At 60.8% G+C, this 113,402-nt stretch carries 108 protein-coding genes and 1 tRNA gene (2 of these 109 cut by a window edge); 53 read left to right on the top strand and 56 right to left on the bottom strand.

Going from position 1 to position 113,402, the window contains the following annotated elements; translation table 11 throughout:
* Window positions 1–522 carry the 3' portion of a tyrosine phosphatase family protein gene (locus RRH01S_RS05055; protein WP_007693064.1) on the top strand. The gene continues 12 nt to the left of window position 1, outside the view, so 522 of the gene's 534 nt are visible here — the last part of the coding sequence; its start codon lies beyond the left edge, outside the window; its stop codon occupies window positions 520–522.
* Between the two features lie 61 nt (window positions 523–583).
* Here RRH01S_RS05055 and RRH01S_RS05050 read toward each other — a convergent pair whose 3' ends face one another.
* The 3 genes from RRH01S_RS05050 to RRH01S_RS05040 form a co-directional block, all read right to left on the bottom strand.
* Complete coding sequence (locus RRH01S_RS05050) at window positions 584–1,213, bottom strand: EF-hand domain-containing protein (RefSeq protein WP_234711647.1); 630 nt, start codon at window positions 1,211–1,213, stop codon at window positions 584–586.
* A gap of 263 nt (window positions 1,214–1,476) precedes the next feature.
* Window positions 1,477–1,983, bottom strand: a complete 507-nt coding sequence (locus tag RRH01S_RS05045) for a superoxide dismutase family protein (protein ID WP_007693068.1) — start codon at window positions 1,981–1,983, stop codon at window positions 1,477–1,479.
* A gap of 145 nt (window positions 1,984–2,128) precedes the next feature.
* Window positions 2,129–2,467, bottom strand: a complete 339-nt coding sequence (locus RRH01S_RS05040) for a hypothetical protein (RefSeq protein WP_007693070.1) — start codon at window positions 2,465–2,467, stop codon at window positions 2,129–2,131.
* Between the two features lie 306 nt (window positions 2,468–2,773).
* On the opposite strand from RRH01S_RS05040, the gene RRH01S_RS05035 reads away from it, so the two are divergent.
* From RRH01S_RS05035 to RRH01S_RS05025, 3 genes are read left to right on the top strand one after another with little or no spacing between them, the layout of a single operon-like run.
* The gene (locus RRH01S_RS05035; protein ID WP_042470231.1) at window positions 2,774–5,545 is read left to right on the top strand and encodes a DUF2339 domain-containing protein; all 2,772 of its coding nucleotides are present in this window, start codon (window positions 2,774–2,776) and stop codon (window positions 5,543–5,545) included.
* Between the two features lie 60 nt (window positions 5,546–5,605).
* Window positions 5,606–6,259, top strand: a complete 654-nt coding sequence (locus tag RRH01S_RS05030; RefSeq protein WP_234711646.1) for an HD domain-containing protein — start codon at window positions 5,606–5,608, stop codon at window positions 6,257–6,259.
* Between the two features lie 9 nt (window positions 6,260–6,268).
* Window positions 6,269–7,117: an MOSC domain-containing protein gene (locus tag RRH01S_RS05025; RefSeq protein WP_007693075.1), complete on the top strand. Its 849-nt coding sequence runs from the start codon at window positions 6,269–6,271 to the stop codon at window positions 7,115–7,117.
* Between the two features lie 23 nt (window positions 7,118–7,140).
* On the opposite strand, the gene recO is transcribed toward RRH01S_RS05025, so the two are convergent.
* From recO to rpoZ, 10 genes are all read right to left on the bottom strand, one after another.
* Entirely contained in the window at window positions 7,141–7,920 is a 780-nt protein-coding gene (gene recO, locus RRH01S_RS05020) for a DNA repair protein RecO (RefSeq protein WP_007693076.1), read from the bottom strand.
* 58 nt (window positions 7,921–7,978) lie between these two features.
* The gene (locus RRH01S_RS05015; protein WP_374188744.1) at window positions 7,979–8,317 is read right to left on the bottom strand and encodes a response regulator; all 339 of its coding nucleotides are present in this window, start codon (window positions 8,315–8,317) and stop codon (window positions 7,979–7,981) included.
* 706 nt (window positions 8,318–9,023) lie between these two features.
* Complete coding sequence (era, locus tag RRH01S_RS05010; RefSeq protein ID WP_034519501.1) at window positions 9,024–9,971, bottom strand: GTPase Era; 948 nt, start codon at window positions 9,969–9,971, stop codon at window positions 9,024–9,026.
* 8 nt (window positions 9,972–9,979) lie between these two features.
* A complete protein-coding gene (gene rnc / locus RRH01S_RS05005; RefSeq protein ID WP_042470223.1) occupies window positions 9,980–10,699 on the bottom strand; it encodes a ribonuclease III in 720 nt (239 codons plus the stop codon).
* Entirely contained in the window at window positions 10,696–11,442 is a 747-nt protein-coding gene (gene lepB, locus RRH01S_RS05000) for a signal peptidase I (protein WP_007693088.1), read from the bottom strand. Before lepB ends, rnc begins: the two co-directional genes overlap by 4 nt.
* Before the next feature lie 114 nt (window positions 11,443–11,556).
* On the bottom strand, window positions 11,557–11,961 hold the full coding sequence (gene acpS / locus RRH01S_RS04995) for a holo-ACP synthase (RefSeq protein WP_007693090.1): 405 nt from the start codon (window positions 11,959–11,961) through the stop codon (window positions 11,557–11,559).
* Window positions 11,962–12,001: 40 nt separating this feature from the next.
* On the bottom strand, window positions 12,002–12,589 hold the full coding sequence (locus tag RRH01S_RS04990; protein ID WP_042470221.1) for a DUF2062 domain-containing protein: 588 nt from the start codon (window positions 12,587–12,589) through the stop codon (window positions 12,002–12,004).
* 220 nt (window positions 12,590–12,809) lie between these two features.
* A complete protein-coding gene (locus RRH01S_RS33380) occupies window positions 12,810–12,959 on the bottom strand; it encodes a DUF3563 family protein (RefSeq protein ID WP_007693095.1) in 150 nt (49 codons plus the stop codon).
* Window positions 12,960–13,150: 191 nt separating this feature from the next.
* Entirely contained in the window at window positions 13,151–15,379 is a 2,229-nt protein-coding gene (locus tag RRH01S_RS04985; RefSeq protein WP_042470218.1) for a RelA/SpoT family protein, read from the bottom strand.
* Window positions 15,380–15,479: 100 nt separating this feature from the next.
* Entirely contained in the window at window positions 15,480–15,884 is a 405-nt protein-coding gene (rpoZ, locus tag RRH01S_RS04980; RefSeq protein WP_007693102.1) for a DNA-directed RNA polymerase subunit omega, read from the bottom strand.
* A 309-nt stretch (window positions 15,885–16,193) separates the two neighbouring features.
* Here rpoZ and RRH01S_RS04975 point away from each other — a divergent pair, with 309 nt between their 5' ends.
* Window positions 16,194–16,778: a LabA-like NYN domain-containing protein gene (locus RRH01S_RS04975; protein ID WP_007693103.1), complete on the top strand. Its 585-nt coding sequence runs from the start codon at window positions 16,194–16,196 to the stop codon at window positions 16,776–16,778.
* 91 nt (window positions 16,779–16,869) lie between these two features.
* Here RRH01S_RS04975 and smpB read toward each other — a convergent pair whose 3' ends face one another.
* Together smpB and dapA are read right to left on the bottom strand one after the other, a co-directional pair.
* Window positions 16,870–17,349 (bottom strand): SsrA-binding protein SmpB, encoded by a 480-nt coding sequence (gene smpB / locus RRH01S_RS04970; protein WP_007693105.1) that lies wholly within the window; start codon window positions 17,347–17,349, stop codon window positions 16,870–16,872.
* 114 nt (window positions 17,350–17,463) lie between these two features.
* Window positions 17,464–18,348, bottom strand: a complete 885-nt coding sequence (gene dapA / locus RRH01S_RS04965) for a 4-hydroxy-tetrahydrodipicolinate synthase (protein ID WP_034518881.1) — start codon at window positions 18,346–18,348, stop codon at window positions 17,464–17,466.
* Window positions 18,349–18,565: 217 nt separating this feature from the next.
* Here dapA and RRH01S_RS04960 point away from each other — a divergent pair, with 217 nt between their 5' ends.
* Window positions 18,566–20,620 (top strand): lytic transglycosylase domain-containing protein, encoded by a 2,055-nt coding sequence (locus RRH01S_RS04960; RefSeq protein ID WP_034518882.1) that lies wholly within the window; start codon window positions 18,566–18,568, stop codon window positions 20,618–20,620.
* 83 nt (window positions 20,621–20,703) lie between these two features.
* Complete coding sequence (locus RRH01S_RS04955; protein ID WP_007693111.1) at window positions 20,704–21,597, top strand: alpha/beta fold hydrolase; 894 nt, start codon at window positions 20,704–20,706, stop codon at window positions 21,595–21,597.
* Between the two features lie 125 nt (window positions 21,598–21,722).
* Here the strand turns inward: RRH01S_RS04955 and RRH01S_RS04950 are convergent, their stop codons facing one another.
* From RRH01S_RS04950 to RRH01S_RS04940, 3 genes are all read right to left on the bottom strand, one after another.
* Window positions 21,723–22,790, bottom strand: a complete 1,068-nt coding sequence (locus tag RRH01S_RS04950) for a porin (RefSeq protein ID WP_007693113.1) — start codon at window positions 22,788–22,790, stop codon at window positions 21,723–21,725.
* 476 nt (window positions 22,791–23,266) lie between these two features.
* Complete coding sequence (locus RRH01S_RS04945; protein WP_007693115.1) at window positions 23,267–24,328, bottom strand: porin; 1,062 nt, start codon at window positions 24,326–24,328, stop codon at window positions 23,267–23,269.
* Between the two features lie 605 nt (window positions 24,329–24,933).
* Entirely contained in the window at window positions 24,934–25,458 is a 525-nt protein-coding gene (locus RRH01S_RS04940; protein WP_007693120.1) for a DUF6428 family protein, read from the bottom strand.
* Between the two features lie 46 nt (window positions 25,459–25,504).
* On the opposite strand from RRH01S_RS04940, the gene RRH01S_RS04935 reads away from it, so the two are divergent.
* The 4 genes from RRH01S_RS04935 (at window position 25,505) to arsK (ending at window position 28,731) form a co-directional block, all read left to right on the top strand.
* A complete protein-coding gene (locus RRH01S_RS04935; protein ID WP_007693121.1) occupies window positions 25,505–25,867 on the top strand; it encodes an ArsR/SmtB family transcription factor in 363 nt (120 codons plus the stop codon).
* Between the two features lie 99 nt (window positions 25,868–25,966).
* Window positions 25,967–26,392, top strand: a complete 426-nt coding sequence (gene arsC / locus RRH01S_RS04930) for an arsenate reductase (glutaredoxin) (protein WP_042470213.1) — start codon at window positions 25,967–25,969, stop codon at window positions 26,390–26,392.
* A 9-nt stretch (window positions 26,393–26,401) separates the two neighbouring features.
* Window positions 26,402–27,457 carry an ACR3 family arsenite efflux transporter gene (gene arsB, locus RRH01S_RS04925; protein WP_007693124.1) on the top strand — a complete coding sequence of 352 codons (1,056 nt, stop codon included), beginning with the start codon at window positions 26,402–26,404 and terminating at the stop codon, window positions 27,455–27,457.
* On the top strand, window positions 27,457–28,731 hold the full coding sequence (gene arsK / locus RRH01S_RS04920; RefSeq protein WP_007693126.1) for an arsenite efflux MFS transporter ArsK: 1,275 nt from the start codon (window positions 27,457–27,459) through the stop codon (window positions 28,729–28,731). Before arsB ends, arsK begins: the two co-directional genes overlap by 1 nt.
* A 38-nt stretch (window positions 28,732–28,769) precedes the next feature.
* Here the strand turns inward: arsK and RRH01S_RS04915 are convergent, their stop codons facing one another.
* Window positions 28,770–29,402 carry an FMN-binding negative transcriptional regulator gene (locus RRH01S_RS04915; RefSeq protein ID WP_007693127.1) on the bottom strand — a complete coding sequence of 211 codons (633 nt, stop codon included), beginning with the start codon at window positions 29,400–29,402 and terminating at the stop codon, window positions 28,770–28,772.
* A 72-nt stretch (window positions 29,403–29,474) separates the two neighbouring features.
* Here RRH01S_RS04915 and pdxR point away from each other — a divergent pair, with 72 nt between their 5' ends.
* Window positions 29,475–30,938 (top strand): MocR-like pyridoxine biosynthesis transcription factor PdxR, encoded by a 1,464-nt coding sequence (gene pdxR, locus RRH01S_RS04910; RefSeq protein WP_042470210.1) that lies wholly within the window; start codon window positions 29,475–29,477, stop codon window positions 30,936–30,938.
* Between the two features lie 91 nt (window positions 30,939–31,029).
* On the opposite strand, the gene RRH01S_RS04905 is transcribed toward pdxR, so the two are convergent.
* The 3 genes from RRH01S_RS04905 to RRH01S_RS04895 all read right to left on the bottom strand — a co-directional run bounded on the left by RRH01S_RS04905 (window position 31,030) and on the right by RRH01S_RS04895 (window position 33,729).
* Window positions 31,030–31,119, bottom strand: a tRNA-Ser gene (locus RRH01S_RS04905).
* Between the two features lie 128 nt (window positions 31,120–31,247).
* Entirely contained in the window at window positions 31,248–32,465 is a 1,218-nt protein-coding gene (locus RRH01S_RS04900; protein WP_007693130.1) for an NAD(P)/FAD-dependent oxidoreductase, read from the bottom strand.
* A gap of 145 nt (window positions 32,466–32,610) precedes the next feature.
* A complete protein-coding gene (locus tag RRH01S_RS04895) occupies window positions 32,611–33,729 on the bottom strand; it encodes a Gfo/Idh/MocA family protein (RefSeq protein WP_007693133.1) in 1,119 nt (372 codons plus the stop codon).
* Between the two features lie 232 nt (window positions 33,730–33,961).
* On the opposite strand from RRH01S_RS04895, the gene RRH01S_RS04890 reads away from it, so the two are divergent.
* The 5 genes from RRH01S_RS04890 to iolB all read left to right on the top strand — a co-directional run bounded on the left by RRH01S_RS04890 (window position 33,962) and on the right by iolB (window position 40,628).
* Window positions 33,962–34,837: a MurR/RpiR family transcriptional regulator gene (locus RRH01S_RS04890; protein WP_007693135.1), complete on the top strand. Its 876-nt coding sequence runs from the start codon at window positions 33,962–33,964 to the stop codon at window positions 34,835–34,837.
* 183 nt (window positions 34,838–35,020) lie between these two features.
* Window positions 35,021–36,955, top strand: coding sequence for a bifunctional 5-dehydro-2-deoxygluconokinase/5-dehydro-2-deoxyphosphogluconate aldolase (locus RRH01S_RS04885; RefSeq protein ID WP_007693137.1), 1,935 nt, complete (start codon window positions 35,021–35,023; stop codon window positions 36,953–36,955).
* 25 nt (window positions 36,956–36,980) lie between these two features.
* The gene (iolD, locus tag RRH01S_RS04880; RefSeq protein WP_007693139.1) at window positions 36,981–38,831 is read left to right on the top strand and encodes a 3D-(3,5/4)-trihydroxycyclohexane-1,2-dione acylhydrolase (decyclizing); all 1,851 of its coding nucleotides are present in this window, start codon (window positions 36,981–36,983) and stop codon (window positions 38,829–38,831) included.
* A 68-nt stretch (window positions 38,832–38,899) separates the two neighbouring features.
* Entirely contained in the window at window positions 38,900–39,817 is a 918-nt protein-coding gene (iolE, locus tag RRH01S_RS04875) for a myo-inosose-2 dehydratase (RefSeq protein WP_007693143.1), read from the top strand.
* Window positions 39,818–39,830: 13 nt separating this feature from the next.
* Window positions 39,831–40,628, top strand: a complete 798-nt coding sequence (iolB, locus tag RRH01S_RS04870; RefSeq protein ID WP_007693145.1) for a 5-deoxy-glucuronate isomerase — start codon at window positions 39,831–39,833, stop codon at window positions 40,626–40,628.
* Between the two features lie 49 nt (window positions 40,629–40,677).
* Here iolB and RRH01S_RS04865 read toward each other — a convergent pair whose 3' ends face one another.
* The 3 genes from RRH01S_RS04865 to RRH01S_RS04855 form a co-directional block, all read right to left on the bottom strand.
* A complete protein-coding gene (locus tag RRH01S_RS04865; RefSeq protein ID WP_007693146.1) occupies window positions 40,678–42,045 on the bottom strand; it encodes an MATE family efflux transporter in 1,368 nt (455 codons plus the stop codon).
* 66 nt (window positions 42,046–42,111) lie between these two features.
* Window positions 42,112–42,549, bottom strand: a complete 438-nt coding sequence (locus RRH01S_RS04860; RefSeq protein ID WP_007693147.1) for a glyoxalase superfamily protein — start codon at window positions 42,547–42,549, stop codon at window positions 42,112–42,114.
* A 248-nt stretch (window positions 42,550–42,797) separates the two neighbouring features.
* Window positions 42,798–43,244: a baeRF12 domain-containing protein gene (locus RRH01S_RS04855; protein WP_039973826.1), complete on the bottom strand. Its 447-nt coding sequence runs from the start codon at window positions 43,242–43,244 to the stop codon at window positions 42,798–42,800.
* 226 nt (window positions 43,245–43,470) lie between these two features.
* Between RRH01S_RS04855 and RRH01S_RS04850 the strand changes: the two genes are divergently transcribed.
* Both RRH01S_RS04850 and RRH01S_RS04845 read left to right on the top strand, forming a co-directional pair.
* Complete coding sequence (locus tag RRH01S_RS04850; RefSeq protein ID WP_034519021.1) at window positions 43,471–43,872, top strand: PilZ domain-containing protein; 402 nt, start codon at window positions 43,471–43,473, stop codon at window positions 43,870–43,872.
* Between the two features lie 188 nt (window positions 43,873–44,060).
* Window positions 44,061–45,173, top strand: a complete 1,113-nt coding sequence (locus RRH01S_RS04845; protein ID WP_007693151.1) for a pyridoxal phosphate-dependent aminotransferase — start codon at window positions 44,061–44,063, stop codon at window positions 45,171–45,173.
* A gap of 137 nt (window positions 45,174–45,310) precedes the next feature.
* Here the strand turns inward: RRH01S_RS04845 and RRH01S_RS04840 are convergent, their stop codons facing one another.
* Complete coding sequence (locus tag RRH01S_RS04840; RefSeq protein WP_007693152.1) at window positions 45,311–45,574, bottom strand: sel1 repeat family protein; 264 nt, start codon at window positions 45,572–45,574, stop codon at window positions 45,311–45,313.
* Window positions 45,575–46,033: 459 nt separating this feature from the next.
* Between RRH01S_RS04840 and RRH01S_RS04835 the strand changes: the two genes are divergently transcribed.
* The 4 genes from RRH01S_RS04835 to RRH01S_RS04825 all read left to right on the top strand — a co-directional run bounded on the left by RRH01S_RS04835 (window position 46,034) and on the right by RRH01S_RS04825 (window position 48,788).
* Window positions 46,034–46,372, top strand: coding sequence for a DUF2147 domain-containing protein (locus RRH01S_RS04835; RefSeq protein WP_007693153.1), 339 nt, complete (start codon window positions 46,034–46,036; stop codon window positions 46,370–46,372).
* Window positions 46,373–46,461: 89 nt separating this feature from the next.
* Entirely contained in the window at window positions 46,462–46,845 is a 384-nt protein-coding gene (locus RRH01S_RS04830) for a VOC family protein (RefSeq protein WP_007693154.1), read from the top strand.
* Between the two features lie 140 nt (window positions 46,846–46,985).
* Window positions 46,986–47,162, top strand: coding sequence for a hypothetical protein (locus RRH01S_RS34325; RefSeq protein WP_007693156.1), 177 nt, complete (start codon window positions 46,986–46,988; stop codon window positions 47,160–47,162).
* A gap of 123 nt (window positions 47,163–47,285) precedes the next feature.
* Window positions 47,286–48,788: an AMP nucleosidase gene (locus RRH01S_RS04825; RefSeq protein ID WP_007693157.1), complete on the top strand. Its 1,503-nt coding sequence runs from the start codon at window positions 47,286–47,288 to the stop codon at window positions 48,786–48,788.
* A gap of 18 nt (window positions 48,789–48,806) precedes the next feature.
* Here the strand turns inward: RRH01S_RS04825 and RRH01S_RS04820 are convergent, their stop codons facing one another.
* Window positions 48,807–49,037 (bottom strand): hypothetical protein, encoded by a 231-nt coding sequence (locus RRH01S_RS04820; RefSeq protein WP_007693159.1) that lies wholly within the window; start codon window positions 49,035–49,037, stop codon window positions 48,807–48,809.
* A gap of 155 nt (window positions 49,038–49,192) precedes the next feature.
* Here RRH01S_RS04820 and RRH01S_RS04815 point away from each other — a divergent pair, with 155 nt between their 5' ends.
* From RRH01S_RS04815 to RRH01S_RS04800, 4 genes are read left to right on the top strand one after another with little or no spacing between them, the layout of a single operon-like run.
* Window positions 49,193–49,552, top strand: a complete 360-nt coding sequence (locus RRH01S_RS04815) for a YciI family protein (protein ID WP_007693160.1) — start codon at window positions 49,193–49,195, stop codon at window positions 49,550–49,552.
* Between the two features lie 10 nt (window positions 49,553–49,562).
* Window positions 49,563–49,925 (top strand): YciI family protein, encoded by a 363-nt coding sequence (locus RRH01S_RS04810; protein WP_007693162.1) that lies wholly within the window; start codon window positions 49,563–49,565, stop codon window positions 49,923–49,925.
* A gap of 18 nt (window positions 49,926–49,943) precedes the next feature.
* Window positions 49,944–50,321, top strand: a complete 378-nt coding sequence (locus RRH01S_RS04805; protein ID WP_007693164.1) for a YciI family protein — start codon at window positions 49,944–49,946, stop codon at window positions 50,319–50,321.
* 10 nt (window positions 50,322–50,331) lie between these two features.
* Window positions 50,332–51,573: an RNA polymerase sigma factor gene (locus tag RRH01S_RS04800; RefSeq protein ID WP_012651165.1), complete on the top strand. Its 1,242-nt coding sequence runs from the start codon at window positions 50,332–50,334 to the stop codon at window positions 51,571–51,573.
* Between the two features lie 6 nt (window positions 51,574–51,579).
* Here the strand turns inward: RRH01S_RS04800 and RRH01S_RS04795 are convergent, their stop codons facing one another.
* On the bottom strand, window positions 51,580–52,539 hold the full coding sequence (locus RRH01S_RS04795) for a lysylphosphatidylglycerol synthase transmembrane domain-containing protein (protein WP_012651164.1): 960 nt from the start codon (window positions 52,537–52,539) through the stop codon (window positions 51,580–51,582).
* Window positions 52,540–52,632: 93 nt separating this feature from the next.
* On the opposite strand from RRH01S_RS04795, the gene RRH01S_RS04790 reads away from it, so the two are divergent.
* Genes RRH01S_RS04790 through RRH01S_RS04780 form a run of 3 tightly spaced genes read left to right on the top strand, consistent with a single transcriptional unit; the run spans window position 52,633 to window position 55,818 of the window.
* Entirely contained in the window at window positions 52,633–53,652 is a 1,020-nt protein-coding gene (locus RRH01S_RS04790; protein ID WP_007693168.1) for a glycosyltransferase family 2 protein, read from the top strand.
* On the top strand, window positions 53,645–55,141 hold the full coding sequence (locus RRH01S_RS04785) for a glycosyltransferase family 39 protein (RefSeq protein WP_007693172.1): 1,497 nt from the start codon (window positions 53,645–53,647) through the stop codon (window positions 55,139–55,141). The genes RRH01S_RS04790 and RRH01S_RS04785 overlap by 8 nt, the downstream gene beginning before the upstream one ends.
* Window positions 55,142–55,197: 56 nt before the next feature.
* Window positions 55,198–55,818: an NUDIX hydrolase gene (locus RRH01S_RS04780; protein ID WP_007693173.1), complete on the top strand. Its 621-nt coding sequence runs from the start codon at window positions 55,198–55,200 to the stop codon at window positions 55,816–55,818.
* Here RRH01S_RS04780 and RRH01S_RS04775 read toward each other — a convergent pair whose 3' ends face one another.
* Entirely contained in the window at window positions 55,819–57,186 is a 1,368-nt protein-coding gene (locus RRH01S_RS04775; RefSeq protein WP_042470467.1) for an aspartate aminotransferase family protein, read from the bottom strand. It abuts the gene before it with no gap.
* A gap of 82 nt (window positions 57,187–57,268) precedes the next feature.
* Here RRH01S_RS04775 and RRH01S_RS04770 point away from each other — a divergent pair, with 82 nt between their 5' ends.
* The gene (locus RRH01S_RS04770; RefSeq protein WP_042470202.1) at window positions 57,269–58,609 is read left to right on the top strand and encodes a glutamine synthetase family protein; all 1,341 of its coding nucleotides are present in this window, start codon (window positions 57,269–57,271) and stop codon (window positions 58,607–58,609) included.
* 6 nt (window positions 58,610–58,615) lie between these two features.
* Here RRH01S_RS04770 and RRH01S_RS04765 read toward each other — a convergent pair whose 3' ends face one another.
* Entirely contained in the window at window positions 58,616–59,563 is a 948-nt protein-coding gene (locus RRH01S_RS04765) for a diacylglycerol/lipid kinase family protein (protein ID WP_042470199.1), read from the bottom strand.
* 347 nt (window positions 59,564–59,910) lie between these two features.
* Between RRH01S_RS04765 and RRH01S_RS04760 the strand changes: the two genes are divergently transcribed.
* Window positions 59,911–61,128: an MFS transporter gene (locus RRH01S_RS04760; protein ID WP_007693183.1), complete on the top strand. Its 1,218-nt coding sequence runs from the start codon at window positions 59,911–59,913 to the stop codon at window positions 61,126–61,128.
* Here RRH01S_RS04760 and RRH01S_RS04755 read toward each other — a convergent pair.
* Window positions 61,093–61,497: a winged helix-turn-helix transcriptional regulator gene (locus RRH01S_RS04755; RefSeq protein WP_007693184.1), complete on the bottom strand. Its 405-nt coding sequence runs from the start codon at window positions 61,495–61,497 to the stop codon at window positions 61,093–61,095. The genes RRH01S_RS04760 and RRH01S_RS04755 overlap by 36 nt on opposite strands.
* A gap of 102 nt (window positions 61,498–61,599) precedes the next feature.
* On the opposite strand from RRH01S_RS04755, the gene RRH01S_RS04750 reads away from it, so the two are divergent.
* Both RRH01S_RS04750 and mgtE read left to right on the top strand, forming a co-directional pair.
* Entirely contained in the window at window positions 61,600–62,613 is a 1,014-nt protein-coding gene (locus RRH01S_RS04750; protein ID WP_007693186.1) for a zinc-binding alcohol dehydrogenase family protein, read from the top strand.
* Between the two features lie 353 nt (window positions 62,614–62,966).
* Entirely contained in the window at window positions 62,967–64,340 is a 1,374-nt protein-coding gene (mgtE, locus tag RRH01S_RS04745; RefSeq protein ID WP_007693187.1) for a magnesium transporter, read from the top strand.
* A 52-nt stretch (window positions 64,341–64,392) separates the two neighbouring features.
* Here the strand turns inward: mgtE and RRH01S_RS04740 are convergent, their stop codons facing one another.
* A complete protein-coding gene (locus RRH01S_RS04740) occupies window positions 64,393–64,866 on the bottom strand; it encodes an Lrp/AsnC family transcriptional regulator (RefSeq protein WP_007693188.1) in 474 nt (157 codons plus the stop codon).
* A 145-nt stretch (window positions 64,867–65,011) separates the two neighbouring features.
* Here RRH01S_RS04740 and RRH01S_RS04735 point away from each other — a divergent pair, with 145 nt between their 5' ends.
* Window positions 65,012–65,914 carry a DMT family transporter gene (locus tag RRH01S_RS04735; protein ID WP_007693190.1) on the top strand — a complete coding sequence of 301 codons (903 nt, stop codon included), beginning with the start codon at window positions 65,012–65,014 and terminating at the stop codon, window positions 65,912–65,914.
* Window positions 65,915–66,003: 89 nt separating this feature from the next.
* On the opposite strand, the gene RRH01S_RS04730 is transcribed toward RRH01S_RS04735, so the two are convergent.
* Both RRH01S_RS04730 and RRH01S_RS04725 read right to left on the bottom strand, forming a co-directional pair.
* Window positions 66,004–66,531: a GNAT family N-acetyltransferase gene (locus tag RRH01S_RS04730; RefSeq protein WP_012651160.1), complete on the bottom strand. Its 528-nt coding sequence runs from the start codon at window positions 66,529–66,531 to the stop codon at window positions 66,004–66,006.
* 5 nt (window positions 66,532–66,536) lie between these two features.
* Window positions 66,537–68,201: an electron transfer flavoprotein-ubiquinone oxidoreductase gene (locus RRH01S_RS04725; RefSeq protein ID WP_007693192.1), complete on the bottom strand. Its 1,665-nt coding sequence runs from the start codon at window positions 68,199–68,201 to the stop codon at window positions 66,537–66,539.
* A 297-nt stretch (window positions 68,202–68,498) separates the two neighbouring features.
* On the opposite strand from RRH01S_RS04725, the gene RRH01S_RS04720 reads away from it, so the two are divergent.
* Window positions 68,499–69,287 carry an SDR family oxidoreductase gene (locus RRH01S_RS04720; RefSeq protein ID WP_007693193.1) on the top strand — a complete coding sequence of 263 codons (789 nt, stop codon included), beginning with the start codon at window positions 68,499–68,501 and terminating at the stop codon, window positions 69,285–69,287.
* A gap of 143 nt (window positions 69,288–69,430) precedes the next feature.
* On the opposite strand, the gene RRH01S_RS35090 is transcribed toward RRH01S_RS04720, so the two are convergent.
* Complete coding sequence (locus tag RRH01S_RS35090; protein ID WP_256367187.1) at window positions 69,431–69,565, bottom strand: hypothetical protein; 135 nt, start codon at window positions 69,563–69,565, stop codon at window positions 69,431–69,433.
* A gap of 148 nt (window positions 69,566–69,713) precedes the next feature.
* Between RRH01S_RS35090 and RRH01S_RS04715 the strand changes: the two genes are divergently transcribed.
* The 6 genes from RRH01S_RS04715 to RRH01S_RS34320 all read left to right on the top strand — a co-directional run bounded on the left by RRH01S_RS04715 (window position 69,714) and on the right by RRH01S_RS34320 (window position 77,066).
* Window positions 69,714–70,958 carry an efflux RND transporter periplasmic adaptor subunit gene (locus tag RRH01S_RS04715; RefSeq protein ID WP_042470464.1) on the top strand — a complete coding sequence of 415 codons (1,245 nt, stop codon included), beginning with the start codon at window positions 69,714–69,716 and terminating at the stop codon, window positions 70,956–70,958.
* The gene (locus tag RRH01S_RS04710) at window positions 70,955–74,074 is read left to right on the top strand and encodes an efflux RND transporter permease subunit (protein WP_007693195.1); all 3,120 of its coding nucleotides are present in this window, start codon (window positions 70,955–70,957) and stop codon (window positions 74,072–74,074) included. Before RRH01S_RS04715 ends, RRH01S_RS04710 begins: the two co-directional genes overlap by 4 nt.
* Before the next feature lie 243 nt (window positions 74,075–74,317).
* Window positions 74,318–75,607, top strand: a complete 1,290-nt coding sequence (locus tag RRH01S_RS04705) for an Hsp70 family protein (RefSeq protein WP_042470193.1) — start codon at window positions 74,318–74,320, stop codon at window positions 75,605–75,607.
* A 55-nt stretch (window positions 75,608–75,662) separates the two neighbouring features.
* Window positions 75,663–76,553, top strand: coding sequence for a uracil-DNA glycosylase (locus tag RRH01S_RS04700; RefSeq protein WP_037223579.1), 891 nt, complete (start codon window positions 75,663–75,665; stop codon window positions 76,551–76,553).
* Between the two features lie 100 nt (window positions 76,554–76,653).
* Window positions 76,654–76,887: a hypothetical protein gene (locus tag RRH01S_RS34760; RefSeq protein ID WP_080515856.1), complete on the top strand. Its 234-nt coding sequence runs from the start codon at window positions 76,654–76,656 to the stop codon at window positions 76,885–76,887.
* A gap of 14 nt (window positions 76,888–76,901) precedes the next feature.
* A complete protein-coding gene (locus RRH01S_RS34320) occupies window positions 76,902–77,066 on the top strand; it encodes a hypothetical protein (RefSeq protein ID WP_165586801.1) in 165 nt (54 codons plus the stop codon).
* A 106-nt stretch (window positions 77,067–77,172) separates the two neighbouring features.
* Here RRH01S_RS34320 and RRH01S_RS04695 read toward each other — a convergent pair whose 3' ends face one another.
* Window positions 77,173–78,048, bottom strand: a complete 876-nt coding sequence (locus tag RRH01S_RS04695) for a hypothetical protein (RefSeq protein ID WP_042470189.1) — start codon at window positions 78,046–78,048, stop codon at window positions 77,173–77,175.
* A 306-nt stretch (window positions 78,049–78,354) separates the two neighbouring features.
* Here RRH01S_RS04695 and RRH01S_RS04690 point away from each other — a divergent pair, with 306 nt between their 5' ends.
* From RRH01S_RS04690 to RRH01S_RS04675, 4 genes are all read left to right on the top strand, one after another.
* Complete coding sequence (locus tag RRH01S_RS04690) at window positions 78,355–79,593, top strand: MFS transporter (RefSeq protein ID WP_012651156.1); 1,239 nt, start codon at window positions 78,355–78,357, stop codon at window positions 79,591–79,593.
* A gap of 185 nt (window positions 79,594–79,778) precedes the next feature.
* On the top strand, window positions 79,779–80,888 hold the full coding sequence (locus tag RRH01S_RS04685; RefSeq protein ID WP_007693286.1) for a methyl-accepting chemotaxis protein: 1,110 nt from the start codon (window positions 79,779–79,781) through the stop codon (window positions 80,886–80,888).
* Between the two features lie 169 nt (window positions 80,889–81,057).
* Complete coding sequence (pepN, locus tag RRH01S_RS04680) at window positions 81,058–83,706, top strand: aminopeptidase N (protein WP_042470187.1); 2,649 nt, start codon at window positions 81,058–81,060, stop codon at window positions 83,704–83,706.
* A gap of 229 nt (window positions 83,707–83,935) precedes the next feature.
* Window positions 83,936–86,251, top strand: coding sequence for a PAS domain-containing sensor histidine kinase (locus RRH01S_RS04675; protein WP_042470184.1), 2,316 nt, complete (start codon window positions 83,936–83,938; stop codon window positions 86,249–86,251).
* A 1-nt stretch (window position 86,252) separates the two neighbouring features.
* Here RRH01S_RS04675 and RRH01S_RS04670 read toward each other — a convergent pair whose 3' ends face one another.
* The 14 genes from RRH01S_RS04670 to RRH01S_RS04605 all read right to left on the bottom strand — a co-directional run bounded on the left by RRH01S_RS04670 (window position 86,253) and on the right by RRH01S_RS04605 (window position 101,920).
* Window positions 86,253–89,213, bottom strand: coding sequence for a bifunctional [glutamine synthetase] adenylyltransferase/[glutamine synthetase]-adenylyl-L-tyrosine phosphorylase (locus RRH01S_RS04670; protein ID WP_042470181.1), 2,961 nt, complete (start codon window positions 89,211–89,213; stop codon window positions 86,253–86,255).
* A gap of 138 nt (window positions 89,214–89,351) precedes the next feature.
* Window positions 89,352–90,767 (bottom strand): sensor histidine kinase, encoded by a 1,416-nt coding sequence (locus tag RRH01S_RS04665; RefSeq protein ID WP_007693279.1) that lies wholly within the window; start codon window positions 90,765–90,767, stop codon window positions 89,352–89,354.
* Window positions 90,764–91,522 (bottom strand): response regulator transcription factor, encoded by a 759-nt coding sequence (locus RRH01S_RS04660; RefSeq protein ID WP_007693277.1) that lies wholly within the window; start codon window positions 91,520–91,522, stop codon window positions 90,764–90,766. Before RRH01S_RS04660 ends, RRH01S_RS04665 begins: the two co-directional genes overlap by 4 nt.
* A 104-nt stretch (window positions 91,523–91,626) precedes the next feature.
* Window positions 91,627–93,183: a Do family serine endopeptidase gene (locus tag RRH01S_RS04655; protein WP_042470177.1), complete on the bottom strand. Its 1,557-nt coding sequence runs from the start codon at window positions 93,181–93,183 to the stop codon at window positions 91,627–91,629.
* Between the two features lie 174 nt (window positions 93,184–93,357).
* On the bottom strand, window positions 93,358–93,813 hold the full coding sequence (locus RRH01S_RS04650; protein ID WP_007693274.1) for a cytochrome c-type biogenesis protein: 456 nt from the start codon (window positions 93,811–93,813) through the stop codon (window positions 93,358–93,360).
* A complete protein-coding gene (locus RRH01S_RS04645; protein WP_007693266.1) occupies window positions 93,810–95,801 on the bottom strand; it encodes a heme lyase CcmF/NrfE family subunit in 1,992 nt (663 codons plus the stop codon). Before RRH01S_RS04645 ends, RRH01S_RS04650 begins: the two co-directional genes overlap by 4 nt.
* Window positions 95,798–96,247, bottom strand: a complete 450-nt coding sequence (gene ccmE / locus RRH01S_RS04640) for a cytochrome c maturation protein CcmE (RefSeq protein WP_007693264.1) — start codon at window positions 96,245–96,247, stop codon at window positions 95,798–95,800. Before ccmE ends, RRH01S_RS04645 begins: the two co-directional genes overlap by 4 nt.
* Entirely contained in the window at window positions 96,244–97,392 is a 1,149-nt protein-coding gene (ccmI, locus tag RRH01S_RS04635) for a c-type cytochrome biogenesis protein CcmI (RefSeq protein WP_007693262.1), read from the bottom strand. Before ccmI ends, ccmE begins: the two co-directional genes overlap by 4 nt.
* Window positions 97,393–97,490: 98 nt before the next feature.
* A complete protein-coding gene (locus RRH01S_RS04630; RefSeq protein ID WP_007693260.1) occupies window positions 97,491–97,922 on the bottom strand; it encodes an RT0821/Lpp0805 family surface protein in 432 nt (143 codons plus the stop codon).
* Window positions 97,923–98,012: 90 nt separating this feature from the next.
* Entirely contained in the window at window positions 98,013–99,407 is a 1,395-nt protein-coding gene (locus RRH01S_RS04625; protein ID WP_042470171.1) for an ATP-binding protein, read from the bottom strand.
* Window positions 99,397–100,068, bottom strand: a complete 672-nt coding sequence (locus tag RRH01S_RS04620) for a response regulator transcription factor (RefSeq protein WP_007693256.1) — start codon at window positions 100,066–100,068, stop codon at window positions 99,397–99,399. The genes RRH01S_RS04625 and RRH01S_RS04620 overlap by 11 nt, the downstream gene beginning before the upstream one ends.
* A 136-nt stretch (window positions 100,069–100,204) precedes the next feature.
* On the bottom strand, window positions 100,205–100,453 hold the full coding sequence (locus RRH01S_RS04615) for a hypothetical protein (RefSeq protein ID WP_007693254.1): 249 nt from the start codon (window positions 100,451–100,453) through the stop codon (window positions 100,205–100,207).
* A gap of 567 nt (window positions 100,454–101,020) precedes the next feature.
* Complete coding sequence (locus RRH01S_RS04610) at window positions 101,021–101,329, bottom strand: Dabb family protein (protein WP_012651154.1); 309 nt, start codon at window positions 101,327–101,329, stop codon at window positions 101,021–101,023.
* 105 nt (window positions 101,330–101,434) lie between these two features.
* Window positions 101,435–101,920, bottom strand: coding sequence for a YcgN family cysteine cluster protein (locus RRH01S_RS04605; protein ID WP_034519563.1), 486 nt, complete (start codon window positions 101,918–101,920; stop codon window positions 101,435–101,437).
* Window positions 101,921–102,085: 165 nt separating this feature from the next.
* Here RRH01S_RS04605 and RRH01S_RS04600 point away from each other — a divergent pair, with 165 nt between their 5' ends.
* From RRH01S_RS04600 to RRH01S_RS04590, 3 genes are all read left to right on the top strand, one after another.
* Window positions 102,086–104,281: a transglycosylase domain-containing protein gene (locus RRH01S_RS04600; protein WP_012651152.1), complete on the top strand. Its 2,196-nt coding sequence runs from the start codon at window positions 102,086–102,088 to the stop codon at window positions 104,279–104,281.
* A gap of 141 nt (window positions 104,282–104,422) precedes the next feature.
* The gene (locus RRH01S_RS04595) at window positions 104,423–105,010 is read left to right on the top strand and encodes a DUF1214 domain-containing protein (protein ID WP_007693248.1); all 588 of its coding nucleotides are present in this window, start codon (window positions 104,423–104,425) and stop codon (window positions 105,008–105,010) included.
* Window positions 105,003–105,575: a DUF1254 domain-containing protein gene (locus RRH01S_RS04590; RefSeq protein WP_007693247.1), complete on the top strand. Its 573-nt coding sequence runs from the start codon at window positions 105,003–105,005 to the stop codon at window positions 105,573–105,575. The genes RRH01S_RS04595 and RRH01S_RS04590 overlap by 8 nt, the downstream gene beginning before the upstream one ends.
* Before the next feature lie 86 nt (window positions 105,576–105,661).
* Here the strand turns inward: RRH01S_RS04590 and RRH01S_RS34315 are convergent, their stop codons facing one another.
* The gene (locus RRH01S_RS34315; protein ID WP_007693246.1) at window positions 105,662–105,829 is read right to left on the bottom strand and encodes a hypothetical protein; all 168 of its coding nucleotides are present in this window, start codon (window positions 105,827–105,829) and stop codon (window positions 105,662–105,664) included.
* Between the two features lie 523 nt (window positions 105,830–106,352).
* Between RRH01S_RS34315 and RRH01S_RS04585 the strand changes: the two genes are divergently transcribed.
* The gene (locus RRH01S_RS04585) at window positions 106,353–106,559 is read left to right on the top strand and encodes a hypothetical protein (RefSeq protein ID WP_007693245.1); all 207 of its coding nucleotides are present in this window, start codon (window positions 106,353–106,355) and stop codon (window positions 106,557–106,559) included.
* 426 nt (window positions 106,560–106,985) lie between these two features.
* The gene (locus RRH01S_RS04580) at window positions 106,986–108,014 is read left to right on the top strand and encodes a DUF2336 domain-containing protein (protein WP_039973838.1); all 1,029 of its coding nucleotides are present in this window, start codon (window positions 106,986–106,988) and stop codon (window positions 108,012–108,014) included.
* A 111-nt stretch (window positions 108,015–108,125) separates the two neighbouring features.
* On the opposite strand, the gene RRH01S_RS04575 is transcribed toward RRH01S_RS04580, so the two are convergent.
* From RRH01S_RS04575 to RRH01S_RS04565, 3 genes are read right to left on the bottom strand one after another with little or no spacing between them, the layout of a single operon-like run.
* Window positions 108,126–108,485: a DUF1491 family protein gene (locus tag RRH01S_RS04575; protein WP_007693240.1), complete on the bottom strand. Its 360-nt coding sequence runs from the start codon at window positions 108,483–108,485 to the stop codon at window positions 108,126–108,128.
* A gap of 48 nt (window positions 108,486–108,533) precedes the next feature.
* Window positions 108,534–109,376 carry a peptidoglycan-binding domain-containing protein gene (locus tag RRH01S_RS04570; RefSeq protein WP_007693238.1) on the bottom strand — a complete coding sequence of 281 codons (843 nt, stop codon included), beginning with the start codon at window positions 109,374–109,376 and terminating at the stop codon, window positions 108,534–108,536.
* On the bottom strand, window positions 109,348–110,880 hold the full coding sequence (locus RRH01S_RS04565; RefSeq protein WP_374188746.1) for a sensor histidine kinase: 1,533 nt from the start codon (window positions 110,878–110,880) through the stop codon (window positions 109,348–109,350). Before RRH01S_RS04565 ends, RRH01S_RS04570 begins: the two co-directional genes overlap by 29 nt.
* A gap of 470 nt (window positions 110,881–111,350) precedes the next feature.
* Here RRH01S_RS04565 and RRH01S_RS04560 point away from each other — a divergent pair, with 470 nt between their 5' ends.
* Together RRH01S_RS04560 and RRH01S_RS04555 are read left to right on the top strand one after the other, a co-directional pair.
* Window positions 111,351–111,812, top strand: coding sequence for a DUF5330 domain-containing protein (locus RRH01S_RS04560; protein WP_012651149.1), 462 nt, complete (start codon window positions 111,351–111,353; stop codon window positions 111,810–111,812).
* Window positions 111,813–111,934: 122 nt separating this feature from the next.
* Window positions 111,935–112,357 carry a SufE family protein gene (locus tag RRH01S_RS04555; protein WP_007701901.1) on the top strand — a complete coding sequence of 141 codons (423 nt, stop codon included), beginning with the start codon at window positions 111,935–111,937 and terminating at the stop codon, window positions 112,355–112,357.
* A 72-nt stretch (window positions 112,358–112,429) separates the two neighbouring features.
* Here RRH01S_RS04555 and RRH01S_RS04550 read toward each other — a convergent pair whose 3' ends face one another.
* Window positions 112,430–112,861 (bottom strand): Ros/MucR family transcriptional regulator, encoded by a 432-nt coding sequence (locus RRH01S_RS04550; protein WP_007701904.1) that lies wholly within the window; start codon window positions 112,859–112,861, stop codon window positions 112,430–112,432.
* Between the two features lie 535 nt (window positions 112,862–113,396).
* Window positions 113,397–113,402, bottom strand: partial view of a monovalent cation/H(+) antiporter subunit G gene (mnhG, locus tag RRH01S_RS04545; RefSeq protein WP_012651148.1) — the 3' portion only. The gene runs 357 nt beyond the window's last position; 6 of the gene's 363 nt are visible here — the last part of the coding sequence; its start codon lies off the right edge, out of view — the gene reads right to left on this strand; its stop codon occupies window positions 113,397–113,399.

The raw sequence follows: 113,402 nt of genomic DNA, 5'->3' as shown, positions 1-113,402 counted from the left end.
GTCGTATCGCCGCTGGCCCGCATCGCGGAAATGGCCGTACGCCACGGTGCATCCGAAATGATCAGCCTTATGGCGAAGGAACAGAGCTTTCATCGTCCCGCCGTTATCAAGGCGGATAGGCATCTGTTGCTCGGCATGAACGATATCAGCTTTGCCGGCACCGGCAATCTTGTCGCGCCGCAAGAGACGCATGTCCGCGACATCATCGATTTCGCGAGAAGCTGGAATCGCACCGCGCCGCTGCTGATCCATTGCTGGATGGGCGTGTCGCGCTCGCCTGCAGCGGCTTTGATCGCAGCCCTTGCCGTCCATCCCGAAGAGGACGATATGGTTCTCACCCGTCGCCTGCGCGCCGCCTCACCCTATGCCACACCGAACACGCGGCTGGTCATGATCGGTGACGATGTGCTTGGCCGTAAGGGCCGGTTGGTCGACGCCGTCAAGGCGATCGGCCGGGGTGCTGACGCGGACGGCAATGCGCCCTTCGTGCTGCCGCTATTGGCGAAGATCGACGTCCCATAAAAAAACGGAGACTGCATTTGCGCAATCTCCGTCCATTTCAAGTCTTAGCCGTAACCGCCGATCAGGCGGCAACGCTGTCCGTCTGATCCGTATCATACTGACCATAGGTATTTTGATAAACGTTCATCGAGGCCTGCATCTCGCTGATGAAAACTTCCAGAGCATTCTGGTCAGCAGTATCGCCGCTGCTATCGCCAGAGGATTGCTCCTGCGACAGGACATCGGCGGCGGACGGATCGGTCGGCTTCAGGACATCGAGGCCTTCGGCGAACTGATCCTTGTCCAGCGAGCCTGAGTTTTGGGTATCCAGGCTCTTGAACAGGTTCGCAGCATCGCTTTCGCTCATGTCCTTCGGGCGTCCGGCCACGAACTCGTCGGAGGAAACCTTGCCATCCTTGTTGGTGTCAAGGCTGGCGAAGAGCTGGTCCATCGGTGATTGGTCAGACGAGTCGTCGCTCGACGTGTCAGTGCCGGTCTGGCCGCTGGCGCTCGCCTGCTGCATTTGCAGCAGCATGGACGCCAGATTGCCAGAGAACGCACTCGTCGGGCTCTGATCGCTGCTGTCATCGCTATCTTCGTCGCCGAGAACGCTCGCCGACAGAAGCCCTGATTGTGCTGCTTCCTGCAGCTCCTGGGCGTCCACAACGCCGTCATGGTTTTTATCAAGGGGATTGTACGAGGCAGCGCTCATGCTGCTTCCAACTGAAGAAATACCACTCATCCAAATCTCCTGAAGTAAACGCCATCCGGCGCTTTCCGTGGGACGCAGTACGCTTGTTGAAATGCCTGATGGGATAGGCCGATTTGGAGAGGTGGTCAAAGATAGGTGTTAATTGATCATTAACCCCAATTGACAAGCATCGAATCACATCACCGGTGGGTCTCCGCATGCGGAAGACAACCGGCGCGTGGCAAAGATCGGAACAAATGCCGCGAATCACTAAGGCGGCAAAACTATTGGATGACCGCGCAGGCCAGCCGCTTGCCGGCACCGCCAACGGGCTGGCTGCGGTAATCATCGGAGTCCGCGTGGATCATCAGCGTCCGGCCACGGATGCCGTTCTTACCGTCGAGCGATACCATGCCGTTGAAAACCTGCGCCCGCAGCTTGCCGTCCTGATCGACATATTGATTGGGCATATCGCCGGCATGCGGACCATTGGCCGCAAGCAGACCATGCTCCGCCTTGGTGGGATTGAAATGGCCGCCGGCGGAATCGAATCCGTGCGTATGGTCGCAGCGATCGCTCTCGTGGATATGGAAGGCAACCCAGCGGTTGACCGGCAGGCCGGAGACATCGAGCTCGATCAGCACGCCCGTCTTCGCCTCTGTCAGGACCGCCCGTCCCGACTGCTTGCCGTCGGCACCGACAAAATTGGCGATCGCCGTCTGCTTGCCCTGCGCGAACGCCGGCAAAGCCGAAACCAGCGCCAGCGTTGCGGCAATAATGATCGTTCTCATGGATACATCCTCCCTTTTGGCATTACCAATGCAACGCATCACGGGGACGGGTGTTCCGGCGAGGAGGAAAATGAATGGTTTCAATCACAAAGAAGCGGTCCGCCGTTGTCCGGCGAACCGCTATAATCACACTGGCAAAAGAGGATCAGGCCGCTGCGCTGTCCACGTCGTACTGGCCGTAGGTGCTGTTATAGGCATCCATCGGCGTCAGCAGGTCGAGGTCGAAAGCGCTGTTCGTCTCCAGCGATTTGCCCGTCGCAGTCGTGCCGGCAATCGGCATTTGCATAAGCTTCGCCATCAGGCTGCTCAGCGCACTGCTTGTTCCATCGCTGCTTTCGGCATTCGAATCGGCCTCGAGGATACCCGGGCGTTCATCGGCTTCACGCTCCTCACGGCTCAGGACACCATCATCATTCGCGTCGAGCCGCGAAAGAGTGCCCCGATAAGGATAGGAACTGTTGGATATGGAAGATACATGGGACATACAAACCTCCTAGGGTTAGGAGCCGCCTCATGCGACATCGTTTGTACGCAATACATTTCAGTTGAACTATATATGTGCTGATAGGCCGGTTCTCAGCACCGGTAAAGGCCAAATTGTTAATGAGTATTAACAATAGTTTCCAAGTTATAAATTAACACACCCTAATAATTCTAAAGCCGCCAGCAAACCAGAACACGCCATCTCCGGCGCGTAATCCCCTGGAATCATAGGTAAATTGACTGATCTACCCTTACTCCCCGGCTCATTTCGTATAATGTGCGGCCAAGAGCCCATGGAGGGGACATCATGGATTTGCTGCTGATCGCGGTCGTGGTCGTCGGTATTTTTATACTGCGGAGCTACAATCTACGGCTAGGAAAGCTCGAAAGCCGCGTCCAGGAGCTGCAAAATGCACTCGCCGGCCGGGTGCTGGCCATGGGAAGCAGCGAATCAGCCAGTGCGGCCGAAACCATCGATGTGGCCGATTCATACACCGAGGCTGCCGCGCAGCCATTGGCAGAGACGGTCGCGGCGCCTGCGGTGGAAGCCGCCGCCATGACCGATGACGGTGAAACGGCACCAATCCACGAGACCACCGCTCCCGCCTTTGCCCGGGATACCGCGGTCTCCAGTAACGAAAGCCTGGAAAGCACGATCGGCGCCCGCTGGGCCGTATGGGTCGGCGGCATCGCGCTGGCATTCGGCGGCATTTTCATGGTCAAGTATTCGATCGAGAGCGGCCTGCTCAGCCCTGGCGTGCGGCTGGCGCTTGCCGCGCTCTTCGGCCTTGTCCTTGTCGCGGCCGGCGAAGTGATCCGTCGCCGTTCCGAACCCGTTCTTGCCAACACCTTCCAGAATGCGATGATTCCCGGCGTGCTGACGGCGGCGGGTGTCGTCGCGCTGTTCGGCTCGACCTATGCCGCGCATGGCATTTACGGCTTCATCGGACCGGCGACCGCGTTCTTTCTCCTGGCATTGATCTCCCTTGCCACCCTCGGCTTGTCGCTGTTGCACGGCCAGGCGCTTGCCGGCCTCGGTCTGCTGGCCTCGATGGTCACCCCGGCCCTGATCGCCTCGACGGCGCCAAGGCCGTGGGTGCTATTCGGCTATCTCGTCCTGACCTGGCTCGCCACCGCAACCGCATCGCGGCTGCGCCGCTGGCAGATCGCGCCCGCCTTGGCCAATGTGCTCCTCGGCCTTTGGGCACTGCTCTACATTACAAACAGCCCTGTCGTTGACCTTAGCCCCGTAACACTCGCCATGCTGGTGATGATCGCCGGTACGATCTTCATCTGGCCGGGGCGTTATGAAGCCGTAGCAGCACCTAGCGAAGACCCTCCAGCGCTAGCAGAGCTAAGCGACTCAGAAGAGTCGCCAGCCTCGCAACCCGCGAGCCATCCGGTCCTGTTCCTGGCCCGCGAGCCGCTCGGCATGACGCTGACGGCATCCATTGGCGCCAGTGCAGTCGCCCTGTCGCTGTTGGGCTACAGCCTGCTGAACGGATACCCACTGCCGAACGCTACCCTTCTGTTCGCGGCGATCGTTGCGGCGGTCGCGGCCTTCGGAGCCAGCCGTTTGCATGCGGCCTGGGCGGCAATCCTGTCGGTCGCCGCCGCCGGCCTTGGCATGTCCATGGTCCTGACATCCCCGATGAATGCCGCGGATTGGGGTCTCGCGGAGGTCTCGCCGGCGCTTTATAATGTCGTGGTCTATGAAGGTCTCGGCCTCGGTGCAGTCTTCGTGCTGATCGGCGTCTTTTTCCTCAAACGGTTCGGCGAGAGCGAGAAGCCCTTTGCGGCGGTCTGGAGCGTCATCATGGCGGCCACGCCGCTGGCGATCGCTGTCATCAGCTATATCACCTTCGGCAACTGGACCCGCGACTGGCTGCATGGGCTCTATGGCATCGGGCTCGCCGTCATCCTGATGGCGCTCGCCGAATGGCAGCATCGCCGCTCCGCCGAGAGCAGTCTGGCGCTGCCGACGAATATCCTCGCGGCCGGCTCCTTCGCCGCTGCCGTCCTTGCCCTGCATACGCTTGCCCACGACGCCGTGGCGACGATCCTGCTGCCGGTGCTGGGCATTGCCTATCTGCTGGCCGGGCGGGTCCGCTCGTGGCTGGTGCTGCCATGGACGATGGTCGCGGCGCTGATCATCACCATGGGGCGCATTGCCTGGCAGCCGACGATCGTCGACCCGGGTGAGCTCGGCACGACGCCGGTCTTCAACATGCTGCTTGCCGGCTACGGTATCCCCGCCGCACTCGCCGTCTGGTCCGCCTTTGAGGTCAGGCATTTGCCGAGCCTCAGACTGCGCAACGCATTGCAGGCGCTGGCGAGCCTTCTGGTGCTGCTGACCATCGCCATCCTCGTGCGTCATGCGATGAATGGCGGCGTGCTGAATTCAAACGTTCCGACGCTTGGCGAACAATCGATCTACACATTGCTGGCGATCGGAGCCTCGGCGACGCTGATGGCGCTCGATCTCAGCGCATCGAGCCCTGTCTTCCGCTATGGCGGCATGGCAGTCGGCGTCCTCTCCGTCATCTCGATCCTGACGCTGCATCTGCTCGGGCTCAATCCGTTCATCACCGGCGAGAGTACGGGCCGGATCCCCTTCTTCAACCTGCTGCTGCTCGGCTATCTGCTGCCGGCGCTCGCCTATGCCGGGTTGGCGCTCTATGCGCGAAACAGGCGGCCCCTGCCCTATGTGACCATGCTGGCAGTCGCCGGCGCCGTCATGACCTTTGCCTGGGCGACGCTATCGGTGCGCCGCTTCTGGCAGGGCGAGTATATTGCGCTCTGGAACGGCTTCATTCAGGGAGAACTCTACTCCTACTCCGTCGTCTGGTTGGCGATCGGCATCGCCCTTCTCTGGCTCGGGGCACGCTTCGATGCGCGCAGCCTGCGCATCGCCTCCGCCGCGCTGGTCTTCGTCGCCGTCGTCAAGGTCTTCCTGATCGACATGGCAAATCTGGAGGGTTTCCTGCGGGCACTGTCCTTCATCGGCCTCGGCGCGGTATTGATCGGCATCGGCTTGTTCTATCAGAAGCTCCTGACGGGCAAGAAGGCCTCGGAGTGATTGCAGAGAATCTCCGCGCTCGATAGGAACAGGAGAGATCATTCCGACACGGGGCTGACGATGGACACCAACAGGATGGCGCGGGCCTTTGCCCCGTTCGAAACGCTGGCTGCGGATCTTATCCCGCATGCGGCCGATGGCGATGACGGTTCGCATGACATCGCCCATATCCTGCGCGTATTCAGAAACGCCATGGCCATCCAGGCCGAGGAAGGCGGCAATGCCCGCATCCTCGCCGCCGCCGTATTGCTGCATGACTGTGTCTCGGTCGAGAAGAACTCGCCGCATCGCGCCCAGGCATCGAGGCTCGCCGCCGAGAAGGCATCCGGTGTTTTTAGGGAGCTTGGATGGGCCGATGAGGATATCGCCGCCGCTGCGCATGCCATTACCACGCACAGCTTCTCGGCCAATCTGCCGCCGGAAACGCTGGAGGCGAAGATATTGCAGGACGCCGACCGGCTGGATGCGATCGGCATGGTCGGCGCCGCCCGCTGTTTCTATATTGCCGGGCGTATGGGCTCCGGTCTCTACGATCCGTTCGATCCACTTGCCACGGAGCGGCCGCTTGACGACAAGCGCTTCGCCATCGATCATTTCGAGACGAAGCTGTTCAAACTGGCGGATGGGTTCCAGACCGAAGCCGGCCGCAGGTTCGCCGGCGACCGGCATGAGCGGCTGAAGACCGTGCTGGCAATGTTCATCGACGAAATCTGAGGGCTATTCATGCAGGTCAGCGACCTCTTCATCTATCCGCTCAAGAGCGCGCGCGGCATAGCCATTTCCTCCGCCACCATCGATGCCTTCGGTCTGGCCGGCGATCGCCGGGCCATGCTAGTCGACCCCTCAGGCCGTTTCATTACCCAGCGCGAATTGCAGGATATTGCCCGCATCGAAATCCAGCCGGCTCCCTCTTATTTGCGGCTGAAAATGGAGGGCAAGGCCGACATTATCGTGCCCCCGCCCCACCCGGATAATCGAATGGACGTCGTCGTCTGGAAGTCGGCCGTCAATGCCTCCGTCGCCGACGACGCGACGAACACGGCGCTGTCCGGCTGGCTCGGGCGCGATATCAGGATGGTGTTCTTCGACAGGCTCGCCACGCGCATTGCCAGCCCGGAATGGGCGGGCGACGGGACCCCGGTCACCTTTTCCGATGGCTATCAGATCCTGATCACCACCACCGGCTCGCTGAGGGCGCTGAATGCCGATCTTGCCGCCCATGGCGAGGGCTCGGTCGGCATGGAACGTTTCCGCCCGAACATCGTCATCGACTGCGACGAGGAATGGCCGGAGGACCGCTGGGCGGCGATCGAAATCGGCGGCATTCGCCTCGATCTCGTCAAGCCCTGCGCCCGCTGCATCATGACGACACAGGACCAGCAGACGGGCTCACGCGACGTTCCGAACCCTATGCCGGCCATGGGCCGCGTCCGCATGTCCGCCGATCGCCGTGTTCCAGGCCCGCTCTTCGGCTGGAATGTCGTCCCGCGCGGCGAAGGTACCGTGAAGATCGGCGATGTGGTGACAGTGATCGAGGAACGGGCGGAAGGCTGGGCATTCAAGCGGCGATAGTCGCTTCGCCAATTTAACAAGCCTCAACGTTTGGCGGCGATGACCGGCGGATTGTCCGGTCGATCCAGCGAAACGGCATTCACCGCTTTCAGCGCGGCTTGAATGAAACCCTCGCGCGCCGCGGCGATCTCGATGCCGCGCGGCTCGTAGACATGGCGATGCAGGAAGAAGCCGGTCAGGCGGAAGGCGGCGGCGAGGCTTTCGCCATTCGCGGCCTCGACGGTGCCCGCGGCAAGAAAAGGCGGCAGCGCCAGCATCTTGTCGGCCCAGGGCGCACCGGCCGTACGGCAGACCGCGCGTCCGGTCTTCGGCGAAACGAAAGCCAGGTCGTCACGCACCCCGGTCGCGGCGCATTCACCCAGATCCAGGCCATAGCCAAGCTCGTTGAGCACCGCCAACTCGAAGCGGACGAAAAGCTCGCCTGCGTCCATCGGGTTCTGCATGTTCTCGAGGATGACGTCGAGCGCGTCGTAGAGATAGGGATGCGGATCGCGCTCCGGCAGCAGGCGCAACAAAGCGCCCATGGCCTGCACGCCATAGACCGCGGTCGCCGTCTCCATCAGCCTCGCTGCCCGCAGCCGCACCGGCTCCATGCGGAACTCACCGAGATGTTCGTGCAGCCGCGCGCGCCACGTCACCTCGACCAGATTGCCCGGCTGCAGCACCGGCTGCATGGAACGCGACCGGCCGGAGCGCACCAGTCCCATATGCCGGCCGCGATCACGCGTCATCACCTCGGCGATGACGCTGGTCTCGCCGAGGCGTTTGACGCCCAGAATAATCGCATGGTCCTGCCACTGCATCGGCCGGTTTGTCCCGTAGACTGTCTTGATTCGAGTTTAGGACAAACGGCGGGCGCTGTCACATCTCGGAGGATCTGCTTGCCGATGACAGCTTGTCGACGAACACCCGCATGGCGGCCTCGTCGAAGGGCTTGTTGAGCAGCGGCACATGCCGCAGGTCCGCCGGGAAATCGAGCGTATCGGAATAGCCGCTGACGAAACCGAAGGCGATGCCGCGCTCGACCAGCAACCGGGCAAAGCCGAAGCTCATCGACTCCCCCAGATTCACATCCAGCATCGCAAAATCATAGTGATCGGTATGAATGGCGTTGACTGCCTGCTTCAGGTTCGAGGCGATTTCCACCTCCGCGACCCCGACAAGGCGAAGGATTTCCTCCGCCTCCATGGCAATGATCAAATTATCTTCCAAAATAAGAGCGCGCTGAACCGTCATATCAGCGCCACCCCTGCATGCGTGCGCCTGACGACGCCACGCCCCGTAGTACTTTCCACATCTATCCCTCCGGCGCCAATCATCGGCCCGTGTTGAATGGACGGCATTCCCCCATCCGTGTTGGCTCGGTCTCAAGTCACATGACCTTGCCCTAACCCGCTTCGCACTTTTCGCCCCGCGGTACTATGGGCTCGTGATCATGCTCCAATCGCTTTTGCCGCTGCGGTTAGTAAGAGGTGAAACCGGTCGAAAAGTGACGGTGATAATAGTCTATGTTGATACACTATTAGCCGCCATTAAAAAGACATGTGCCAGATCGTGTCAACGCCCCCGCCTGCCGAGCATTCACTTGTCCGAATAGAGCCGTCCCGATTCGCGCAAGCGTGGTGAACCCGTCGGCCTACCAACAAGCCACAGCTGCGCGCCGCGAGTGGATCAACCCGCGTTTCGATAGCTTTTTCAATGCTTTGTTTGTTAGAACGGCGGAGAGACGGATGAGGTCGCCGGGATCAAATGGGCGACGGCCTGCCAGTGCCCTTCTTCAAGGGGTCTGCTGGAAAGATCCAACCGAAGAGATGCGCGAGGGGGTAATCACCCAAAAAATCGCCGTGCCGGCTCCAGCATTTGTCCGGCGATTGTCGCGAGGTGAGACAATCGCCGGAGCTCAATTCTATCCGCGCGGGAACTCGAGCCCCATTTCGCGGAAGCGTTCTGGATCGTCGCCCCAGTTCTCGCGCACCTTCACGAAGAGGAAGAGATGCACGGGCTGTTCCAGGATCGCTGACAGCTCCTTGCGCGAGGCGGTGGAGATCGCCTTGATCGCCTCGCCCGATTTGCCGAGGGTGATCTTCTTCTGGCTTTCGCGCTCGACATAGATCACCTGCTCGATGCGAACCGAGCCGTCCTTGCGCTCTTCCCACTTTTCCGTCTCGACATGCGAGGAATAGGGAAGCTCCTGATGCAGGCGCAGGAACAGCTTTTCACGGGTAATTTCGGCCGCAAGCTGGCGCATCGGCAGATCGGAGATCTGATCTTCCGGATAATACCACGGTCCCTCAGGAAGGGTCTTTGCCAGATAGTTCATGACATCGTCGCAGCCCGAGCCGTTTTCGGCCGAGACCATGAAGGTCTCCTGGAAGGCGATCTTCTCGTTGGCGGCGGCGGCAAGCGCCAGTAGGTCTTCGCGGCGAACGCGGTCGATCTTGTTGAGAACAAGGATCTTCGGCTGAAAGACTTCCTTCAGCCCCTCGAGAATGGCTTCGGCATCGCCGCGTATTCCGCGTTCGCTGTCGATCAAGAGCATGATGAGATCGGCATCCTTGGCGCCGCCCCAGGCGGAGGTCACCATGGCGCGGTCGAGGCGGCGGCGCGGCTTGAAGATGCCGGGCGTATCCATGAAGACGATCTGCGCATTGTCGTGGATCGCGATGCCGCGCACGATGGCGCGCGTCGTCTGCACCTTATGGCTGACGATCGACACTTTGGCGCCGACGAGCCGGTTGACGAGCGTCGACTTGCCGGCATTGGTCGGGCCGATAAGGGCCACGAAACCCGAATGCGTCGGGCCGCTATTTTCAGCTGCACCTTCGCCGGCAGCCGTGTCTTCCTGATTGGTCATTTTTTCCGTCATTTCTGAGCCGACTGCGGCTGCCATATGCCTTCACGCTCCAGGATCCGCGTCGCAGCCACCTGCTCGGCGGCGCGCTTGGAGCGTTCTATACCGGTTTCGGGCGCGGCTCCCGCCACTTCCACCGTCACCGTGAAGCGGGGATCATGATCCGGTCCGCTGCGGTCATCAACCCTATAAACGGGGGTGACGCCGAATTTCGCATGCGCCCATTCCTGCAATTCCGTCTTGGCGTCGCGGCGGGCGCCATCGGGCCGGACAGCACGCCCTTCCCAATAGCGCAGAATGAACTTGCGCGCCACTTCGAGGCCGCCATCGAGATAGAGCGCCGCGATCAGGCTTTCGACGACATCGGCGCGCACGTTCAGCATGCGCTTGCCGGTCAGTTTCTTCACATCGGCACCGGTGCGGATGAAGAGATGCAGCTGCATCTCGTCGGCAACCGCCGCGCAGGTCTCGGCACTGACGAGTTGGTTGAGGCGCACCGAGAGCTCGCCCTCAGTCGCCGCACCAAACGTGCGGAACAGGAGCTCGGCGATGCACAGACCTAAAACCCGGTCGCCGAGAAATTCCAGCCGCTCGTAATTGCCCGCCTTGTGCGTGCGGGCGCTGGCATGCGTCAGAGCCCAGTCCAGGCGCTCCTTTTCCACGAAGGCATGGCCTATCGCGGCTTCAAGCGTAAGACGATCCGCCTGCGAGAGCGTCGGCGTCTTCGTCATTCGACAACCTTGAAGAGGCGGTCCCAACGCATATTGGTCGGCCATTTCCAGATTTCGCGGAACGACGTGTCATGTCCGAGCGAGAAGAAGATGACGCTGGCGCGACCGATCAGGTTCTCAGCCGGCACGTAACCGACATCGAAGCGGCTATCGTCGGAATTGTCGCGGTTATCACCCATCATGAAGTAGTGATCGGCCGGAACGACATATTCCTGGGTGTTGTCGCCGCGCGAGGTCGGAGAGAGGTCCAGCGTATCGTAGACCTTGCCGGAGTCCGCCAGCCGCTCGCTATAGACGGGGATCTTGTCGCCCGGCTCCTGGCTGTAATCCGAGGCGAAAGTGCCGTGCGGCTCACGCGGAACGGCCTCGCCGTTGATATAGAGAATATCGTTCTTCACCTGAATGCGGTCACCCGGCAGACCGATGACGCGCTTGATATAGTCGACATCCGGGTTCGGCGGGAAACGGAAGACGACGACGTCGCCGCGCTTCGGTTCGCTGCCGAAAATGCGGCCGCTGAACAGGTCAGGCGAGAAAGGCAAAGAATATTTCGAATAGCCGTAGGCGAACTTATTGACGAAGATATAGTCTCCGACAAGAAGCGTCGGCATCATCGAGCCGGACGGAATGGTGAAGGGCTGAAATAGCACCGTGCGGATGATCATGGCCAGGACGAGAGCCTGTACGATAACCTTGATGTTTTCCCAGAGGGCGTTCTGCTGTTTTTCGGCTTTCTCGGACACGCAGTCTTATTCCTTGTTCGCACCCCACCGGCGCACTTTCATTCAGGCACTCTCTACCCGCTTCATATCACGGCGGCAATGGCGCCGGTATCAAAAGCGACATAGGGCTGTCATTCAGCCGGCAATCGGCAGCGCCTCGATAATCACAAAAGCTTGAGCAAGAGGAAAATCATCGGTTATCGTCAAATGAATGGCGGCGCGGTGATTTTCCGGCAGCATGGCGGCCAGCCTCCTGGCTGCTCCGCCCGTCAATTGCATGGTCGGTTTGCCGCTCGGCAGGTTGACCACACCCATGTCACGCCAGAAGACCCCTTGCGCAAGGCCGGTGCCGAGCGCCTTGGAACAGGCTTCCTTGGCGGCGAAACGCTTGGCGTAGGAGGCGGCCTTGTTCTTGCGCCCTTCGGACTTGGCGCGCTCGATGTCGGTGAAACAGCGCTCGGTGAAGCGTGTGCCGAAACGCTCGATCGATTTCTCGACGCGGCGGATGTCGATGAGGTCGCTGCCGATCCCGATGATCATGAGAAGGCCCTCCAGCCGGCCGCGACGATATCAGCGTTCGTCAGACGCCCGATGCGTTTTCGGCAAGCGACAGGCGCTCGCGGGCGCGTTCCATCAGCCGTTCCTTGCGGCGGGTCTTGAAGCTCTTCACGCCGTAATAGGTCAGAGCATAGACGATGACACCCGAAACGATCGCCGGCGGAATGCCGCCGATCAGCATCGGCTTCAGAACCGGATCCCAGATTTGCGAGAGATCGCCCTTGTGCCACAGCGCCGGCAGATCGACACCACCGCCCTGCCCGCCGCTGTCGCGCGCCAGGATCAGATGGCCGATTTCCCAGGTGAAGGCCCAGATGAAGGGGTAGGTGATAGGATTGCCGGCCGCCAGACAGCCGAGCGCGGAGGCAACCACATTGCCGCCGATCAGATAGGCGATGATGATCGCCATCACAAAATGCACGCCGATAAAAGGAGTCCAGGACACGACGATGCCCGCCGCAAAACCAGCCGCCACCGAATGCGGCGAAGCGGCAAGGCGCACAAGGCGTTTTCCAAAATATTGGAACGAGCGGACAAAACCCTTACGGGGCCAAAGATGCTCCCGCAGTTTCTCGCTGAACGTCAGTGGTTTTCGGCGTCGAAATAACATGCGGCTTATCTAGTGTATTGAGGGCCGTCATGACAAGAGCGGCAAAGCGTTCATGCGCTGATTGTCCAGCAACCGTGCCCTGCTCTTTGGAGCGTTACGTGTTCAAGACACGAAAACCGCTCCAGCTTCTGGATCAGGAACATTCAATCCGCTCGTGGCGGGATGCTCCAAGGGCGCAGCAACTGTCACGCCCCTTCCCATTCGAAAGTATTGTCAGCGATTAACGCTGACGGAACATGCCGCGATCGACCTGACGCTGACGATATTCAAGGTCAAAACGGTCGTGCGAGCCGTTCAGGTAAGCCATTTCGCGCTCTTCAGCACTCGGAACACGCAGGGCACGGGCGAATTTCTTGATAGGACCAAACATTGTCTTCTCTCATCTCTGTTTCGTTTCTTCGATGACCAGAAGATAAGCGTTGCAAAGGTTAATTACCAACGCTGTAAAACCGATACAGCCATGCGTATATCGCATGGCTGCACATAATGGTGGTCGGATTTGACCATAAATTGGTCACAAAATATGCAGCCACGCCGGATCGGCGCCATCGCTACAGATAATTATTCGTAAAGCCGTTTTACAGTGGCGATGCAGTCGAGCTCCTTTAGCTGCACCAGGAGCTGGTTGAGCTGGCGCAGATCCCAGACTTCGACGTCGAGAGCCATCTCGGTAAAGTCGGCGGCAACGCGCACGGTGTTGAGAATGCGGATATTGACGTCGACGCCGGCAACCGTCTGCGCGACCTTGGCGAGCGTGCCGGGTTCGTTCAGCGCATTGATCAGGATCCTCGCGCCAAAGCGAGACTTGTTGGCCTCGTCCAGATCCCAGCGCACATCGATCCAGCGCTCCGGCTGATCGTCGAAGCGCTGCAGCACCGGCGACTGGATCGGATAGATGGTGATCCCCTTGCCTTTTTCCATGATGCCGACGATGCGATCGCCGGGCACGGCACCCGTCGGGGCGAAATGCACCTCGACATCCGCCGCCAGGCCACGGATCGGCAGGGCATCGATACCCTCGATGCTGGCCGCGAGATCAGCCTTTGTCTTGCCGGGGATCTTGAAGATCATACCGGAGGCGCTGCGGACGTTGAACCAGCCTTCGTCACCGGCGGGCTTGACGGTCACGCGCTCGTCCTGATGGTCGGGATAGACGGCGCGCAGCACATCGAGCGACGACATCTCCCCGCGCCCGACGGCGGCAATCGCGTCCTCGACATCCTTCTGGCCGAGGCGATGCAGCGCCGGCTTCAGCGCCTCGCGCGAAAAGACCTTGCCGGCGCGCTCGAAGGTGCGCTCCAGAATACGGTGACCGAGGCCGGCATATTGCTTGCGGATGGCAAGACGCGTGGCGCGGCGGATGGCGGCGCGCGCCTTGCCAGTCACGACGATCTCTTCCCAGGCAGCCGGCGGCACCTGCACGCCGGAGCGGATGATCTCGACTTCATCGCCATTGGTCAGGCGCGTCACCAGCGGCATGATGCGGCCATTGATCTTGGCGCCGACGGTGGTGTCGCCGATATTTGTGTGAACCGCATAGGCGAAATCGATCGGCGTGGCGCCGCGCAGCAGCGCGATCAGCTTGCCCTTCGGTGTGAAGCAGAAAACCTGATCCTGGAAGAGCTCAAGCTTGGTATGTTCAAGGAACTCTTCCGGGCTGTCGCCTTCGGCCAGCGCCTCGATGGTGTGGCGCAGCCAGGAATAGGCATTGCTTTCGCGCGACAGCAGCTCGCCGTCGCCATTGCTGTTGCCGTCCTTGTCCTTGTAGAGCGCATGGGCGGCAATGCCGAATTCGGCGATTTCATGCATGCGCTTGGTGCGGATCTGCAGCTCGATGCGCTGGCTGGACGGGCCGACGATGGTGGTGTGCAGCGAGCGATAGTCGTTCTGCTTCGGCGTCGAGATGTAATCCTTGAACCGGCCGGGCACGACACGCCAGCGCGTATGCACGATGCCGAGCGCGCGATAGCAGGAGGGAATATCGTCGACGAGCAGGCGGAAGCCATAGACGTCGGACAGCTGTTCGAAGGAAAGCGACTTCGACTGCATCTTGCGGAAGACCGAATAAGGCTTCTTCTGTCGCCCCTTGACCATGGCATTGGCAAGGCCGTTGGCGACCAGGAGGTCGCGCAGTTCCACCTCGATCTTCTTCACCAGACCTTCATTGCGCCGTGACAGCTCCTCGAGGCGCTTGGTCACCGTTTCATTCGCTTCGGGATTGATGTGGCGGAAGGAAAGCTCCTCCAGCTCTTCGCGCATGTCCTGCATACCCATGCGGCCGGCGAGCGGCGCATAGATTTCCATCGTCTCTTCGGAGATGCGAGCGCGCTTTTCCGGCGACATATGGTCGAGCGTACGCATATTGTGCAGGCGGTCGGCGAGCTTGACCAGCAGCACGCGGACATCGTCGGAAATGGCGAGCAGCAGCTTGCGCAGGTTTTCCGCCTGCTTCGCCTTCTTGGTGACGAGATCGAGCTTCTTGATCTTGGTCAGCCCCTCGACCAGACGGCCGATATCCTCGCCGAACAGCTCATCGATTTCGGCGCGCGTCGCGGTCGTGTCTTCGATCGTGTCGTGCAGGAGAGCGACGGCGATCGTCGATTCATCCAGACGCATGTCCGTCAGGATGGCGGCGACTTCGAGGGGATGGGAAATATAGGGGTCGCCGCTGGCGCGTTTCTGCTGCCCATGTTTCTGCATCGCATAGACATAGGCCTTGTTGAGAAGAGCTTCGTTGGCATCGGGCTTGTATTTCTGCACACGCTCGACAAGCTCGTATTGCCGCATCATTCCCAAGCTACTCCAGCAAAAACAAAAGCGCGCCAGTCATACGACCGGCGCACACATTACTTCATCATATCGCTCTTGGTTAGAGCATCAAGCTCGACGATCAGTAATCGTCGCTTTTTTCTGGCGGAACAAGGCCTTCGATGCCAGCCAGCAGTTCCTCTTCCGACATCTGGTCGAAAGTGACAGCTTCCGGAGCATCTTCTTCCTCGTCGCCCGAAGCCGAGGCGTTGCCGCCAGCGGCCAGCAGGCTTGCCGGATCGGGTTCCGGCTCGTCGATTTCGACGTGCTTCTGCAGCGAATGGATCAGGTCTTCCTTGAGATCGTCGGGAGACAGCGTCTCATCGGCGATTTCGCGCAAGGCCACGACCGGGTTCTTGTCGTTATCGCGGTCGATGGTAATCGAGGAACCCTGCGAAATCAGGCGCGCGCGATGGCTGGCGAGCAACACGAGCTCGAACCGGTTCTCAACTTTATCAATGCAATCTTCTACTGTGACACGGGCCATTGCCTGTCCTTTGCGGTCGTGATGTCGTCATCATGTCTCGGAGTAGCACGCCGATACAAGCAAACGAAGGCAAATTCAAGTTTTTCCTGCTGCAGGGGTCCCAATCCCCCCACAATGCGCTAAAATTCAATAGACAAATCATGGATTCTACTTAAGATTGCTTGGAATATCACATTACGTGCCCTAAATCTCGGCTATATGAATGATTCATAAAGTAATACGAATTGTTCGCCGGCGTCATGCAAGACATTGTTTTGACTACATTTTGCGTACGGTAATTGCATTTTGATAACAGTGGATATGTAAGCGATGTTCGACCCACGCGAAAAAATTGCACTTTTTATAGACGGCGCCAATCTCTACGCCGCATCCAAGAGCCTCGGTTTCGATATTGACTACCGTAAGCTGTTGAAAGCGTTCCAAAAGCGCGGATATCTGCTGCGTGCCTATTATTATACCGCCTTAATCGAGGATCAGGAATACTCCTCGATCCGCCCGCTGATCGACTGGCTCGACTATAATGGCTACAAGGTCGTCACCAAGCCGGCGAAGGAATTCACCGACTCCATGGGCCGCCGCAAGATCAAGGGCAACATGGATATCGAGCTGGCGATCGATGCCATGGAGCAGTCCGAAACCGTCGATCATCTGGTGATCTTCTCCGGCGACGGCGACTTCACCACCCTGGTCGAGGCGTTGCAGCGTCGCGGCCGCAAGGTGTCGGTCATCTCCACCATGGCCACCCAGCCGCCAATGATCGCCGACGACCTGCGCCGCCAGGCCGATCACTTCATCGACCTCGTCTCGCTGAAGGCCGAAATCGGCCGCGATCCCTCCGATCGTCCACAGCGTCCGGCCGAACCGGCGGCTACTGCGGCTGATGCCGAGGAATAGGTGACCCCGCAGCGGATGCATATCGTATTCGCTGCGCCACCGGCCCTTTACTAGGGCATCTTGAGTTCAGCCTAACGGCCGCCCGTCACCGTCACCTATTGTCCTTGAGGATGCGGCCCTTCTGCCGGTTCCAATCGCGTTCCTTCTCGGATTGACGCTTGTCGTGAAGCTTCTTGCCCTTGGCAAGCGCCAGTTCGAGCTTGGCGCGACCGTTGTCGTTGAAATAGATCTTCAACGGGATCAGCGTCATGCCTTCGCGATTGATGCCGGAGCGCAGCCGGCCGATTTCACGGCCCGAGAGCAACAGCTTGCGGCGGCGGCGCGGCTCGTGATTGAAGCGGTTCGCCTGCAGATATTCCGGCAGATAGGAATTGATCAGCCAGATCTCGCCGTCTTCGTCCGAGGCATAGGATTCGGCGATATTGGCCTTACCCTCGCGCAGGGACTTGACCTCGGTGCCCATCAGCACGATGCCGGCCTCATAGGTATCGATGATCTCGTAATTGAAGCGCGCCTTGCGGTTCTCCGCGACAATCTTCTTCACTACGCGTTGGCTGCCTTTGGGGGCCATGATTTTTCTTCTTCTTTTTCGTGCGTCAATTCCGAGGTTCCAGACCTTAAATAAGCGAGACCGCCCTCCTTGTGAAGAGAGCGGCCTCGAATAGGACTGGCGTCGGTGTTGCCGTCAGTTCAGCAGGCCGGCATGGCGCATGGCGGCATCGATGGCCGCTTCCGTACCCGGCTCCAGCGTCGAGAGCAGCGGTGAGCGTACATTGCGGCTCATCCGGCCGAGGCGGGACAGGCCGTATTTGGCGCCGCAGAGGCCGGGCTCCAGGAAGATCGCCTTGTGCAGGGGCATCAACCGATCCTGGTAGGCGAGCGCCTTGGCATAATCACCCGCAAGCGTTGCCGCCTGTAGTTCGGCACAAAGGCGCGGCGCGACATTGGCCGTTACCGAGATGCAGCCAACGCCGCCATGGGCGTTGAAGCCGAGCGCCGTCGCATCCTCGCCGGAAAGCTGACGGAAATCGTTGCCGCAGGTGATGCGCTGCTCGGACACGCGCTCGATCTTGCCGGTCGCATCCTTGACGCCAACGATGTTGCCATAGGCCTTGGCAAGCGCGCCCATGGTTTCCGGCGTCATGTCGACGACAGAACGGCCAGGAATATTGTAGATATAGATCGGCAGCTTCACCGCTTCCGCAACGGCCGCAAAGTGTGCGTAAAGCCCCTTCTGCGTCGGCTTGTTGTAGTAAGGGGTGACCACCAGAACCGCATCGGCGCCAACCTTTTCGGCATGCTGGGCAAGCTCGATCGCCTCGCGGGTATTGTTGGAGCCGGCGCCGGCCATGACGGGGACGCGCTTGTTCGCAACTTCGATCGAGAGCTCAACGACACGCTTATGCTCGTCATGCGACAGGGTCGGCGATTCACCCGTCGTGCCGACGGGAACGAGCCCGCTGCTGCCCTCTTTGATCTGCCAATCGACATGGGAAGCGAAAGACGCTTCATCCACCTTGCCGGCGTCAGTGAAGGGCGTAACGAGTGCGGGAATGGACCCCTGGAACATGCAAGTCTCCTCGCGGCGCGCTTTCACGCTTCAGCCGCAATCCATGGTTATGAATCCGCGCACCATAAAGCGCCGACTTGCCGGCGACAAGCAGGCTTTCAATGGTGAAGGGCAGTTTCCGATATCATAATTGATTGAAATTCGGACCAACGCTAAGGTTTCGTTAATATAAATTTCGGCAAATGGAAGGGACCTGTTTTTTGTTGTGAGTAACCGGATGAAAAGACCTCTCGTGATCATGACTGCTGTGGGCGTGGCGGTCGCGTGGGGCGCTTTTGCGTCACAACTTCCCGGTGAACAGGCACTCCCCCGCAAGACGACCGATGTGGCGATGAGCGCACCGGATCCATTGAACACGGGAGCCATCCCGCGCGGCACCGCCGTAGCGCCTCTCAACAGCGACCTCAAGACCGGCCTCGACGCCCTTTCCAACAAGAACCCGATGCAGGCACTCGCCATCCGCAACGGCATGGGCCAGGGCACGCTCGACCGTCATATCCTGACCTGGGCGATCGCCACCTCGGGCCAGACCGGCGTTCCCTCCGGCGAAATCGCCGCGGCGGCACGCGAACTTTTGGGATGGCCTGGTCTCGGCAGCCTACGCGCCAACTCCGAACGGGCGCTCTACACCGAAAATCCCCCGACAGATCAGGTCCTTGCCGCCTTCGGCAATACGCAGCCGGAAACGCCGGAAGGCAGCGTGATCCTGTCGCGCGCGCTGGTTTCGCGCGGCGCATCGGCGCAAGCCGCCAAGCTCATTCGCAAGATCTGGCGCGACGAGGCGCTGGACAAATCCTTCGAAGACAAGATCCTCGCGGAATTCTCCGCCCTGCTGACACCCGCCGATCACAAGGCGCGCATGGACTATCTGCTCTATCGCGACCGCACGGCGCAGGCCAAGCGCTTCGGCGATCTCGGCAGGGCGCAATCGCTCTACAAGGCCTGGGCAGCCGTCAACAATCGCTCCGCCAATGCCAGCGCACTGCTTGCCAATATCGATGCGCAATGGCGCAAGGATCCGGCCTATCTTTTCATGCGGATCGAAAACCTGCGCCGCCAGGACAAATATGACGATGCCGCCAGTCTGTTGACACAGATGCCGCGCGACCGCGCAGCACTCGTCAATACGGGCGCATGGTGGAACGAACAGCGCATCGTCAGCCGCGGCCTGGTGGACCAGGGTAATTTCAAAACCGCCTACCGCGTCGTCGATGCCAGTGCTGCCGAGAGCCCGCAGGATGTCGGCGAGGCAGAATTCCATGCCGGCTGGTATGCGCTGCGCGGCCTGCAGAACGGCGCTGCGGCCTCGACGCATTTCCGCAAGATCCTGCAGGTGTCGAACGGCCCGATCTCACAGTCGCGCGCCTGGTACTGGCTCGGCCGCGCGGCCGAAGCCGGCGGTCCCGGCAAGGCTTCAGAATTCTATGCGAAGGCGGCCTCCTATCCGAGCACCTTCTATGGCCAGCTCGCTGCCGAAAAGCTCGGCCGGCGGACATTGAACGTCGCCTACCCCTCGCCGACGAGCGACGACCGGCGCATCTTCCAGTCTCGTGAAGCTGTCCAGGCCATCACGCGGCTCGAAGCGGCAGGCCATGGCTGGCGCGCCGAGGCGCTCTATCGGGCATTGGCCAAGCAATTGGATAGCCCCGGCGAGATCGCCATGCTGGCGGCGCGGGCCGAGCGCTCCGGCAATCACCAGCTCTCCCTTCAGGTCGGCAAGATCGCCTATGGCCGTGGCGTCGATGTCGCGGCACTTGCCTTCCCGATCGGCGTCATTCCGGACAATGCCAATATTTCCGGCTCGGGCAAGGCGCTCGCCTATGCCATCGCCCGGCAGGAAAGCGCCTTCAATCCGGCAGCCGTCTCCTCGGCCAATGCGCGCGGCCTGTTGCAACTTCTGCCAAAGACGGCAAAGGCCGTCGCTGGCCGACATGGTCTGGCCTATTCCGACGCCAAGCTGACGCAGGATGCCGGCTACAACGCAACGCTCGGCGCGCACTATCTCGGCGAGCAGATCGACGCCTTTGGCGGCTCCTACATCCTGACCTTCATTGCCTACAATGCCGGCCCGAACAAGGTTCCGGAATGGATCAGCCGCTATGGCGATCCGCGTGGCAAGTCGATCGACGACGTCGTCGACTGGATCGAGCGCATCCCCTTCCCCGAAACGCGCAATTACGTTCAGCGCGTGATGGAGAACTATCAGGTTTACAAGGCGCGGCTTGGTCAGAAGACCGATATCGAGCGCGATCTGATCTACGGCCGCGGCTAAGTCCATCGCTCGCAAGCCCGATTGTCCACGGCGGCAAAATGGCGTTACATCCCTCGTGAAATGTCATCCACGGGGGACTATCGATGAGCAGCGACGATGAGAGCGGCTTTGTTGTCAGAACGATCTCGGCACCGGACGGACTGAAGCTCTATGCCCGCGATTACGGCGGCAGCGAATCACCGGTCGCCGGTCCGCCACCCGTCATCTGCCTGCCGGGTCTCACCCGCAATTCGCGGGATTTTCATCAGTTGGCGCTGCTTCTGTCCCGCGATCCGGCTGCGCCGCGCAGGGTGATTACGCTCGATGCGCGCGGGCGCGGCTTGTCTGCCAGAGACGACGACAAGAGCCACTATAATCTCGTTGTGGAAGCCCAGGACGTGCTCGCCCTATGCTCCGCGCTCGATATCTCTCAAGCCGTCTTCATCGGCACGTCGCGCGGCGGCCTCGTCCTGCATCTGCTGGCCGCCAGCCGTCCCGATCTTCTGAAGGCGATCATTCTCAACGACATTGGTCCCGTTCTGGAGAAGGAAGGGCTTGGCGATATTCGCGACTATCTGAACCGCGATCGGAAGCCGGCCGACTGGAGCGAGGCCGCCGACATCCTGCGGGAAAATCACGGTGCCACCTTCTCGGCGCTCGCGGATGAGGATTGGCGCGACATGGCGCGGGCGATCTACACTGTCAAAGATGAAAAGATCGTCGCTGATTATGACCCCGCAATTGCCGCACAGATGCAGGCGCTGGACCTTGAGGCGCCGCTTCCGGATCTGTGGCCGCAATTCGAGGCATTCCGAGACATCCCGCTGATGGTGATTCGCGGGGAAAACTCCAAACTGCTGACAATGGCGACGGTCGAGGAAATGGCACGGCGCCATCCCGGCATGACGATCAAGACTGCCGTGGGGCAAGGACATGCGCCCATCCTGCATCTCGGGGATATCCCGGCTGCGGTCGGGGATTTCCTCGCGGCGAGCTGAGCCTGCGCGACAGCAAGCGTAAGCCAAGAACAGAAATGGCCCGGTTGGGAAAACCGGGCCATTTCCTTCTGATCGGAGGTCAGATCAGAATATGAGCTATATCAAATCCGGTTGTTCGAACCGAATTAGAACGTACGCTGGAAGCGCAGGATACCAGCCCAGGTATCCTTGTTAGCGGCGTCATAGTTCACGTAGGTCAATTCCGGCTCGATCAGCAGGTCCTTGACAGGGTTGAACTTGACGTTCGTCGTCGCAGCGAAGGTCTTCACGTCGTCGTAGGAAAGCTGCAGGTTCCACTTCAGCTTGTCGTTGACCGGAACGCCAACGCCGCCCCAGACAGCCCAGTCGCCCCAGCCAAGACCATCTCCGCCTGCGCCGGCATACTTGTTGAGCTTATTGCCATCGGTGTTGTAGCCACCCATAACGAAAGCGGTCAGAATGCCGAAGTCGGCGTCAACGCGAGCCTTGACAGCGCCTTCTTCAACGATGGAGTCGTAGCCACCGACGACACGGAACTGCCAAGCGCCAGCCTTGTAGCCAGCACCGGCGACAACGTCCGGAGCATAGTGGTCGGAGCTGTTTTCGCCATTTGCACCGGTTGCGCCCGTGCCGGAATTGGAATCTTCCAGCGAGATTACAGCGGTGAAGCCATTGCCGGCATCATAGTTGTAGGTGAGCTGGTTCAGCTCGTCGCCACCATTGATACCGTACTCGATCACGTCGTCGTTGATGACGTCGCCGGCATAGCCGAGGAAGGTCGAGTAGACCGAATCGTTCTTACCAACGAGGAAGCCACCGAGGCTGATATTGGCCCAGAGCAGCTTGCTGGTGGTGGAGTTGCCGTCGTTCCAGTCGTAGCGATAGACCGTGCTGGTCTTCAACGGACCGTATTCGGTGTCCGATGCGGTCGAAAGTCTCAGTTCAGCGCGGGTATGCCAGTAGGTGCCGCGTTCACCGGCTTCCTGGCCAGCCTTGTAAGCATTGTACCAGCCACCTTCGGTACGAACCATACCGCCGATCTTGAGGCAGGTTTCGGTGCCCGGAATGAAGAAATAGCCGGCGCCATAGGCGTCGCAGATGCGAACGTATTCAAGCGGCTCGGGCTCGGCAGCGACGATAGCGTCGGCTGCATGAGCACCGGAAACTGCTGCCAGCGCAGCAGCGGAGCCGAGAAGAAGGCTCTTGATGTTCATGGTAACTCCAGTTCCAATATAAATTTAGGTAAGAGAATTCGCGCCGAAAAACGACGTGCCCCACCCCACCTTGCGTTCAAAGTTGACCCCTGATCTGGGAGAAACGAAACCGTAAGCCTCGCTTCTGATTTGCGAACCTACAGATCGAATTTTTCAGAGCAATATCAGAGATAAACTATGAGCATATGTGACGCTCGTTTCGAATTTTGCGTTGCACAAAAATCACGTCGCAAAATTGTCACATGAAATAGCCGATCTTGCCGCCGCACTTTACCCGACATTACTTTCCGGGGATCCTCAAGTTATACGGCGCCCACCATTTATACAAAACTAATACATAAAATAGCGGAGAATGTGCTTCAGACGCCGAAAGCAGAGGGCGATCGACCTTGCCCGGAACGCAAAAAGCCCGGCTCGAAAGCCGGGCTTTTCGTCACTTGCGTGACAAATCAGATCATGACCGAAGTCAAATCAGATTAGAACGAACGCTCGAAGCGGAGGATACCAGCCCACTGGTCCTGATTGATGGAGTCCCAGTTGGTGTAGGATACTTCCGGCTCGATCAGAAGGTTCTTGACCGGGTTGAACTTGAGGTTCGTGGTCGCGGCAAAGATCTTCGAGTCGGTGTAGGCGAGCTGCAGGTTCCACTTCAGCTTTTCGTTGACCGGTACGCCAACGCCGCCCCAAACTGCCCAGTCGCCCCAGCCGATATCAGCAGCGTCGCCGCCACCGTTCGAGCCGGCGTACTTGTTCAGCTTGTTGCCGTCGGTGTTGTAGCCGCCCATGACGAATGCCGAGAAGGCACCGAAGTCAGCGTCGACGCGAGCCTTGACAGCACCTTCTTCGACGATGGAGTCATAACCACCGACGACCTTGAAGGCCCAAGCGCCAGCCTTGTAGCCAACACCGGCGACAACGTCAGGAGCATAATGGTCAGAGCTGTCTTCGCCGTTAACGCCCGTAGCGCCAACGCCGGAGTTGCTGTCTTCGAGCGAGATCACAGCCGTGAAGCCGTTGCCTGCATCGTAGTTGTAGGTCAACTGGTTGAGTTCATACGGGCCGTCATAGACAACGTCGTCGTTGATGACGTCGCCGGCGTAGCCGGTGAACTGGTTGAACTGCGAGTCCGTCTTACCAACGGTGAAGCCACCGAGGCTGATGTAAGCCCACAGCAGATTGGTGTTGGTGGAAGCGCCTTCCTGCCAATCCCAACGAACGATGGTTTCGGTCTTCAGCGGACCATATTCAGTGTCGGTCGCGGTGTTGACGTTCAACTCAGCGCGGGTGTGCCAGAGCGTGCCACGAACGTTGTTCGGGTTGTAGGCATCGTACCACTGACCTTCGGTACGAACCTTACCGCCGATCTTGAGGCAGGTTTCGGTGCCCGGAATGAAGAAGTAGCCGGCGCCGTATGCGTCGCAGATGCGAACGTATTCAAGCGGCTCAGGCTCAGCAGCAACGATAGCGTCAGCTGCATGAGCACCGGAAACTGCTACCAAAGCAGCAGCGGAGCCGAGAAGAAGGCTCTTGATGTTCATTATTGACCTCCAGTCAAAGTTTCATTCGAGAATGAGAACTACCCGAAGGTATTCCCTGCCCCATCCTCGTGTTTCAAGAAGTGGACGATCAATCGCCCTCGCTTCCGAATTTGAAAATACAAGACGCGAACTGTCACGCAATCTACATCTTGCCTGAAAGGGAGATTCACAGGAGCCTTACACAATTCCTGTTGCCGAAAGGACACAAGTCAGCAACACAGGCGCCACATTTGTTTAGACTTCGTTAAGAAAGTCCTTAATGTACGGACACTTACGAGCCGATTTTAAATAAGACATGGAAATGGGACAAGCTGCCAACATGGCAGATCCGCGGCAAATCCGTGATATCAACGACGCTGCACACGCCATTTCCGACATTTACCGCGACCCGCTTCGACAGCGCGGAACGGGCAAACCTCATTCCGAGGTCCCCGACCGGTACTTGCGAGCGCGCGATTCTATTGCGACCGATTCGACGGGGAGCCACGATTTGAGAATTATCCGCTCGCACGATTGCAGCAGAATGACAAAATAGGACCGACAAACCTTATAATGGAGGAAACGGCAGCCGGATGGATGCCACTTCAGCGCCACTCTCTCGACCTTTAGGCCGCGCAGCAGTCTTTGCCAGCCGCCCTCGGGCCACAGCATGCAGCCGTTTCCTGTCTTACCCGATGCCTTGGTTTACAGATCGCCGAACGAGCGACGAGCCGTAGTATGACGCGATCGGCCTCGATGCGCAGCCTACCAACATCAAAAATCTGCATCGCCACATCCGGCGGCCCTACCTCGAGGGTGAGTCGCGCGCCAGCGTCAAGCTCGATTCGTTGAGCAACCTGATCGAGAATCCCCCGAAATTTGTCGACCGACAGGTAATCGCCCTCGCCTTCTTGGGCGATGTCTTCGATCTGCAGGATCGTCTCGCGCCATACATCCGGGTTTCCGCCGCAGTCGAGCGTGACGAATGAGCCGGCCTTCACCTCGGTAACGTGATAGCCGGGCCGGATCGTCTGCCCACCATAGTCGATTACAAGCGCCTTGCCGGCATACGGCTCCAGGGCGGCCAGAAGTGCGCCGAGCGAAGCGTCGCCATGAAAATCCATCTCGCGGGGTCTGGTGTCATCAATCATCTTCGTATACCTTTATCTCAATTACTCTTGAGATATTGAGGCGATAATGAACGAAAAGCAAGCCCTCGACGCTTTCGCGGCACTCTCGCAGGAAACCCGGCTGCGAATCGTCCGCCTGCTGGTGACGGCCGGCCCCGAAGGATTGCCGGCCGGCGCGATCGGCGAAGCCATGGATGGCGCCTCCTCCTCGCGCATATCCTTCCACCTGAGCCATCTCGAACACGCCGGATTGGTCGAATCCCGGCGCGAGGGCCGCTCGATCATCTACACTGCCTCCTATCCGGCGCTCTCCGGTCTCATCGAATTCCTCATGCGCGACTGCTGCCAGGGCCATCCCGATGTGTGCAGCCCGGCTGTTGCGGCGCTATCCTCCTGCTGCGAGCCCGAGAAGGACGCCGCTCATGCGTGATGCCCATCAATCAGACCGCTTCTTCAACGAAATCGCCCGACCCCAAGAGGCAACCGCGCACCGGGATAAAGCCCAACGCAACACAAAGTGAGTCAGATCATGGATGTTATCATTTACCACCACCCCGACTGCGGCACCTCGCGCAACACAGTGGCGCTGATCCGCAATGCCGGCATCGAGCCGCATGTCATCGAATATCTGAAGACGACGCCGTCGCGCGCGATGCTGATACAGCTCATCGCGCGGATGGGAATAGCCACCCGCGAGTTGTTGCGGGAAAAGGGCACGCCCTATGCGGAACTCGGCCTTGGCGATCCGAGCCTGACGGATGATCAGCTTCTCGACGCGATGATGCAGCATCCTATCCTGATCAACCGGCCGATCGTGGTGAGCCCGAAGGGTGTGAAGCTTTGCCGGCCGTCGGAAGAGGTTCTCGATCTGCTGCCTCCCCAGCTCGGTGAATTCTTCAAGGAGGACGGCGAACGCATTGTCGACGAGCACGGCCGCCGCGTCGCGAGCGCGTGAGGAGGCGCCATGTCGACCTTTGAACGCTATCTCACCCTCTGGGTCGCCCTCTGCATCGTCGTCGGCATCGCGCTCGGGCACATCATGCCCGGTGCATTCCAGGCCATCGGCGCGGCCGAGATTGCGCGGGTCAACCTGCCGGTCGCCTTGCTGATCTGGCTGATGGTCATTCCGATGCTGCTCAAGATCGATTTCGCCGCCCTTGGCGAAGTCGGCCGCCATTGGCGCGGCATCGGCGTGACACTGTTCATCAACTGGGCGGTGAAACCCTTTTCGATGGCTCTGCTCGGCTGGCTGTTCATAGGCTGGCTGTTCCGGCCCTATCTGCCGGCCGGCCAGATCGACAGCTATATCGCCGGGTTGATCATCCTCGCCGCCGCGCCCTGCACCGCCATGGTGTTCGTCTGGTCGAACCTGACCAAGGGCGAACCGCATTTTACGCTGAGCCAGGTGGCGCTCAACGACGCCATCATGGTCGTCGCCTTTGCGCCACTCGTCGGCCTGTTGCTTGGCCTTTCCGCCATCACCGTGCCGTGGGGCACGCTTGTCCTGTCGGTTGTGCTCTACATCGTCATTCCGGTGATCATCGCACAGCTCCTGCGCCGACGATTGCTTGCCTCGGGCAGCCAGGAGGCTCTCGATCTGCTGCTGGTCAGGCTCGGCCCGGTATCGCTCGCGGCGCTGCTGGCAACGCTGGCGCTGCTGTTCGGCTTCCAGGGCGGAGAGATCGTTGCGCAACCGCTGGTCATCGCACTCCTTGCCATACCAATCCTGATCCAGGTCTATTTCAATGCCGGGTTCGCCTATCTGCTCAATCGCATTGCCGGCGAACAGCATTGCGTCGCCGCCCCCTCCGCATTGATCGGGGCGTCGAACTTCTTCGAGCTTGCCGTTGCCGCCGCAATCAGCCTGTTCGGCTTCCATTCCGGCGCCGCACTCGCCACGGTCGTCGGCGTGCTGATCGAAGTGCCGGTCATGCTTACCGTCGTCTGGGCCGTGAACAGATCCAAGGGCTGGTACGAGCGCAGCGACAGGGTCGCGGGAGTCGCCGAGATCCAGCGCTGATGTCGGGCGATCTCGCGGATGCATCCACCGATTGCCTCAACGGATCCCCGGCGAATCCTTCCGCCGCTACGCCGCGCGCAAGACCCTTGCTCGTCATCGCGGCGCTCGGCCTGACGCAGATCATCGGCTATGGCACGCTCTATTACAGCTTCAGTATTCTGGCGCCCGCCATGGCGCATGACTTTGGATGGCCGACCGAATGGATTTTCGGCGTGCTGTCGGGCGCGCTTTTGATCGGCGGTCTGGCCGCGCCATGGGCAGGCCGCTGGATTGACCACTATGGTGCCGCACGCATCATGACGGTCGGGTCGCTGGCGGCCGCGGCCGCTCTGATCGCCTGCGCCCTGGCACCCGTCGGCATCGCCTTCGTGCCGGCGCTGATCGCCGTCGAGATTGCCTCGACCCTGGTGCAATATGGCGCCGCCTTTGCTCTTCTCGTGCAGCAACAGCCCCGGACCGCGCAGCGCAGCATCGTCCACCTGACGCTGATCGCCGGCCTTGCCTCGACGATCTTCTGGCCGTTCACCACCGCGCTCCATAACGCACTGTCGTGGCAGCAGGTATATTTTGTCTTCGCGGCGATGAACTTTTTCATCTGCCTGCCGATCCATGCATGGCTGTCACGGCTGAACCGGCGTCCCGATAAAACAGGTGACGCCGACGCCACCGCACCGAACGCAACGGTCGACGGCAGCCTTCCCCTCGCCGCGCGACGAAGAGGCTCCATCCTCCTGTCGATCGGCTTTGCGCTCCAGAGCTTCGTCAGCTCGGCCATTCTCGTGCATATGCTGCCGCTTCTCGGCGCGCTGGGGCTCGGCGTTGCCGGCGTCATGGTCGGCACGCTCTTCGGCCCTGCACAGGTGACAAGTCGCTTCATCAACATGATGTTCGGCAAAAACCTGTCCCAGCTCAGGCTTGCGATGATTTCCGCCGCAATGCTACCGGCATCGGCGGCGCTGCTGCTTCTGACCGCACCTTCCGTTCCCGGAGCATTGGCCTTCGCCGTCCTGTTCGGCATGGGGAACGGGCTTTACAGCATTGTCAGCGGCGTATTGCCCCTGGCCCTCTTCGGCAGTGAGGGATACGGCGCCCGCCAGGGTCAGCTCATGTCGGTCCGCCTGATCGTCTCCTCGGCCGCGCCCTTCGCCTTCGCCCTGCTGATGGAGAATATCGGCGTGAATTGGGCGCTAACGATCACCGCTATTCTCGGAAGCGGAGCCTTGCTGGCGTTTCTGGGAATTGCGCGATTGTATCGCGAGCCGCACGCTGGTTGACACCGCTGGCCCTCGAGAGATCAGCGGCGGCGACAGTCTCAAGCGTCATCCACCGGAATGAGACCGGCAACGAGCCGGTTCGCCGGACGGTCACTCTTGCCGAGCCCCTCGGCGACACCCGCCCGGTCCGCCGCGCTGCGGTTCTGGCTCATCTTGCGCTTACCCTCGATTCGGCCGATGGGCAGGCGTAGTCCGACAATGCCCCTGAGCTGGGCCTTGATGAAGGGCTCTGGCGCGTCTGTAACCGCCCATGGCCCGGCGCGCGGCCCTTCGTAAAGATTGGTCAGGCGCGAGACGACCTCCAGCAATCTATCCGCATCCTCGAAGAACTCCACCGGCCCGTAGGCATGTACGGCAGCATAGTTCCAGGTCGGCACGACCTTGCCGTGCTCCCGCTTTGTCGCATACCAGGATGGGCTGACATAGGCATCCGGCCCCATGAAGATGGCGAGAGCCTCGCCGATCACCGGCGTCTTCCATTGCGGATTGGCCCGGGCAAGATGGCCGTAGAGCGTCCCATGTTCGCCCTCGCTCGGATCGAGAAACAGCGGCAGCGGCGTCGAAAGCAATCCGTCCGCGGTTGCCGTGACGAAATTGCAGAGGCGCGCGTCACGCACCATGGCATGGAGTTCGGCGGGATCGTCCTCCCGAAAGGCTGGCGGAACATACATGAAAATCATCCTTGGTTTTCCGGAGCAATACCGGCATACTGGCATGCTATAAACAGCCAGTCTGGATAATAAATGGAAGACCAGTCAGAGGATGGGGCCGGCGATGTGCCGAGGCTCGGCGCACGCCGCATCTATGAAGAGCTGAAGGCGCAGATCGCAAACGGTATCTATGCCTCCGGCTCGCCCATGCCCTCGACCCGCTCGCTCGCGGCCGAGCTTGGCGTGGCGCGCTCGACGGTGACGATCGCCTATGAACAATTGCTGTCTGAGGGCTTCATCGAGAGCAGGCAGGGCGCGCGCACCCGCGTCGCCATGCTGCGCCCGGTCGAATCTCCTCCGGAGCGAGCCGCCTCAACGGCAACGACCAGACGCAACCTCTCCGCCTATGGCGAGCGACTACAAGTGTTGCCGCATCCGCCGCAGCACAATCCATCAAAGCTGATCGCCGATTTCCGCTACGGAGACCTTGCTGCGTCGGACTTTCCGACATTGCTGTGGAAACGGGCGGTCGACGACACAGTCAAGCGGCGTCGGGACCGGTTGGCCTATGACGACCCGCGCGGCAGCCTTGCGCTCCGCACGGCACTGCAAGCCTATCTCTGGCGAGCGCGCGGCATTCGCTGCGAGCTGGGCCAACTCATTATCGTCAACGGATCGCAGCAAGGGCTCGATCTCTGCACGCGCCTGCTCGTCGATCCCGGCGACGCCGTGGTGATCGAAGACCCCTGCTATGCGATGGCGCGCAATGTCTTTGCGGCCATCGGTGCGACCGTCGTGCCGGTCCCGGCCGATCACGAAGGACTGAGGACAGACTTGCTTCAGGCCATCGATGCGCGGCTGGCCTATGTAACGCCCTCGCATCAATTCCCGCTCGGCGGCGTCATGCCGATCGGGCGCCGGAATGCGCTGCTTGCCTGGTCGCGACAATGCGGGGCCTACGTGATCGAGGACGATTACGATGGCGAATACCGTTACGATATCGCACCGGTCCCACCGCTTCAGACGCTGGGCGGAGCGGGCAATGTCATATACCTGGGCACTCTCTCCAAGACGCTGTCACCGACGCTTCGCCTTGGCTACATGGTCGTGCCGCAGGAGCTGGCGGAGGTATTTGCGGCCGCCAAGCGGCTCACCGACCGTCATTCGCCACAGCTGGAACAGGAGGCAGCCGCGATGCTGATTGCGACGGGCGCCTATGAACGGCACGTCCGCCGGACACGGCGACGCAATGCCGCCAGGCGGGCAACCCTGCTTGCCGCGCTGCGCGCCAAACTCGGCGACCGCCTCACGATCGTCGGGGCAGACGCCGGCCTGCACGTCATCGTCTGGTGCAACACCATATCCGCAAACGAGGAAAGCCAACTGATCGAACGCGCCCGGCAAGCGCGAATCGGCCTCTATCCCGTGACGCCGACTTATGCCGCCGCTGATGCGCCCTACCGACCCGATCGCGCCGGCTTCATCATCGGCTATGCGAGCCTTGACGAGCATCAGATAGAGCGTGGAGTGGATGTGCTGGCGACGGTGCTATTGTGAAAGGTCTCTGTCGCGACTGACGCCTGGAGCGTGCCTCACAACCGCTGAAGGAAGAATTCAGCGGAGCCGGCTTTTCGCATTTTTGGGAAAATGGCGGAGAAGATGGGATTCGAACCCACGATACCATCTCTGGTATACTCCCTTAGCAGGGGAGCGCCTTCGACCACTCGGCCACCTCTCCGGTGCGGCCCTGATAGGGCCATTCATTTATCGACGCAAGCCCTTTTTCGCCTGCGCGTGTGTTCTCCCTGCATTCGACGTCACGCGCATCCTGCAGGGAAGAACTCGATAGCCGGCTTGCGGCCTTTCTCAGGCCAGGAGCTGCTTGAGGTCCGTAGCGGGATCGGCCAGAACGGATTTCGCCGGGTTGATGCCGGTTTCCAGCAGCTTCTTGCCGGTCACATAGGCCTTTGCGTCGTTAATGGCATCAACGGCAATGAAACGGCCCTCCTTGAAATACCAGACAGAAGCCGACCCTTCACGGGTGCCGGGGCGCAGAAGGGTCTCGTCGTAGCCGAGGTTGAAGCCAGCGATCTGGAGCTTAACGTCGTATTGATCCGACCAGAACCACGGTTTCGGATCATAGGTCGCATTGCCGCCGGTGATGATTCCGGCTGCGGCTTCGGCCTGATCGACGGCGTTCTGGACCGATTCGAGGCGAATGCGGCCGCCGTTCCAGGGCAATTCGGCGCAATCGCCCGCGGCGAAGATTGAGGGATCGGAGGTACGGGCGAGCGAATCAACGATAATGCCGTTGCCGACCTCCAGGCCAGCTTCCTTGGCGAGCCTGTCGTTCGGGGCGACGCCAATGCCGACGATGACGAAATCGACATCGATGGTGGAGCCGTCGGATAGCTCGGCGGCAACGACGTGACCGTTCTTGCCGATGAGCTGCTTGAGGCCGGTCTTTTCACGGATGACGACGTCATGCTCCCGGTGGATCACCCGCATGATGTCGGCCGTCTCCTTGGCGGCGACGCGCTGCAGGATCCTGTCGGCCATTTCGATGAGGGTGACTTCAAGGCCGCGATGGCGGGCGACAGCCGCCGCTTCGAGGCCGATATAGCCGCCGCCAATGATCAGGACGCGACGGCCGGCGCGCATTTCGGCGGCGAGCTGATCGGCATCGCGCTTGTCGCGGGCGACATAGACGCCTTCGAGGGCGCCGCCGACAGCGGGCGGCAGCCGGCGCGGCGTGGCGCCTGTCGTCAGCGCCAGCGTCTCGTAGTCGAGCGCGGAGCCGTCCTGCATGATGACCTGCTTTGCGGCGCGCTTGATCTGCTCGACCCAGGTGGACAGGCGGATCTCGACATTGTTGTCGGCATACCAGTGCTCCGGGCGGAACAGCAGCCGGTCGAAGGCCATTTCGCCGAGAAGATACTTCTTGGTCAACGGCGGCCGTTGATAGGGAAGGCTTTCTTCGGCGCCGACGATGGTGATCGGCCTCAGATCTCCGAGCGCCCGCACTTTGGCGGCAAGCGCGAATCCGGCCTGCCCGGCCCCGACAATGACCAATCTGCCCGTCACGATCCTTACTCCATTATTGTTATAGCGGCTCGCCGTCCTGATATAGGGCGTCGAGCCTATGGATTTCAGGGGTAACGCTTACCCTTGCAAGCGTCAATTGCAGCTGACCTTGCATCTCGGATCGGGCAGAAATTAGGGCAGACCCTTAGGCTGTTACTTCAACCCACCGGCGCTCGTGGAAGGAACGCGCCATGGCGTGCACCGATTTTTCGATGCGCAAGCCGTCCACGAAGCTGATGACCGATGCCGTATCGCCGGAAATGGCGCGGATCAATTCGCGGCACTCGATAATCTTCAGATCGTTGAAGCCGAGCCCGTGACCGGGCGCGGGGATGAACCGGTCATAGGGCTTGTGCGCGGGAGCGGCGAGGATCTTGCGGAACCCCTGCTCCGAGCCCCTGCCCTCCGCCTGATAAAGCTCGAATTCGTTCATGCGCTCCTGATCGTAGGTGATCGAGCCCTTCGAGCCGAAGATCTGCAGCGCGATGCGGCCTTTGCGACCCCAGGCGGAGCGATTCGCCATCAGCACTGCGGAAATGCCGCCGCCGAGCCGCATCAACACATTGGCGAGATCGTGATTCTCCACAGTCCGCCGGCCTCCCTCCTTCAGCGGGCGTTCGGCATAGGGCTTTGCCATGTCAGTGATAACCGCCTCGACATGGCCGAACAGGAACCAGAGCAGCGACAGCGGATGCACGGCGAAATCATCAAGCGCACCATAGCCGGAGGCGAGCTCGCTCTTCCAGTAGAAGAGGCCTTCCGGATCGGCCATGAAATCTTCGTCCATCTCGACGCGGATATGATTGATCTCGCCGATGGCGTCCTCGCCGATCAGCTGCTTGATATGCCGCATCACCGGGTTCTGGATGTAGTTGTAGCCGAGGATGGCAACCTTGCCCGAGGCCTTGGCGGCGCTCAGCATACGCTCGGCATCCGCATAGCCCGGCGCCATCGGCTTTTCGCACCAGACGTGTTTGCCGGCTTCCAGCGCCGCAATCGCCATTTCCGGATGGAATTGATTGGGTGTGGTGACGGAGACGACATCGACCTCAGGGTCGGCGATCAGCGCGCGCCAGTCGGCGGTCGCCTTTTCGAAACCGAACTCATCGCCGCGCGACCGCGCCAGATCGGCATTGGCCTCGGCAAGATGCACAAGGCGCGGCCGCTCGACGTCACCGAACACGGTCTTGACCGCATTCCAGGCCAGCGCATGGCATTTGCCCATATAGCCGGTTCCGATCAACCCAACGCCCAATGGCTTCATTTCCGTCTCCTCCATAAGCTTCCCTCTGAAGCACGCGCATTTTTTGGAATATTTAGACCGTTTTGACAAGCGGGCTCGTTAGACAGTTATGTCGGAAGATCGGAATAATCGTAATTTAATAGCACAAATTCATGCACTTAAAAATAATCGTGCCGACTGTTTCAAAATCCGTTATCGTTCGAAATATGGAATATTTGTTTCATCAACGGGCATAGCAGCGAAAAGGCGGGGCATGGACAACAGTATCGAGACGCGAACCAAGGTGCCGCGGGATTTCGAAAGCCTGCGCAGCATCATCATAGAGCGCAAGGATTCCATGCCGAAGCGGCTGGCGCAGGTCGCCGCCTTCGCGCTTGCCAATCCCGACGAAATCGCCTTCGGCACAACGGCAAGCATTGCCGCTGCCGCCGATGTCCAACCATCGACGCTTGTGCGCCTCGCCCATCACCTCGGCTATGAAGGCTTTTCCGACCTGCAGAGCATCTTCCGCGAGCGGCTGCGCGACCGGACGCTGAGCTATGAGGAGCGGCTGATCACGCTCGAGCAATCCGGCATCAAGGATGAAGAGGCCGGCATTCTCTCCGGCTTTCTCTCGGCCGCCAGCCAGTCGGTCAACAAGCTTGCCGCCACCATCGAGACCGATACCTTCGCCAAAGCGGTGGATGTGCTCGCGGCGGCCGAGACCATCTATCTGATTGCCAAACGCCGCTCCTATCCGCTGACGGCGCATCTGACCTACGCCTTTTCGAAGCTGAACATCCGTCATCAGATCGTCGCCTCGCCAAACGGTATCGACGGCGAGATCGCGCGCTTTGCGACCGAGAGGGATGCCGCGATCGCCGCAAGCTTCTCCCCCTATGCCGCCGAAAGCCTGCTACAGGCGCAAGACCTTGCCGCGCGCAACGTGCCAGTCATCGCCATCACCGATTCGGCTTTTTCACCCCTCACCGCTTGCGCCACCCACTGGTTCGAAGTAGCCGAGGCGGATTTTGCCGGCTTCCGCTCCTTATCGGCGTCCATGGCACTGATCATGGCCTTTCCCGTCGCCATTGCCGAGCGACGGCGCAAAGAGACGATAGGAAAACCTCAGAAAACTAAAATGGAATAAATATTCCGAATTGACAAAATTTCGGAACCGCTGTTTCATTGCATTCATATTCACGGTCTCGGGAGACGGCCGCGAAATCGACCACAACCCGGATGAAACCAAGACGCACCGGGACTTTCAATGATGCATGACCCAAGGAGAAACTGAAGAGTTTCCGGGATCATGCCTGGACGGGAGGACATCATGGCTCACGACAATCCTGGCACTCAGCCGGAGGCGACACTCGATGTCATCACCATCGGCCGCTCTTCCGTCGATCTTTACGGCCAGCAGATCGGCTCGCGGCTGGAGGATATCGCCTCCTTTGCCAAATCGGTCGGCGGCTGCCCCGCCAACATCGCTATCGGCACGGCGCGACTCGGCCTGAAATCCGGCCTCATCACCCGCGTCGGCGACGAGCAGATGGGGCGCTTCATCCGCGAGCAGACGGCGCGCGAAGGCGTCGCTGTCCAGGGGATCGCCACCGACAAGGAACGGCTGACGGCGCTGGTGCTGCTGGCGGTCGAGGCCGAAGGCGTCTCGCCGATGATCTTCTATCGCTCCGACTGCGCCGACATGGCGCTCGACGAAAACGATATCGATGAGGATTTCATCAAGTCCTCCCGCGCCGTGCTGGTTTCCGGCACGCATTTTTCCAAGCCCAACACCGAGGCCGCGCAGCGCAAGGCGATCCGCATCGCCAAGGCGAACGGCCGCAAGGTGATCTTCGATATCGACTATCGGCCGAACCTCTGGGGCCTCGCCGGTCACGCGGAAGGGTTCGAGCGCTATGTGAAGTCGGATCGCGTTTCCTCGAAGATGCGGGAGACGCTGCCGGATTGCGATCTCATCATCGGCACCGAAGAGGAGATCATGATCGGCTCGGGCGTCGACAACGTGCTCGGCGCGCTGAAGGAAATCCGACGTCTTTCCCCGGCGACCATCGTGCTCAAGCGCGGCGCCATGGGCTGCATCGTCTATGACGGCCCGATCTCGGACGATCTTGAAGCCGGTATCGTCGGTGAGGGATTCCCGATCGAAGTGTTCAACGTGCTCGGCGCCGGCGATGCCTTCATGTCCGGCTTCCTGCGCGGCTACCTGCGCGACGAGCCGCTGAAGACTTGCGCCACCTGGGCGAATGCCTGCGGTGCTTTTGCGGTCTCGCGCCTGCTGTGCTCGCCGGAATATCCGACCTGGGCCGAACTCGACTTCTTCCTGCAGACGGGCAGCAAGCACCGGGCACTGCGCAAGGATGAGGCGATCAACCACATCCATTGGGCCTCGACCCGTAATGGCGACATCCCGCTCCTGATGGCGCTGGCCATCGATCACCGCTCGCAGCTCGTCAGCGTCGCCGATGAACTGGGTGTCGGCCATGACAAGATCGTCGCCTTCAAGCGGCTGGCGGTGGAAGCGGCAGCGCGGGTGTCGGGCGGTCGTTCCGGCTATGGCATGCTGATCGACGAGCGCTTTGGCCGCGATGCCTTCTTCGATGCCGCCACCAAGAATTTCTCCTGGATCGGCCGCCCCGTCGAACTGCCAGGCTCCAAGCCGCTGAAATTCGAGTTCAGCCAGGATATCGGCTCGCAGCTCGTCGAATGGCCGCTCAACCATTGCATCAAGTGCCTGTGCTTCTATCATCCGGACGATCCGAAAGAGCTGAAGGCGGAGCAGCAGGAGAAGCTGCGCACCCTGTTCGAAGCTGCCCGTAAGGTCGGCCGCGAGTTGCTGGTCGAGATCATCGCCGGCAAGAACGGGCCGCTCACCGACGACACGATCGCAACCGCGATGGAAGAGCTCTATGCGCTCGGCATCAAGCCCGACTGGTGGAAGTTGGAACCACAGGATTCGACGGCTGCCTGGAAAAAAATCGATGCCGTGATCGCCAAAAATGATCCATGGTGCCGCGGTATCGTGCTGCTTGGCCTGGAGGCACCTGCGGATGAATTGATCCGTAGCTTCGAAGCCACGCTGGCCGCGCCTTCGGTCAAGGGTTTCGCCGTCGGGCGGACGATCTTTTCCGATGCGGCCCGTGCGTGGCTATCGGGCGGCATGAACGACGAGGAAGCGATCGCCGACATGGCTGGCCGCTTCCGGCAACTGACCCAGGCGTGGTTGAAAACCCGCGGCCTGCAATAGTTTAGAAGCATTTGGGAGGCGCCCCATGGGCAAGACGATCCGATTGACGATGGCACAGGCCGTCACACATTTCCTCACGAAGCAGATGACCGTGATCGATGGTCAGAAGCTGCCGATCTTCGGCGGCGTCTGGGCGATCTTCGGCCACGGCAACGTCGCCGGCATCGGTGAAGCGCTCTATCAGGTGCGCGACGAGCTGACGACCTATCGCGCTCACAATGAACAAGGTATGGCGCATGCTGCCATCGCCTATGCCAAAGCGAGCTTCCGGCAGCGCTTCATGGCGTGCACCACATCGATCGGCCCCGGCGCCCTCAACATGGTGACGGCTGCGGGCGTTGCGCATGTCAACCGCATTCCCGTGCTCTTCCTCCCCGGCGATGTCTTCGCCAACCGCGCGCCCGATCCGGTGTTGCAGCAGATCGAGGATTTCGGCGACGGCACCGTCTCCGCCAACGACGCCTTCCGCTCGGTCTCACGCTATTTTGACCGCATCACCCGGCCCGAACAGATCATCACCGCGCTGAAGCGCGCCATGCAGGTCTTGACCGACCCGCTCGATTGCGGCCCGGTAACGCTGTCGCTTTGCCAGGACGTGCAGGCGGAAGCCTTCGATTATCCGGAAAGCTTCTTCGAGGAGCGCATCTGGACGACGCGCCGCCCGCAGCCGGACGCAGACGAACTCGCCGCTGCGATTGCGATCATCCGCAAGGCTGAAAAGCCGGTCATCATCGCCGGCGGCGGCGTGCTCTATTCGCGCGCGACCAAGGAACTTACGGAGTTTGCAGAGACACACGGCGTACCCGTCGTCGTCAGCCAGGCCGGCAAATCGGCAATCGACGAGCGCCATCCGCTGGCGCTCGGCTCGGTCGGGGTGACCGGAACTTCGGCTGCGAACGCGATTGCCGAAGACACGGATCTGATCATTGCCGTCGGCACGCGATGCCAGGACTTCACCACCGGCTCCTGGGCGCTGTTCAAGAACGAGAAGCTCTCCATCCTTGGCCTCAACATCGCGGCATATGACGCATCGAAGCATGACGGCCGGCCGCTCGTTTGCGACGCGCGCGAAGGGCTGAAGGCGCTTTCGGCCGGGCTCGCCGGCTGGCGGGCACCGGCTGCACTCCTGGAAAAGGCGACCCAAGAAAAGAAGATCTGGGTCGAAGCTGCAGCCAAGGCGATGGCCTCGACTAATACCGCCCTTCCCTCCGACGCCCAGGTCATCGGCGCGGTAACCCGTACGATCGGCGGAGAAAACGCCATTTCCGTCTGCGCCGCTGGCGGCCTGCCGGGCGAGCTGCACAAGCTCTGGCCGGCGACGGTTCCGGGCAGCTACCATATGGAATATGGCTTCTCCTGCATGGGCTATGAGATTGCCGGCGGTCTTGGCACCAAGATGGCTTGCCCGGAAAAGGATGTCATCGTCATGGTCGGCGACGGCTCCTACATGATGCTGAATTCCGAGATCGCCACGTCGGTCATGCTCGGCCTCAAGCTCAACATCGTGTTGCTCGACAATCGCGGTTACGGCTGCATCAACCGGCTGCAAATGGAAACCGGCGGCGCGAACTTCAACAATCTGCTGAAGGATTCGTATTATGAGGTGATGCCGGAGATCGACTTCCGGGCACATGCGGAAAGCATGGGCGCCATTGCCGTCAAGGTCGCCTCCATTGCCGAGCTCGAGCAGGCCATCGAAGCCTCGAAGAAGAACGACCGCACCACGGTCTTCGTCATCGATACCGATCCGCTGATCACGACGAGCGAAGGCGGACACTGGTGGGATGTTGTCGTTCCCGAGGTCAGCCCGCGCCCGCAGGTGAACAAGGCCCGCGCCGCCTATGAACAAGCGCGCGGCGCCCAGCGTATCCGCTGATCGATTTCTGTCATTTTTCTGGAGGAGCGTTGCTGCTCTTCCAAACGATGCCTTTAAGGAGACTATTAATGAAGGCCAAACTCGGCATGTCGCCCATCGCGTGGTGGAACGACGATCTTCCTGAGCTCAGCGATGACGTGTCCCTCGAGGAATGCCTGCGGCAATCGCGCAGCGCCGGTTTTACCGGCATGGAGAAGGGCCGCCGCTTCCCGGATGATCCCGAGGTGATGCTGCCTATCTTGCGCGCCGCCGACGTGACACTTTGCGGCGGCTGGTTCTCGGGCACGCTGGTCAATGAGGAGCTTGCCGTCAACAAGGACCGCATCGCTCCGATGATCGAACTGTTCAAGGCGGTCAATGCACCCTGCATCGTCTATGGCGAGGTCGGCCGTTCTATCCAGGGCGACCGCTCCAAGCCGCTCGCCACCAAGCCGCGCCTTTCGGATGACGAGATGAAGGCCTATGCGCGTCGCCTGACCGAGTTCGGCGAATGGTGCGCCGATCAGGGCATGCCGCTCTCCTATCACCATCACATGGCAGCAGTCGTGGAAACCGAGCCGGAACTCGACGCTTTCATGCGCTATTCGGGTGCAGGCATTCCGCTTCTGCTCGATGCCGGTCATCTTGCCTTTGCCGGCGGCGATGTCCTGCGCGCCATCGACAATCACCACGCCCGCATCAACCACGTTCACGTCAAGGATATCCGCAAGCCTGTCGTGGACGGCCTGGACCGCAGCCGGCAGTCCTTCCTTGACGCAGTGGCGCTTGGCGCCTTCACCGTACCGGGCGACGGCTCGCTCGATTTCGGTGCTATCGTTCAGCGTCTGGCTGGTTACGGCTATGAAGGCTGGTTCGTCGTCGAGGCCGAACAGGACCCGCGCAAGGCTCCTCCGCAAAAAATGGCCGAGATCGGCCATGCCGAATTGATGCGCGTCATGACGGCTGCGGGTTATACGGTGGAAACCGAAGGTTTTCCCAAGGGATAGAGGAAGAACGCCCATGCCAAATCTCAAGGTCAAACCTGATGGCTCCCATGGCCGCGTCACCCATGTCACGCCCGAAAGTGCCGGCTGGACCTATGTCGGCTTCGACCTTCACCGGCTGAAGCCCGGCGAAACGGCTTCGGCCGAAACCGGCGATCGCGAGGTCTGCCTGGTCTGGGTCAGCGGCAAGGGAAGCGCCAAGGCAGGTGCTAAGGATTTCGGCCTGCTCGGCGGTCGTATGAGCCCCTTCGAGGGCGCGCCCCACGCGCTCTATATTCCAGCCGGTTCAAGCTGGTCGGTGACCGCGGAAACCGAGCTGGAACTTGCCGTCTGCTCGGCTCCGGGCGGCGGCTCCTATGAGGCCCGCGCCATTCCGCCGGGTACGCATCCGCCTGTGACGCGCGGCCAGGGCACCAATGTTCGCCACGTCAACAACATCATGCCGGAAGACGATGGCGCGGCGCACTCCCTGCTGGTCGTCGAGGTGATCACGCCCGGTGGCCACACCTCTTCCTATCCGCCGCACAAGCACGATCAGAACAATCTCCCGAACGAGAGCTTCCTCGAGGAGACCTACTATCATCGCCTCAACCCACCGCAGGGCTTCGCCTTCCAGCGCGTCTATACGGACGATCGCTCGCTGGATGAAGTCATGGCGTTGGAAGATGGCGACGTGACGCTGGTGCCGAGGGGATATCACCCTTGCGCCGCCTGCCATGGCTACGATCTCTATTATCTCAACGTCATGGCCGGCCCGAAGCGCATCTGGAAATTCTACAATGCGCCGGAGCATGAGTGGCTCGTCAAGGCTTAGCCTCCTTGGGTACTCAAAGGGCCGCGCCTCGATAGCGCGGCCCTTTTCGTTACGCCGGCAGCAATCCATATCGCCAGCCACGATCCCGGGCGTTGCGCGACAGGACCAGCCAGGCGAGCGCGAACATCCCCGCCTCCGCAAAGACCGGCACCATCCAGATTCCGCGTTCGCCGAAGATGAAGGGCAGCAGGAATGTCAGCGGCAGTGTGAAAAGATAGGGCCGCGACAGGCCGAAGATCGCCCCCCGTTTCGCATCGCCGATCGACTGGAAATAGGACGAGAGCATCATCATCTGCCCATAGAGGAAGTAAGCGCCGATCGTCCAGGGCAAGATCCGCCCCACTTCTCCGACAATGACGGCATCGCCGACGAAGACGCCGCCGAGGTGCCGGGCAAGCAGCTCGACGACCAGTTCAACCGTCGCACAATAGATCAGCGCGGAGATCATCGCGATCTGCAGGCTGCGGCCGACACGGGCCGGAAGCGCGGCACCGTGATTGTGACCGGAGATCGTTTGCAGGGTGATGCTGAGGCCGAGCAGCGGCAGATAGGCAAAAGTCAATATCCGGGTGATGATCCCGTAGGCGGCGACCGTCGCGACATAATCGCGCTCATGCCAGATCGACAGGTTGAACAGGATTGCCGCCGAGCTCAGTGATATGCCGATGAAGCCAAGGCTCATCGGCGCTCCGAAGGTGAGGATTCCAAGCCATTCCGAGACCGCGCCCGTCATGCTGGGCCGGAGTGCTGCGGGATGGCGCCAGCGATAGGCGAGAATGATCGTCGCGCAGATGAATTGCGCCGCGATCGAGCCAGCCGCCGACCCGATGACACCCCAATGCGCGACCGCGATCAGCAGCCAATTGGCGACGATATTGAGCAGCGTCGAAGCAAGAGTCACCAGCGTCATGAAACCGATCTTGCCCTCGCAACGCAGCGCGTCGGTGTGCAGCTGCAAGAGAAAGCTGACCGGTGCGAAGCCGACCATGACTCCCATGAAGGCATTGGCATTGGCGGCAACCGTGGCGTCGCCGGCCGCACTCGCGGCGATGACATGCCGGCCGACGGTCCAATAGGCGGCATTGACCAGGATTGCGACCGCGAGGGCAAGGGCATGGGCCGCAGTGAAGACTTTTCCCGCTCCCGCGCGATCCCCCGCCCCCAGGCGGCGCGCCAAAATGCTCGCCATACCGTTCGAAACCAGAGCTTGCAGGGCGATCAGCAGCATGAGCGCCGGGAAGATCAGGCTCACCGCAGACAGCGCGTCCGCGCCGACATAGATGCCGAGGAAATAGGCGTCAACGACGGCAAACAGGCCACTGATGGTGGTAAGCATGACGATCGGTGCGGCTGTACGGGCAAAGACGCCCGGCAGCCAGCCTGTCAGGAAGATATTGTTTTCGGAATGCTTGGTCATGGCAATATCCACGCGGCATCGCGCGCCACCTGTGGCGGCGGCGATCCATCGATAAAAAGAGGATTGTCAGATGTCGAGTAACAAATGCGGCACGCCGTCCGACGTCTTTCTCGGCGAAATGCCGTCGGCGTCGATCTGGGCGTTGATGCGTCGGCGAAAGGCCGAAAAGCTTTCGAAGGTCACGACATCCACCGGTTCGTCGAAATGGATGGTGATCTTGTGGAGCCCACCCGCTTGCTCCGAAAGGGCCAGAACCTTGCCGGTGAAGGGCTGGTTCAGATAGCGGCCGCGAACGGCGGAGCCGACGGCAAACGGCACGCTCGGCGCGACATTCGGTTTTGCGGCGAGCGCCGACAGCGTATTCCAGTCGCGCAAACCATGTTGCTTGGCAACCAGCTCCAGCGCTGCGCTATGGGCAATATCGTTGCCGCGCTCGGCCATGGCCTGGCGCAGACGCCTGGCTTGCGCCTTCAGTTCATCGATGGACGGATAGATCGTCGTCACGGTATCAGCCTTTGCTAAGGCATGCATCTACGACTGCAAATCGGGGCTCGCATTACCGTCAGTCAGCACGCCTTGAATGGCTGTGACCATATTCGCGAGGGCTTCACCGTGGATTTTCATCCGCGAGCGGCCGGCGCCTCGAACCATCCTTCGTATGGTCGAAGCCGAAGCCCCTGTCAAGACAAGGCGCCGGAATGCGGGGTAGCTCAAAACGCCAGGGAAAGGCGGTTTGCGCCTTTCTATTCTTCTCAGGCGGCCAGATAACGCTCGATCTGATCAACCGGGAAATTCGTCAGATCCTTGGCAAGCTCGGCGACGATGGCTGTTTGCGAATGAGCCCCTAATCGGGGTCGCAGGACGCCAAGCGCCTGAGGCGGTGCCACGAGGATCATGTTCTTGATGCCTTTGCTCTGCACAAGCATATCGATCTTCGTCGCCACACCCTTCAGGAACTCCTCTTCCGCCTGATCTTGCCATGTCGTTTCCTGCACGGCACTGCCGCCAACACCCGCGGCTTGATGGCTGCGCCCCGGCTTACCCGTTCCGAGCTCCCGATCCGGCGTACTCGGCTGCTCGAGGATTTCGCGCGTCTTCAAGTCCAGCTTCAGATCACTGCTTGCATTCTCCAAAAACAATGCCTTGGCGCCGTCGCAAATGACAACCCATGTCCCGCCTGCAATCCTGATGTCGACCATCATCTCTGTCCTCATGCTTTCATGCCACGGCTAAAATTGCCGATGGGAGGGAACGCCTCATGGCCCGAAGGGTTCAAAAATCGGCATATTCGGTAAGCACAGCGGCCCGATCGGCCGCGAAAGCGTCGATTCATTAAAATTCGACGGGCACGATTGACGCTTATGCAAAACCTCCGTGCAAGGTTCATGCTGTACCGAGATGAATTCGGGCCGCCTCCAACGGGGAATGACAATGCTTCGCTCAACGCATCTGGCGAAAGTCAAATCCGAAGTCTATGAACGAAGCTGGGAACGATTCCACGTTCAGCGTCCAGCACGTCTCATTGCCGTGCGACCCTGCCTGACGGGCATTTCCGTGCGTAGCGCGGAGATCGTCGATATCTCCCGGGGAGGTGCCAGCTTCTTTGTCGGCACGACCGTGGGATTGCCGGCGCATTACTATCTCAACATCCTCGGTCTCGCCTATCGCATCGCCTGCGCCGAGGTCAGCCGGATCGACAATCGCATCTACGTCCGCTTCATCAATCTGCTGGAGCCGGAAACATTGAGACGCGTCGTTCGTGCCGATTTCATGATCGGCAACACCGAAGCGCTTGCCGCGCGTGGCAAGCGAATTGCGCGCGCCTAGCGCTACAGCAACGCGCGTCACATTTGACGCGCAAAGGTCGCTGTAGCACTTTAAATCTGCTGCATAATTTTATCCTTAAATCGATGCCGATTTAAGGAATTATGCAGTGGCCTTTTCCGCTCTTGCAACCGCCCGCCAAGCGCCTATTGTGCTGCGCCTTGCAACAGAATTCGGGAAAACCAGCCAGAATGTCCGCCTTTTCGCGCTTCACCCCGCTGATCAGCGCCCTTCCCTCCACCGTGCCCTTCGTCGGACCGGAAGCTCTCGAGCGTCAGCGCGGGCTGACCGTTCAGGCGCGCATCGGCGCCAATGAAAACGGCTTCGGCCCCGCTCCCTCCGTCATTGAGGCGATGCGTGAAAATGCCGGTGACATCTGGAAATACAACGATCCGGAAAATTTCGCGCTGAAGGAGGCGCTGGCCGCACATCTCGGCATCAAACAGGCGAACATCGCCGTCGGCGAAGGCATCGACAGCCTGCTCGGCCTGATCGCCCGCATGGTCATCGAACCGGGAACACCTGTCGTCACCTCGCTCGGCGGCTATCCAACCTTCAATTTCCATGTCGTCGGCTTCGGCGGACGACTGGTGACGGTACCTTATGTCAACGATCGCGAGGATCTGGATGGACTGCTGGACGCGGTCCGCCGAGAGAATGCGCCGCTCGTCTACTTCGCCAACCCCGACAATCCGATGGGAAGCTGGTGGGATGCCGACAGGATCGTCGCCTTTGCCCGCGCCCTGCCGGAAAGCTGCCTGCTCATCCTCGACGAGGCCTATAGCGAGACCGGGCCGGCCAGCTCTCTGCCCGATATCTCCACGCTGATCGATCTGCCGAACGTGCTGCGCACCCGCACCTTCTCCAAGGCCTACGGCCTTGCCGGCGCCCGGGTCGGCTATGCCATCGGCGTGCCGGAAACGGTGCTGGCCTTCGACAAGATCCGCAATCACTTCGGCATGAACCGGCTGGCGACAGCAGCCGCGCTTGCCGCGCTGAAGGACCAAGCCTATCTCGCCGAAGTCGTCGGCAAGATCCAGGCGGCCCGCGAGCAGATCGGCATGATCGCCCGTGACAATGGGCTTTTACCCCTCGCCTCCGCCACCAATTTCGTCGCCGTCGATTGCGGCCGCGACGGGACCTATGCCCGCGCGATCGTCGACGGGCTGATCCAGCACGGCGTCTTCATCCGCATGCCGGGCGTGGCGCCGCTCAACCGCTGCATCCGCATCAGCGTCGGGCCTAGCCAAGATCTCGACCTTCTGGCGGAAGCCCTGCCGAAGGTTCTGAAGGCGATCGGCTAAAGCTGGAGCAACAAAAAACCGCGCCGGCCTTGTTTCCGGCCGGTCGCGGTCTCCCTGTTGGTGGCAACGCGCCTCTCCGCTCGCTGCCGGTCGCCCCTCTTTTGAGGTTATTATTGTCGTATTCTTTGTGGCACGCTTCAGTGCATGGTCATCCATTCACGGGCGGCGCGGAGCGCTGCGGCGAGCTGCATCTTGGTCAGCGTGGCGGCGACATCGGCGCGAAGCTCGGCGGCGCGGTCGCTGCCCTTGATGGCGGCGATATTCAACCATTTATGGGCGGCAACCGGGTCTGCCTTACAGCCCCTGCCGGTTGCATAATTGACGCCCAGTTCACAAAGGGCATCGGCGCTGTTGCCACCCATCATGGCCATTTCAGACATCGGAATTTCGAAGCGTGCCATCGGTTTTATCCCTGTTTCAGTCTCGTTGCGTCTGCCCTGTTTTCCGTCCGGACCTTGCCATCTATCGCAGCTTGATGGTCCTTACGGTCGGCGGGTTTGCCCCGCTCGTTTGATGGCTTCACTATCGCAGACGGCTTTCAAAAAACGGCTAAAATGCATGCTTAATTCGATGCAAACAAAGTACAAATGCCTGGTAAATTTGGGATTTTGTTAAACATCGCTTCCCTTGCAAATTAAGGACTTTTGAGCGAGCTTTACGCATTGTTAAGATCTGGATTTAAACCCTTCCTTCACCATGAAAAGAGCCAGCGAAACAAGACTTGCCGTTTTCCGGTGTGACGAACGGGGCTGGAACCTGAGGAAATTGCGCTTGAAAAGCATATTTACCTTTACGTTCGCGTCAGATAATTTCACCGCGACCCCGGCTATGGGAACGGGAGACTTTCGGGGAGGAAAGATATGATCCGCACGACCATCATTGCCGTTGCACTGGTTTTCAGCGCAGACACCGCTTTTGCCGACGAGCAGATCGTCGGTAATTGGAAGACCGAGGCGGGTGATACCGCCGCCATCACATCCTGCGGCGGCGAATATTGTGTGACGCTGAAGAACGGCAAATATGCCGGCCGACAGATCGGCAAGATGCATGGCGCGGGCGGCACCTATACCGGCGAGATCACCGACCCGGCCGCCGACAAGACCTATGCGGGCTCCGGCTCGGTGAAAGGCAACGCTTTGAAGATGCAGGGCTGCGTCTTGAAGGTCTTCTGCAAATCGCAGACCTGGACGCGGCTTTAAAGACCCCTCGCCTCATCGAAACAGCTTAGCGAGGGCGGACAACGCGCCCTCGTGCAGTCGATAACTATATCTTCGAGGATACGCGCAACGTGATTGACCACATAACCATCGCAGTAAGCGATCTACAGAAGAGCAAACTCTTCTATGAGCGAGCGCTTGCCCCTTTGGGATATCACCTTTCCTTTGGAAAGGAGGGCGTGTTCTGGGCTTTCGACGTTGGCGCGGGCAGTCTGTTCGAGATTCAGCAAACGGATAGCAAGCCACCACTGACACATCTGCACGTCGCCTTCCGGGTCAAGAGCAAGGCGGAAGTCGAGGCATTTTATAACGCTGCTCTTAAGGCGGGAGCCGCGGACAATGGCGCACCTGGCCCGCGACCGGAATATACGCCAAATTATTACGCCTGCTTTGTTCTTGATCCGGATGGCTACAACATCGAAGCCATGCTTAACGAGCCTTCGACGAAGGCGTGATCAAAGCGCCTTCGCCGGACTGGCGTGGTCCATTTTCCCGGTCATCTTCCTGAACGCCGGATGAACCGGTATCTCAGCACCCGTTCAGGCTGACCATGGCAAAACAGTGTCCAGTATAGGGCACGGGTAGGGCCAAGGATATGAACACGATCATCATGGCATGGCGTTTCGCAGTTATCATGCTGTTTGCCGCCGTCTTTGCATTCACGTTTTCGATGGCGGTCGAACATACCGGCCGCAGCGGCGCGCAATCGCATTTCGGCGCGAGCTTCACTTGCCTGCAAACGGGAGCCCCCTATTGCACCACGGTGCAATAGTCGGGGACTTCTGGCCGATTTTCAGGAACTGAACTGCGCAACGGCATAAAAATAGCTGCGAAAATCCCAGACCATGCCTTGCAACGTCGTTTGCTTGTTAAAGATGCCACTATATAATAGCGCATGAGCAACCGAATCTCTCCCTTTTCGCCCCTCGAAATCTCGTCTCCCAGCCCGTTTCAGCCGCGGAGCTTTACCGATCCTGGCAAGGCAGTCGAGGCTCTGACCGAGCTTTACGACCGCAACACCGCCTTCCTGATCGATAATTTTACCAAGCTCGCCAATGGTGAGCCGATCACGGCGCGCTACCGCGCCTTCTACCCACAGGTCAGCATCGAGACGACCAGCTTCGGCCACGTCGATTCGCGCCTTTCCTATGGCCACGTTACGGCACCCGGCGTCTACACCACCACCATCACCCGCCCGCAGCTCTTCAAGCACTATCTGAAGGAACAGCTCGCGCTTTTGATGCGCAGCCATAATGTGCCGGTGGTGGTGTCTGAATCGACGACGCCGATCCCGCTGCATTTCGCCTTTGGCGAAGGCGCCTATGTGGAGGCATCCGCCGCCGGTTTCGCCGATATTCCGCTGCGCGACCTCTTCGATACGCCGGACCTGAACACCACGGATGATGAAATCGCCAACGGCGAATATATCCCGCCGCCGGGCGAGCCCTCGCCGCTCGCGCCGTTTACCGCGCAGCGCATCGACTATTCGCTCGCCCGCCTGTCCCACTATACGGCGACCAGCGCGAAGCATTTCCAGAACTTCGTGCTGTTCACGAACTATCAGTTCTACGTCGATGAATTCTGCAACTGGGCGCGCGACCTCATGGCCAAGGGCGGCGATGGCTATACCGCCTTCGTCGAGCCGGGCAACATCACCACGCCGGCCGGCTCCAGCCAGCCGGAAGGCGACACGACCCCGCCGCGGCTGCCGCAGATGCCGGCCTACCATTTGAAAAAGAAGGGCCATGCCGGCATTACCCTGATCAATATCGGCGTCGGCCCGTCCAACGCCAAGACGATCACCGACCACGTCGCGGTGCTGCGCCCGCATGCCTGGCTGATGCTCGGCCATTGCGCCGGCCTGCGCAACAGCCAGCGGCTTGGCGACTATGTACTGGCGCATGCCTATATGCGCGAGGATCACGTTCTCGACGACGACCTGCCGGTCTGGGTGCCCATCCCGGCGCTTGCCGAAGTGCAGGTGGCGCTGGAAGCAGCCGTTGCCGAAATCACCGGTTTCGAAGGCTTCGAGCTGAAGCGCATCATGCGTACCGGCACGGTCGGCACGATCGACAACCGCAACTGGGAGCTTCGCGATCAGGCGGGACCGGTCAAGCGCCTGTCGCAGGCCCGCGCCGTGGCGCTGGACATGGAGTCAGCGACCATCGCCGCCAACGGCTTCCGTTTCCGCGTTCCCTACGGCACGCTCCTCTGCGTCTCGGACAAGCCGCTGCACGGCGAGCTGAAACTGCCGGGCATGGCGACCGCCTTCTACCGCACCCAGGTGAACCAGCACCTGCAAATCGGCATCCGCGCCATCCAGAAGCTGGCCGAAATGCCGCCGGAAAAGCTGCATTCACGCAAGCTGCGCAGCTTCTTCGAGACGGCGTTTCAATAACGCGATAGGGCCTGCGCGTTACTGCCCTTCCGCAGATACCGCATACGTCTGAGCAGCGGCCGCAACTTGCGGCCGTTCGCTGTTTGGCTCGGCGGTCCAACTCAAGCATAGGATCACCACGGCAAGAACGGCAAATCCGATCATCGTGCGAAGTATGACTTCGCGGGGATTCAACATTTGCAGTATCTCTTCCTCCGACAGTGTCTTCCTGTGCCAGTGATAGATGAGCGCTGCTTCCAGGGTGTGCATGTCCGCCTCTCCTTTGGTGATGACGGATGTTGTCGACCGGCCTCGGCTGTTTTCGACAGCGCTGAATTTTTTTGTCATGCTGCCTGAAAGGATGTCGATTTGCGCGCGGCCCGCTCGTCTATGGCTGTCAGCAAATGGAAGAGGAGACGGCTGCGATGAAATATCTTTGCCAGGTCTGGTTCGACGGCACGAGGCTCGATGCCATGACGAAAGAGGAAAAGCACAGGCTCGATTCGGATTCGCTCGGTTACGACCGGGATCTGATGGCAAGCGGGCACATGATCCACGCCGAGGCGCTGCAATCGCCAAGCGCGGCGGTGACCGTGCGCGTCCGCAACGGCGAGACAGCCGTAACGGATGGCCCCTTCATCGAAACCAAGGAATATCTCGGCGGCTTCATCCTGATCGACGCCAAGGATCTGAATGACGCCATTCGCGTCGCGGCCGGCATTCCGCTGGCGAAGCTCGGTGCCATCGAGGTGCGGCCGATCTACTCCTTCGGCCTCGAACTCTGAGGAGACGACGATGAAATTTCTCTGCCAGGTCTGGTTCGACACCGCCGAGATCGCGACCATTACCGAAGAAGACGGACGGCGGTTGAAGCAGGAGTCCATCGACAACGACAACAGGCTGCGCGACAGCGGGCATCTCATCGTCGCCAATGCCCTGCGGGAGCCGGAGACCGCCAGGACGGTGCGGGTGCGCAAGGGCGAAGCCACGGTTACCGACGGTCCTTTCGCCGAGATCAAGGAACATCTCGGCGGGTTCGTGCTGATCGAGGCAAAGGACATCGACGAAGCGACCCGCATCGCCGCCACCTTCCCCGTCGCCCGTTACGGCATGATTGAGGTCCGTGCAGCCTTCGACATCCGGTTTCCGGATGAATAGTCGCCAAGGGAGAGAGTGATGCGATTTCTATGCCTAATCTACACATCCGTCGACGTCGACGGACGGCTGACGCAAAGCGAGATGAACCATCTGATCGGCGAGCATTTCGTCTATGACGAGGACCTGCGGCAGGACGGCACCCTGATTGTTTCAGATGCGCTGGAACTCCGAAACAAATCGATCGTCATCCGACCACATGGCGACACGTTTTCGGTGACGGATGGGCCATTCGTGGAGACGAAGGAACATCTGGCCGGTTTCTACCTCATAGAGGCGCCCGATCTGGAGAGCGCAACCGATATCGCCAAACACATTCCCTCGGCGCGTTACGGCGCCATCGAGATTCGTCCGGTGCGTATCCTGACCCTTCGGGGAGACCTTGCGGAGGAACGCTGACGCCGTGTCCCTGAACGCAATTATCGACGATATCTACCGCAGCCAGTCGCGCCGCGCGCTGGCGACGCTGATCCGCCTGCTTGGCGATTTCGACCGGGCAGAAGAGGCGCTTCACGATGCCTTCGCGGCCGCAGCGAAGCAATGGACGGAGGAGACGATACCGGCCAACCCCTATGCCTGGCTGGTCTCCGCCGGTCGCTTCCGGGCGATAGACCACATCCGGCGGCGTACACGCTTCGACGCCTCGAGGGCCGATATTGCCGACAGCTTCTATCCGGAGGGCGAGATGATGGAGATCGCCGAGCGCCAGGAGATCGAAGACGATATGCTGCGGCTGGTCTTCACCTGCTGCCATCCACTCATCCCTGCCGAGGCGCAGATGGCCATGGCGCTGCGCGAGGTCTGCGGCCTAACGACGGAAGAGATCGCCCATGCCTTCCTTGTTCCGGCGCCGACCGTCGCCCAGCGCATCGTCCGTGCCAAGAACCGCATCCGCACCGCCCATATTCCCTATGAAGTCCCGGCAAAAGCAGAACTGCCGGAACGGCTGGCGCAGGTGCTGCATGTCATCTATCTCGTCTTCAACGAGGGCTATTCCGCCTCCTCAGGCGCAACGATCGTCCGCGCCGACCTTGCCGCCGAGGCCATCCGTCTCGGCCGCCTGCTGCTGACGCTCCTGCCCGATCCGGAGGTGGCAGGCCTGCTGGCGATGATGCTGCTGCAGGATTCGCGGCGGTCGGCACGGGCAAGCCCCTCCGGCGATCTCATTCTGCTTGCCGATCAGGACCGTGCGCTCTGGGACGGCGCGAAAATCCGCGAAGGACTGGCCTTTGCGACCGAGGCAATGGCCGGCGAAAGCGTCGGCAGCTATGCGCTGCAGGCGGCAATTGCCGCCGAGCACGCGCGCGCGGCAACGCCGGACCAGACCGACTGGCGAGGGATCGTGGCGCTTTACGATCTGTTGCTGGTGGCTCATCCGTCGCCGGTGGTCGAGCTCAACCGGGCTGTCGCCGTTTCGATCTGCGATGGACCGGCCGCTGGGCTGCGGATCGTCGATGGTCTGCTTGGCGAGGATCGATTGGCGAGATATCACCTCGCCCACGCGGCAAGAGCCGATTTCCTGCGCCAGCTCAACCGCGACGACGATGCGCGACAAGCTTACGAAACCGCACTTTCGCTTTGCCACCAGGCGCCCGAGCAAACATTCCTGCGCAAACGATTGGCCGAACTTGCCGGCAAGACCAGGCGGTAGGCTCGATCAGGCACGCTTCCGGGAGGCGAGCAGGCCGAGTGCTGTCCCCGTCAGAGCAGAAACGACGATCAGGAGATGGGCGTTGATGCTGGCCTGCGCGAGATTATCGATCGCCGCCTTTGCGCCCGAGGCGCCGAACGCCATCGCACCGGCGGTAATACCGGCCGGATAGGTGCCGACGCCGCCGGGCGCATGCACCGGCAGCACGGACGAAAGCTCGCCGCCGAGCGCGCCGCCGAAGCTGGCCGAGAGCGGCGTGACATTCATCAGGCCAAGCGCCCAGGCGAGCACCGCGACCTTCACCAACCAGTTGACCACCGTCGTCAGCCAGGCGCGGGCAAAGGCGCCGGCGTCGGCGGGCAAGCCGCGCTCCAGCTCATGCACCAATCCCTGCGCCTTCTTTGGCAATACCTTCGCGGCAAAACGGATCAGCGGCCGGCGCAGAGCAAAGCCGATAACCGGCAGGAGCAGGAAGGCAATCCAGACTATCCAGGCAAGTGCGGGATAGGGCGAGGCAAGAGCAAGGCCGATACCGGCTGCGGCCAGCAGCGCATGCAGGTCGAACAGCCGCATGACAAACAGCGCTGAAGTACTACGGGCGAGAGGAATGCCGAATTCCGAGCGCATCAGCACAGGGAAACTGGTCTCGCCCGCGCGGAAGGGCATCATTATGTTGAGGAGATTATGGACCTGCGTCACGCGGAAGAGTGCGGCGAAATGGCCGCCGGTCTCCTTCGGAAAATAATCGTAGATGCGCCAGGTGCGCAGAAAATAGGTGCCGGTCAAAAGCGCCAGTGCCAGCAGGATGGGCAAGGCGCCGACCTTGCCCCATTGCGCCAGGATCGAACTCCAGCCCCAGAACCATTCGATGAAGGCGGCATAGGCGAGCACGACGGCAAGCGTCAGTAGCGTCATGCGGTTGCGAATAAACCAGCTCTGTCGGCTGGCAACCATCGGAGTCTTCATGTAGTAGAGCACCCAACGCGAGCGGAGGCAGACGCCGGACATGTCGCTCGCTCCGTCCGGCAGGTTCTGCCGGTCTTTTAGGAGAAAGAAGAGTTGCAGACAACGGCAGAGTCGATCCTCTCCCTGGCCGATACCGCGAGCGCCCTTGAGCTTTCGCTGGTCGTGCCCGTCTTTAATGAGGAAGAAAGCGTCGGACCGCTGATCGAGCGCATCTGTTCCGCGATGGTGGATTTCACCAAGCCCTGGGAACTGATCCTGATCGACGACGGCAGCACCGACGCCACGCTCGCCAATGCCCGCCGCTCGCTCGGGCGTGAGGGGCTGACGCTGCGCATCGTCGAGCTTCAGCGCAATTTCGGCCAGACCGCCGCCATGCAGGCCGGCATCGACGCCGCCACCGGCCGGCTGATCGCCACCATGGACGGCGACCTGCAGAACGACCCGAAGGATATCCCCTCGATGGTCGACGAACTGGAGCGCCGGCAGCTCGACCTGCTCGTCGGCTGGCGCAAGAACCGTCAGGACGGGCTTCTCCTGCGCAAGATCCCCTCCTGGTGCGCCAATTACCTCATCGGCCGCATCACCGGCGTCAAGCTGCACGACTATGGCTGCAGCCTGAAAATCTACCGCTCCACGATCATCAAGCAGGTTAAGCTGATGGGCGAAATGCATCGCTTCATCCCCGCCTGGGTCGCCGGCGTCGTACCGAGCTCCCGCATCGGCGAAGTCCCGGTCACACATCACGCGCGCCAGCACGGCACGTCGAAATACGGGATCTCGCGAACCTTCCGGGTCATTCTCGACCTGCTGTCAGTGATGTTCTTCATGCGCTACAAGGCACGGCCGGGCCACTTCTTCGGCTCTCTCGGCCTTGGCCTCGGAGCGCTCGCCGCAATCGTGCTGTTCTGGCTCTTCATCGACAAGTTCATCTTCGGCGACGATATCGGCAACAGGCCGCTGCTGTTGGTCGGCATCGTGCTGCTGCTGTCGTCCGTGCAGATGATCACGACGGGGATTCTCTCGGAAATGATCGCGCGCATCTATTATCGCGACGATCTGTCGCCGAATTATATCGTCCGCAAGATATTCGATCGGAACGATTTGGATGCATAGACTTCTGGTCCGCCGGCCAGATGTTATCCTCCTCTTGCTTGCCGGTTACTTCCTTCTCGAGTTCGTCGTGCGGCTCGCCATGCCGCATGGCATGCGCTACGACGAGTCGCAGCAGGCATTGTTCTCGCAATGGCTGACGCTCGGCTACGATTCGCAGCCGCCGCTTTATAATTGGGTGCAGGCGCTGGTCGTCTCCATCTTCGGCCTGTCGTTGACGACAATCTCCATCGTCAAGAATGTCGTCCTGTTCCTGGTCTATTTCAGCTATTACAAGCTGGCCAAGGAAGTGCTGTCGGACAGGGTGTTCGCGGCGATCGCCACCCTGTCGCTGCTGACGATGCCGCAGCTCTTCTGGGAGGCGCAGCGCGACCTGACGCATACGGTGACGCAGCTCCTGGCCATCAATCTCTTCCTCTATGGCGCGATCCGCACGCTGAAGGCCCCGAGTACAGGCTCCTACGTGCTCACCGGCGTAGCGCTCGGCATCGGCATGCTGTCGAAATATAATTTCGCTTTGCTTGCCGCTGCCGCCACCGTCGCGGTCCTGATGCATCCGCAGGGCCGTGCGCGCATCCTCGACAAACGTTTCCTGCTGACCCTGCTGATCTCGGCTCTGATCTTCCTGCCGCACGGGCTCTGGCTGGTCCACAATCTCGACATCGCCTCCGGACGCACCTTGGGGATTATGGGGCAGAATGCACCCAAAAGCGCCTTTACCAAGCTGCTGAAGGGACCGCTGGAATTCGTGAAGCTGGTCGTCGTCATCGTGGCGCCGACGCTCCTCGTCTATTGGCTCGTCTTCGGGAAAAGCTTCTTAGGGAGCTTGCGGCAGTCGAACGAATGGACGCGTTTTTTTGAAGTCCTGTTCGCCGTAATCGCCGTACTGGTGCTGATCCTTATCGTTGCCATCGGCATGACGGCACTGCGGGACCGTTGGCTGATGCCCTTTCTGTTCCTGCTGCCGATCTATGCCTGCCTGAAGATGGAAGTGGCTGGCGTCAGGGCGGCGGATTTCGGCAAACGCTTCTTCTTTGTCCCTTTGGCCATGATGTTGTTCGTCCCGGTGCTGCTTTTGATTTGCGCCAGATTTCCGCTGCTTTTCGGCTCCTATGAACATTACAACAGCCCCTACCCCACCTTCGTACGCCAGGTCGTCCAGGCGGAAGGCAAGAAGCCGGGGCTGATGCTGACGGACAACTGGTTGCCGGCCGGCAATCTGCATTTGCAGCTACCCGATGTGCCGACCATGTCGCTCTTCTTCGGAAATCTGACGGCAGACTACGTGTGGACCGCAGACCGGCCGATCCTCGTCGTCTGGCAGCCGAGAAGTGACGGCACGGGAATGCCGGCGCCGTTGACGACCTGGCTGCATGACACGCTCGGTCCGCAATATGCCGCACCGGAGGTCAAGCTCGCGGATGTTCAGTATATGAGCGGCAAACCCGGTGATATGATGTCCTTCGCCTATGCCTGGGTCTACCCGAAATAACCGCCGACCATCCGATCCGCGGGGACTGCTGCTCGATTTCAACGCCGGAACCGCTGATGAACCCGACCGATACGCCTGAGAACACGCTGCCTGACTCCACCGATCTTCCGCCATGGCAGGTCAAAAGCTCCACCCATCTGCTGCATGACCGTTGGCTGAAAGTCCGGGCCGACACCTGCGTCACTGCGGAGGGTGTGGAGATTGCGCCCTATTACGTGCTGGAATATCCAGACTGGGTGGAAGTGGTAGCACTTGATGCCGAGGACAACATCTATCTGGTCCAGCAATATCGCCACGGTCTGGGTGTCGTTGCGTTGGAGCTGCCGGGCGGTGCGGTCGACGCGAGTGATGCAAGCCCGGTCGAGGCTGCGGCACGAGAGCTGAGGGAAGAGACCGGGCTCTCTGCTCCTGAATGGGAATATGTGGGCAGCCTTGCCGCCAACCCGGCCACCCACACCAACCTTTGCCATATCGTACTTGCCCGCAATGTCGAGCTCACCGAGAAGCCCTCGGACGATCCGACCGAGCGGATCCGCCTCATTCGCATGCCGATCCGGCAGGCTATCGGGCTGGCGCTCGAGGGCAAGATGATCCAGGTCATTCATGTCGCGGCACTGACGCTTGCCCTGCACAAGGCCGGCAAGTGGGACGCGCCGTCCCCGGCGAACAAGAGCTGACTAGCCTTTCGCCTCAGACCAGACGGCATCCAGCGCCAGCCAGGTGATGCGGACCATCTCGTCTACCTGATCGTGGCTGATGATCAGCGGCGGCGAAGCCAGCATGCGGTCTGCGGTGGCACGCAGGACGAGACCATTGGTCAAGGCGTGGTTGCGGACGGCCGAGCCGATGGCATCCGGCTTTTCGAAGCGGCGGCGGGTGGATTTGTCGGCGGCGAGCTGTAACGCGCCCATCAACCCGATGCTCACCGCTTCGCCGACCATCTCATGGTCCGCGAGGCTGCCCCACACCTTGGCGAAATAAGGGCCGATGTCGTCGCGAACGCGCTCGATCAGCCGTTCATCCTCGATGATCCGGAGATTTTCCAATGCGGCGGCTGCGCAGACCGGGTGACCGGAATAGGTGAAACCGTGGTTGAACTCGCCGACCTCGTTGATCAGCACATCGGCGATGCGGTCGCTAACCAGCACGCCACCGATCGGCAGATAGCCCGATGACAGACCTTTGGCGATCGGCGCCAGATCGGGCTCTACGCCGAAATGCTGATAGCCGAACCAGGAGCCGAGCCTTCCAAAGCCGCAGATCACCTCGTCGCAGACGAGGAGAATGTTCCTTGCCTTGCAGATGCGGGCGATCTCCGGCCAATAAGTCGCGGGCGGAATGATGACGCCGCCCGCTCCCTGCACCGGCTCGGCGATGAAGGCGGCGACATTGTCCTCGCCCAACTCGTCGATCTTTTCTTCCAATTCGCGAGCGACCTTCAGGCCGAATTCCTCCGGCGAGAGATCACCGCCCTCGGCATACCAATAGGGCTGCCCGATATGGACGACGCCGGGGATCGGCAGGTCGCCCTGTTCGTGCATGTATTTCATGCCGCCCATGCTGGCGCCGGCGACGGTCGAGCCGTGATAACCGTTCCTGCGGGCAATGACGGTCTTCTTCGCCGGCTGGCCGATAGCTCTCCAATAGACGCGCGCCATGCGGAACCAGGTGTCGTTGGCCTCCGAGCCGGAATTGGTGAAGAAGACATGGTTGAAATGCGGGCCGGCATGGGCGCAGACTTTCTGCGACAGCAAGGTCGCAGGCGTCGTCGTCGTGCCGAAGAAGGTGTTGTAATAGGGCAGCTCGTTCATCTGCCGGATGGCGGCATCGGCAATTTCCGTTCGCCCGTAGCCGATATTGACGCACCAGAGCCCGGCAAAGCCATCGAGATATTTATTGCCGTTGCTGTCGAAGATGTAGACGCCCTGGCCGCGCTGGATGATCCGGGCGCCGTCGGCGTTCAACTTCTTCATGTCCGCGAAGGGATGGAGATGATGAGCGGCATCAATGGCGGCGAGATTGGAGCGGCTGGAAGTGTCGGACATCGTTTGCAGAATCCCTATCGGATTGAAAGGCTGGCTTCGATCGTTTACGACCATGACGTGAGCATCGGGGAATGACAAGGGCATGGCGGCTGACAACGCGACCAAGGGTACGGCACGCATCGAAGTGCTGATCGCCGACATGAACGGCCGCCTTCGTGGCAAGCAGATCCCCATCGAAGCCGAAAAGAAGGTTTGGAGCGGCGCAGTCCGCTTGCCGACCTCGACGCAATCGCTGGACATCTGGGGCTATGACAATGACGAGATCACCGGCCTGTCGATGACGATCGGCGACCCTGATGGTATCTGCATCGCCGATCCACGCACGCTGGCCGACATGCCCTGGGCGCCGCCGGGATCGAAGCAGGTAGTCGCCACCATGCATGAGCTTGACGGCAGCCCGAGCTTCCAGGACCCACGCGCGATCCTCGGCTCCGTCCTCGAACGTTACAAGACGCTCGGCCTGACGCCCGTGGTTGCGACCGAGCTGGAATTCTATCTGCTTGCCGGCGACTGGCGCGAGCGCGACATCCCCTCGCCACCCCCAGCGCTGATGTATCGCGGCGAGCCGAACGGCTACCAGCTCTACGACATGGATGCCGTCGATCTGCTCGGCGACTATCTCGAGACTTTGCGCACCTATGCCAAGGCGCAAGGCCTGCCGGCAGATGCGACGACGGCGGAGTTCGGTCCCGGCCAATTCGAGGTCAATCTGCTGCATCGCCCGGATGCGCTCGCCGCCGCCGACGACTGCATCCTCTTGAAAAGGGTGGCCGAACAAGCGGCGCGCAAACACGGCCTGAAATCGACCTGCATGGCGAAGCCCTATACCGACCATGCCGGTTCCGGCCTGCATGTGCATGCCAGCATCATCGACAGTAAAGGCCGCAATATTCTCGACGCGGCAGGCGGCGAGCCGGTGAAACTGAAATCGATCTCTGCCGGCCTGCTGCAGACGCTGCTGGATGCGCAGCTGGTCTTTGCGCCCTACGCCAATTCCTATCGGCGTTTCCAGCCAGGCTCCTTTGCGCCAGTGGACCTCACTTGGGGCTACGGCCATCGCGGCACCGCCATACGCATCCCCGAGAAGGATGGGCCGGCTGCGCGCATCGAACACCGCGTCGCCGGCGCCGATGCCAATCCATATCTGATGCTGGCGGCGATCCTGGGCGGCATGCTGCTTGGACTGGAGAAGGATCTCGATCCCGGCGAGGAGACGACGCCGAGCCATGTGCCGGCCGACGCGCCACGGCTGACGCATGATTTCCTGACCGCCGTCGAGCGCTTTCGCGCTTCCCCTTTCATCGCCGATATTTTCGGAGAGCGCTATCAGAAGCTCTATGGCGACACCAAGCACAAGGAAGCGATCAGCCACCTGCGCACCGTGTCCGATTTCGATTATCGGACCTATCTGCCGCGTCTCTGAAGAACTTCAGACGGCCGCACTACGGATCGCCTGTTCTTCAGCCGCGCGCGCGGCCGTGCCCTGCCTAATCATCACCTTCAGCTCACCGGCATGCAGCTTGAGCGTGACATCGCGCTCCAGCGGCAGCAGTTCGCCGTCCATGACGCAATTGGCGAGGCTGCGCAGCTTCGGGAAATGCAGGCGCACTTCACGCGTATGCATGACCATGACATCGGCGTTCTCGCGGAACCGGCCGCGCAGCATATCGACGGCAAGCCGTGCCACGCCCAGCGGCCGCAGGGGCCTTGCCGTGTAGAAGCCGAGCTCACCACTGCGAAGATCGTCGGCATAAAGCAGCGCGTTGGCGCCAAAGGGATTGTTGGAGACCGAAATCGCCGAGACATGCCGGTGCTCGCGAATACCCTCCGCCTCGAAATCGACGGCAAACTCCGGTGGATTGAACACGACACCGAAGGCGGCGCGGGTGCTGGCCGACATCTTGCCGATGCGCGAGCGATAGGTATAGCCATTGCGATAGCGCACCATGCGCGCATGCAGGCCGGCGGAAAACTGATGGATGAAGGGCCGGCCGTTGGCACTGCCGATATCGACCTGCTCGACCTCGCCGGTCGCCAGCACGTCCAGCACCTGCCAGATATCGAGCGGCAGCTTCAGCGACCGCGCGAAGAGGTTCATGGTTCCAGCCGGAATGACGCCGAGCGCGACGCCGTTCTTCCAGGCGACCGCGGCGGCAGCCGAAATCGTGCCGTCACCGCCGCCGGCGACAATGCCATCGATATCGTCGCGCCGCACCGCGCGCTCCATTGCCGCCACCACCTCGCGGCCCGAGACCACCAGGCCCTCGAACTCGTGGCCTGCGTCCCGGAAAACCTGTTCCGCCTTCTTCTCATAGGCGGCCATATCAGTGGTCTTGAACGTGCCGCCATCGCGGTTGAAAAAGCCGATCAGTTTCATAAATGCTCTCGGTTTTCTCAGCAATTGGATCCCAGGAAGGAGCTGATCCCCACGCCTGCTTCTTCACAGATGGTTCCAACCAGAGCGATTTCAAGCAATCAGTGCCGCTTGTGACCAACACGGCCGGCGGCAGATGGGCAAGGCTGCGCGAACACGTATGCACGAGGCGATATGCTGCACTGCAAAAAATGCACGCGACAGAGGTGCAGCCCTGACTAATATAATCGATTAAGGCATGTTCGTGCCTTCCCAGTCTTTTCAGTTTCTATGTTGTGCTCGATCCCTGCATGCCGGGTTTCGCTGCCTGCCTCGCGGCACTTGCACATAATTGCCGCCTTGGAGTTTTCGTGAGCGATATCACTGCCGACGTCATCGATTCCCAATCCGTCCTCGAGGCACCGTCGCGCGCCGCGATCGCGCTCGTCACTCTGGCTCTCGCGGTCGGCAGCTTCGGCATCGGTACCGGTGAATTCGTTATCATGGGCCTGTTGCCGAATGTCGCCGACGCATTCGGGGTAACGACCCCACAGGCGGGCCATGTCATCAGCGCCTATGCGCTCGGTGTCGTCGTTGGTGCGCCGATCATCGCCATTCTCGCCGCCAAGATGGCGCGGCGCACGCTGCTTTTGCTGATGATGGCGATTTTTGCCGCCGGCAACATTTCCAGCGCGTTTGCTCCGACCTTCGAAAGTTTTGCGGCCCTGCGCTTCATTACCGGCCTGCCGCATGGCGCCTATTTCGGTGTCGCTGCGCTTGTGGCCGCCTCGATGGTGCCGGTTCATCGCCGCGTCCGCGCCGTCGGCCAAGTCATGCTCGGCCTCACCATCGCCACCCTGATCGGCACGCCGATCGCCACCTTCCTCGGCCAGATCCTGAATTGGCGCGCGGCCTTCATGCTGGTCGGCGGCATCGGCCTTGCGACCATGCTGCTGATCGCCCTATTCCTGCCCAAGGACCGGGTTGAGGAAGGCGCCAGCATTACTCGTGAACTCGGCGCACTCAAGCGCATCCAGGTCTGGCTGACGCTCGGCATCGCAGCCGTTGGCTTCGGCGGCATGTTCTCGGTCTTCAGCTATGTCGCAACGACAACAACGCAGGTTGCCGGCATGGGAACCGCCATGGTGCCGGTCGTGCTGGCGCTCTTCGGCATCGGCATGAATGTCGGCAACGTCGTCGGCTCGCGTCTCGGCGATCTGTCGATCAAGGGCACGATCGGCGGGATGATGGTCTTCAACGTCATCGTCATGACGCTGTTTTCGCTGACCGCCGCCAATCCGGTCATGCTCTGTCTCTGTGTCTTCCTGATCGGCTGCGGCTTTGCTGCCTGCCCCGCCGTGCAGACTCGGCTGATGGATGTCGCCGCCGATGCACAGACGCTTGCAGCCGCCTCCAATCATTCCGCCTTCAATATTGCCAATGCGCTCGGCGCCTGGCTCGGCGGCATGGTGATCGCCTGGGGCTTCACTGCCGCCGCGACCGGTTATGTCGGCGCAGTGCTCTCTGTCCTCGGCCTTGTTGTCTTCGGGATATCAGTTGCCCTGGAGCGCAACAGCCGGAACGCATGAGGCCGGCGAAAGCCGCACCTGCTGCATGCCGGTGTGGCAGAGGACATTTTCCTCACCCCAGACGGCCATCGCCTTGATGATCGGCTCAAGGCTGGTGCCAAGCGGCGTCAGCGCATAGTCGACGCGTGGCGGCACGACCGGGAAAACGGTGCGCGAGACCAGGCCGGACACTTCCAGTTCCCGTAGCTGCTTCGTCAGCATGCGCTGCGTCACCGACGGCAGCTTGCGGCGGATTTCATTGAAGCGCAGCGTCCCCTCCATCAGATGGAACAGAATCACGCCTTTCCACTTGCCATCGAGCAGGCTCAGCGTCGCCTCGACCGGGCAACCGGGGAAATTCTGAACGAGTTTGGCGCGGGGCAGCGACATCGACAGTATCCTTTTGGGTACTACGTATATAATTTGTGCATTCTTGCATCTTCCGATCATAAGACGCATCTGGATCCTGTGCAACAAAGACAGGAGTTTGCCATGCGTGCCATCGCCTACAAGATCCCGCAGCCCATTTCCGCCGAGACGTCGCTTCTCGACATCGACCTCCCGACACCCGAAGCCAAGGGCCGCGATCTCCTGGTCGAAATCAAGGCTGTGTCCGTCAATCCCGTCGATGTCAAAGTTCGCGCCAGCGCCGCCCCTGCCGAGGGCGAATACAAGGTACTCGGCTGGGACGCCGCAGGCATCGTCAAGGCAGTCGGTCCCGACGTCACCATGTTCAAGCCCGGCGACGAAGTCTTCTACGCCGGCGCCATCAATCGTGGCGGCTCGAACGTCGAGTTTCATCTGGTCGACGAACGCATTGTCGGCGCCAAGCCGAAGAGCCTTGATTTCGCAGCTGCTGCTGCCTTGCCACTGACCTCGATCACCGCTTACGAGACCTTATTCGACCGCCTCAAGGTTCAGGACCCGGTTCCGGGTGCTGCCAATACCATTCTCATCATCGGCGGTGCGGGCGGCGTCGGCTCGATCGCCATTCAGATCGCCCGGGCGCTCACCGGCCTCACCGTGATTGCCACCGCCTCGCGGCCAGAAACCCAGACCTGGGTGAAGGAACTCGGTGCCCACCATGTGATCGATCACTCCAAGCCGTTGGCCCCGCAGATCGAAGCTCTTGGCATCGGCGCCCCCGCCTTCGTCTTCTCGACCACCAACACCAGCGATCATATTGCCGCGATCCTGGAGATCATCGCGCCGCAGGGCCGCTTGGGGCTGATCGACGATCCGAAGGTGCTCGATATCGTCCCCTTCAAGCGCAAGGCGATCTCGATCCATTGGGAGATGATGTTCACCCGCCCGCTCTTCAATACGGCCGACATGATCGAGCAGCACAGGCTGCTGACCAAGGTCGCCGATCTGGTCGACACCGGCAAGATCCGCACGACGCTGACCGAAACGCTGGGCACGATCAACGCTGCCAATTTGAAGAAGGCACATGCGCTGGTCGAGACCGGCAAGATGAAGGGCAAGGTCGTCCTGGCCGGTTTCTGAGGCTCATTCCTTCGCTCAAACGGCCGGGTGCAGAACGCCCGGCCAAGCCATTTTTGATCCTTCTGAAATAGTGATTGCTGCAATGCAAAAGTCGTTGGCCGTGCAATCGAATTTTTTCTGCGACATTATGGCATTAACCGTCTCTGCCACTTGACTTTTCGCCACTTCGGAGCGACTTCTGCCCCATGTGGGGAACGGCGTTTTCCATACCGATTAACCGGAGCCATCTTACGATGCCTAGCGACAGTAGTAGTCGATTGCCTTTGCCGTCAGTGGCCTTCGTGCAGTAACCGACTCCTGTCGGCTCGCCACGATCCGCCGCGACGGCAGATCGACTGGAAAGGCGAGCTATAATGAACATCAACAGCTTTCCTGTGCGGGCCGGCAATGCCGCTCGTGCATTCATCAATAACAACCGCGCCGTCACCATCGCGGAACGTGTCGAATCGCTGAATGCGATCGACGCGAAGGAAGCCGCACGCATCCTCGCCAAAATGCCGGAGGAACGCGCCGTGCGTATCCTCGACCGGCCGGAACTGCGCAACGCCTCTGCCATTCTCGAGGTCATGAGCAATGCCGACGCCGCACGGCTGCTGCATGGCATGTCCAACGACCGCGTGGCCGACGTCCTGCTGGAACTGGACGGTGACGCGCGCACCCGGCTGTTTGCCACCCTCGATGAGCCGGTTCGCGTTGCGATCCAGGGCCTGATGGGCTACCCGCCGCGCACGGCAGGCGGCATCATGACGACAGAGTTCGTCAGCGTATCCGCCAGCTGGACCGTCGCCCAGACGCTCGACCATGTTCGCCAGGTCGAACGCTCCCGCGAAACCGTCTATGCGATCTATGTGCTGGACGACGAAACGCAAGCGCTGCTGCATGTCGTGACGCTGCGCCGCCTCATCACCGGCGAGCCCGACGCCTGCATCCTGACGGTCGCGCAGAAGGGCACGCCCGTCACTGCGCCCGCGCTGATGAAGCAGGAGGATGTCGCTCGCCTGATCCGCCGCCATGACCTGCTCGCGCTGCCGGTTGTCGACGAAAACTGTCGCATGCTCGGCATCGTCACGGTCGATGACGTCATCGACACGATGATTGCCGACACGACGGAGGCAGCTCAGAGGTTCGGCGGTATGGAAGCCCTCGGCCAGCCCTATATGAAGATCGGCTTTGCCGGCATGATCCGTAAGCGCGCCGGCTGGCTCGCCGCCCTCTTCCTCGGCGAAATGCTGACGGCAAGCGCCATGCAGCATTTCGAAGGCGAATTGGAAAAGGCCGTCGTGCTGACGCTGTTCATCCCGCTGATCATGAGCTCTGGCGGCAATTCCGGCTCGCAGGCGACCTCGCTGATCATCCGGGCACTGGCGCTCGGCGAACTCAAGCTTTCGGACTGGTGGCGTGTCGCCCTGCGCGAGCTGCCGACCGGCATGGTGCTCGGCTCCATCCTCGGTCTTGTTGGCTTCGCCCGCGTCGTGCTTTGGCAGACCATCGGCCTGTTCGACTACGGCCCGCACTGGCAGTTGGTCGGCCTGACCGTCTTCGCCGCACTGATCGGTATCGTCACCTTCGGCTCGCTTGCCGGCTCGATGCTTCCGTTCCTGCTGCAGAGACTGCGGCTCGATCCGGCCAGCGCATCGGCTCCGGCCGTTGCAACGCTGGTCGATGTGACCGGCTTGGTGATCTACTTCTCGGTCGCGCTGCTGATCCTCAGTGGCACGATGCTCTGAGGGCAATCGAAATCCTGATATCGAAGGGGCCGGCGACGGCCCCTTTTTCGTTTCAGAGCGGCTGAGGCAGCTTCAGGGCGCCATTGGTCTTGAGAGTACGGATGGCGAAATTCGAGCGCAGGTCGGAGACACCGGGCAGCACGAGAAGCTTTTCCGACATCACCTTTTCATAGGCCGCCAAATCCTCCACCACGACCTCGGCCAGAAAGTCGGCCGTTCCTGAAATCAAATGGCAGGAAACGATCTCGGGAATCGCAAGCAATGCCGCCTGCTGCGCCTCGGAATTTTCCTTCGAATGATGCCCGACCTTGAGCTCGACGAAAACCGTCAGGCCGAGACCTGCCGCCTTGCGGTCGATATCGGCGCGGTAGCCGCGCAGCAAACCGGATTTTTCCAGATTGCGGATGCGCCTCAGACAGGGCGACGGAGAGAGGTTCACTTTCTCGGCGATCTCGACATTGGTGGCGCGCGCATCCTCCTGAAGACAGTTGAGAATGGCAATATCGAATTTATCCAGTTTTGGCATTTTTGCGAAATCCAACTGCTTAAATTGGCATATTATGGTTCATAGCATGTTCCATGAGCTATAACTAGCAAGGACATGCCTCGGCCTCCGGCGCTATCTTTTTTTCAACCGGATGATGATCCGGACGGTTAGAAAGGATATGTCGATGACCGCTTTGACCTTCTCCTCCCGCAAGACGATGCCCGCCGCGATCGGCTATGCCGGCGCCATCATCACCGTGCTGATCTGGGCCAACTGGATCCTGGCCACCCGCCACACCGCTGAAACACAGATGAGCACGATCGACCTCGGCCTGATCCGCTACGGCATTCCAGCGCTGGTGCTCTCCCCTGTCTGGCTGCGCACCGGCCTGCTGCCGAAAGGCGTGCCGCTGAAACTCCTGGCGCTAATGGTCTGCGGCTCTGGCGCGCTGTTCTTCCAATTGACCACCTTCGCCATCCACTTCACACCCGCCGCCTCGGCCGGCATCCTGCTCGGCGGCTCGATGCCGCTGGCGGCCGCGCTGATCGGTGTGCTGCTGTTTCGTGAGCGTCCGGATATCACCCGCTGGCTCGGCCTTGGCGGCATCGTCGCCGGGGTCGTCATTCTTCTGGTGCGCAGCCTTTCCGGCGCCGAGGTATCCTGGATCAGCTTCACCCTGCTGCCGCTCGGCGCGCTGCTCTGGGCCGGTTACACCCACGCCTTCCGCCGCTCCGGCCTGAACGCCGTCCAGTCGAGCGCCATCATCGCCGTCTGGTCGTTCCTCATCCACGTCGGACTGGCTTTCATCTTCGGCAGTTCGCTCGCCTCCATCCCGCTACCCGAAATCGGTTTGCAGATCGTGAGCCAGGGCCTACTTTCCGGCCTCGCCGCCACCCTCGCCTACGGCCTTGCCGTCCAGGCTCTGGGCGGTACGCAAGCCGCCGCCTTCACTGCCATCACCCCGGTACTTGCCACCTTCGGCGGCGGGCTGCTGCTGGGCGAGCCACTCGGCATGGCCGAAATCTCGGCGGCGGTGGTTACGGGATTGGGTGTCGCGCTGTCGACGGGGCTGTTGTCACGGAAATGAGCACATCAGCAGTAGTATAGGGAAAGATTGAAGGCTGCCATTGGCAGCCTTCGACATTAAGTACCTTGGAATTGCCGCACTATCTTAACTCAGAACCACAGCGCCATCGCAACCCGGCGAGCCGGGTCGGCGCCATGCTCGACCTCCCTTTCCAGGATCCGCGATAGCTCCGCAGACCTCTCGCCATCATCCAATATGCGGAAGCCAAGCGAGGCATAGAATGGCGCGTTGAAGGGGACATGACGGTCCGTCGTCAGCGTGACACCCGATGCGCCGCGCGCCCGCGCTGTCTCGACGGCAGCCTGCATCAAGCGACGCCCGACGCCCTTTTTCTGCCAATGCCGGATAACATCGATTTCGGCAATATGGACAGCATCTGCCATCGCGATCCCTGCGAGGAAGCCGAACGGCTGGTCCAGCGCATCGGCTGCGACGAACAACAGATCCGCCTCCAGGGATTGCCGGAGCACATCGATCGGCAGGGACGTCGGTTCGCAGGCAACCGCGCCGGCATCGTGCAGTGCCCAAAACGCGTCCACCTCGATGGCGGCCAGCAGGTGCAGTTCGGCCGGGCGAGCCAAGCGTATCGTGTAGATATCCCGCCCGGTCTCCTCCATCCCGATCACATATTCGGATAGACCGGCCCCTCGCCGCCTTGCGGCGGGACCCAGTTGATGTTCTGGTTGGGATCCTTGATGTCGCAGGTCTTGCAGTGGACGCAGTTCTGGGCGTTGATGACGTAGGTCTCCTCGCCGTCCTTCTCCACCCATTCATAGACGCCGGCCGGACAGTAGCGGGTCGAGGGGCCGGCAAAGATATCGTGTTCCGAATTCCTCTGCAGCGCCATATCCTTGACCTTGAGATGAACCGGCTGGTCTTCCTCATGATTGGTGTTCGACAGGAACACCGAGGAGAGACGATCGAAGGTGAGGACGCCGTCCGGCTTCGGATAGTCGATCTTCTTGTGCTTGGCCGCCGGCTCCAGCGACTGGGCGTCGGTCTTGCCGTGCTTCAGCGTGCCGAAGAAAGAGAAGCCGAGGAGCTGGTTCGTCCACATGTCGAGGCCGCCGAGTGCCACGCCGACCGCCGTGCCGAACTTCGACCACAGCGGCTTGACGTTGCGCACGCGCTTCAGATCCTTGCCGATGTCGCTTGCGCGCCATTCGTTCTCGATCTCGATGACTTCGTCATTGGCGCGGCCGGCGGCGATTGCGTCTGCAATCTTGTCGGCAGCCAGCATGCCCGAGAGCACCGCATTGTGGCTGCCCTTGATGCGCGGCACGTTGACGAAGCCGGCCGAACAGCCGATCAGCGCCCCGCCGGGGAATGACAGCTTCGGCACCGACTGATATCCGCCCTCGGTGATGGCGCGGGCGCCATAGGAAATGCGCTTGCCGCCTTCAAACGTGCCGCGAATGGCCGGATGCGTCTTGAAGCGCTGGAATTCCTCGAAGGGATAGAGATAGGGGTTCTTGTAGTTGAGGTGCACGACGAAGCCGACGGCAACCAGATTGTCTTCCAAATGATAGAGGAAGGACCCGCCGCCGGTCTTCATGCCGAGCGGCCAGCCGAAGGAGTGCTGCACGAGACCCTGCTTGTGGTTCTCGGACTTGACCTGCCAGAGCTCCTTGATGCCGATGCCGAACTTCTGCGGCTCGCGGTCTCTGGACAGATCGAACTTGGCAATCAGCTGCTTGGCGAGCGAGCCGCGCACACCTTCGCCGATCAGCACATATTTGCCGAGCAGCTCCATACCGCGGGTATAGTTCGGGCCGGGCTCGCCATTCTTCTCGATGCCCATATCGCCGGTGGCGACACCGATGACGGCGCCGTCGTCATTATAGAGCACTTCAGTCGCGGCAAAGCCGGGATAGATATCGACGCCCAGCGCCTCCGCCTTTTCGGCGAGCCAGCGACAGACATTGCCGAGTGAGACGATATAATTGCCGTGATTGTTCATCAGCGGCGGCATGGCGAAATTCGGCAAGCGGATGGAACCGGCGGGACCCAGAAGCATGAAGTGATCGGCCGTCACCTCGGTCTTGAAGGGATGCCCCTCCTCCTCGCGCCAGCCAGGCAGCAGCCGATCGATACCAACAGGATCGACGACGGCGCCCGACAGGATATGCGCGCCGACCTCGGCGCCCTTCTCGAGCACGACGACCGTCAGGTCCGGATTGACCTGCTTCAGCCGGATCGCCGCCGACAGGCCCGCAGGTCCCGCCCCGACAATCACGACGTCGAATTCCATGCTCTCGCGTTCAGGCAGCTCGCTGGCGTCAGTCATTCACTCTCTCCGATTGGCCAGGCTCCGATTGAACCGGATGCGCGGCCTTGTCCCCTTTGGGCGTCTTCCCCATTTCGATTATCTCTTGTCAAAACGGGAGAGGATTGTCGAGCCGGGAAGCGACAGGCAATCCTCCAATTCACCCAACACGGCAATCACGTTAAATTACGCTTACGTTAACGTCAATATTTTAACCCGTATTTCGCTGTCGTTTGTTGGCATTCAACTTTCAAAAGCAGTTTGCGACGCTCTATAAATTCCGCCTGAAAGACTCAAACACTGTGAAGGATGAACAGGATGGATCTCGGCATCAAGGGTAAGCGGGCGCTGGTTCTCGCCTCGTCCAAGGGATTGGGTCACGGCATCGCAGTGGCGTTGGCGCGTGAAGGAGTCAATGTCCTGCTTTGCGGCCGCAGCGGCGAACGGCTGGAAGCTAATTGTAAGGCCATCAATGCCGAAGGCAAAGGCCGGGCCGACTGGATCTGGGCTGATCTCAACGACGAGAACTTCGTAGACGTCGTCAGCAAGGCGGTTACCGACAAGCTCGGCGGCCTCGACATTCTCGTCAATAATAGCGGCGGGCCGACGCCGGGGACGACGGAGGATATAACCGCCGAGCGGCTGGAGACTTATTTCCTGTCCATGGTGGCGCGGATCATCACGCTCACCAATACGCTGTTGCCAGGCATGAAGACGCAAGGATGGGGGCGTATCCTCACCGTTGCCTCCTCCGGCGTCATCGAGCCGCTCTCCAATCTGGCTCTGTCCAACACGCTGCGCCCCGCGCTTGCCGGATGGAGCAAGACGTTGGCGACAGAAGTGGCGGCGCATGGGATCACCGTCAACATGCTGCTGCCGGGCAGCATCGCCACCGACCGGCTGGCCGACCTCGATAATGCCGCGGCCAAACGCAGCGGCAAAAGCCTGGAGGACATCAGTGCCGAGCGGCAACAGCGCATCCCCGCCGGCCGCTACGGCCGCGTCGAGGAATTCGCCGCCACCGCAGCCTTCCTCTGCAGCGAACCCGCAAGCTATGTGACCGGTTCGATGATCCGCTGCGACGGCGGCGCGGCGCGGTCGCTCTAAATAACAACTTTCACGCGCTAGAAGAGGCGGACTGAAACCACCAAAGGCAACACAATTGCGTGAGTAACAGCGAGTCTCGTCATGGCGGCGGGACTCGCCACTTCAAGATAAACCCAGCAAAAATCGGCTTCGCCTCAGTTTTATTACATGGCGGCAATCAAAAAATAGTCATTTCGATCATTTGCTGCGCTGCGAGAAGCGTCGTGCCGGCAAAGCTTTCCAAGCTTTAATTTTTCACCACCGCGAACTGTGGTAAATTGCGGCGGAATGGCGTTCATGAATTCGCGTTATAGGGACAGAATAACCGAACGTTAGCGGTAACGGCGATGTGAGGAGTTGCAGCGAAACCCATCTTTGTTTGCGCCGCAACAAATCCACTTCGAAGTCATCGCATTTCCCGCAACTCGCCTCGACCGGTTCTTAAATATGAAGAAATTCTGGCTCTCTCTCGGCTTTCTCGTTATTGCCGCCTTTGCAATATGGAATTACCGCGACCGTATTCCCTTTATGTCCGCTTTCGTCGACAAGGCATCCGCCAAAACCGAGGACAGCGCCAAGACGGCGGATGCCGGCGGCCATGGCAAACGCCAGGCCGCCGCCCAGGTCGTCAAGACCGTGGCGGTCACGAAAACGACGTTGGCCAACGATGTTACCGCCACCGGCTGGGCCGATGCGCAGGATACGACGACGATCGCCGCACAGGAATCTGGCATCATCGTTTCGATCGAAGCCCAGGACGGTGCCATGGTCAAAGCCGGCGATCTGATCGCCAAGCTCGATCCGCGCACGGCCCAGGCCTCGGTCGACAAGGACCAGGCGACGCTGGCCAAGGATCAGGCAACCCTGACCCAAGCCGAATCCGCCCTCACCCGCGCCAAGAGCCTGTTGAACGGCGCCGGCACGCAGCAGACATTGGACCAGGCCGTTGCGGCGCGCGATACCGCGGTGGCGACGGTCAACGGCGACAAGGCGCAGCTCGCCTCCGATCAGGTCCTGCTCGAGAACACCCAGATCCGCGCGCCCTACAACGGCCGCCTTGGCGACGTCGCTCTCAGCGTCGGCGCCTATGTGAGCCCCGGCACGGCGATCGTATCGATCGCGCAGTACGATCCGATCTACGTCAAGTTCCATCTGCAGGAGAGCCATCTTCGCGAACTGGAAGAAGCGATGAAGACCGGATCCGTGCCGGTCAGCACCGTTCCCCGGTCGGAGCAAGGCAAGTCGCGCCAGGGCGCGATGAGCTTTTATGACAACCAGGTCGACGCCGCGTCCGGCACCATCCTCGCCAAGGCGAAGTTCGACAATGCCAATGGCGCAATCTGGCCCGGCCAGTCGGTCAATATCGTCGTGCATTTCAACGACAGCCAACCAGTCATCGTCGCGCCCACGGTCGCAGTCAGCCCCGGTGCCGAGGGCTTCTACGCCTTCGTCGTCAAGGACAATAAGGTTCATATGACTCCGGTCACCGTCGCCCGCCAGAACGGAGGCTTCACCGCCGTCGCCACGGGTCTTTCAGAAGGCGACCATGTGGTGGTCGAAGGCCAGGTGCAGCTCAACGACGGTCAGAGCGTTGTCGAACAGTTCAACGACGGCAAATCTCAGAATGTCGCCTCGGCCGACGGCGAGTCGGGTCAGAAAACCGAAACGATCACGGTTGGAGCACAGCAATGATACCCAATTTCTGTATCCAACGGCCGGTTGCGACGACACTTCTGGCCCTGGGTGTAGTCATGGCCGGCTTGGCCGGCTATCAGCTCGTGCCCGTGGCGGCCCTGCCCCAGGTCGACTTTCCCACCGTCAACGTTACCGCTCAGCTGACCGGCGCCTCCCCGCAAACGATGGCGACCTCGGTTTCGACGCCGCTGATCAAACAGTTCGAAACTATCCCCGGCATCAGTGAAATCTCGTCGACGAACTCGCTCGGCAATACGAGCATCGTTCTGCAGTTCGACCTCAGCCGCGATATCGATGCGGCCGCCGCAGACGTCCAGGCGGCAATCTCGAATGCGACGCGCCAGTTGCCCGACAATCTGACCGTGCCGCCGAGCTATCGCAAGACCAACCCGGCCGATGCGCCGATCCTGCTTCTGGCCGTACAAAGCGATACGATGCCGCGCAGCAAACTCGATGAAATCGCCGAAGACATCATCTCGCCGTCGCTGTCGACCATTTCCGGTGTCGCCCAGGTGACCGTCTATGGCGCGCAGACCTATGCCGTGCGTGTCGAAGTCGATCCGAGCAAGCTGCAGGACCGCGGCATCGGTATCGATACCGTCAACACCGCGCTTGCCAACGCCAACAGCCAAGTTCCAATCGGCACTCTGCAGAACAAATCGCAGAGCATGACGGTCAACGCCAACACGCAGCTGCTCAACGCCCAGCAGTTCCGCACGCTGGTCATCGCCAACCCCAATGGGGCGCCGATCCATCTGAGCGATGTCGCCGACGTCCAGGACAGTGTGGAAAATACCAATACGGGCTCCTGGTATGACGGCAAGCGGGCGATCATTCTCGCCGTCCAGCGTCAGCCGGACGCCAACACCGTCGACGTGGTCGATGCGATCAATGCCAAGCTGCCGCAGTTGCACGCTGAAATCCCGGCTTCGGTGAAGACGAGCATCATGAACGATTCGGCACAGCCGATCCGCGATGCCATCGCCGACGTCAAATTCACGCTGATGCTGACGATCAGCCTTGTCGTCCTGGTCATCTATCTCTTTACCGGCAAGCTGATGGCAACGATCATTCCGGGTCTTGCCGTGCCGCTATCGCTGATCGCGACATTCGGCATGATGTATGTGCTCGGATACAGCGTCGATAACATCTCACTGCTAGGATTGACGCTCGCGGTGGGCCTTGTGGTCGACGACGCCATCGTCATGCTTGAAAACATATTGCGGCACGTCGAAGAAGGCATGCCGGTGCTGCAGGCGGCGATCAAGGGCTCGGCGGAAGTCAGCTACACCATCATCTCGATGTCGATCTCGCTGATCGCCGTCTTCATTCCGATCCTGCTGATGGGCGGCGTGGTCGGTCGTATCTTCAACGAATTCGGTATGGTGGTCGCCATCGCCATCGTGTCGTCGGCGATCGTTTCCCTGACCGTCACGCCGATGCTCAGCTCCCGGCTTTCCAACGACCACCGCCCGCCACCGCTGCCGGTCCGCCTCTTCAATATCGGCTTCGACTGGGTCCAGCGCGGCTACGACAGGGGTGTCGCCTGGTGTCTGCGCAACCGTGGCATCGTTCTTCTCTGCTTTGCCGGCTCGATCGGTCTCTCCGTGTACCTGTTCATGGTGCTGCCGGCGAGCTTCTTCCCGCAGGAAGATATCGGCCGCCTGCAGATATCCACCCAGGCCCGTCAGGACATTTCCTATACGGCCATGCGCGATCTGCAGAATCAGGCGGCAGCGGCCATCAAGCAGAACCCCGCCGTTGCGCATGTCATGTCGATCGTCGGCGGCAATGCGCGCCAGCCGTTGAACAACGGCACGATGTTCGTCGAGTTGAAGCCGAAGGATCAGCGTGAGCCCCTGGATACGACGTTGCGTGAACTGCGCGCCAGCATCGGCAAGATCGCCGGTATCAAGGCCTTCATCACGCCACAGCAGAGCCTGCGCTTCGGCGGCCGCCAGACGGCCAGCCAGTATCAGCTCGTCGTCCAGGCGTTGAGTGCCGACCAGACCAACCTCTGGGCCAACAAGATCGAAGACAGCATGCGGCGCGATCCGCGCTTTACCGACGTGACGTCGGACGAGCAGAATAATGCGCTTCAAGCCAATATCGTCGTCGATACCGAAAAGGCGGCGGCCTACGGCATCAATAACAACCAGTTGCGCACCACGCTGGAAGAGGCTTTCAGCAGCTACGAAGCCGCTCAGATCCAATCCACGGGCGATAGCTACGACGTCATCGTCGAGTTCGACACCAGCAAGCCCTGGGATGACCAGAAGCTTCAGGAGATCCAGATCGCCTCGGCAAGCGGCGCTCTCGTTCCGCTGTCGAACTTCGCGCATGTCGAACGCACGACAGGTCCGGTCACCATCAACCAGACCGGACAGCTCGTTTCGACCACCGTGTCCTTCAACCTGCCGGCCGGCGAAGCACTCGGCGACGCCACCGCTCAGATCGAACAGATCAAGAAGGATCTCAATGTGCCGGCGGACGTCTTCACGTCCTACGGCGGCACCGCCCAGATCTTCCAGCAGTCGCAGGGCAGCACGCCTTACCTGATCCTTGCCGCCGTGCTGACGATCTATGTGGTGCTCGGCGTTCTCTATGAAAGCTTCATCCACCCGCTGACCATCCTTTCCGGTCTGCCGGCCGCCGCCCTCGGCGCGCTGCTCGCCCTGAAGCTTTTCGGCTTCGACCTGTCGATCATCGCACTCATCGGCCTCTTGATGCTGATCGGTATCGTCAAGAAGAACGCGATCATGATGATCGACGTGGCGCTGGAAACGCTTCGATCGACCAGCGGCATATCGCCCGCGGAAGCGATCCATGAAGCCTGCGTGCGCCGTTTCCGTCCGATCATGATGACGACCTTCTGCGCCCTGCTCGGCGCGCTGCCGATCGCCGTCGGCGGCGGCGCCAGCTCGGAGCTTCGCCAGCCGCTCGGTATCGCCGTCGTCGGTGGTCTCGTCGTCTCGCAGATCCTGACGCTGTTCATCACGCCGGTCATCTTCCTCGAGATGAACCGCCTGAACGACTTCGTCGGCCGCCTCGGCAAGCGCAAGGAAAAACCGCCGCACGAAGAGGAAACGCCGACCGCCATCGCGGCCGAGTGATAGATAACGGGCGCCGAGAGGGCGCCCGTTTCGCTTTGGCGCGGTCTCGAACTCAAGGACGGCGCGGCGAAAAGCGCAAGGCCGTTTCCGGATCGGATCCCACCCAAATAAATCCTCCTTCCAGTCTTGCGCTTGCTATCCAGCCATGCCATGACGCGCCCTCTTTCAGACAGGGGCGCGTCTCGCGTTCCATGAGGGGCATCGGTCCCATTCCATAAAATTTCGACAGAAGGGAGTGCGGGCATGGCTCGGGCGCTTGGTCTTGACTTCGGCACAACGAATACGGTTCTGGCTCTGGCCGACGGTCCGGCGACGCAATCGGTCGCCTTCACCAGTGCGGCCGGCACGGCGGACAGCATGCGTACCGCACTGTCTTTCATGAAAGATCCGGGATTGGGTGCTGCGGCCCTGAAGGTCGAGGCCGGGCATGCCGCCATCCGGCAGTTCATCGACAATCCCGGCGACTGTCGCTTTCTGCAATCGATCAAGACCTTTGCCGCCAGCGCGCTCTTCCAGGGCACGCTGATCTATGCCAAGCGCCATACGTTCGAGGATCTGATGGAGATCTTCGTGCGCCGCCTGCGCGCCTATGCCGGCGATGGCTGGCCGGCGGAGGTCAGCCGCATTGTTGCGGGCCGGCCAGTGCATTTCGCCGGCGCCAATCCTGATCCGGAGCTTGCCACCGCACGCTACAACGAGGCGCTATCGCGCTTCGGCTTTCCCGAGATCCATTATGTCTACGAGCCGGTGGCAGCCGCCTTTTACTTCGCCCAGCATCTGAAGACGGATGCGACCGTGCTGGTCGCCGATTTCGGCGGCGGCACGACGGACTATTCGCTGATCCGCTTCGAGAGCCATGCCGGCCGGCTGACGGCGACCCCCATCGGCCATTCCGGCGTCGGCATCGCCGGCGACCATTTCGACTTCAGGATGATCGACAACATCGTCTCGCCGGAGATCGGCAAGGGCAGCTACTTCAAGAGCTTCGACAAGCTGCTGGAAGTGCCCACCTCCTACTACGCCAATTTCGGCCGCTGGAACCAGCTTTCGATCTTCAAGACCTCGCGCGAATATGCCGACCTGAAGAAGCTGGTGCGCAGCAGCATGGAGCCGGACAAGCTGGAAACCTTCATCGATCTCGTCGAGCATGACGAGGGCTATCCGCTCTATCAAGCGGTGTCGGCGACGAAGATGGCGTTGTCGGCCGAAGAGGAGGCAGAATTCAATTTCCCGCCGCTCGGCAAGGCTGGCCACAAGACGGTGCGCCGCGCCGATTTCGAGCGCTGGATCGGCGACGATCTCACCCGCATCGAGGGCGCGCTGGATGACGTGCTGACCAGGACCAACACGTCTCCCGACACCATCGACAAGGTGTTCCTCACCGGCGGCACCTCCTTCGTGCCGGCGGTGCGCCGCATCTTCACGGAGCGCTTCGGTCAAGAGCGGATCGAGACCGGCGGCGAATTGCTTTCGATCGCCCACGGTCTCGCCCTGATCGGCGAGCGCGACGACATCAGCCAGTGGACGGCGTGAGAAGGAAGGGAACTCAGCACTTCCCCTGCCCTGCCTGGTTGGTTACAGTTCACCCATGATCTCCGCCAACGACCTCTCGCCAGCCGAACTCGCCGCCCTTCTGCATTTTCATGCGGATGCCGGCGTGGAGTGGCTGCTGGAAGAGGAGGCCGTCGACCGCTTCGCCGAGTTCGAGGCGATGAAAGCCGCTCGGCAGGGTGCGCGGGCGGCACAGCCGCGTGTCGAGACACCGCAACCCGCAGCACGGCCGGCACAGCAACCGGAGCGCCGTCAGGCTGCGCCAAAGGCGGCCGCCCCTGCAGCGGCGCCCCGCAGCGCGCCTGCCATTCCCGACGAGCAAGCCGTCGAGCAGGCCCGCTTCGCGGCCGAAAGCGCGCGGTCTCTCAGCGAACTCAAGACGGCGCTCGAGGCTTTCAACAGCTGCAATCTGAAAAACAGCGCCCGCTCGACCATCTTCGCCAGCGGCGCTCACGAAGGCCGGATCATGGTGATCGGCCCGATGCCGAGCGCCGATGACGACCGCGAGGGTGCGCCCTTTGCCGGGCGGACGGGACTGTTGCTCGACAAGATGCTCGCCGCCATCGGCCTCAAGCGCAACGATATCCTGCTCACCAATGTCATTCCCTGGCGGCCGCCGGGCAATCGCGCGCCGTCGGCGCCGGAAATTGAGATCTGCCGTCCCTTCATCGAGCGGCAGATCACCCTTGCCGAGCCGCAAGCCCTGCTGCTGCTCGGCAATTTCACGGCGCGCCACTTCTTTGGAAGCAACGAAACGATCCATGGCCTGCGCGGACAATGGCGGGACGTGACGATATCCGGCCGGGCGATACCGGCGATCGCCAGCCTCCATCCCCAGGAATTGCTCACTGCCCCAATCAACAAGCGATTGGCCTGGAACGACCTGTTAGCCTTCAGAACGCGCATCGACGCCGAAGCCAGAGGCTAATTTTTTAGCAGCATTAACGGAATATGAAAGCTGTCATGCATATCTTGCATAGCAGCACTCCAATTGCGTGCATTGCGAAATCAATGTTGCACTGCAATATATGGTGCGTGTCTTGGGAGGAATTTTGAAAGGAACCAAGGCCGTGACTGCACGTTTTCGACCTATCCATTGCGGGTTTGATACCCTGCGCCGCGCCATCTTGCCTGCGCGCGCCACTAGCGGCCATCGCAGCGTCGGCATTGCCGCTAATGAGCAGATGACTGCTCGCGGCACCGGGATTTCCGCGCGTGTTGCCCGCCCAACCGCCATATTCGCCGATTTTCGTCAGTGCTGAAGAGGGATCATATCATGTCTGCAGGATTTCGTTCCCTCTTTACCCTCCTCGATACCGTTGGGCATATCGGCTCAGCGGTGCGCGCGGCGGAAGAGTTCGAGCGCTCCCGCGGCCTGCATAAGGTCGCAAAGCGCGAAATGAGCCCCGCATATGCAGCGGCGGCCGGCATTCCCCTATAAGTTTGAAAAGGGCGGGATCGATGATCTCGCCCTTTTTCGTTTCGGATTTTCATCATCAATTTTCATGAAGTACGCGCCGGGCCTAGCCCGGCGTTTTTTCTTTGGATCATTCCTTCGGCGTGGCGTCCGCCACAACGGCTTGCGCCGATTCGAACCCCTCGTCCACAGCCGCGAACTTCACGGCCTGCCAGCTGCAATATTCATCGAGAAAGTCACGCGACATCCATAGCCACGTCTTCTTCGGCTCGTCGTACCAGCCAATGCAGCCGTGGTCGGCGGCCTTGCGCAAAAGGCGCTGCAAATGGGTGCGCGACATCATGAACTGCGCGGCGATGGCGCGCGTGTCGATACGGCCAAGGTCGATGCGACCGTCAGCCTCCGCGCCCGGATCCACCCGGGACATGAGGTTATCAACCACAAGACCGCCTGCCTCCGTCCATAGGAACATGCCGACCCGCTCCGGCGGCTCGCGCCAGGCCGCCTCCTCCAGGCAGCGGCGCGCCATGCGTGGCTGTGCCAGATCGAACAACCCCGGATGAGTAGCAAGCGCCACGGCACGGCTGCCATTGTCGAGCAGATCGAGGGCGGCAAGATTGGCGAGAAACCAACTGAACATCGCAGCATGACTGATCTCTGCCGGCTCATAACGACGCGGGCGCAGGACCGGGCCGGCAGCGGGAGCGAGGAAACGATAGGTCAGCAACTCCTCGATGTAGGTCAGCACGGTATTGCGGCTCGCCACACGGTGTTGCGTAATAAGATTGCGGAGCTCGACGGCAGTCAGGCCGGAGCCGGCTATGGCGGGATCGTATTCCAAATGAAGCGCATAGGCCGTCTGGGTCAACAGCCAACGCTGTTGCGAGGCCAACAGGCGCGCAATCCGCGGTCCGCTATCATAGCGGTTCCGCAGCGCCTCCGCCAGAAAGCGCAGGGAAGATACGAATTTGGGATGGCAAGCAAGTTGCTCGGCGGAAAGACTCAAGCGGGCCTCCTTATGGCGCCCTTCTTAAATATCAATAGGAAAGGAATTTTTCTAATTCTTACATAAATTTGCCGCCACCATGCACCATATTGGTACAACATAGCATGCTATAAGCGCTGTTAACGCAAGAGGTTAAACAAAAAATACTTTCCCAACTGCCTTTTCCATGGCCGCGCGATCGCAAGACGGGAACGACCATCCGCGTCACACAGAGTCGCGATTGATCGCGCATCCTTGCCGGGTTAGAGCAAGATGGCCGTGGCAATCGGCGTGCTCTTCAACCCAATCGACCGGAATCCCGTTCCAATGCTGGCCAGCCTCGTTTCGATCGCCAGTCTGATGTTGTCAACGCTGTTGATGATGATCGGCTATGGCCTGATGAATTTCGTCGTTCCGATCCGCTCGGTGGCGGAGGGCTGGTCGACCTTCACCATTTCGGTGATCGCCACCGGCTATACGTTCGGCTTCACCATATCCTGCATCATCACGCCGCGCTTCGTGCGGCGGGTGGGGCATGTGCGCGTGTTCGGCGCGCTGATCTCGCTGCTCAGCATCGGTATCCTGCTTTGCGCCCTGATGGTCGATTGGCGCGCCTGGCTTGCCTTCCGCTGCATCAGCGGCTTCGGCATCGCTGGCGCCTATCTCATTATCGAAAGCTGGCTGAACGAGCGGGTCAACAATGACAACCGCGCGACCATCTTCTCCGTCTACATGATCACCTGCCTGGTAGGCTCGATCGGCGGCCAATATCTGGTGCCGCTCGGCGACCCCAGCAATACCTCGCTTTTCATCCTGTGCGGCATCATCTTCGCGCTCGCCATGCTGCCGACCGCACTCTCGACCGCCAAATCGCCGACGCCGATCCATGAGGCCAAGTTCGACCTGCCGAAGCTTTACCGGCTGTCGCCCATCGCCTTCATCGGCTCACTGCTGTCGGGCGCCCTCTCCGGCACCTGGAGCAGCCTTGGCGGCGTCTACACCCAGAATGTCGGCATGAACACGGCCGAGGGCGCGACGCTGCTTGCCTGCGTGCTCGCCGGTGGTGCGGTGTCGCAAATGCCGATCGGCCGCATCTCCGATCTCGTGGACCGGCGCTATGTGATGATCATCTGTGGCGGGATCGGTGTTGTCGCCTGCATCATCATGACCTTGTTCGACGCGCATACGCTGATGACGCTCTATGTCGCCGGCTTCTTCATCGGCACCGTGCTCTACCCGATTTATGCGCTCAATGTCGCCCATGCCAACGACCGCGCCGCCCCCGACGAATATGTCACCATTTCCAGCGGCATCATGCTGCTCTACGGGCTCGGCACCGTCTCCGGCCCACTGGTCGGCGGTGCGATGATGGAATTCGTCGGTCCGTCCGGCCTTCTCTGGTTCCTGGCATTGGCTTTCGCACTTTACGCGGGCTACGCCGGCTGGCGTATCGCCAAGCGCAAGCCGAACGAAGGACGTATCGAGAAGACCGATTTCCAGTCGATCCCGCTTCCCGTGCGCGGCGGTGAGCCACCCGCTCCTCAGGCGCCGTCGACAGTCGATTGACCAGCTAGCCCCTGGCGAAGACTTTTTTTGGGTTAAAACGATATGGCTACTTCATAACGGGCCATATTAACCTTTTAAAAACCATAGTATTTCAACTTCATTTCACCGCATTCAATAATTCCGGCGGCATATCATGTATTTCCAATAACTACTTCAGCTTTTACTGTTTACGAGGTCTAGGTCCGATGACAGCAGCCCCATCGATGAAACGGAGCTCTCAACAACATGCGGTAACGCCGCGCTCGATGCGTGTCGTGACCGATGGCATCGGCAAGGACCTCGAGCGCTTCAGCACCGATAACACCCATGTCGTCAAGCAGATCAAGCTTCTGGCGATCAACGCGCTGATCGAGGCTGCCCGTGCCGGCGAAACCGGCAAGGGCTTCGCCGTGGTCGCCAACGAAGTGCAGCGCCTCGCCCAGATCGCGACCGATATCGCAAGCAAATTTCAGGATAACGTGCTCAGCCGCATTGGGGTCAGCCGCAGCATGGCCGAAGCGCTGGTGGAGGAGATGGAGGGCGTTCGCCTGACCGACCTCGCCCAGACGCTGGTCCAGCTCATCGTCCGCAATCTCTTCGAGCGCACTGCCGACGTCCGCTGGTGGGCAACCGACACCGCCCTTTGGGAAGCGCTTCAGGACCCTCAGCCGCAACGTATCGCCTTTGCCGCCGAACGGCTCGGCGTCATCAACCGCTTCTATACGGTCTATCTCGATCTGGTCGTGACCGACATGAAGGGACAGGTCATCGCCTCGGCCAACCCCGCCTATCAGCGCAAGCTCGCCGGCGCCAATCTTGCCTCGGATGCCTGGTTCAGGGCGGCAGCCAACTGCCGGTCGGGCGATGACTATATCGTCGACGAAGTCCGGCCGAGCGAATTTCACGAGCGGCGAAACGCGCTCGTCTATGCCACCGGCATTCGCGAAAGCGGCCGATCCGACGGCAAGCAGATCGGCACGCTGGGTGTCTATTTCGACTGGCAGAACCAGGGGCAAGCGATCGTCGACAAGGAAGCCAACCTGCCGCCGCAGATCGCCGAAAAGACCGTGGTGATGCTGCTTGACGGCAAGAGGCGCGTGATCGCCTGCAGCGACCCGAAGCTCATGTTCTCGCATTTTGCGCTTGCCAATCCCGAGGGCACGACGCGAGGAAGCTATTATGACAACAACGGCGCGATCGTCGCCTACGCCAAGACGCTCGGCTATGAGGATTATGATGGTCTCGGATGGTATGGCGTTGTCGTGCAGCAGACCGAAGCCGACGATGTGATCAGGACGGCTTTCAACCTGAAATGATGCACAACCTTCTCGATCAAATACTTTCCCCGCCGTCACAAATTGCAGCGATGCGATGATATGACTTTAACTTTGGTTCAGATTTCGATGTAATGATGCGGCGGATTTCGCTCCAGAGCTTTGCTCCGGATCAATGCCCGCCGCAGTATCAGCCCGATCAGGATAGACCATGCGAACAGACACCGGCCAGATCGTTCATCTGGCAGACTATCGTCCCACCGACTTCGTTCTGGAACGCGTGGACCTTACCTTCGATCTGCATCCGACGGAGACCAAGGTCGAAGCCCGGCTGATCTTCCATCGCCGCGAAGGCATCGATCCCAAGGCACCGCTGGTGCTCGACGGAGACGAGCTTGTCCTTTCGGGACTGTTGCTCGACCAGACCGAACTGCCTGCCGAACAGTATATCGCAACGCCCGACAGCCTGACGGTCCGCGACCTGCCGGAAAGCGCGCCCTTCGAACTGACGATCACGACGGTCATCAATCCCGAAGCCAATACGCAGCTCATGGGGCTCTATCGCACCGGCGGCGTCTACTGCACCCAATGCGAGGCCGAAGGCTTCCGCCGCATCACCTATTTCCCCGATCGCCCTGATGTGCTTGCGCCCTATACGGTCAACATCATCGCCGACAAGGCCGCCAATCCGCTGCTGCTGTCGAACGGCAATTTCCTCGGCGGTGCCGGCTATGGCGAGGGCAAGCATTTCGCCGCCTGGTTCGACCCGCATCCGAAGCCGAGTTATCTCTTTGCGCTGGTCGCTGGCGATCTCGGCGTGGTCGAGGATACGTTCGTCACCGCGTCGGGCCGCGAAGTGGCACTGAAGATCTATGTCGAACACGGCAAGGAGCCCCGCGCGGCCTATGCGATGGATGCGCTGAAGCGCTCGATGACATGGGACGAGGAGCGGTTCGGCCGCGAGTACGATCTCGACATCTTCATGATCGTCGCCGTTTCCGATTTCAACATGGGCGCGATGGAGAACAAGGGGCTCAACGTCTTCAACGACAAATATGTCCTTGCCGATCCGGATATCGCCACCGACGCCGACTATGCCAATATCGAGCGGATCATCGCACACGAATACTTCCACAACTGGACCGGCAACCGTATCACCTGCCGCGACTGGTTCCAGCTCTGCCTCAAGGAAGGCCTGACGGTCTACCGCGACCACGAATTTTCCGCCGACCAGCGCTCGCGTCCGGTCACGCGCATCGCCGAAGTTCGTCATCTGAAGTCGGAGCAGTTTCCGGAAGACGGCGGCCCGCTCGCCCATCCGGTGCGCCCTACGACCTACCGCGAGATCAACAATTTCTACACGACGACGGTCTATGAGAAGGGCAGCGAAGTCACCAGCATGATCGCGACCCTGCTCGGCCGCGATCTGTTCAAGACGGGCATGGACCTCTATTTCGACCGCCACGACGGCCAGGCCGTGACGATCGAAGACTTCGTCAAATGCTTCGAGGATGTCAGCGGCCGCGACCTCGCGCAGTTCTCGCTCTGGTATCACCAGGCCGGCACGCCGCTCGTCACCGCTTCCGGCGCCTATGATGCCGCCGCGAGGAGTTTCACGCTATCGCTCGAACAGATGCAGCCGGCCACTCCGGGCCAAACGAGCAAGGCGCCGTTGCACATTCCGCTGCGCATGGTGCTGATCGCCGAGGACGGCACGTTGCTGACGCCGACATCGGTGACCGGCGCGGAACTGACCGGCGATGTCCTGCATCTGACGGCGCGGACGCAGACGGTGGTCTTCAACGGCATTCCCTCGCGGCCGGTGCTGTCGCTCAACCGCAGTTTCTCGACGCCGATCAATCTGCAATTCAGCCAGAGCGCCAACGATCTGGCGCTGATCGCCCGTTACGAGACCGACCATTTTGCCCGCTGGCAGGCGCTGATCGATCTTGGCCTGCCCAACCTGCTGCAGGCCGCCCGCGATGCCCGTGAGGGCGCGCCGGTGACCTGCGATGCCGTCTTCATCGACACGCTTCTGGCCGCCGCCAGCGACGAAAGCTTGGAGCCTGCCTTCCGCGCCCTGGCACTCGCTTTGCCGAGCGAGGCCGACATCGGCCGCGAACTCGGTGGCGACAACGATCCCGACGCAATCCATACTGGTCGACAGGCGATCCTCAAACAGATCGCCGAGGCCGGGAAGGACATTTTCGCATCCCTCTACGACGGCATCCAGACACCCGGCCCCTTCAGCCCGGATGCGGCCAGTGCTGGACGGAGGGCGTTGCGCAATGCTGCCCTTACCTATCTCTCGCTTTCGGACGATAGTCCCACCCGCGCCAAGGCGGCCTATGACGCCGCCAACAACATGACCGACCTCAGCGCCGCACTGACCATTCTCGCCCACCGTTTCCCGGACACGGCGGAGGCCAAGGCTGCCCTCAAGGACTTCCACGACCGTTTCGCCGAAAACGCACTGGTCATCGACAAATGGCTTGCCATCCAGGCGGCCATTCCGGGTGCGGCGACGCTCGATCGCATTCAGGGCCTCATGAAGATGCCATTCTTCAAGCGCACCAATCCCAACCGCATGCGCGCCCTCGTCGGTACCTTCGCCTTCTCCAATCCGACCGGCTTCGGCCGTGCCGATGGTGCCGGCTATCGCTTCCTCGCGCAGGAAATCCTCGATATCGACCAGCGCAACCCGCAGCTTGCCGCCCGGATTCTGACCTCGATGCGCTCCTGGCGCTCGCTGGAACCCGTTCGCGCCGACCACGCCCGCTCCGCCTTGATGCAGATCGAGCGTGCCAACAGCCTTTCGACCGACGTTCGCGACATTGTGGATCGTATCCTCAAGGACTGATTTTCCGCTTGCCATCCTGTGATCGAGGCGGGTGATTTGTACCCGCTTTTTCATCCTGAACGAGTCTCGGATGCCGGCGCCCTACCCTTGCGAGTCCAAAAAGCGCTGAAATCACTTATGGTTAACAAAGTTTTACCAGACCCTCTGGACAAGGCGAATCACGAGTGATTCATTAGGGTAGATTCGGGCGAGCGGCGCAGCGAATCACACGAGGGACAAGGCTAGAGCGATGGTGGACGTGCGGCGGGCAACCGCGGCCGAAGGACGGCTGCGTGTTAATTTCGACGGTCTGAAATCCTGGCATAGCGGTGTTAACGATAGAGCGGGAGTCCGTGCGGAGACGATTTCGCGCCGATTTCCGCAAACGGAACATATTCTGAAGCGGGTCATTCCCGTCCTCATTGTCTCCTTCCTGATGGTCGTTGCCGCCTCGCATTTCTTCAGCATGGTCACCGAACACGGACGCATGGCAGCCTCGGCCCGGCAGGCGACGTCACTTTCCATTGCCGCGGCAGCAGCCGCATTTTCCAACGATGCCAGCCTGTTTCGGGCCGGTGATCGCGATGGAGCGGAAAGGAAGCTTTCGACCTACCTACCGCAGGACCGGCTCGATCCCGGCGCCTTTGTGCTTTTGGTCCAGGCGAGCGGCCGCGTCTTCGGCTCATCAGCTGCCGGTTCCAACTATATCGGCCTGACGATCTCAGATTTCTTCCCCGAGGTCTCGGCCATCCGCAGTTTCGGCGACCATGCCGGCGTGATCGAGACGATGATCGACGGGGCGCCCTATTATGCGGCGATTTCGCTGATCGGCGACAAGGGCGATTTCGTTCTCTCCGCCGCCTCAATGGAGCAGATTGATAAGCTCTGGCGCGATGAACTGACGCTCAACGTCACGCTCTTTGCCGGCATTTCCTCCATCCTGCTCGTCATCCTCTACGCCTATTACACCCAGGTGAAACGGACGCGCGACGCCGACGAGATCTTCCTCGAGTCCAACATGCGTGTCGAAACCGCGCTGTCGCGCGGCCGTTGCGGTCTCTGGGATTTCGATTTCGCCAGCCGCGAATTCTTCTGGTCACGATCGATGTACGACATGCTCGGCCTGCCGGCCGCCGACCGGCCGCTGTCGTTTGCCGACGCGGAACGGCTGATGCACCCCGACGATAACAGCCTGCATACGCTGGCGCGCTCGATCACCCGCGGCAATGCCGGTCAGGTCGATCAGATCCTGCGCATCCGTCATGCCAAGGGGCATTATGTCTGGATGCGCGCCCGCGCCCAGGTCATCCGCACCAATTCCGGCCGTGTCCACATGATCGGCATCGCCATGGACGTCACCGAGCAGCATCGGCTGGCGCAGCGCTACGCCGAGGCCGACCAGCGTCTGGCGGACGCAATCGAATGCACGTCGGAAGCCTTCGTGCTCTGGGACAAAAACGACCGACTGGTCATGTGCAACGACCATTTCCAGCAGGCTTACGGCCTTCCGAACGGCGTGCTGGTGCCGGGCACGGAACGCGCCGTCGTCAACGCCGCCGCGGCACGCCCGATCATCGAGCGGCGCATCGTCGACCCCGGCCGCTCCAACCATTCGCAGACGACGGAAGTGCAGCTTGCCGACGAGCGCTGGCTGCAGATCAACGAACGCCGGACGCGCGATGGCGGCCTCGTTTCCGTCGGCACCGACATCACCCAGCTCAAGCGCAATCAGGAGCGTCTGCGCGAGTCCGAGCGCCGGCTGATGGCGACGATCAACGACCTCTCCGCCTCCCGACAGATCCTCGAGCGGCAGAAGGCCGAGCTTTCGACCGCCAACACCAATTATCTCGCGGAAAAGGAACGCGCCGAAGCCGCCAACAAGGCGAAATCGGAATTCCTCGCCAACATGTCGCATGAGCTGCGCACGCCGCTCAACGCCATCCTCGGTTTCTCCGAAATCCTGCAGGACCAGATGTTCGGTCCGCTGGGCTCATCCCGATACAATGAATATGCCAAGGATATCCACGACAGCGGCAAGCATCTGCTCAACGTCATCAATGACATTCTCGACATGTCGAAGATCGAGGCGGGTCATATCAAGCTATCCTGCGAGAAGATCGATCTCGCGCCCCTGATCGAGGAATGCCTGCGCCTGACTTCCATCCCGGCCGCCTGCAAGAACATCCACGTCGAGCAAAGCATTTCCTCCGGCATCAAGCTGACGGCTGACCGCCGCGCCATGAAGCAGATCCTACTCAATCTCCTTTCCAATTCGGTGAAGTTCACCAACAATGGCGGCCGCATCGCGGTGCGGACCCGCAAGGTCGATGACGCCGTGGTACTGACCATCGCTGATACCGGCATCGGCATTCCCAAATCGGCGCTCAGCAAGATCGGCCAGCCCTTCGAGCAGGTGCAAAGCCAATATGCCAAGAGCAAGGGTGGCTCGGGCCTCGGGCTCGCCATCTCGCGCTCGCTGACATTGCTGCATCAAGGCCGCATGCGGATCCGTTCACGCGAAGGCATCGGCACCGTCATCGCCATCCGCATCCCCGACCGGGGCTGAATCAGGCCTTCACCACCGACTGAAAAACTTTCCGCACCGCTTTCGACAGCCGCTTCAGCTCCGCCTCCAGCGTACGGATATCGGGGCAGTCGCCGGCCCGGCAGACCAGCTCGATCAGCCCGGAGGGAGCGTTGCCGGGATCGAATGGGCCGTCGACGCAAAGCCGGATGAGCTGAGACAACTCGGTGTAGAGATGTAGCGCCTCCAGGCAGAGATCGAGATCATTGCGGTCCATCAGGCTGCCACCGAGCAGTTTCAGCGTCTCGCCGGTGCTCAGGCCATTGGCATCGATGCCGACGCCGCGAACAGGTGCAATCAATCTCAGATATTGCGCAATGAATTCGATGTCGATCAGCCCGCCGGGGATCAGCTTCAGGTCCCAGATGCTGACCGGCGGCTTTTCCTGTTCGATGAGACCACGCATCTCGGCGACATCCCCCGCGATCTTCGGGATATCTCGTTTTGCCGAGAGCACCCCGCCAATGATCCGTTCGGCGCTGAGGATAAGGTCCTCATCGCCGCAGATCAGGCGGGCGCGGGATAGCGCCATATGCTCCCAGGTCCAGGCTTCCTCGCGTTGGTATTTCTCGAAGGAATTGATGCGGGTTGCGACTGGGCCTTTGTTGCCGGACGGACGCAGGCGCATGTCGACTTCGTAGAGCACGCCTTCCGCCGTCGGCGCCGACAGGGCCGCAATCAGCCGTTGAGTGATGCGGGTGAAATAACGGGTGGCGTCGAGCGGCTTCGGGCCAGAGGATTCGCCTGCGATGTCGTCGTAGTCATAGAGCAGGATGATATCGATGTCCGAATCGGCGGTCAGCTCGAAACTGCCGAGCTTACCCATGCCCATGACCGCGACGCGGCCGCCGGGATAGTCGCCATGCGCAGTCGTGATCTCCTTCATCACCGCGTTCAACGCCGCCTCGACGATCAGATCGGCAAGATAGGTGAAGGCACGGGCCGCCATGGCGCCGCCGATCGTGCCCGTCAGCAGGCGGATGCCGATCAAGAAACGTTGCTCGGAAGCGAAGATGCGCAGCCGGTCCAGCACCTCCTCGTAATGCCCCGCCGAGGCCAGAAAGCTGGTGATCCGCTCGGCCAGATAATCGCGCGTCGGCAGCTCCGCCATCAGACCGGGGTCCAGCATGCCGTCGAAGACATGCGGCTTGGCGGCGATGATCTCGGCGAGCCGCGGTGCCGACGACATGATGTTGACGATGAGGGAGAGCAAGGCCGGGTTGGTGCTGAGCAGCGAAAAAAGCTGGATACCGGCGGGCAGGCCGGAGATGAAACTATCGAAGCGCAGCAGCGCCTCGTCTGCTCGCTTGCTCTCGCCGAAGACCCGCAGCAACTCCGGCGTCAATTCGGTCAGCCGCTCGCGCGCCTCGACTGACTGTGTGGCGCGGTAGCGGCCGTAGTGCCAAGTGCGGATGACGTTGGAAATATCGGACGGGCGCTCGAAGCCGAGGCGACGCAGCGTCTCCAGCGTGTCCGGATCGTCGCCCTGACCGGTAAAGACCAGATTGCCGGTCCCGCCCGAAAGCTTGGCTTCCTGTTCGAACAGACGCGCATAGCGCCGCTCTACCGTCTTCAACCTGGCGACCAGCGCCTCGGAGAAGCTGGAAATATCGGTGAAGCCCATCATGAAGGCGACACGCTTCAACTCGGCATCGGTTTCGGGCAGCAGATGCGTCTGCTCGTCGCGTACCATCTGGATGCGATGTTCGACATCGCGCAGGAACCAATAGGCCTCCGTCAGCTCGTCGCGCGTTTCCGCGTCGATCCATTTCGCCTTGGTCAGCTCCGCCAGCGTTTCCTCGGTGGCGCGGGAGCGCAGCTCCGGCATGCGGCCGCCGGCGATCAGCTGCTGCGTCTGGACGAAGAACTCGATCTCGCGAATGCCGCCACGGCCAAGCTTGACGTTGTGGCCTTTGACCGCGATCGCGCCATGGCCCTTGTGCACATGGATCTGCCGCTTGATCGAATGGATATCGGAGATCGCCGCATAGTCGAGATATTTGCGGAAGACGAAGGGCACGAGATCGCGGATGAAGGCCTGACCGGCGGCAATATCCCCGCCGACGGCGCGCGCCTTGATGAAGGCGGCGCGCTCCCAATTCTGCCCCCTGCCCTCGTAATAGATCATTGCCGCGTCAACGGGGATGGCAAGCGGCGTCGAACCGGGATCCGGACGCAGGCGCAGATCGGTGCGGAAGACATAGCCGTTGGCGGTGCGCTCCTGAAGGATACGCACCAGGCGGCGCATCAGGCGCGGAAAGATATCGATGGCATCATCGGGATTGGGAACGATACCGGCCATCTCGTCAAAGAAGATGACCAGGTCGATATCGGAGGAATAGTTCAGCTCCCCGGCGCCGAGCTTGCCCATGCCGAGCACGATCAGGCCGGAGCCACGGCTCGGCGCGGAGGGATCGCGAAGCGTGACCTTGCCGGCCTCGTGCGACGACAGCAGCAGATGATCGATCGCCGCCGAAATCGACGCCTCGGCAAGCGCACTCAACCAGCGCGTGGTCACCCTGCCATCGAAGATGCGAGCGAGATCGGCAAGCGCGATCAGGAAGGCGGCGCGGCGCTTGGCGATGCGCAGTCGGCTCATGACCTCGGATTCAGAAGGAGAGGATGTATCCCCCTCTCCCGGCAGCCAGGCGCGGCGGGCCTCGGTCACCAAAACCTCAATTTGCGGCGACAGTGGTTTGCTGATGGCCGCAACGAGCAATGCCGGATCGAGATTGGCGGTTTCGCGAAGATAGGGCGAGAGCGTCAATGCGGCGATAATAAAATCGCGCAAGGAACTATCGCCATCGAGAAGAGCGGCGATAGCCGGTTCGGATTTGGCGATATCCTTGAGGTCGGCAAGCGCCGCTTTCAGCTCCGTCTGGTTGAGCGGCCGAAGCCGACCGGGCGGAACATTCCGCAACAGATCGCTTTCCATCATCGTCATGCAGTGTCCTCCCTACCGCGGCGCGCATCCGACTGGACACGCAAAGACGCGGTAACCTCTTGAATCGAAACATGATCCCGAAAATCATCAACGACTTTCGGGATCATGTTTCGAGCAATCCGATGAAGCAGGATTAACCTATTGTTTCTGCGTGGGGAAGATCATGGTCACGGTGAGGCCACGGGCATCGGGGCTAGCCGGGTCGGTATCGGAAAGCTCCAGCTGGCCACCATGCAGCTCCATCACCGCCTCCACCAGCGAAAGGCCAAGGCCGGTACCGGGCTTGGAGCGGCTCTCGTCCAGGCGGAAGAAACGCTTGATCACCTCGGTCCGCTGGTGGGCGGGAACCCCTGGCCCATGGTCCGCGACGGCAAGGTTCACGGCATCCGGCGTCCGCGACAGTTTCAGCGTGACCGCCTGCTTGCCGGGGCAGCCGGAGGCATATTTGACGGCATTGTCGATCAGATTGAAGATCGCCTGGCCAATCAGTTCGCGATTGCCCTGTACTTCGACATCGGGCTCGATTTCGGCGGTCAGGGCGAGACCCGCCTCTTCGGCCACCGGCTCATAGAGCTCGGCGGTATCGGCGACGATGGAGGAGAGATCGACGCCGGTCATTTCGGCGGCGACCGAACCCGCCTCGACGCGGGAGATCATCAGCAGCGCGTTGAAGGTGCGGATCAGCTGATCGGATTCGCCGATAATACCTTCCAGCGCCACGCGACGGCCTTCGCCGTCGGCATTATCGAGCGCATCCGCCGCCTTGTTGCGCAGTCGCGTCAGCGGCGTCTTCAGGTCATGGGCGATATTGTCGGAGACCTGCCGCAGGCCCTCGTTCAATTTCTCGATACGTCCGAGCATGGCATTCAGCGATGTCGACATGCGGTCGAATTCATCGCCGGAACCACCGACCGGCAGGCGCTGCGACAGATCGCCGGCCATGATCTTGCGGCTGGCATCGGTCATGCGGTCGATGCGCTTCAGCGCGTTGCGGCCGATGCCGAACCAGATGACCAGCGCGCCGAGACCCATGATCGCCAGCGCCAGCATCAGCGCCTGGCGCACCAGTACGCGGAAACGCTCAGGCTCGCCGAGGTCGCGGCCGATCAGGATGCGCAGGCCGTTGTCGAGGAGGAAGATATTGGCGATGGCCAAATGCCGGCGTTCGGGATCGACACCGGAATCCGTGTAGCGTTCATAGACGAACGGCAGCTCCGTCCAGCCGGCCTGGCCGAGAACGCCGGGCTGCACCGAAGCGACGTTGCCGGCGAGGATATCGCCGGTGGGGCTGGCGATGACATAGAGGTTGGCGCCCGGCTGACGGGCGCGGCGTTCCATCGTGCGCAGCAGCAGGTTCAACCCACCGACATCGTAGGCACGCTTGACCTGGCTGACTTCCTGCTGCACGGCATCGCGGATCTGTCCGGTCAGCAACCGCTCGGACATGGCCGTGACGTAAAAGACGAGCGTGGCGGCGCAGAGCGCGAAGAGAAGGATATAGAGGGCGGACAGGCGGACTGCGGTGGACTTGAAGAGGACGCGAAAGCGACTCATCCTTCGTCCTTGATCATGTAGCCGGCGCCACGGATCGTCTTCAACAGCGGCTGGCTGAAGTCTTTTTCGATCTTCGAGCGCAGGCGCGAGACATGGACGTCGATAACGTTCGTCTGCGGATCGAAGTGATAATCCCAGACATTTTCGAGCAGCATGGTGCGCGTCACCACCTGACCGGCATTCTTCATCAGATATTCCAGCAGGCGGAACTCGCGCGGCTGCAAGGGAATCTCCTTGCCGCCGCGGCGGACCTCATGCGACAGCCGGTCAAGCTCCAGATCGGCAACGCGGTAGAGCACATCCTGATCCGGCGTGCCCTTGCGGCGGCCGAGAACTTCAACGCGGGCGAGCAATTCGCTGAAGGCGTAGGGTTTCGGCAGGTAGTCATCACCGCCGGCGCGAAGGCCGGTGACGCGATCGTCGACCTGGCCAAGCGCGGAAAGAATGAGAACCGGCGTGTGCACACCCTTGCGGCGCAGCTCGCTGATGACGGAAAGACCGTCGCGGCGCGGCAGCATGCGGTCGATGATGGCGACGTCGTAGGCATTCTCCGTGCCCATGAAGAGACCGCTCTCGCCGTCGCTCGCATGGTCGGCAACAATGCCGGCCTCGCGAAACGCCTTGGTGAGATAGGCGGCCGCCTCAAGATCGTCTTCGATAATCAAAATCTTCATGTGGGCGACATTATCCGCCGGCAGTGCTTTAGCACAACCGGAATCGGAGGAGTCCACAGCATGTTGGCCAGAGGTTGTCATCTTGTACCCGCCTGAAAACGTTGATCGATGAAGGCACGTCGGAAACAGAGGAGCCGCGCCAGCCGTGGCCAGCGCGGCTCCAATTCATTCAATCAGCCGAAAAATCAGCCGGCGTTGATCGGCAGGGCGACGAAGCGGCTGCCGTCGCCGGACTGAATCTGGAACAGCGCGCGGGTGCGGCCATCCTTCTTCGCCTGCTCGATAACCTTCGCGATGTCGCCGGCATTGGAGACTTCCTCGTTGTTGACCGAGGTAATCTTCTCGCCTTCCTTCACGCCCTTGTCGGCGGCGTCGGAGTCCGGATCGACACCGGTGATCGCGACCCCCTTGCCATCGTCGGACGGGCCGACGGTGAGGCCGAGATCGGCAAGCGCCTTTTCGGAGGACGGCTGCTGCGGCTGGGACGGCAGCGAATTGTCGTCGTTCGAAGCCTGGCTCTGTTCGGCCGGCAGCGTACCGAGTTCGACGGTGACCGACTGGGACTTGCCGCCGCGCCACAGCGAGACATCGACCTTGGCGCCCGGCTGCATCGCACCGATACGGCGGGCGAGATCGCGCGGATCCTTGACCGGCTCGCCGTTGACGGCGGTTACGACGTCACCGTTCTTGATGCCGGCCTTCTGGCCCGGAGAACCGTCCTGCGGGGAGACAACCAGCGCACCACTCGGCTCAGACAGGCCGAGAGATTCGGCAATGTCCTTGGTAACCGGCTGGATCTGAACACCGAGCCAGCCGCGCGATACGGTACCGCTCTTGATCAAGTCGGCAACGACGTCCTTGGCCGTGGTGGCGGGGATGGCGAAGGCGATGCCGACGCTGCCGCCCGACTGCGAGAAGATCGCAGTGTTGATACCGACGACCTGGCCGTTAAGGTTGAAGGTCGGGCCACCGGAATTGCCCTTGTTCACAGGGGCATCGATCTGGATGTAGTCGTCATAGGGGCCGGAATGAATGTCGCGGCCGCGGGCCGAGACGATACCGGCTGTCACCGTACCGCCGAGGCCGAAGGGGTTGCCGACGGCAACGACCCAGTCGCCGACACGAACCTTCTCGTCGTCTGCCCAGCTGACATAGGTGAACTTCTTGCCCTTGCCGTCGACCTTCAGCACAGCGAGGTCGGTGCGCGAATCCTTGCCGACCAGCTTGGCGTCGAACTCGGTGCCGTCATTGAGAATGACAACGAACGCAGCACCATCGGAAACGACGTGGTTGTTGGTGACGATATAGCCATCTTCCGAGACGAAGAAACCGGACCCCTGGGCGACCGGGCGCAGATGACCCTTGCTATCGGGCTGACCTTTTTGCTGACCTTGCTGCTGGTTGCGACCCTGCTGCTGCTGTTCGAACTGCTTGAAGAACTTCTTCAGCGGATGATCGTCCGGCAGCTCGTCGAAACCGCGGCCGAGGCCGAAGGAATCGTCCTCATCGGCAACCGGATTGATGCGGGATTCGACGCGAACGGAAACGACCGCCGGAGATACGGCGTCGACGACATTGGCGAAGCTCGGAACCTGCGGAGCCTGAACATTGACGGCATCTGCGTAGGAACGGCTGACTTCAGCCGGGACACCGGCAGCAAGGGCGGCAACAGCGAGACCGGCGACGACAGAAGCTTTCATAGCGGTGCTACGGGACAAAGTGTCCTTGATATTCCTGAACATATGCGAGTTACCTTTTCTTCTCTCGTCCGATTTTCTTCCACCGGCGGAACCGGTGATGAAGGCTCATGGGAATGATATAGGGCTTCAGACCTTACAGCGAACTGTCCGACCCATGAAAACTTGGTAATGTAACGAAATATTGTCGACAGGAGCAAAACAACCTGTCGTGTGACATCACTTGTCGAGGATCTCGCTAAGGCGCGCCTCTTCCTCCGGCGTCAGCCGCGTACCCGTCGGCTTTCCGACGCGGCGTCTGGCGTAAACTGCGAGAGCAAGCCCGCCGAAAAGGAAGAGCGTCACCGGCGCTCCCCAGAGCAGCAACGTCTTTTCGGTAAAGCGCGGCTTCAACAGCACGAACTCGCCGTAACGGGAGACGATATAGTCGAGCACCTGCTTGTCGGTATCGCCATCGGCGAGGCGCCTGCGGACCAGAAGCCGCAGGTCGCGGGCGAGATCGGCATTGGAATCGTCGATCGACTGGTTCTGGCAGACCATGCAGCGCAATTCGGCCGAGATCGTGCGCGCTCGCGTTTCCAGCGCTGGATCGGGCAACACCTCGTCCGGGTTGACGGCGAAGGTGGGAGCGGCCGCGAGAAAGAGTGCAAGGGCCAGGAACAACCGCCGGATCATTCCGCCGGCTCCATGGCTGGGCGGGACACCGGTTTCGCCTTGCGGCTCGGGGCGCCGACGCGCAGGCGACGGTCGCTGAGCGAGATGAAGCCGCCGAGCGCCATGATGACCGCGCCGCCCCAGATGCAGAGGATGAAGGGCTTCCACCAGATGCGAACGACCATACCGCCGTTGTTGGTGGGATCGCCGAGCGAGACGTAAAGCTGGCTCAAGCCGAGGGTCAGAATGCCGGCCTCGGTCGTTGCCGTGCGGCTGGCGGTAAAGACGCGCTTGGAGGACGAAACCTCGGCGACAGCGACGCCGCCACGGCTGACGGTGAAGTGGCCGCGATCCTCGGTGAAATTGGGGCCGACGCCCGGCTGCGTGCCGTCGAAACGCAATGTATAGCCGCCGAGTTCGGCCGTGCCGCCCGGCTTCATCGTGGTGATATTCTCGGTCTCGAACGTCGTAACCGCGACGATGCCGAGGACGGTGACGCCGAGGCCGGCATGGGCAAACGCCGTCCCGAAGGCGGAGCGCGGCAGGCCGCTCAGACGTCGCCAGGCGACATTGCCTTTAACCTTGCCGAGGCCAGCACGATACCAGAGATCGGTCACGGCGCCGAAGACCAGAAAGAAGCCGGCGGCAAGGCCGAGAACGGCAAGCACCGGCCCGCCATGGCGGACGTAGAACAGGATGAGGCCCGCGATCAGAGCCAGGCCGGCGGCAACATAGAGCCGCTGCAGCACGCCGAGCAGATCGCCGCGCTTCCACGCCAGCAGCGGTCCGAAGGGAACGGCAATCAGGATCGGCGTCATCAGCAGGCCGAAGGTCATGTTGAAGAAGGGCGGGCCGACGGAGATCTTGTCGCCGGTCAACGTTTCCAGCGCCAGCGGATAGAGCGTGCCGGTCAGCACCGTGCCGCAGGCGACCGTCAGGATGAGGTTGTTCAGCACCAGCGCGCCTTCGCGCGAAATCGGCGCGAACAGGCCGCCGGCGGCAAGCCTCGGAGCGCGGAAGGCGAAGAGCGACAGCGCGCCGCCGATGAAGATCATCAGAATACAGAGAATGAAGATACCGCGCGTCGGATCGCTGGCGAAGGAATGCACCGAGGTCAGCACGCCGGAGCGCACCAGGAAGGTGCCGAGGAGCGACAGCGAGAAAGTCAGGATCGCCAGAAGAACCGTCCAGATCTTCAGCGCATCGCGCTTTTCCATGACGAGCGCGGAATGCAGCAGCGCCGTGCCGGCAAGCCAGGGCATGAAGGAGGCATTCTCGACCGGATCCCAGAACCACCAGCCGCCCCAGCCGAGTTCGTAATAGGCCCAATAGGAGCCCATGGCGATGCCGAGCGTCAGGAAGGTCCAGGCGGCGAGCGTCCACGGACGGACCCAGCGCGCCCAGGCGGCGTCGATACGGCCTTCGAGAAGGGCTGCCACGGCGAATGAGAAACAGACAGAGAAGCCGACATAGCCGAGATAGAGCAGCGGTGGATGGATCGCCAGGCCGATATCCTGCAGCACCGGATTGAGGTCCTTGCCCTCAGCCGGGGCCGGGTTGAGGCGGATGAAGGGATTGGAGGTCAGAAGGATGAAAACCAGGAAAGCGGCCGAGATCCAGGACTGCACGGCGAGCACGTTGGCGCGCAGCGTGTCCGGCAGATTGCGCCCGAACAGTGCAACGAGCGCGCTGAACAGCGCCAGAATCAGCAGCCAGAGCATCATCGATCCCTCGTGATTGCCCCAGACGCCGGAGATCTTGAAAATCATCGGCATCAGCGAATGAGAATTCTCCCAGACGTTCAGTACCGAGAAATCAGAAGTGACATAGGCATAGGTGAGCACACCGAAGGAAAAGGCGACCAGCGCGAACGTGACGATGGCGCCGACCGGGGCGATATCCATCATCGACAATTCGCCCCGCCGCGCACCGATCACCGGGATGATCGAGACGATGATCGCGGTCGCAAGCGCCAGCACCAGCGCGTAATGTCCAAGCTCGATGATCATTGGCTTGCTTCCTCGCCCTTCCAGACGCCGTCGGCCTTCAGCCGGTCGGCAACCTGCTTCGGCATGTAACGCTCATCATGCTTGGCCAGCACGCTGTCGGCAACAAAGACGTCGCTGCCCGGCTCGAATTTGCCTTCGGTAACGACCCCCTGCCCCTCGCGGAAAAGATCGGGCAGGATGCCGTTATACCGGACCTTGATCGCATCGGAGCCGTCGGTGACGGAAAACTGGACCTGCGTGCCCTCGCCGCGCACGATGCTGCCCTCGCCGACGAGACCGCCGAGGCGGATCAAGGTTCCAGCGCCGATGGGGCTCTTGGCGAGATCGCCGGGCATGTAGAAATAGGCAACCGACTGGCTGAAGGCGAAGAGGACGAGAAGCACGGCAGTGGCGATGAAGCCCATGCCGCCGGCAATGACGGCCAAACGTTTCTGCTTGCGGGTCATTGCTGCGTTACCTCCGTCGGCAGTCCGAGCTCCTTCGCCAGAGCCACGAGCTGCTGCCCCTCGCCGCCATAGGCGGGAAACGCGGCAAGACCGCGCTTCAGCGCATCGGCCGCACGCTCCCTGTCGTTCAGCACGGCATAGGAGCGGATCAGCCGCATCCAGCCCTCGAAATTCTTCGGATCTTCCTTGAGCCTGGCGTCCAGGCTCTCCACCATGCCGCGGATCATCTGCTGCCGATCGCCGCTGTTCAAGGCACTGATAGCCTTAACCTGCTCGGGCGTCGGATTCCCCGGCGCCTTCGCGTCAGCCGCGGCCATATCCTCCGCTGTGCCGCTGTTCTTGGCGATATGATCGTTGACCGCAGCCATCCAGGGCGCTTCGGGCGGAGATTGCTTCGCCAGCGCCACGAAGGCGGTTCTGGCTTCCGCCGCCTTGCCGTCCTGCTCCAGCGCCAGCGCGAGATAGAACAGCGCGCGGGGATTGTTGGCATCGAGCGCAAGCGACTGCTGTAGCGTGCTGCGCGCCTCCGCCGTGACGATGCCGCCGGCCTTCATGATCAGCACCTCGCCCAGGCTGCCAAACCGCTCGGCGCTGGGGCCGAGCAGGCGAATGACATTGCGGTAGGCAAGCTCCGCGTCAACGATGCGGTTGGTCTTCAGGTAGATCGGCGCCAGCACTTCCCAGCCCTTGCCGTCATCGGGGCTCTGCGCCAGATGCTGCTCGACCTTGACGATCGAGATGGCGAGATCGTTGCCGGGCTGTTCGAGACGCGCCTCCAGCGGCTGCGACGGCAGGCCGGGCGCGCCTTTCATGAGATAAAGACAGAGCCCGATGGCGGGCAGTATGAGGATGATGAAGGCCTGCGAGAAACGATAGTTACCGTGCCTAGCCGCTTTCGCGGTATTCGACGTGGCATTCGAAACGGCCAGCAGGCGGCGGCCGATTTCGGCGCGAGCATAGCCGGCCTCTTCCGCCGAAATCAGGCCGCCCGCAAGATCGCGGTCCAGCTCGCGAAGCTGGTCGCGGTAGACCGCAACCTCCCCGGCACGGCCATCATCCGCCGCATTTGCTCCGCGCAAAAGAGGATAGAGCAGGACGGCGCCGACAACGGCCGTCAGAACGGCCACGAGAATCCAGAACAGCATAGACGCCCAATACTTTAACCGGGCGACTATTCCAACCGTCAAAGCCGGGTTGACGAAGATTTGAGGCGTTTGGCCGCGCTTTTCAGCAGTACGGAATCCTAGTTCAACGGCGACCAGGTGCCGTCGTCATTGCGGCAGGCAGCGCCCCTTGCCTGGGTCGGCTTGCCGTCAACGGTGACCGTGTGCCTGTATTGGCGGCAATTCTGCGAGCCGACCTGATAAGGGGCCGCGGCCACGACTTCACCACTGATATTCTTACTTGTCCAGACGACGGGCATGCCAAGCGGCGCGGTTTCCAACGCCCGATATTCCGCTTCCAGCGCCCGCCGTTGATCATTGTCGCTGAGCTGGATACCGGTACGCCCGACGATACCGCCCTCCAAAGCCGCAATATACGGCGTCGAAGCCGGCGGCTTGGCCGTGGACAGGAAACTGACGCCGGGGATCTTACCGCTCGGTGTCGAGCAGGCGGAAAGGCCAATGGCGGCAAGAACGGACGGAACGATCAGAAAAAAGGTGCGAAGCTTCATACAACCGAACCAATATCAACGAGCAAACCAGAGGCACTGCAGTGCGGCATCTTCATGACGCAGCACATCTTTTTGGCATCATGCCGCGCATCAAGCAACATCCTTCGTTACCCCCGGCAGAATTAGACTGGCGCGAAGACCGCCCCAGGGACCGCGGGACAGCTCGAGCCGCCCCTGATATTCGTTGATGATCTCGCTGACGATCGAAAGCCCGAGGCCGGTGCCCGGCTTGCTCTCATCGAGCCTGCGGCCGCGCTTCATTGCCTCGCGGATCTGATCCGGCTCAAGACCAGGCCCATCATCCTCGACCACCAGTTCCACCCAATGGCGCCTGGCCGGATCGATGCCCTTCACCTCGGCCGGCGCCTCATTGGCGGCCACGCGCACCTTATGCTCGGCAAAACGGGCGGCATTCTCGAGCAGGTTTCCGACCGTTTCCTCCAGATCCTGCTGCTCCATGGCGAGCGCCAGGTTCGGCGATACGGAAAGCTCGAATTCCTTGTCGGCATTGAGCCGCCGCATGACGCGCACCAGACGCTCCAGCGCCGGCTCCGCCTCGGTGCGGGCCAGCACGGATTCGCGCTGCGCCGCGATGCGGGCGCGGTTGAGATAGGACTGTACCTGTCCCTGCATGGCCTCAGCCTGGCTCTTGACCAGATCGCCATGCGAACGTTCCAGCACGCGGGATTCGTTGAGCAGGACCGCAATCGGCGTCTTCAGCGAATGGGCGAGATTGCCGACCTGCATGCGGGCACGCTCGACGATACGCCGGTTGCTTTCGATCAGGGCATTGACCTCGTTGGCGAGCGGCAAGATTTCACGCGGGAAATCGCCCTGCAATCGCTCGCTCTCGCCGGCGCGGATACGCTCAAGGGCCGCGCGAGCCTTATCGAGCGGCATCAGGCCGTAGAGAATGGCAAGCGCGTTGACGATGAGGCTGCCGACGCCGAAACCGACGAGCGCGAAATACAGGCTCTGGGAGAAATTGCGGACATCGTCTTCGACGACGGCAACGTTACCTGTGACGCGGAAACGGGCGGCGTGGTCCGTATCCAGCTGGACTTCAGTTTCAGCCACCTGCACGCGATTCCCGAATGCGTCGCTGACGATGTAAGAGCGCTCGTAATGTTTGTCGAAAGGAGCCTCCAGCACCGACAGCACCGTTAGGTTCGACGCGCCGAGCGACGGCGAGACCAAGGGGGTCGCGGTATATGTGCCGAGCGGTTCGACCATCCAGTACCATCCGGTCTTCGGCTGGGTGAAACGAAGGTCGCCAAGCTGCGGGCTGCCCGACAGCGCACCCTGGTCGCCGATGGTGACGGAATTGATGACGTTGTAGAGCTGCGCTCTCAAAAGATCCTGAAAGCCGCGCTCGGCGCTCTTGCGATAGATATTGGAAATGACAAGCCCGATCACCACCAGCGCTACGGCGGACCAGAGTGTGGTCAACAACAGGACGCGAGCGGTGAGTGACTTAATTCGCATTGGTCGGAGCTTGGATGCGGTAGCCCAGACCACGGACGGTCTCGATCAGGTCGACGCCCATCTTCTTGCGCAGACGGCCAACGAAAACCTCGATCGTGTTGGAATCGCGGTCGAAATCCTGATCGTACATATGCTCGACCAGCTCGGTGCGCGAGACGACTTCGCCCTTATGATGCATGAGATAGGCGAGCAGGCGGTATTCATGCGAGGTGAGCTTCAACGGCTTGCCGTCGACGCTCGCCTTCGAACTCTTGGTGTCGAGGCGCACCGGGCCGCAGATGATTTCGGATGAGGAGTGGCCGGCGGCACGGCGGATCAGCGCCCGGATGCGCGCCAATACTTCCTCGACGTGGAAGGGCTTGGCGACATAGTCGTCGGCGCCGGCGTCAATGCCGGCGACCTTGTCGCTCCAGCGGTCGCGGGCCGTCAGGATCAGCACCGGCGTTCCCCGGCCCGCACCACGCCATTTCTCGAGCACGGTGATCCCATCCATTTCCGGAAGGCCGATATCGAGGATGATGGCGTCATAAGGTTCGGTATCGCCGAGGAAATGCCCTTCCTCGCCGTCGAAGGCTGTATCGACCACATAGCCTGCCTCTTTCAAGGCATCGGCAAGCTGGCGATTGAGATTGATATCGTCTTCGACAATGAGAATTCGCATATTCCGACCCAATTTCCCCGGTTCGAGAAACAGTACTGCAAATCAGGTTTGAGTGGAATCCACTCGGCCATAAGATTTTGCGTGAGATTCAAAGCGTTAGAGCGTTCCCTGCGTGCCGGCGTGACAGTGTTTCCACCTACATCGGCACCTTCATGGTCACTTTGCGCGGCCGCTGGCCGTTGCCCTGAACGAGGACGGTGACGACACAACTGTCGCCTGACGGCTGCGCGGAAAGGAGTTGCCCGCCTGTCTTGGCGACAACTTCGGCCGCAGCCTCGCTGCAGTCGCTGTTTACACGCGCCACCAGGGTCGGCGTCGGCGTCGGCAGAACAGTCGAGCCGGCCATGAGCGCGGCCGCTGCTGCTATGCTTATGAATGATGCCATACTCAGACTTCCCACGGGGACATTAACTTGACCGAATATGTACCCAAACGCGTCTGAATGGCAAATGAATGGGCGGTAATTTTCCACGCGCAAAACGTGCGGCCGGAGTTTTTCCTCTTTTAAGTCATTGCGTTAATTATACTTATCGTAATCCGCATCTCCGATCCGGCGACGAGTGGCCCGTTGACGCGCTTCGAACCTCGGCCGCATCCGGAAACGGCTGACAAGCCGCGCCAATTGCCCCTCCCAAATGCCGGAACCACGCCTGAGACTCGGGAGAAGTCAGGCATTTTTAATCTTTCTTGATTATCATTACCTGATAGTCGCACCATGACAGGTGACGCATCACGGGCTGATGCAACTGGCCTTAAAGCGTTTTACGCACGTAAGACGCGTAGATTTTCTTGAGTCTTTTGAATCGCTTGAGGTCACTTTTTCGCGAGTTGAGTCGCCAGCGAGAGAAGTTGAGTCCGGATCTTCGCGCGATGAATCCAGTTGCGGCGAAACTGATTCCGCTACCATACCCAACTATCCGGATTGACTGCGCTATAGTGCTTTCGCCAACGGTTAAACCGGCTCGCGCACCGCCGCTGTGCTTTCGTAGTCCGCCGCGATCCGCATTTCGCGCAGCGGGCGGACCCGCTCGATCGAAAGTTGATAATTCGGATGCGCCTTGTAGGCCGCCAGCGCCGCTTCGTCGTCGAATTCGCCATAGACCACGATATCGACATCGGTGCCGAGCTGATCCGTCTTCACATTGGTGCCGATCTCCAGCAGGCGCGCATGGGGAATAGCCGTCAGGATCGACAGCCCGGACCGCACAGCCTCGAGATTGGCGCGATCGGGAACGGTGAAGAAGACGATATGGCGGATCACGCGGAGGCTCCCTGTGCATTGGCGAAGGCACCGCGCGATATCATGCGTGGCCGGTGAATTCAACGAGCGCCGATGCGACAGCTTGGCGCGACAGGGCGCCAAAACCTAGGCTTTTGCCGGAGGGGTGGCCTCCATCTCGTCCTCCACCGTCAACGGCCAGTCGACGACATAATCCTCGAAATCGTCGACGGAGACTTCGTCTTCGCTAATGGTGCGACCACGCGCCGAGGCGCGGGCAATATGAACCGTTTCCGGGTCGCCCGATATCAGCGGATGCCACCAGTAGAGATCACGTCCTTCGTCGACGAGACGATAGGCGCAGGTCGGCGGCAGCCATTGCAGGTCCGGAACCTTTTCTGGCGTCAGCTGCACGCAGTCGGGCACGAAATCCCAGCGGTTCGGATAGCTGGTGCATCGACAGCTTTGGCCGTCCATCAGCTTGCAGCGGACCGACGTGAAATAGACGTCGCCGCTATCCCAGTCCTCCAGCTTGTTGAGACAACAGAGACCGCAGCCGTCGCAGAGGCTTTCCCATTCGGGTGTGCTCATCTCCGTCAGCGTCTTGCTTTTCCAGAAAGGTGTGTCGTCCATGATCGTCGTCCTCGCCGCGCGCGAGGGAAATGCGGGCTGCGGCATGCATGTCTCTTGTTCTTTTTGGTAAATCAACCAAATATTCAGTATGCCAGTCTATCAGAAGATAGGCATTGCGTGTCCCAAAAGAATACGCGACGCGGCATTGTGGTCGGGAAGTAGAGCGTGGAAGACCCATCCAACCCAGAGAACGGGCCAGAGACCAAGCCCGATGCGCAACCGGAAGGCCAGGCGGAAAAGCGGCCGCGCCGGAAGCGGCATATTCTGCTGCGCATCGATTCCTGGATCGACTCTTCTCTATGGAACGCAGGCTTTCGCCTTGGCGAACTTTGGGAAGACATTACCATTTTCTTTCGTCGTTTCCGCGCCCGCGGCTGGAAACGCATCCTGTTTGAACTGCTTGGCGAAGGATTAACGCTCGGCACCGCCGGGTCCGTTGTGCTACTGATGCTCGCCATGCCGGCTTTCGAAGCGACACAGGGCGACTGGCGCAATCGCGGTAATTTCGCCGTCACCTTCACCGACCGCTACGGCAACGTCATCGGCCATCGCGGTATCATCCATGAGAATTCCGTACCGGTGGACCAGTTGCCGGACTATTTCGTCAAGGCGGTGCTGGCGACCGAGGACCGGCGCTTCTTCGATCATTTCGGCATCGACGTCATCGGCCTGTTCCGGGCATTATCGGTGAATGCCCAGGCCGGCGGCGTCGTCCAGGGCGGCTCGACCCTGACACAGCAGCTCGCCAAGAACATCTTCCTCAGCAACGAGCGTTCCCTCGACCGCAAGATCAAGGAAGCCTTCCTGGCAATCTGGCTGGAAGCCAATCTCTCGAAGAAAGATATCCTCAGCCTCTATCTCGACCGCACCTATATGGGCGGCGGCACGTTTGGCGCGGCTGCTGCCGCACAGTTCTACTTCGGCAAGAGCATTACCGACGTCAACCTGGCGGAAGCCGCGATGCTCGCCGGCCTGTTCAAAGCGCCGGCGAAATATGCCCCGCATGTCAATCTGCCGGCCGCCCGCGCCCGCGCCAACGATGTTTTGAGCAATCTCGTGCAAAGCGGGCTAATGACCGAAGGGCAGGTGATTGCCGCGCGGCGCAATCCCGCCTCCGTGGTCGACCGCGCCCAGATCGAATCCCCGGACTTCTTCCTCGACTGGGCCTTCGACGAGGTGCAGCGCCTTGCCGCCCGCTTCCCCGAGCGGTCGCTGATCGTTCGCACCACCATCGACATGGGGCTGCAGAAAGCCGCGGAAGATTCGGTCGAATCCAGCCTGATGGAATATGGCGAGCGCTATCATGCCAAGCAGGGCGCAACGGTCGTCATCGAAAACGGCGGCGCGGTGCGCGCCATGGTCGGCGGTCGGGATTATGGCGAGAGCCAGTTCAACCGTGCCACAAGGGCGCTGCGGCAGCCGGGCTCTTCCTTCAAGATCTACACCTATTCCGTTGCCATGGAGAGGGGCATGACGCCGACCTCCACCATCGTCGACGCGCCGATCACCTGGGGCAACTGGAGCCCGCACAATTATGAAAACCGCTATTCAGGCAAGGTGACGCTGGCGACTGCGATCGCGCAATCGATCAACACTATTCCGGTACGCCTCGCCAAGGAGAAATTCGGCATCCAGCCAATCCGCGACATGGCCAAGGCCATGGGCGTGGAAACGCCGATCCGCAACGACAAGACCATTCCGATCGGGACGTCCGAAGTGACCGTGCTGGACCAGGCGACGGCCTATGCCGTCTTCCCGGCCGACGGCATGCAGTCCCGCCGCCACGGCATCGGGCAGATCGTCGGCTATGACGGCAAGGTGCTTTACGACTTCAGTCATGACGAGCTGCCAGCCAAGCGCGTCCTCACCGAAAAAGCCAATTCCTATATGAACCAGATGCTGATCCAGATCCCGCAAATCGGCACGGGCCGCAGGGCGGCGCTCGATCGCGGCATCCTCGTCGGCGGCAAGACCGGCACGACGCAAGCTTATCGCGACGCCTGGTTCATCGGCTTCACCGGCAACTACACCTGCGCCGTCTGGTTCGGCAACGACGACTACACCTCCACCAACAACATGACGGGCGGCACCCTGCCGGCCATGACCTTCAAGAAGATCATGGACTATGCCCATCAGGGCATCGTGCTGAAGCCCCTCCCTGGTATCGACAACCCCTTCCCGGTGCAGAAGCCGCAGGCCGTGGCCGCCAAGAAGCCTGCCGACGGATCCGAAAACACCTTGCCGCCGCTTGTTCGCCCACGGACGCTATCGGTGGATTCCACCAAGATACTGCGCGACCTCGGCGACAAGCTGAAGGCGGCGGCACCGCTTGCGACGCAGAAGGTGGCAACCGCGGAATAAGGTCACGCCGACCGCATGGCGCAATGCGTTATGATCCTGTGTTTTTGAACGCAAGTTCGGCAATCTACCCACTAACCCTTTCCCCTGCCGTCAGAATCAGGGATAAATCGCCACCTGATTGGTCATAAGGACGATCTTAGGGTGTTCCGGGTTCCCCTTCTTGTTGCAGTTTCGCTGATGCTCGCCTTTGGCGGCGGAATCCTGTTCACGCTTTTTGCGCTGGACGCGACCTCCGGTTTCGGTGCGATCAAGCTTGGCGCCTGGCAGGCTTTTCCGGATATGCACACGTCGGATGCCGACCCCTATGCGAAGTCGCATCGCGCGCGCGCCGGACGGTTGCTCTATGGCACCGCAGAGGGATTGTCGTTCATTGCATCCGATGACGATAGCGGCGCTCGGTTGACGGCGGCTTGCAGCTATCGCATCAGCGGACAAACCCCGCCGGCGCGGCTCTGGACACTGTTCATCGCCGGCAATGACGGCGAAGCGCTTGAAGCGCCTCCCGGCCGGCCCTCGGCGATCAATTCCTGGGTGGTGCTGCGCAATCCCGATTCAAGCTTCAGCATCACCGTTTCATCGAACGCGCAAGCCGGCAACTGGCTGGCCCTGCCCTCCGGAGGCAATTTCCGGCTGACATGGACGCTGCTGGATACGCCAGCCGCCGGAAATTCCGGTCTGATCGACCTCTCCATGCCCAAGCTCGAGAAAATCGGATGCGGCCATGTTTAGGACCGTCTTCGCCATCCTGACCGGAGTACTTGGCGCAGCCCTGCTGCACCTCATCATCATCTTGTCCCTGCCGCATTTCTCGGACCGCGACGCCTATACCCGCATCGAGGATGAAGGTGATGAAAACCATTTCTATATGCTCGACAACAAGGATGACGATGCGGGGCTTTCCAACAGCGATCCCTATATCCGCACCGCTGTCTGCGCCTTCGACATCGACGAACAGCCGATCCGCCTGACCGCCAAAGGCAAGGTGCCGTTCTGGTCGCTATCGGTCTACGACGCGGCATCCAACGAGGTCTTCAGCATGAGCGACCGCACCTCGGTCGGCGGCGCGCTCGACCTTTTGCTCGCCTCGCCGGTCCAGCTGACGGGCATCCGCAAGGCGCTGCCGCCATCGCTTGCGCAATCGATCCTGGTCGAAGTGCCGCGTGCGGAGGGCTACGTCGTGCTGCGCGCCATGGCGCCCGAAGCAAGCTTCGACGATGCCGCCCGGAACTTCCTGTCTGAAGCCGGATGCGATGTGTTTGATGACAGTGAAATTGAGCTGAAAAGCCGGGGCTAACCGACGGCATATCGTGGTTTGAACCGCGAAGCTGAAAGCCGCCCTGGCGGCTGAACGCCGACGAAATCCGCCGGCCTATGATCGAACTACTTGCCCTTTGCCCGCTTCGGTCCCGTGCCGGGACGGTGGGAGCTAGCGTCGAGGCGCTCGTAGCGCACGCCGGTGAACAGAAGGATCTTCGCCTCAACCGGCTCCTTTTGGGCACGTCGCGGCAACCGCGATCGTCGGTCCGAAAGGGATATGATCTTTGCCATTCTCGTCTCCATTAACAACCCGAGACGGATGAATTTGCGACTGATTTCACCCTGTCCGCCATCAAAGCGGACCAGCGTGCCCTTTAGTCTTCGCGGCCTCCTGCGGCTCCGACAAAGGGCATTCACGCCTTCTCACGATATTCTCTGAACACCGTGACATGGACGACCAACTGTGGCTTCCATGCGAACTATCATGCGACCAAATTCTGCAAATCGCTGTTTTCACCCGAATTCAGACATACTGTGGTTAACAGAATGCTAATCATCGTCGCACCTTACCACGGGCTTCCGCGGCCTCCTGAGCAATAAACGCGGAAAGGTCGGATTTGGTTTCATATGCGATGTAAAAAATTCGGGGATCATCTCATCCATAAAACATCGCAAAATCATGCTCTTAGATGAGTATAGCCTTCTATCCGCGAATGAAGCAGAGACAAGATGCGTTGCAAAAAAGTGTCACGCAAATATTATTTGCGGTAACGGCAAATTAACGTATTGTGACGGGTGAAACAGAGGGTGGGCAATGTCAGTCGCGGCCAATTCCTTCTTCTCTCCCGAGGACGTTAACGTCCTGCGGGGCGCACTCGATAAGTGGTGCCTGGAGAAGCGGATCGACATCAAAAGCACTGAAGCCCAGTTCGCGGCAACGGCGGCGATCAGCCTGTTTCAATCCGGTTGCGACACCTCCGAGAAGCTGCTGGTGGCGTTGCGCGAGCATAAAGGGCTCTGAGCCGGAAGCGTCGAAATCCAAGCGTCCAACTCCATCTTCACGCCGTTGGACAGCACAAGCCGTCAAAGCCCTCATAAGTTGAGCACGACAATCCAGGCATCGCGCCAAAACGATCTCGATGTGGGCCGAGAACCATCAAACACAAGCGATCCGACGCGAATGTCGCGGAAAACCCTGCGCAAGCTTAACGCGCAGTTTTTATTTGGATTTTAATAAAGTTTTCACCAACCATTAACCCTGCCAGCCTTACTCTCCAAGAAAGCCAGATCAGGACGACCGTGTATACGACCGTTTCGACAGCCACCGCCGATTGCGCGCGCGAAAGCCACGCACGCTCCGGCTCGGCGGCGAAAAGATGTCGCGTCGCATGCGTTTGATGATCGGGTTCCCGTTCTTTTTGTTTCGCGTATCAGTATGGGTGTTGGCGTGCGTGACCGGTTTCGAGATCTGGAAGAGCCTGCGACAGTTCGCAAGAAGGACGTGGTCCTGATGGCGACGGTTACCAGTTTCGAAGGCATGAACCACCCGTCCAAATCGGAGCTTCGCCAGTTTGCCGAGCTCTTCAGCCCCCTCTTCCAGGCATCGACCGACGAGGCGAAACGCCAGGCCGTCGCCGCACTCTCGCAATGCCCGACCGTGCCGGCCGCCGTCGCCCTCTTCATCGGCTGTCAGCCGATCGCCATCGCCGCACCGTTTCTGACAAGTTCGCAGGCGATCGACGACGACACATTGATCACCATTGCCCGCACACAGGGCGCCGCGCATGCGAAAGCCATTGTCCGCAGGCCGTCGCTGTCGCCCAAAGTCATCGACGCTCTGGTAGGCCTGCACCAGGCGGAGCCGGAGCGCGGCATGACCGCATCGGAGATCCCGGCGGCCGGACCGGCACCAGCGCCACGCTCGGAGGCAAGCGTACCCGACCCTGAGGCTGAACGCCTCGCCCGCGAGGAAGCCCTGCGGCAGACGATAAAGCACGTCGCGCGCCATCTTGGCCGCGACGACAATGACCGTCTGGGTCTTCGCAATCTGTCCGATACGCAGGAAGCCTTGATGGTGCGCTTCGCCCGGGAACGGGATGCGCAGCATTTTGCCGCCACGCTCGCTGACGCGCTCACCTCCAGCCACTGGCTTGCCGAGCGCATCATGATCGATACATCCGGCCAGCAATTGGCGGTGACGCTGGTCAGTCTCGGCATGGGCTTTGCCGACGCCGTCTATGCGCTCGAACGCTTTTATCCACACCTTTCCGAACGTCACGGTAGCGTCAGCCGCGCCTGGCTGGTGCTGGACAGCATCGATGCGGAGGAAAGCCACGCTCGCGTCGAAGCCTGGCGCCGCGCCGACAGCTACACCTATCTGCCGCCGGAACAGAAGACTGCCCCGCAATCGGGCGCGCCGCTGTTCGGCAACAGGGAAAGCCCGATCCGCGAACTGCGCGTCGTCAGCCGGCGCTAGAACGTTTCAACGCTTCACGGAAGCGCAGAAACGCTCTAGCTCTTTGTTGTTACGCAATTCCGGACGGAAAACCGCAGCACACTTTTCCTGGAATTGCTCCAGATCCCACTCTCAGTCGAGCGGATTGATGCGCTGGTCGGTGAGCGGCACGATATCGGCGATATCGTCCGTCTCCAGCTCGATGATCCAGAGATCGGGATCGAATTTCAGTTCGCGGTCGAGCATCTGCCTGATCTCGTCAGGCTCCTTGCGATCCATGCGAATTTCAAATAGGCGCGTCCCGCTTTCCTCTTCATCGAAGAAGCTTTGCGGCGCCGGCGCATAGAGCGTTTCCAGCCCATCGCGAAAACGCTGGCGGATGAAGATCGCCCCGGCCTCCTCCGAGCCCTTGTGCTCGACGGCAGCAAAGTCGCCACGGGAAAAAAGGCGACGGGTCAGGGCGGAAACGAAGATGTCGCTGCGCAATCTCATGGCTGAGCTATAGCCGCCAGCGGAAGACGAGGCAATTGATGGCGAGGATTAAAGCGCGCCGATATCCTGCAGTTTCTTCAGGACCGCCATGTCGGGCTCGCCGGTTTCCGGCAGCCGGTAATGTTTCTGGAAGCGGCGGATGGCAGCCTTGGTCTGCTCGCCGGCAACGCCGTCGACACTGACATTGCTATAGGCGATGTTGCTCAGGCCCTTCTGGATCTGCATCACCATGTTGACGGTATTGACCGCGTCACTGGGAGCACTCTTGGGCGTAGCCGGGCTTTTGCCGAGGCCCTTCTCGGCGCTCTGGATAGCCGCAGCGACAGGATCGATAGCCGAGGCATTGGCGGAAACATTGATCGGCCGCTCAGCCGGAACGGCGGCGACCGTCGGTTTGCTGGCCATGCGGGTGGCCGGGCTGGCAGTTTGAACGGAGGCCGTCGACGTGACAGTCGGCTGATTGGAAGCGGCATCGTTCGACGCCTCGGAGTCCTGGCGCTCGATACGAAATGTCGTGACATTGCCAGTATCGGCTTGCTGGCCGAGCAGGAAGGCCTTGCGACCGGGGATCTGATAGGGTGCACCGGGCTCACGGGTGCGCAAGAGCGGCGACGGGTGTATGCCCACCTGATACCAGAGAGCGTTGGCGGTGACGAAACCGAAAACCGCGAAGAAGAGCGCAATGCCACCGGCCGCCGCCGGATGCCGGCCGACAGCGCCGCCCAGCAACCCAGCCAATGCACCAGCGCCGCGCACGCCAAGGCCACCCAGCGCGCCGGCACCGCGCAGGCCAAGGCTGCCAACGGCAACCGCCCCTCGGGAAGCAAGGCCAGGCTGCTTGCGCCTGCCCTTGCCCCTTCCCTTAGGCGATTTTCGCTTTTGCGGGGCCATTCATCTCTTCCTCTTTTCGCTTTCCATTCATCTCCAGATTATGTTTCAGACGTGGCGGAAAATCGACCGTGCGGTTGGCATCCACAGGCTGTTGCACCACCACTCCGGAGCCGTCGAGCGGGATCAGGATCGTAATCACCGTACCTTCGCCCGGCGCGCTGGCGATGGCAAAGCTGCCGCCATGCAGCCCGACCAGCCCCTTGACCAGCGACAGGCCAAGACCGGTGCCGGCGTAACGGCGAGTATAATCATTCTGGATCTGCACGAAAGGCTGACCAAGCGAGGCGAGCCGATCGGCGGCGATGCCGATGCCGGTGTCGCAGACCGAGAGCTTCAGCATCCCGTCGGCCATGGCCGCATCGATGGTGACGGCGCCGCCGGCATCGGTGAACTTGATGGCATTGCCGACGAGGTTGATGAGAACCTGCTGGATGGCACGCTGGTCGGCGACGATATCAGCGAGGCCGCGCTGCACGCGGCTCGTCAGCGTCAGCCCCTTCTCCTTGGCCTGCAGGGCCAGCATGGCTTCGCAAGCGCCGATGGAGGCTTCGATGGGGAACGGCTCAGGCACAAGCTCGTAGCGTCCGGCCTCGATCTTGCTCATGTCGAGCATGGTGTTGACCACGGAGAGCAGATGCGCGCCTGACTGGCGGATCAAGCCGACATATTCGCGCTGGCGATTGTTCTCGAGCTTGCCGAAATATTCGCCGCTCAGGATATCCGAGAAGCCGAGAATGGCATTGAGCGGTGTGCGCAGTTCGTGGCTGACGGCGGCGAGGAAGCGCGACTTGGCGTCATTTGCCGATTCCGCTTCCGCGGTCTTGCGGTTAGCTTCGTCACGCAGCTGCTGGTCGTAGGAGATATCGCGTGACTGGCTGACGATCGAGGTCAGTCGGCCTTCGCCGTCGCGCCGCGCGCTCATCTCCATGCGGATATGAATGAACTGGTCGTTGCCCTCGATAACCGCCGAGCGCTCCAGGCGCAGATCGACGCCGAGGGCATCGCGGCCCTGGCGCAGCGTATCGACGGCCTGCAGGAAGAGGATGCGATCGGAGATATGCACCTGCTCGATGAAACCGCGACCGGAGGGGTCGCGCATCCAGCTCAGGAATTCCGCGCGATCGCGCCCGCCGACAGTGGTGACGCTGCCCTGCGGATCGAACAGGAGCACAAGACCGCTGGCGGCTTCAAGCATCAGGTCGCGATGCTCGACAACGACGGCCTCGACGGCGTCCGAGGCGGGCCGCTGACGCGACAGAGCGATGCTGCCGACAGCGGAAAACAGGAATGCGGCGCAGACCGTGGCAACGCCGACGGGCAGCGCGACGGCCGGGCTGGTGATGAAGGAAAGTCCCGCCGGAACGGCGACAAGCGCCACGGAAGAGGCGAGCGCAAGCCGGCGCAGGATCGCCAGTTCCTGTCCACGGACCTCGCCATTCCCGCTTGTCCGCGACAGCCAGCTTTCGCCCGTCCGGTCCACGAGGGCTCCAGCCCTGCCAGCCATGTTACTCAATACGCGCACACCAAAACCCGCACAAACGGTCATTTATCCAGGCCCACAATAGGCTCTGGCGACTTAAGGAAAGAATAAAGGACAGGCGCGCGGATCGGCCGAAAAAGCCCGAAAGTCCCGTTTTGGCGCACATGGCGGGACCTTTGGGTTTTGTGGTTAACAGCGGGTAAGCAACGGATTTTATTTAGATTTCCGTTCCGCGTTAACTTTTTGAACGCCGCCGACGCCCGTAATCCCCTGGAGATCAAGCAGATCGGCAGAGACATACTTAACAGCAATCGCTACAATTCGAGCTAAATAGGCTTCAAATTCCGAAAGCTAAAATTTGAATCAAATTTGCCAAAAATGCATCCAAGTTTTGAAAAGCGATGTTGTCCTCTGCCGAATAGGGTCTGAGCAACGTCGGATCAACGGATTCGAATCGGTGGCAAGACCGAACGAAGCACAGGATGGGCAAGGCAATGTGGTTTCTCATTAGAACAGGGTTCTGGTTTTCGCTGGTTCTCATGTTCCTGCCGATCTTCGCCAAGCCGCAGGGCGATCCCCGACCGGCGGGCGAGCCGCAGGTGCAAGTTTCCGACGCGCTGTCGGCTGCCTCCGGCGTGATGCAATATGTCGGCTCCATGTGCAGCGAGAAGCCCGATGTCTGCCTGAAGGGCGGCGAAACGCTGACCGCGCTGGGATACCAGGCCCGCGACGGCGCCCGCGTTGCCTATGACCTTCTCGGCCAACATTTCAAGGATCAGAAGCCCGGCGAACAGGCCGTAGCAACGCCTGGCGCCAGCCATGAGCAGGCAGCCGCGGAAGCGCAGCCCATGCCCCCGAAGCGCGTGGCCGGCACCCAGACCGCAGATGCGGTCGTTACCGGCACGGTCAAGCTGCCCTCTTTCATTCCGGTACCCTTGCCGAAACCCCGGACCTGATACTCTCTCCATGAGAAGACGCCGTGAGCCAGCCCGTCGCTCACGGCGTTCTTTTTTGTCACGGGTTCAAATCATCGGCCATTTCACCTATATGCAAGCAGATAGACAATTGGACCGGCATAATGGCGACGCTTGAGCAGATCATTGAGGATTTCTCCTTCCTGGACGACTGGGAGGATCGCTATCGCTATGTGATCGAGCTCGGCAAGATGCTGCCGGACCTGCCGGAAGAAAAACGAACTCTGGAAAACAAGGTGCAGGGTTGCGCCAGCCAGGTCTGGCTCGTGACCCATGCCTCGGGTGATCCGGAAAATCCGGTGCTGACCTTCGAAGGCGATTCCGATGCCCATATCGTACGCGGGCTGGTGGCCATCGTCCTTACCACCTATTCCGGCAAACCGGCGGCCGAGATCGCCGCGCTCGACGCGCTCGACGTCTTCGGCAAGATCGGCCTCGTCGAACATCTTTCCTCGCAGCGCGCCAATGGATTGCGCTCGATGATCAGGCGCATCCGGGAAGAGGCGAGAGTCCGGGCCGCCGCATAGGTTTCTATGCGCGAAGGCAATAAAAAACCCGGCTCGAAAGCCGGGTCTTTTCGATAGCGTCCAGTCGAGACCTTACCGAGCGCCGCGCTTGCGGCGCTGACCGAGGCCCATTTCCTTCGCGAGACGCGAACGGGCTTCGGCATAGGCGGGCGCAACCATCGGATAGTCGGCCGCCAGATCCCACTTCTCGCGGTATTCTTCCGGAGAAAGACTATGGTGGGTCATCAGGTGACGCTTCAATGACTTGAAGCTGCCGCCGCATTCCAGGCAGGTGATCTGATCGTCCTGTACTGATTTACGAACGGATACCGCCGGCTTCTGCTTTTCAACAACGGTAACGGCGGGTGCCGGAGCCGAAGTGCTGCTCAAGGCGGAATGTACGTCGGAAATCAGATTCGGAAGGTCGGTGACCGGGACTACATGATTGCTGACATAAGCCGCCACGATGTCGGCGGTCAGCTCAACCAGCAAGTCCTGGCCAGTGCCAAGGGCCGTATCTGTCATTATCTTCTCCTGTTCATCGGCTTGCTTACCGTGTCACGCCTCCACTTGAGCGCGTAAGACACAGCATTCACATGATCCGCGCATAATCCTGTCGAAAACCATTTTGATTTTCGGGGCCCATGCACTGGGCAATCCGCGCAAGCGCGCATCGTCCATATTCGTAGCGGTCATCGGCAAAAAACGGGGCATTACATGCCAAAGTGCCGACAAAACGACATCCACCCCTAGATGTCGTACGACGAAACCCGTTTCTATACCGCCTGATGATAGAATCAGTGATGACGGAGATAGGTCCGTCAATCCTTAACCGGAAGCAAGTTTTGCCCACCGTTGCTTGAAAGAAAGATCAGAACATTGGGCACTTAAATCCGGCCGAGACTAACTCAACATCAGAACTCTACTTGAATGTGAATTAGCACTCTTTATCCAAAAGTCCAGTTTTTAATTGTATCACTTACTGGCAAAATTCTCATCTATTAAAAATAGGTAACTTACAACTAGAATTGTATTCCTCTTCTAGCAATCCTTGCGTTTGTTAGCC

This window comes from Rhizobium rhizogenes NBRC 13257 (genome assembly GCF_000696095.1).
Lineage (GTDB): Bacteria > Pseudomonadota > Alphaproteobacteria > Rhizobiales > Rhizobiaceae > Rhizobium > Rhizobium rhizogenes.
Note: the sequence above shows the minus strand (reverse complement) of the source record. Positions and strands in the feature narration are given on the sequence as shown.

Excerpts from the sequence above, each read along its gene's own strand:
- iolD (WP_007693139.1), top strand. The coding sequence starts at position 36,981 with ATGGGCAAGACGATCCGATTGACGATGGCACAGGCCGTCACACATTTC.
- RRH01S_RS04615 (WP_007693254.1), bottom strand. The coding sequence starts at position 100,453 with ATGGCATCATTCATAAGCATAGCAGCAGCGGCCGCGCTCATGGCCGGC.
- RRH01S_RS04655 (WP_042470177.1), bottom strand. The coding sequence starts at position 93,183 with ATGTTCAGGAATATCAAGGACACTTTGTCCCGTAGCACCGCTATGAAA.
- arsB (WP_007693124.1), top strand. The coding sequence starts at position 26,402 with ATGTCGACCTTTGAACGCTATCTCACCCTCTGGGTCGCCCTCTGCATC.
- RRH01S_RS04665 (WP_007693279.1), bottom strand. The coding sequence starts at position 90,767 with ATGAGTCGCTTTCGCGTCCTCTTCAAGTCCACCGCAGTCCGCCTGTCC.
- RRH01S_RS04645 (WP_007693266.1), bottom strand. The coding sequence starts at position 95,801 with ATGATCATCGAGCTTGGACATTACGCGCTGGTGCTGGCGCTTGCGACC.
- ccmE (WP_007693264.1), bottom strand. The coding sequence starts at position 96,247 with ATGACCCGCAAGCAGAAACGTTTGGCCGTCATTGCCGGCGGCATGGGC.
- RRH01S_RS04625 (WP_042470171.1), bottom strand. The coding sequence starts at position 99,407 with ATGCGAATTAAGTCACTCACCGCTCGCGTCCTGTTGTTGACCACACTC.
- RRH01S_RS04650 (WP_007693274.1), bottom strand. The coding sequence starts at position 93,813 with ATGATCCGGCGGTTGTTCCTGGCCCTTGCACTCTTTCTCGCGGCCGCT.
- RRH01S_RS05030 (WP_234711646.1), top strand. The coding sequence starts at position 5,606 with ATGGACACCAACAGGATGGCGCGGGCCTTTGCCCCGTTCGAAACGCTG.
- RRH01S_RS04765 (WP_042470199.1), bottom strand. The coding sequence starts at position 59,563 with ATGAAACTGATCGGCTTTTTCAACCGCGATGGCGGCACGTTCAAGACC.
- pdxR (WP_042470210.1), top strand. The coding sequence starts at position 29,475 with ATGGAAGACCAGTCAGAGGATGGGGCCGGCGATGTGCCGAGGCTCGGC.
- arsK (WP_007693126.1), top strand. The coding sequence starts at position 27,457 with ATGTCGGGCGATCTCGCGGATGCATCCACCGATTGCCTCAACGGATCC.
- recO (WP_007693076.1), bottom strand. The coding sequence starts at position 7,920 with ATGCAGTGGCAGGACCATGCGATTATTCTGGGCGTCAAACGCCTCGGC.
- RRH01S_RS04990 (WP_042470221.1), bottom strand. The coding sequence starts at position 12,589 with ATGTTATTTCGACGCCGAAAACCACTGACGTTCAGCGAGAAACTGCGG.
- RRH01S_RS04735 (WP_007693190.1), top strand. The coding sequence starts at position 65,012 with ATGACCGCTTTGACCTTCTCCTCCCGCAAGACGATGCCCGCCGCGATC.
- RRH01S_RS04865 (WP_007693146.1), bottom strand. The coding sequence starts at position 42,045 with ATGACCAAGCATTCCGAAAACAATATCTTCCTGACAGGCTGGCTGCCG.
- dapA (WP_034518881.1), bottom strand. The coding sequence starts at position 18,348 with ATGTTCCAGGGGTCCATTCCCGCACTCGTTACGCCCTTCACTGACGCC.
- RRH01S_RS04885 (WP_007693137.1), top strand. The coding sequence starts at position 35,021 with ATGGCTCACGACAATCCTGGCACTCAGCCGGAGGCGACACTCGATGTC.
- RRH01S_RS04835 (WP_007693153.1), top strand. The coding sequence starts at position 46,034 with ATGATCCGCACGACCATCATTGCCGTTGCACTGGTTTTCAGCGCAGAC.
- RRH01S_RS04725 (WP_007693192.1), bottom strand. The coding sequence starts at position 68,201 with ATGACTGACGCCAGCGAGCTGCCTGAACGCGAGAGCATGGAATTCGAC.
- RRH01S_RS34760 (WP_080515856.1), top strand. The coding sequence starts at position 76,654 with ATGGTGCGTGTCTTGGGAGGAATTTTGAAAGGAACCAAGGCCGTGACT.
- RRH01S_RS34315 (WP_007693246.1), bottom strand. The coding sequence starts at position 105,829 with ATGGCAAAGATCATATCCCTTTCGGACCGACGATCGCGGTTGCCGCGA.
- RRH01S_RS04720 (WP_007693193.1), top strand. The coding sequence starts at position 68,499 with ATGGATCTCGGCATCAAGGGTAAGCGGGCGCTGGTTCTCGCCTCGTCC.
- acpS (WP_007693090.1), bottom strand. The coding sequence starts at position 11,961 with ATGATCATCGGGATCGGCAGCGACCTCATCGACATCCGCCGCGTCGAG.
- RRH01S_RS04890 (WP_007693135.1), top strand. The coding sequence starts at position 33,962 with ATGGACAACAGTATCGAGACGCGAACCAAGGTGCCGCGGGATTTCGAA.
- RRH01S_RS04955 (WP_007693111.1), top strand. The coding sequence starts at position 20,704 with ATGAGCAGCGACGATGAGAGCGGCTTTGTTGTCAGAACGATCTCGGCA.
- RRH01S_RS04795 (WP_012651164.1), bottom strand. The coding sequence starts at position 52,539 with ATGAAGACTCCGATGGTTGCCAGCCGACAGAGCTGGTTTATTCGCAAC.
- RRH01S_RS04770 (WP_042470202.1), top strand. The coding sequence starts at position 57,269 with ATGGCGGCTGACAACGCGACCAAGGGTACGGCACGCATCGAAGTGCTG.
- RRH01S_RS04565 (WP_374188746.1), bottom strand. The coding sequence starts at position 110,880 with ATGGCTGGCAGGGCTGGAGCCCTCGTGGACCGGACGGGCGAAAGCTGG.
- RRH01S_RS04620 (WP_007693256.1), bottom strand. The coding sequence starts at position 100,068 with ATGCGAATTCTCATTGTCGAAGACGATATCAATCTCAATCGCCAGCTT.
- RRH01S_RS04590 (WP_007693247.1), top strand. The coding sequence starts at position 105,003 with ATGTTTAGGACCGTCTTCGCCATCCTGACCGGAGTACTTGGCGCAGCC.
- RRH01S_RS04715 (WP_042470464.1), top strand. The coding sequence starts at position 69,714 with ATGAAGAAATTCTGGCTCTCTCTCGGCTTTCTCGTTATTGCCGCCTTT.
- RRH01S_RS04950 (WP_007693113.1), bottom strand. The coding sequence starts at position 22,790 with ATGAACATCAAGAGCCTTCTTCTCGGCTCCGCTGCTGCGCTGGCAGCA.
- RRH01S_RS04855 (WP_039973826.1), bottom strand. The coding sequence starts at position 43,244 with ATGGTCGACATCAGGATTGCAGGCGGGACATGGGTTGTCATTTGCGAC.
- RRH01S_RS05040 (WP_007693070.1), bottom strand. The coding sequence starts at position 2,467 with ATGTCCCATGTATCTTCCATATCCAACAGTTCCTATCCTTATCGGGGC.
- RRH01S_RS04705 (WP_042470193.1), top strand. The coding sequence starts at position 74,318 with ATGGCTCGGGCGCTTGGTCTTGACTTCGGCACAACGAATACGGTTCTG.
- RRH01S_RS04810 (WP_007693162.1), top strand. The coding sequence starts at position 49,563 with ATGAAATTTCTCTGCCAGGTCTGGTTCGACACCGCCGAGATCGCGACC.
- RRH01S_RS04775 (WP_042470467.1), bottom strand. The coding sequence starts at position 57,186 with ATGTCCGACACTTCCAGCCGCTCCAATCTCGCCGCCATTGATGCCGCT.
- RRH01S_RS04805 (WP_007693164.1), top strand. The coding sequence starts at position 49,944 with ATGCGATTTCTATGCCTAATCTACACATCCGTCGACGTCGACGGACGG.
- RRH01S_RS04945 (WP_007693115.1), bottom strand. The coding sequence starts at position 24,328 with ATGAACATCAAGAGCCTTCTTCTCGGCTCCGCTGCTGCTTTGGTAGCA.
- RRH01S_RS04675 (WP_042470184.1), top strand. The coding sequence starts at position 83,936 with ATGGTGGACGTGCGGCGGGCAACCGCGGCCGAAGGACGGCTGCGTGTT.
- iolB (WP_007693145.1), top strand. The coding sequence starts at position 39,831 with ATGCCAAATCTCAAGGTCAAACCTGATGGCTCCCATGGCCGCGTCACC.
- RRH01S_RS04690 (WP_012651156.1), top strand. The coding sequence starts at position 78,355 with ATGCTGGCCAGCCTCGTTTCGATCGCCAGTCTGATGTTGTCAACGCTG.
- smpB (WP_007693105.1), bottom strand. The coding sequence starts at position 17,349 with ATGGCCCCCAAAGGCAGCCAACGCGTAGTGAAGAAGATTGTCGCGGAG.
- RRH01S_RS04850 (WP_034519021.1), top strand. The coding sequence starts at position 43,471 with ATGACAATGCTTCGCTCAACGCATCTGGCGAAAGTCAAATCCGAAGTC.
- RRH01S_RS34320 (WP_165586801.1), top strand. The coding sequence starts at position 76,902 with ATGTCTGCAGGATTTCGTTCCCTCTTTACCCTCCTCGATACCGTTGGG.
- RRH01S_RS04815 (WP_007693160.1), top strand. The coding sequence starts at position 49,193 with ATGAAATATCTTTGCCAGGTCTGGTTCGACGGCACGAGGCTCGATGCC.
- RRH01S_RS04780 (WP_007693173.1), top strand. The coding sequence starts at position 55,198 with ATGAACCCGACCGATACGCCTGAGAACACGCTGCCTGACTCCACCGAT.
- RRH01S_RS04630 (WP_007693260.1), bottom strand. The coding sequence starts at position 97,922 with ATGAAGCTTCGCACCTTTTTTCTGATCGTTCCGTCCGTTCTTGCCGCC.
- RRH01S_RS34325 (WP_007693156.1), top strand. The coding sequence starts at position 46,986 with ATGAACACGATCATCATGGCATGGCGTTTCGCAGTTATCATGCTGTTT.
- RRH01S_RS05035 (WP_042470231.1), top strand. The coding sequence starts at position 2,774 with ATGGATTTGCTGCTGATCGCGGTCGTGGTCGTCGGTATTTTTATACTG.
- RRH01S_RS04570 (WP_007693238.1), bottom strand. The coding sequence starts at position 109,376 with ATGGCCCCGCAAAAGCGAAAATCGCCTAAGGGAAGGGGCAAGGGCAGG.
- RRH01S_RS04550 (WP_007701904.1), bottom strand. The coding sequence starts at position 112,861 with ATGACAGATACGGCCCTTGGCACTGGCCAGGACTTGCTGGTTGAGCTG.
- RRH01S_RS04700 (WP_037223579.1), top strand. The coding sequence starts at position 75,663 with ATGATCTCCGCCAACGACCTCTCGCCAGCCGAACTCGCCGCCCTTCTG.
- arsC (WP_042470213.1), top strand. The coding sequence starts at position 25,967 with ATGGATGTTATCATTTACCACCACCCCGACTGCGGCACCTCGCGCAAC.
- pepN (WP_042470187.1), top strand. The coding sequence starts at position 81,058 with ATGCGAACAGACACCGGCCAGATCGTTCATCTGGCAGACTATCGTCCC.
- RRH01S_RS33380 (WP_007693095.1), bottom strand. The coding sequence starts at position 12,959 with ATGTTTGGTCCTATCAAGAAATTCGCCCGTGCCCTGCGTGTTCCGAGT.
- RRH01S_RS04710 (WP_007693195.1), top strand. The coding sequence starts at position 70,955 with ATGATACCCAATTTCTGTATCCAACGGCCGGTTGCGACGACACTTCTG.
- RRH01S_RS04560 (WP_012651149.1), top strand. The coding sequence starts at position 111,351 with ATGTGGTTTCTCATTAGAACAGGGTTCTGGTTTTCGCTGGTTCTCATG.
- RRH01S_RS04670 (WP_042470181.1), bottom strand. The coding sequence starts at position 89,213 with ATGACGATGATGGAAAGCGATCTGTTGCGGAATGTTCCGCCCGGTCGG.
- RRH01S_RS04685 (WP_007693286.1), top strand. The coding sequence starts at position 79,779 with ATGACAGCAGCCCCATCGATGAAACGGAGCTCTCAACAACATGCGGTA.
- rpoZ (WP_007693102.1), bottom strand. The coding sequence starts at position 15,884 with ATGGCCCGTGTCACAGTAGAAGATTGCATTGATAAAGTTGAGAACCGG.
- RRH01S_RS04845 (WP_007693151.1), top strand. The coding sequence starts at position 44,061 with ATGTCCGCCTTTTCGCGCTTCACCCCGCTGATCAGCGCCCTTCCCTCC.
- RRH01S_RS05025 (WP_007693075.1), top strand. The coding sequence starts at position 6,269 with ATGCAGGTCAGCGACCTCTTCATCTATCCGCTCAAGAGCGCGCGCGGC.
- RRH01S_RS04895 (WP_007693133.1), bottom strand. The coding sequence starts at position 33,729 with ATGAAGCCATTGGGCGTTGGGTTGATCGGAACCGGCTATATGGGCAAA.
- mgtE (WP_007693187.1), top strand. The coding sequence starts at position 62,967 with ATGAACATCAACAGCTTTCCTGTGCGGGCCGGCAATGCCGCTCGTGCA.
- RRH01S_RS04940 (WP_007693120.1), bottom strand. The coding sequence starts at position 25,458 with ATGATTGATGACACCAGACCCCGCGAGATGGATTTTCATGGCGACGCT.
- RRH01S_RS04825 (WP_007693157.1), top strand. The coding sequence starts at position 47,286 with ATGAGCAACCGAATCTCTCCCTTTTCGCCCCTCGAAATCTCGTCTCCC.
- era (WP_034519501.1), bottom strand. The coding sequence starts at position 9,971 with ATGACCAATCAGGAAGACACGGCTGCCGGCGAAGGTGCAGCTGAAAAT.
- RRH01S_RS04555 (WP_007701901.1), top strand. The coding sequence starts at position 111,935 with ATGGCGACGCTTGAGCAGATCATTGAGGATTTCTCCTTCCTGGACGAC.
- RRH01S_RS04820 (WP_007693159.1), bottom strand. The coding sequence starts at position 49,037 with ATGCACACCCTGGAAGCAGCGCTCATCTATCACTGGCACAGGAAGACA.
- ccmI (WP_007693262.1), bottom strand. The coding sequence starts at position 97,392 with ATGCTGTTCTGGATTCTCGTGGCCGTTCTGACGGCCGTTGTCGGCGCC.
- RRH01S_RS04740 (WP_007693188.1), bottom strand. The coding sequence starts at position 64,866 with ATGCCAAAACTGGATAAATTCGATATTGCCATTCTCAACTGTCTTCAG.
- RRH01S_RS04785 (WP_007693172.1), top strand. The coding sequence starts at position 53,645 with ATGCATAGACTTCTGGTCCGCCGGCCAGATGTTATCCTCCTCTTGCTT.
- RRH01S_RS04960 (WP_034518882.1), top strand. The coding sequence starts at position 18,566 with ATGAAAAGACCTCTCGTGATCATGACTGCTGTGGGCGTGGCGGTCGCG.
- RRH01S_RS35090 (WP_256367187.1), bottom strand. The coding sequence starts at position 69,565 with ATGAACGCCATTCCGCCGCAATTTACCACAGTTCGCGGTGGTGAAAAA.
- RRH01S_RS05045 (WP_007693068.1), bottom strand. The coding sequence starts at position 1,983 with ATGAGAACGATCATTATTGCCGCAACGCTGGCGCTGGTTTCGGCTTTG.
- RRH01S_RS04915 (WP_007693127.1), bottom strand. The coding sequence starts at position 29,402 with ATGTATGTTCCGCCAGCCTTTCGGGAGGACGATCCCGCCGAACTCCAT.
- RRH01S_RS04750 (WP_007693186.1), top strand. The coding sequence starts at position 61,600 with ATGCGTGCCATCGCCTACAAGATCCCGCAGCCCATTTCCGCCGAGACG.
- RRH01S_RS04585 (WP_007693245.1), top strand. The coding sequence starts at position 106,353 with ATGTCAGTCGCGGCCAATTCCTTCTTCTCTCCCGAGGACGTTAACGTC.
- rnc (WP_042470223.1), bottom strand. The coding sequence starts at position 10,699 with ATGACGAAGACGCCGACGCTCTCGCAGGCGGATCGTCTTACGCTTGAA.
- RRH01S_RS04660 (WP_007693277.1), bottom strand. The coding sequence starts at position 91,522 with ATGACAACCTCTGGCCAACATGCTGTGGACTCCTCCGATTCCGGTTGT.
- iolE (WP_007693143.1), top strand. The coding sequence starts at position 38,900 with ATGAAGGCCAAACTCGGCATGTCGCCCATCGCGTGGTGGAACGACGAT.
- RRH01S_RS04755 (WP_007693184.1), bottom strand. The coding sequence starts at position 61,497 with ATGTCGCTGCCCCGCGCCAAACTCGTTCAGAATTTCCCCGGTTGCCCG.
- RRH01S_RS04730 (WP_012651160.1), bottom strand. The coding sequence starts at position 66,531 with ATGGAGGAGACCGGGCGGGATATCTACACGATACGCTTGGCTCGCCCG.
- RRH01S_RS04935 (WP_007693121.1), top strand. The coding sequence starts at position 25,505 with ATGAACGAAAAGCAAGCCCTCGACGCTTTCGCGGCACTCTCGCAGGAA.
- RRH01S_RS04575 (WP_007693240.1), bottom strand. The coding sequence starts at position 108,485 with ATGAGATTGCGCAGCGACATCTTCGTTTCCGCCCTGACCCGTCGCCTT.
- RRH01S_RS04605 (WP_034519563.1), bottom strand. The coding sequence starts at position 101,920 with ATGGACGACACACCTTTCTGGAAAAGCAAGACGCTGACGGAGATGAGC.
- RRH01S_RS04840 (WP_007693152.1), bottom strand. The coding sequence starts at position 45,574 with ATGGCACGCTTCGAAATTCCGATGTCTGAAATGGCCATGATGGGTGGC.
- RRH01S_RS04975 (WP_007693103.1), top strand. The coding sequence starts at position 16,194 with ATGTTCGACCCACGCGAAAAAATTGCACTTTTTATAGACGGCGCCAAT.
- RRH01S_RS05050 (WP_234711647.1), bottom strand. The coding sequence starts at position 1,213 with ATGAGCGCTGCCTCGTACAATCCCCTTGATAAAAACCATGACGGCGTT.
- RRH01S_RS04985 (WP_042470218.1), bottom strand. The coding sequence starts at position 15,379 with ATGATGCGGCAATACGAGCTTGTCGAGCGTGTGCAGAAATACAAGCCC.